Genomic DNA, 112381 nt, shown 5'->3' on the forward strand with positions numbered 1-112381 from the left:
GCCTGCGCCGCCATCGGTAAATCTTCTAAGAAATATCGGTTGAATCGGTTCAGAAGCCGTTCATCGCTTCTATGTATGGTCCGCGCGTGCACTCCACCGGGTGCTGGATTTGTCGGGTTTTTTGCGTATGCTCACACCACGCTCAGGCTCCAGGAAAAAGTCAGCCGATACATTGAGTTCCTCATTCAAGACCACAAGACGCACCGCCATGGGCTACGGCCTAGGCGGTATCATGACGGCCATCCTGGCGGGCCGCGCCTATGCCCAGGACGCTCAGCCTGCCCCCACCCAGCCGACCGAGGCGCCGCAGCCGCCCGCCGCACCTGCGCCGCCACCGGTCGAGCCGACCATGGTGGACCTGAACGCTTTCAGCTTCGACGCCCTTTCGGAAGCCATGCGGAACCGCGCGGCGCAGGCCTATGTCGAACCGGCCAACGATCTGCCGCAGCCGATCCAGGATCTCGATTACGACGGCTATCGGCGTATCCTGTTCCGCCGCGAGCGGACCGTCTGGGCCAACGACCCCTTCAACTTTCACCTGCAGGCCTATTTCCCGGGCTTCCTCTACAAGGTCACGACGCGCGTCCATATCGGCGACGGATCGCGCTTCGCGCCCTATCCGTTCTCGGGCGCGGATTTCGAGTTTCTCGCCCCGCTCGATCCGAACGTCTACCAGAACTTGCAATTGCCCGGCGTCGCCGGCTTCCGCCTGAACTACCCGCTGGATCGTCCCGACCGGTTCGACGAGCTGGTATCGTTTCTGGGGGCAAGCTATTTCCGCGCGCTCGGGATGGGCAATCGCTACGGCTTGTCGGCGCGCGGCCTTGCGCTGAACACCGCCACCAGCGTCGCCGAGGAGTTTCCCCGTTTCACGGCCTTCTACATCGTCCAGCCCAAGGAGGGCGACCGGACGATCCAGATCTACGCCGAAATGGACAGCCCAAGCGTTACCGGCGCCTATTCCTTCCTGATCCGGCCCGGCGCCGAAACGGTGATCGACGTCAACAAGCGGCTTTACTTCCGCCAGTCCGTCGAGCGGCTGGGTGTGGCGCCGCTGACGTCGATGTACTTCTTCGGCGAGAACGACCATCCCGAGCGGGAGGATTTCCGCCCCGAAGTCCACGATAGCGATGGCCTGTTCATCGAGCGGGTCAATGGCGAGCGCCTGTGGCGCCCCTTGAAGAACCCGACCGAGCTTGCGCTCAGCTATTTCGGCGAAAGCTCGCCGCGCCGCTTCGGCCTGCTGCAGCGCGACCGCGAGTTCGACCATTACCAGGATGTGGAGGCGCGCTACGAAGTCCGCCCCTCCCTCATCATCGAGCCGCAGGGAGACTGGGGCCGGGGTGTCGTCCAGCTGGTGGAGATTCCGACGGAGTCGGAAGCCAACGACAATATCGTCGCCTTCTGGGTGCCGGAAGAACGGCCCGAGGCGGGCAGCCAGTACGAATTCCGCTACCGCATGCGCTGGGGCCTGATCGAGGAGATGCGCAGCGACGTGGCCGTGGTCCTCGGCACCTTTGCCGGGCTCGGCGGCAACGCCGCCCATACGGGCGACATCAACACCCGCCGCTTCGAGATCAATTTCGACGGCGGCACGGCCGCCAACCTGCCCGGCGGATCGGTGGTCGAGCCCATCGTGGACATTCCGCAGAATGCCCGCATCGAGCATATCGGCGTCAACCGTCTGCCCGGCGGCGGCTGGCGCCTGTCGATCGAGTTGGAAAAGCTCGATAGCGCGCCTGTGGAACTGCGGGCCAAGCTGGCGGTCGGCGGTCGCGTGGTCAGCGAAACCTGGCTGTACCAATGGATCGGCCAATGACCGTAGACCTCACCGCGCCATCGGTGCCGCATCACAGGCACGAGGTGCCCCTGCCGAAGGTGCCGGCCGGCGTTCTCGTCGGGCGGCCGGACCTGTCGGAGGACGAGGTTCGCCGCGCCATCGCCGAGCGTCTGGCCTTCGAGGGTCGCAGCGGGCCCGAGCCGGACGTGGTGCTTCTGGCGGCGCGCATCGGCAAGCGCAAGGCCCTCGCATTCCTGCGCAAGCTGGTCCTGCCGCCGCCGCGAGGCAGCCTCGACATGCCGGAGCGCCCGATACTGCGATCTCAATATGGCGTGACTCAGGGTCACTGAACGGGCATAAGGCAGCGCTGCAGACGCATTGCCGCTTGAATGGACGGGATTGGCTTGGTCATTTTCGGAAGATTCCTATTCGCGCTCGTGGCGCTGGCGCTGGCTGTCGTGGCAGGGTTCCTGTTCGCCACCATCATCACGGCCAATGGTGCGACCTGGCTGCACTTCGCCCAGGTATGCCTGCTGATCGTCTGCTGCATGTGGCTGGCATGGGGATTCAACACCGCCGTTGCCGGCATCTTCTTCTCCAGGGGCAAGCCGAACCGGCGGGGTGGCGTACTGGCGCCGGCCTCCGTCAACCGCTCGGCCGTGCTGGTGCCCGTCTACAATGAGGACGCGGATGCCGTCATGGCGCGCGTCGCCGCCATGATCGAGGGCCTGAGGCGAATTCGCCGGCTCGAGGCGTTCGACTTCTTCGTCCTCTCGGACTCCACCAAGGCGGAATCCGTCGCGGCCGAACGCCGCGCCGTCTTCGAGATCGCCGGCGCACTGGAAACGGGGACGCATCTCTATTATCGCCACCGCGAGAAGAACACCAACCGCAAGGCCGGCAATATCGGCGAGTTCGTCACCCAGCAGGGCGGCGCCTATACCTACATGATCGTGCTGGACGCGGACAGCCTGATGCGGCCCGAGACGCTGGTGGAGATGGTCGCGCGGATGGACGACGACGACGAGCTGGCCCTGCTGCAGACGCAGCCGCTCATCATCAACCGGCGCAGCCTGTTCGGCCGTGCGCTGCAGTTCTCCGCGGCCCTCTACTCACCCTTCTTTTCGCGCGGGATCGCGGCCCTGCAAGGCCGCGAAGGGCCCTTCTGGGGCCATAACGCGATCATCCGCACCCGCGCCTTCGCGCAAAGCTGCGGATTGCCGCATCTGTCGGGCCGGCCCCCCTTCGGCGGCCATATCTTGAGCCACGACTTCGTCGAGGCCGCGCTGCTGGCGCGCGACGGCTGGAAGGTACGCGTCGATCCGGATCTGGAAGGCTCTTTCGAAGAGGCCCCGTCGAACCTGATCGAGTATGCCAAGCGCGACAGGCGCTGGTGCCAGGGCAATCTGCAGCACGGGCGGTTGATCCCCGCCCCGCGCCTGCGCTTCTGGAGCCGCGTCGCCATGGTGTCCGGCATCATGGCCTACGCCGCCTCGCCGATCTGGCTGCTGTTCCTCATCGTCTCGATGCTGGATCCGATCCTGGCGCCCGCGCCGAACTACTTCCCGGGTGACAGCCTGTTCCCCGTCTTCCCCCGCCCCGAAACCACCAAGGCCCTGCTGCTTCTGATCGGCATCTTCACGCTGCTGCTCCTGCCTAAGACGCTCATAGCATTTCGCACCGCGCTGTCGCACCGGGCGGCGCGCTTCGGCGGCTCGATCGCGGTTCTGGCGGGCGCCACCTGCGAGCTTATCCTGACCAGCGCGCTCGCGCCGATCATGATGCTATTCCAGTCCAAGGCCGTTGCCGAAATCTTGATGGCGCGTGACAGCGGCTGGCCGTCCACCGACCGCGAGGATGAAGGCGTCCCCCTGTCGGCCGCCTTTGCGGCAAGCTGGTGGATGGTCATCGTGGGCGCCATCCTGATGGTGACGAGCTACATATACACCCTGACGCTGTTCCTGTGGGTGCTGCCGATCGCCCTGCCGCTCGTCGTTGCGCCACTGTTCATCTCGCTCACGGCGGATCCTGTGCTGGGAGACAAGGCGCGGGCGCTTTCCATCTTCGCCACACCCTTCGAGATCGCTCCCGAACCCGTGATCCGCGCTTCCGAAGCGTGGCACAAACGCCTTGCCGGCGCACAAAAAACACTATCTCAACCGCGAAGGGATCAGAGGACGGGTACGTCGGACCCTATAGAGACGCCCGCCAGAGGCTGAAGGTCGAACAGCCATGAGCGCATATGACAGCGTCTTTCTCCGCCCGGAGCGAGACTACAGGATCGATTTTTTCCGCGGCGTAGCCCTGGTGATGATCTTCATCAACCACATACCCGGCGTGCTGTGGGAGAATTTCACGAGCCGGAATTTCGGCTTTTCCGATTCAGCGGAAGTCTTCGTCTTCCTGGCCGGCGTCGCCAGCGCCTTCGCCTATGGGCGGCTCTTCCTGGAGGGCTCGCCGCTGATCGCATCGTTGAAGGCGGCCCGGCGCGCCGGCGTTCTCTACCTCGTGCACATCGCCCTCACCATGGCGGTCATCTCGCTGTTCATCTGGTTCGCGCTGGCGCTCGGCAAGGGGGACATTCTCCGCCAGATCGGCCTGGGCCCCCTTCTGACGCAGCCGCTGGATGCGCTTTACGGTATCGCGACCCTCGGCAACCAACTCGGCTACCTGAACATCCTGCCGCTCTACGCCGCGCTGCTGCTCATGCTGCCGCTGATGTTGCTCGGCATACGGTGGATCGGGCTGAAGGGGTTTCTTGTCGCCTCGCTTGCCGTCTGGCTGGTCTTCGGCCTCGCGCGGCTTAACATTCCCAACTATCCCAATGCCGGCGGATGGTTCTTCAATCCGTTCTCCTGGCAACTCATCTTCGCCCTTGGGCTGTATACCGGCTTCCAGAAGCTGCGCGGCCAGCCGGCGCTTCCCTACTCGCCGAGGCTCTACGTGATGGCGCTCGGCTTCCTGGCTTTCGCCTGGGCTTTCGTCGGCTTCGGCTGGTGGTCGGTGGAGCGGATGATCCCGCTGCCGTCGCTCTTCGTCGGTTTCGACAAAACCTACGCGTCCATTCCGCGCCTTCTGCACCTCGTCGCGCTGGTCTACGTGTTCGCCCATGCGCCGAAGATGTCGCCGTTCAGCCGCGTTGGTGCCGCCAATCCGCTGACCATGCTCGGACGCCACTCGCTTCCGGTCTTCGCCTTGGGGACGTTCCTGTCGCTGCTGGCGCAGGCGCTGCGCTTCGGCAACGAAACGACACTGGCCTACGATACGGCGCTCGTTACCGGCGGCCTCGCCATCCAGTTCGCACTGGCGCGCTATCTCGATTGGTGGCACGTCGCCTCGAAACCGCAGAAGGCCGTGCGTGCCAACGCGACCACGCGGGAGGAGCAGCCGCGCGACGCCCAGCGCGCCCAGGCCATGGCGCCGGCCGCACGGCGCACCCCATGACCCTAGCCGGATAAGCAAGCCAGATGTACAGCGATTCCAACCATCCGTTCTTCAAGCCGCTGTGGCGTCGCGTGCTGATCGTCGGCTCGTGCCTGGTCTGGTCCGGCTTCGAGTGGTGGAACGGCGAACAGCTCTGGGGCGCGATCACCCTGGCGATCGCCGCCTATGGCATCTTCGCCTTGTTCATAAACTACAAGGCGCCGCCCGAAAGCGAGTAGCGGCGCCGGCTCAGTCGGCGGCGCGGTCCGAAACGCCGGCCTGTGCAAAAGTCGCCATGCCGTTGTGGCAGGCCACCGCCGCTTTCACCATCGCGGCGGCCAGTGCCGCACCTGTGCCCTCGCCCAGCCGCATGCCGAGCGCCAGCAGCGGCACCTTGCCCATTGCCTGGAGGGCGCGCTGGTGACCGGGTTCGGCGGACACATGGCCGAACAGGCAATGATCGAGCGTATCGGGAGACAGCTTGTGCAGGACGGCCGCAGCCGCCGTCGCGACGAAGCCGTCCACGACAACCGGCACGCGCTGCATCCGGGCCGCCAGTATGGCGCCCGCCATGGCGGCGATCTCGCGGCCGCCAAGCCGGCGCAACGCCTCGAGCGGATCGGTGGCGTGGCGTCCATGGAGGTCTATCGCCTCCTGCACGAGGGCGGTCTTGCGGGCCATGCCGGCGCTGTCATGGCCGGTGCCCGGCCCGACCCAGTCGCGCGCGGTGCCGCCGAACAGGGCCGCGAACAGCGCACTGGCCACAGCCGTATTTCCGATACCCATCTCGCCGATGCACAGGAGGTCGGGTTCTCCCGCAAGGCATTCCATGCCGTAGGCCATGGTGGCGGCGCAATCGCGCTCCGACAATGCCGGCTCCGACGTGATGTCGCCGGTGGGGTAATCGAGCGCGAGGTCGAAAATCTTGAGGCCGAGGTCGAAGGTGGCGCAGATCTGGTTGATCGCGGCACCGCCGGCGGCGAAGTTTTCCACCATCTGGCGCGTCACCTCGGGCGGGAAGGCCGAAGCGCCCCGGGCCGCAATCCCGTGGTTGGCGGCGAAGACCGCCACCACGGGTCGGTTTACGGTGGGGGCACGTCCCTGCCAGGCGGCCATCCATTCGGCGATATCCTCCAGCCGGCCGAGCGAGCCGGACGGTTTGGTCAGTTCTTCCTGGCGGTGGCGCGCATCATGCCGGGCGCGGCCGTCCTGCTGCGGCATCTGCCGGACAAGGGCGCGGATATCGTCGAAGGGAAGGCCGGTTGCGGACATGGAACGAGACTTTCGGATAGGCATGATCTGAAGGGCCGGTGATAGGCAATCGCGCCGGGTGAAGCAAACGGCTTGCATGCGGGCGCCGGCGCGGCGAAAGCTGGCGCCATGATCCAGCCTGTCGCCAGCCTCCTGCGTGCCCTCTCCTTTCTCAGCCGCTTTCCGGCGCTACCGGAAGCCTTTCGCGGCGGGCCCCATCCGCTGGCAGCGGATGCGCCGGCCTTTCCGGTGGTGGGGCTGATCGTCGGGCTTCTGCCCGCCCTGCTCCTGCTGCTGGCGATGGCGGCCGGCCTTGCACCCTTTATCGCCGCCCTCCTTGCACTGGCGCTGATGGTGGCTTCCACCGGCGCCCTGCACGAAGACGGGCTGGGTGATACGGCGGATGGCCTGTTCGGCCATGCCGGGAAAGACCGAGCGCTCGCCATCATGAAGGACAGCCGCATCGGAACCTATGGTTTGCTGGCGCTGGCCTTCGCGCTTCTGCTGCGCATCGCGCTTCTGGCGGAGGTGGCCACCGCCAGTCCGCTCGCGGCAGCGTGCGCCCTGCTGGCGGCGGCATCGGCCAGCCGCGGCGGCATGGGCCTGTTGTGGTCTTCCCTACCCTCGGCGCGCCCCGACGGCATCGCCGACAGCCTCGGCAGGCCGACGCGGCGGCAGGGACTCTGGTCCCTTGCGCTGGGCACGGCATCGGGCGTCCTCTTGGGCCTGCCGACGGCCGGGTTTGGCGGGGTTGCCCTTGCGGCCGCGATCTCGGCGGGCGTTTATCTGTGGTTCCGGTCTGTCCTGCGCCGTCGCCTCGGCGGCCAGACGGGCGACACGTTGGGCGCATGCCAGCAATTGCTGGACATCGCGATACTGCTGGGCCTGGCGCTCGGCTCAGGCTGAGGCCAGCGCCAGAAGGACGGCGATGGCCCCGAGTGCGCTGCACGTGCGGCCATAAAGCACCAAGGCCCGGTCGATATCGCCGGTCCCGGCCTCTCGTCGGCCCTCTGCATTGAGGCAGGGAGCATCGACCGCAAGGTCGCCATAGCGACGCGGCCCACCGAGCGACAGGCCCAGCGCCGCCGCCATGGCCGCCTCCGGCCAACCCGCGTTGGGTGAGCGGTGCAACGGCGCGTCCCGCCGTGAGATGCGCCAGGCCCGCCGGTCCGCGGCGACGAGCGCGAACAAAAGCGCGGTCAACCGCGCAGCCGGCCAGTTGGCCAGGTCGTCCAGCCGCGCCGCCCCCCTGCCGAATGCCCGGTGGCGCGCGCTCATATGGCCGATCATCGAATCTGCAGTGTTGATCATCTTGTAGGCGAACAGGCCCGGCAGGCCGAACAGCGCCGCATAGAAAAACGGGGCGATCACGCCGTCGGACGTGTTTTCCGCAAGGCTTTCGATTGCCGCCCGGCAGACGCCGGCATCGTCCAGCTGGTCCGGGTCCCGCCCGACGATCATCGATACCGCATGGCGGCCATCGGCAAGCGAATGGGACAGCCCGGTAGCCACCGCCTCGACGTGCTGGCGCAGGCTGCCTTGCGCCAGGAATATCGCGATGGTGCAGGCTTGCAGTACGATGCCGGCCGGCCCCAGAAGAGAAAGGCCCCATTGCAGGGCAAGCCCGAGCAGGGCCGCCGCCACCGTCAGCAGCCCAATGGCGACGAGCCCGGCACGGCGTCTGCGCCGCTCCGGCAGGGACGCGTCGTTCCAGGCGCGGTCGAGCCGATCGATCGCCCCGCCGAACAGGGCCACCGGATGCGGCAGATGGCGCCACAGCCAGGGCGGATCGCCCACCAGCCTGTCCAGAAGCAGTCCTGCAAGCAGGGCGATGGCCGAGCCGCCTAGCAGCATAGCGCCCCGGCAAGACGTTCGGCCTCGATGTCGTCCCGGATGTTTCCGAAGCGAAGCCACGCCGGTTCGTAGGCGAAGGGGCGTGTCAGGATATGGCGTGTCGCGAGCCGCTCGAAAATCGCCGCGGCTCCCTCATCCCGGATAAGGGTGAACATCGCCGTGCCCCCGGCGATGGCAAGCCCGGCCGTGGACAGAGTTTCCCGCGTCATGCGCGCCTGCGCCTCCAGGCGTGCCCGCACCGCGCCCGTTGCCGCCTCGGCCCGCAGCGCGGCCGCACCCACGGCCATGGCCGGCCCCGACACGGCCCAGGGCCCGAGGCGGGCTGCGATCCGCCCGGCAAGCACGTCGCCGCACAGGGCGAAACCGAGCCGAAGGCCCGCATATCCGAAATATTTGCCGAAGGATTTGAGCACGAGAATCGGCAGCGGCCCCGCCGTGTCACCCGCGAGGCTGCAGGCGGGGTCGGCATCGGCGAAGGCTTCATCCACGACGAGAAGTCCGTCCCGCTCCAGAAGGCGCTCGGCCAGGGCCAGCAGTGCCGGCCTGTCGTGTTTCCGCCCGTCCGGGTTGTTGGGATTGACGACGACGACCAGCGACGCGTCGGCGGGGATATCGTCCAGACCGGCGCATGCGACGGCGTCATGGCCAGCCAGGACAAGCGCGTGCCTGTGTTCCTCATAGGTCGGAGACAGGATCGCCGCGCGGCGCGGCGTGAAGAGGTACGGCCACAATCCGATGAGCGCCTGCGTTCCCGGCGCCGCCACGATGCTGCCGGCGACCCCGTAGAAGGCGCGGGCCGCATCCGCCAGCGTGGCCTCGTCCGCCGCCTCCGGAAGCCGCGTCCACGCGTCCGGCCGCAGTTGCGGCAGGGGCAGCGGTTGCGGGTTGATGCCGGTGGACAGGTCCAGCCAGTCGGCTCGCTGTCCGCCCCAGCGGGCGATGGCTGCGTCCAGGGCTCCGCCGTGTTTCAACGCGGCGTCCATCAGGCGGCGCCATCGATCACGTGCAGGAAAGAGCCCATGACCCGGCCACGATACAGGCCGAGGGCGCCCAGGGCTTGTCCTGTCGCGTCGGTGGCGCGGAAAAGCCGTCCTGCATCGCCCTCGGACAGGATCGAGGCATAGTGGAACTCGTGGGCGGTCACGGCAGCGGCCCAGAAGGGCGCATCGTCGGTGGGCACCGCCTGCCTGTAGCCAAGATGCCGGCGTGGCACCTCGAAACTGGTTTCCAACGGCAGCATGCCCAGCATCGCATGCCGGGTGCCTTCGCCGTCCACCAAGCCGTCGCCAAGCACCATATAGCCTCCGCATTCGCCGTAGACGAGGGCGCCCCGCATCGCAGAATTGGTCATTCCGGCACGAAACGCGGACGCGCCGGCGATCCGCCCCGCATGGAGTTCCGGATACCCGCCCGGCAGGTAGACGGCGTCCGCGCCGATATCCGGCGCTTCGTCGGCCAGCGGCGAAAAGAACGAAATGTCCGCACCGGCCTCCCGCCAGCCGCCCAGGAGATGCGGATAGGCGAAGGCGAAGGCATCGTCCCGCGCCACGGCAACGCGCCCGCCGGGTGGCGGCAGGCGGGGTGCCCGCCCATCGCCGGCCGGCATTGAGGCGCGGCGGGAGACGTCCAGCAGGCCATCGAGGTCCAGCGCCACCTCCAGCCAGTCGGCCGCACGGTCGCACAGGCGCTCGTCCGCATCCAGCTCCTGCGCGCGGACGAGGCCAAGATGCCGGGACGGGATCGCCAGCGACGGCTCTGCGGGAAGCGCCGCCAGAACGGGGATCGCCAGGGGCTCCAGCGCCGTGCGCAACATCGCCTCGTGGCGCTGGCTGCCAACGCGGTTGAGGATGAGCCCCCCGATCCCGATCGACGGGTCGTGGGTGGCGAAGCCGCGCACCAGCGCCGCCACGGACTGCGCCTGGCGGGCGCAATCGACCACAAGGATAACGGGCAGACCCAGCATCTGCGCCAGTGCCGCCGCAGAGCCCCGGCCGTTCGCCGCACCGTCGAAGAGGCCCATGGCGCCCTCGACGGCAAGCAGGCCGTCGCCCTGCCCCGCAAGGCGCAGGATCGTCGACGGCTGCATGGCATACGCGTCGAGATTGACGCTGTCGTGTCCGCTGGCGAGGCGGTGGAAACCGGGGTCGATATAGTCCGGGCCCGACTTGGCGGGCGTCACGGGAATGCCGCGCCGGGCAAGCAGGCGCAGCAGCGCCAGCGTCACCAGCGTCTTGCCGCATCCCGAAGCCGGGGCCGATATGAGAATACCCTGTCGCGCCATGATCCCCGACGCTTATAATGATCGCGATGCACAACGCCAGCCAGACAATATTGCTGATTGCCGGAACGAGCGAGGCGCGCGCTTTGTCGGAAGCGATCGCGCGGGACATGCCGAAGGCGCGCCTGATCGTGTCGCTTCTGGGCGCGACCGAAAAACCGGCCGCCTATGCAGGCTCTGTGCGGACAGGCGGCTTCGGCGGTGTTGCTGGCCTGGGCGATTTTCTCCGCGCCGAGAATGTCACGCATCTTGTCGATGCGGCGCACCCCTTCGCCACCGGCATGCACCGCAATGCGACGGCGGCGGCGGCCCGCGCGGGCGTGCCCTGTCTGGCGATGATCCGCCCCGAATGGCCGCCAAGACCGAACTGGCAGGAGGTCGCCTGCCTGCGCGCGGCAAGTGTGGCGCTACCACACGGCGCAAAGCCCTTCCTGGCGCTCGGGCAGCGCCATCTTGCGCCCTTTCGCCACCGCGCGGACCTGGGGCCCGTTCTGCGCATGGCCGAGGGGCCGCGCACGCCTCTGCCCTTTCCAGCAGAGATCGTCATCGGCCCGCCCTTGCGGACGGCAGACGAAGAGCAGGCGCTTTTCCGACGTTACGGCGTGACGCATCTCGTCTGCCGCAATTCGGGCGGGCAGGCCGGCATCGCAAAGCTCGACGCCGCAGAGGCGCTGGGCCTGCCCGTCCTGATGATCCGGCGGCCGGCGATGGCATCGAATGGCCATGCCACCGACCCGCAGGCGGCCCTGGATTGGCTGCGTTCGCACTCCGCCTTCCGGGCCGAGGCCGATATCGCCGTCGAGCGCCAGGGTTAACCGCCGCCCGGAGCGGCGGCTTTGGGCCGCAGCACGTGGACGTGCGAAGGATCGTACAGGGCCGAGTCGCGGAAGGCCGATGCGCCGAGTGCCCTGCCGACGAGAACCAGCGCCGTGCGCGTCAATTTGGCGTCGCGCGCCAGGCGACGCATCGTGGACACCGTGCCGTGCAGGAAGCTCTCGTCCGGCCAGCCGACGCGATAGGCGATGATGGCCGGGCAGTCGGGCCCATAAGCGGCAAGCGGCGTCAGCACCCGTTCGATATGCGCGAGGTTGCGGACCGACAGGTGGATGGCGAGCGTGGCGCCGCTGCGCGCCAGCGTTTCCAGTTCCTCGCCTTCAGGCATGGAAGACGACTTCATGGCCGTGCGCGTCAGGATGATGCTCTGGCACAGCTCCGGTATGGTCAGTTCCAGCTTCAGGGCGGCAGCCGCCGCTGCGAAGGCCGGAACACCCGGCGTCACGTCATAGGGAATGCCCATCGCATCCAGCCGCCGCATCTGCTCCGCCGTCGCGCCATAGATCGACGGATCGCCGGAATGCACACGCGCCACGTCCAGGCCCTTGGCATGGGCATCGGCGATTTCGGCGACGATGTCGTCGAGCGTCATCGCCGCCGTATCCAGGACGCGGGCCCCGTCAGGCGCGGCGCGGACGATGTCCTCGGGCACCAGCGACCCGGCGTAAAGACAGACCGGGCAGGACTGGATCAACCGCAGGCCGCGCACGGTGATGAGATCGGGTGCGCCCGGCCCGGCCCCGATGAAATGAACCGTCATGTCCGCTCCCTTGTGGCATTGGCCGTCAACGCGCTGCCCGCCTTGCCGGCATAGCCGCGCGGCGTATAGGCGTGCTCGCGCCCGTCGCCGGTCCGCATGCGCCGCGTCTGCGACGAACCGACGATGACGACGGTCAGCATGTCGACGTCGTCCACCCGCAGGTCCGCCAGCGATACGATACGGACCGTTTCACCCCGCCGGCCGAGATTGGTGGCCAGCACCACCGGCGTTTCCGCCGGGCGATGCTCCAGCAGGATGGCGCGCGCGTCGGCCAGCTGGCTGCGCCGCCGCCGCGAAACCGGATTGTAGAAGGCGATCACGAAGTCACCCGCCGCCGCCGCCCGCACCCGCCGCTCGATATCGGGCCAGGGCGTCAGCAGATCGGATAGCGATATGGTGCAGAAATCGTGCCCGAGCGGCGCTCCGGCCCGCGCCGCGGCCGCCTGCAGGGCCGATATGCCCGGGCAGACCACCACCTCCACCCGGCGGGCGGCGGCGGGCAGCTCGCCCGTGTCGATCAACTCATAAGCCAGGGTCGCCATGGCGTAGATGCCGGCATCGCCGGAGCAGACCAAAGCCACCGTGCGGCCTTCCGCCGCCAGAAGCAAAGCGTGGCGGACGCGGTCCTCTTCGGCGCCCAACGGAAAATCGTGCCGGCGGCCGCTGCCGGGAATATCGGCCACCAGATCCAGATAGAGGCCGTAACCGACGCGATCGTCGGCCGCCTCGATGGCCGCGCGCGCCTCCGGCGAGCGCCATTCGGGCGCCCCCGGCCCGATCCCCACAAGCGTCAGGCGCCCCCGCGCCCGGCCGATGGAGCATGCCGAAAGCGGCCGCGGCGCGCGGGCGACGGCGGCGGTGACACGCCGGGATTTCACCTTTGCCAGAATCAGCGTGGCGTCCTGCCCGCCGGCCGCGAGCGCGGCACCTTCGGCCACGCCGTGGCAGCCGACTTCGGCGAAGACGATGTCGGATGGCGTCGCCAGCCGATGCGTTTCGGCCTCCAGCGTGGCGGCATCGAAGACACGCAGCGGCACGTTGAAATGCGCCGCCACCGCGTTCAACGACGCTTCGTCGGCCTTGACGTCGAGGGTCGCTACCATGGCCAGGCAAAGCGGGCTGACCCCGGCTTGCTGCAAGGCCTGTTCGGCCAGGGCGATGGCCTCGTCCGCCGGTGCGCCGCGCTCCGCGCCCATTCCGAGCACGAGCCGCCGCGGGCGGTACAGGAGTTCGCCCGGACGGGGCGCACGCCCTGCATCATCTTCCGACAGGATCACCGAGGCATCGTCGGCACGGGGCACCGGAAGCGCGGTCAGCCAGTCGGCCTCGGCCGTGATGCGGGCTGCGGCGCCGGCCAGCAAGGCGGTCATCGCCGGCTTCGCATCCTGCGGGTTTTCCAGGTGCCACCCGCATGGCGGTGCGTCGAGCGCCACGCCGAAGCGCGTATCGCCGGCGGTGGTGACGGCCGCATGACCGTGGAGAGCCCCGGCCAGACGGCGCGCCATGTCGTTTGCCCCGCGGTGGCCGCCCAGAAGCGGCACGATGCTGCATCGATCCTCGGATACGGCCAGGACCGGCGGCTCCGAACGCTTGTCGCTCAGCGACGGGGCAAGGATGCGGATGAGCGCCCCGGCCGCCATGACGGCCACGATGGGGCGGCCCTCCAGGAAAAGCCCGCGCAGATGGCCGGCCAGACCGCTGAAATGCGCATCCGCGCCGTCTATCCCGTCCGGCGCATGGATCTCCGCCGTCAGTTCGGCCTGGATCTGGCGCGCCGTCGCCATGGCCGGGGCGTGAAGGATGACGATGGCCGGCCTCATGCGACGCCCTCTCTGTGACCGACGATCATGGAAAAATACGGCGCCGTCGCCGGAGCATCGCGCAAGGGCATGATCGTTTCCTGCGGGGTGGAGACATGCGCCAGGTAGCAACTGCCATCGGCAAGGCCGGTGCGATCCAGAAGCGCGCGGATGCGCGCCAGATGCCGGCCCAGCTTGATGATGCAGAAGGCATCCGCCACGGCCAGCCGCGCGGCGATCTGCGCATCGCTCAACGGGGCGGGTATGACGGCGAAGGTCTCGTTGCGGCGGGCCAGCGGTGTGCGCATGGCCGCAGCCGCCGCCATGGGCGATGAGATGCCGGGCACGATGTCGACGCGGAACCGCCCGGCCAGCCGCTCGAAGAGGTAGAGGAAGGAGCCGTAGAAGAAGGGGTCGCCTTCGCACAGAAGGGCGACGTCCCGGCCGCCATCCAGGTATGCGGCGATGGCGTCCGCCGCCTCGTCGTAGGCCGCCTGCCCCGGTGCGCTGTCGATGCGCATGCACAGGCCGAAGGCGATCTCCGCAAGGCCCGGCCGCAGGTGCGGCGCGGCGATGGCGCGGGCCATGCTGTGCCCGCTGTCCGGCACCGGATAGGCGATCGCCGGTACGCTCGACAAAACGCGCACCGCCTTGAGGGTCAGAAGCTCGGGGTCGCCCGGCCCGAGGCCGATTCCATAGAGCGTACCGCTCATGTCCGCTCCGCCCCCTTGCGCAGATGCCAGTGCGTCACCGGCATCTGCGGCCGCCAACCGGTAAGGGTTCCGACCGGCGCAGCCACGGCGACGGCAAGGCGTGTCAGGTTGCCGCCGTAACGGGCATGGAACGTCAGCAGAAGCGCCTCGGACTCCAGCGTGACCGCGTGGGCCACGAGATTTCCATGGTGCGGAAGGGCATCGAAAGCACGTGCAAACGTCGCCTCCGACAACCCTCCGCCGATGAAGACGCTGTCCGGCGCGGCAAACCCGTCCAGTGCGTCCGGCGCCAGCCCGGCCACGATCTCGACCGGCCCATGCGACAGGCGACGGACATTTTCCGCCAGCAGCGCACGCCGGTCGGCGCGTGGCTCCAGCGCGATGGCGCGGCCACCCAGCCTTGCCCATTCCACCGCGATGGAGCCGCAGCCGGAGCCGATATCCCACAGGCAGGCACCGGGCCGCGGCTCCAGGGCGGCGAGCGCCAGCGTGCGCATCGGCCGCTTGGTCATCTTGCCGTCATGCGCGAAGGCTTCGTCGGCCAGCCCGAACGCGCCGTGCTCCGGCCGGCCCACGCAATCGACGGCGACGATGTTCAACGCCGCGCCCTGGGGCAACGAAAACGCTTCCGCCGTTGTGGACAGTGCCCGTTCATGCGCGCCGCCCAGATGCTCCATTACGGTCATGCGGCTCAAGCCGAACCCTTCACGCACCAGCAGTGACGCGACCTCGCCCGGCGTCGTGCCGTCGGCGGACAGGATCAGCAGCCGTCGGCCCGCACCGAGGGATGCGGCCAGCGCGGAGACGGGACGCCCATGCGCGGACAGGCAGGCGACGTCCTCCAGCGCCCATCCAAGCCGTGCCGCCGCCAGCGAAAAGGAGGACGGCGACGGCAGCACCCGCATGGCATCGGCCGGCAGGAACCGGCGCAGCCAGGCCACGGGGCCGAACCAGGACGGGTCGCCCGACGCCAGCACGACGGTCGGCTTCCCGGCCAGCGCCTCGATGGTGGCGCGGGATGCGTCGAAGGGCGAGGACCAGCAGTGGCGTTGTGCCGCCGCTGCGACGCCGTCCAGCATGGCGAGATGCCGCGCCCCGCCCACCACATGCAACGCGGCGTCGATGGCGGCGCGCTGCTCCGGGGCGAGGCACTCCAGCCCGCCATCGCCGATCCCGACGACCGTCAGCCAGGCAGGCACGGTCTCAGCCGTCCTTCTTCATGGAACGCGGACCGAGCGGATGTGCGGCATGAGGGTAAGGGTGATGCGTATGACCGCCATCGCCGTGATGATGATGGCCGTGGCCATGATCGTGGCTGCGGCCATGATCGTGGCTGTGGCTGTGATCGTGATGGTGGCTGTGATCGTGGCCGTGGTCGTGGTGATGCGCGTGCCCGGCATCGCCATCGGTGCCGACGCCTTCCACGTGGTGGTGGTGGCTTTCCTGCGGCAGCCCCACCTCGGCCTCGAAGCCCAGCACCTGCTCGCGGTACTTGCACATCTGGCAGTTCATGTTGTTGGTGCCGACGATCACCTCGTCCAGCCGGTCGACGAAGGTTTCCACCACGAGATCGTGCGCGCCGAGATACGGCGCCTTGATGAACTCGATCCCGCCATGCCGCGACGCCACCGCGTCCGTATGGTCGTAGATGCGCCGCACGAGGATGCCGGTGAACAGGAAGTAGGGAAACACGACGATGCGCCGGTAGCCGAGCCGCGTCGCATGTTCCAGCGCCGGCTCGACCAGCGGGAAGGTGACGCCCGAATAGGCCGTTTCGCCCCAGCCGAAGCCCAGCCCTTCCCAAAGCAGCCGCATGACCTTGGCTACGTTGGAATTGGCGTCCGGGTCGGAAGCGCCCCGCCCCACGACCACCAGCATCGTATCGTGAAGCGGCATGCCGTCCTGCCAGCCGGCGGCCCGCAGGGCTTGCCGGATACGGTCGCCCGCGGCGCGAACCATCTTCGGGTCGATGCCGAGTTCCCGCCCGTAGCGGATGTCCACGCCGTTGGCGCTTGCATAGGTGTTCAGAACAGAGGGAATGTCGTTCTTGGCATGACCGGCGGCAAACAGCATGCCCGGCAACGCCAGGATCGTGCTTGCACCGCCTTCGCGCAGCCTGTCCAACCCGTCGCGGATGATCGGCCTTGCGAATTCGAGATACCCGTAATCCACCGTCCAGTCGGGCAGGCGGTGCGTCATCTTGTGCGCCAGCGCCTTGAATTCGTCGACCGCGCCTTGGTCGCGGCTGCCATGGCCGCACAGCATCAGGGCGTTCATGCGCCACCTCCTTCGGCTCCGTCCTGGCCCCCGGATTGGGTCGGCCGCCACGGACTATCTCTCAGCCTCTTCGTCGAGGCACCGTATCGCACGCCTGCATAGAAGCTTTCCGGCGGTCATGAAAGGCTCTAAACGCGGAGCGAACCACAGGAAGCCGTTGCCCGATGTCGCCCGATACGATCCTCATTCTCATTGTTGCCGCGGCATTTTTTGCCGGCTTCGTCGATGCCATCGCGGGCGGCGGCGGCCTGATTACCATTCCGGCGCTTCTGCTCGGCGGTTTCGATCCGCTATCGGCTCTCGGCACCAACAAGCTGCAGAGCCTGTTCGGCTCGGGCTCGGCAACCATCGCCTATGCGCGTCGCGGGCTGGTAGACCTGAAATCGCTGCTGCCGGCCGCCGCCCTGTCCTTTGCCGGCGCATGTGCCGGCGCATTGGCGGCCATGCTTCTGCCGCCGGATCTCCTGGGCGGCATCCTGCCTTTCCTGCTGATCGGCATCGCGGTCTATTTCGCAATCAAGCCCAACCTGTCCGACGTCGACCGGGAACGGCGGATCTCCCCCGTCGTCTTCGCCTGTTTCCTCGTGCCGCTGATCGGCGCCTATGACGGGTTGTTCGGGCCGGGCACGGGCTCCTTCTTCATGATCGCCTTCGTGGCGCTCGCCGGCTACGGCGTCCTCAAGGCGACGGCCCACACCAAGCTGCTCAACTTCGCATCCAATCTCGGCGGCTTCGCCATCTTCGCCTTTTCCGGGTCCATCCACTGGAAGCTCGGCCTGGCCATGGGCATCGCGCAGTTCTGCGGCGCGCGTCTGGGCGCCGTCTCCGCCGTCCGCTTCGGCGCGAAACTGATTCGCCCGCTGCTTGTCGCGGTCTGTACGATACTCGCTCTCAAGCTCATCATGGGTTGAAGGGAATGGCCGCACGCAGCCTCATGTTCCAGGGTACGGGCTCCGACGTCGGGAAGAGCGTCCTGGTCGCCGGATTGTGCCGCCTGTTCGCCCGTCGCGGAATGAGCGTGCGCCCGTTCAAGGCGCAGAACATGTCCAACAACGCCGCCGTGGCGCGCTGCCATGATGGCGGCTACGGCGAAATCGGCCGTGCGCAATGGCTGCAGGCCCTGGCGGCCGGGGCGGAACCCGTCACCGACATGAACCCCGTTTTGCTGAAGCCGATGTCCGATACGGGCGCCGACATCGTCGTGCAGGGCAGAAGCCGGGGCACCGCATCGGCCGTCGATTACCAACGCCTCAAGGCCGGCCTGCTCGACGCCGTCCTGGAAAGCCATGCGCGGCTGGCGGCCGAATGCGAGCTCGTGCTCGTCGAAGGGGCCGGCAGCGCATCCGAGGTCAATCTGCGGTCCGGCGACATCGCCAATATGGGCTTTGCCCGCGCCGCCGATGTGCCGGTGGTGCTGATCGGCGATATCGACCGGGGGGGCGTCATCGCGGCGCTTGTCGGCACGCATTGCGTCCTGCCGCCGCAGGACCGGGCCATGATCGCCGGCACCATCGTCAACAAGTTCCGCGGCGATCCGGCCCTGTTCGCCGAAGGGATGGCAACCATCGAAAAGCATACCGGGTGGCCGTCTCTGGGCCTCGTCCCCTGGCTGACGACCGTCGGACGCCTGCCCCCCGAGGATTCCGTGGCGCTGGAGCGCCCACGCCCCGGCGGCGGGGCCCGCCGCGTCCGCATTGCGGTGCCTCAGCCGGGGCGCATCGCCAATTTCGACGACCTCGACCCGCTGGCCGCGACACCGGGTGTCGAAGTCGGCTTCGTGCGCCCCGGCGAGGCCATCCCCCGGTGCGATTGCATCCTCCTGCCCGGCACGCGCGCCACCATCGCCGACCTCGCGGCCTTCCGCCGCAATGGCTGGGACACCGATATCGCGCGCCACCATGCAGCCGGCGGCATGGTCGTCGGCATTTGCGGCGGCTTCCAGATGCTCGGTCGCCGGATCGACGATCCCTTCGGGGTGGAAGGGCCGGCAGGCGCCGTCGATGGCCTTGGCCTGCTTGCCGTGGATACGGTAATGGAGCCGCGAAAGACGGTGCGCCCGGCCCGACTGCGCGCGACGACCGGCGAGGAATTGTCCGGCTACGAGATCCATCTCGGCCGCACCGAGGGGCCCGGCCGCGGACGCCCCTTCGCCACCGATGAATCCGGGCCGGAGGGTGCCGTCAGCGCCGACGGGCGCGTCCTCGGCACCTATCTGCACGGCGTCTTCGGCAACGATGCCTGGCGCAGCCGCTTTCTGTCGGATCTCGGCCATGCCGGCCCGCCGCTGGCCTACATGGCCGAAGTCGAGGCGTCGCTCGACGCCGTCGCCGACGCATTGGAGGCGGCGCTGGACGTGCCGTCGCTGCTGCGGCTCGCGCGGTGAAATGTTTCGTCACGCAATGGCATCTTCCCCCCGGCCGCGTCCTGGGCCAGATTTCATGGAACGTTTCCAGCAAGGGGCTCCAAGCCGATGCACTCGACCATGATGGATACGCCGGACCGATTCGGCATCGTCTCCCGCTTGTTTCACTGGGTGATGGTGCTGCTGCTGGCCTGGCAGTTCACCAGCGCCCTGCTGCGCGTCTTCGCCGAGGACACGCCGATCGAAGGGTTCTTCTGGTCGACCCACTATGCCGTCGGCTTCACCCTGTTCCTGCTGGCGATCCTGCGCGGCCTGTGGGGGCTGGCCAACCTGTCGCGGCGGCCGGGACATACGGCGATCCGCTTCGGCCGGCTGGCCACGCTCGGCCATCTGGCGATGTATCTCCTGATGATCGTGATCCCGTTCCTGGCCATACTTCGTGCCTACGGCAGCGGCAGGGGGTTTTCGCCCTACGGGTTCGAGATATTCGCCGCCACGGGCGAGCGTATTCCGGCGCTGATCGCGCCGGCGAGCGCCGTTCATGGCCTGCTCGGCTGGGTATTGCTGGCGCTGATCCTTGGGCACATCGCCATGGTGGCCATGCACGAGGCGGTCTGGAAGGATCGGATCGCCGCGCGCATGGTCTGACGGGCTGACGAAGGCCCTACGGCACCGACCGGTTCACGCCCCCATGAAGGCGCGGAACCGGTCCGCCCAGTCCTTGTGCCAGCGTGATAGCGGCGGCCGGTTGCGGATCACGTCCTCGGCCGCCCATTGGATCCGCTTTTCGTCGATGTCGCGCGTGACCTCGTTGTCGGGGCAGAGGATGTAGAAATCGCCGTCCGACAGACGCGCCATCATGAAATCCACCGTCTCCTCCGCCGTCCAGGCGGCATCCGGCTTGTCCCGACGCCCGCGGGCCGTCAACCCGGTGAAGACGAAACCGGGGATCAGCAGGGCCGCCGTCACAACGCCTCCCTCACGCTCCCGCAGCTCATGCGCCAGCGCCTCGGTGAACGTCTTAACCCCGGCCTTCGAGACATTGTAGGCAGGGTCGCCGGGCGGCGTGGTGATGCCCTGCTTGGACCCCGTATTGATGATCAGGCCCGGTTCGCCATGCTCCAGCATGGCGGGTCCGAATGCCCGCGTACCATTGATGACCCCGCCCAGATTGACCGACAGGACGGCATCCCAGTTCCGTTCCTCGCCGAAGATCGAGGAGCCGGGTTGGATGCCGGCGTTGTTCATCAGCACATGGATCGGGCCCAGCGTCCGCTCCAGATGCGCGGCAGTCTTCGCCAGCCCGGCCCTGTCCGTCACGTCGCAGGCGGCCGCCGCCACATTGAGATCGGCGCCGGCCTCCTTCTCGAGCAGGTCCAGCGCCTCGGCCAGCGGCTCCATGTCCCGGTCCACGATGGCCACGTTCATGCCCTCGGCCAGGAACCGGCGGGCGGCGGCAAGGCCGATGCCGGCCGCCCCGCCCATCACGACCGCGTTGTGGTTGGGGACAATTGCGGGGTGCGGCATGAACAACTCCGGTGGATCAATCGTTTCGGTCCCGCCTTTTTCGGACAGGAGGCCCGCATTGGCAAGTTGCGGCCGGCGAGCCGACTGATTATCGTGACGCCCGATGGTCCCGTACCGCACCCTGCGGCTTCGGGCTAAGAGGGAATGCGAAGGGCCGACCCAATCCGGGGGCCCGTATCGTAGCCGACCCCGCGACTGTAGAGCGGAGAGGTTGTTCCACCGGCATGCCGGAAACGCCACTGGGCCACCGCCCGGGAAGGCAGGAAGCAACCGCTGACCCGCGAGCCAGGAGACCTGCCATCGCTGAAGAGCGGCAATCCTGCCGCCGTCACGGAGGTTGAACCTTATGACCGCGCATTCCGCGTCGCAGACGCATGCTTCTTCGTCAGGGCGCATCGCAACCGCGCTCTTTGCCCTCGTTCTCGGTGCCTTCTTCGTCTATGGCGCGGGCTTCGCCGCCGCCGACGCGCTGCATGACACCGCACACGACGCGCGCCACGCCATGGGCCTTCCCTGCCACTGAACCGGGATACAAGGAACGCACCATGCTGGCACGAACCCTTATCGCGGCCCTCCTGGCCGGAATGCTGGCTGGCCTGGCGATCACGCCGGTCCAGTCGCTGAAGACAACTCCGCTCATCCTTGCCGCCGAAGTCTTCGAGGACGGCGGCGCACCTGCCCACGACCATGCTGCCGGCCTTTCCCTCGTTACGCCCGCCATGGCCCATGGCGGCGAGGGCGAGGAAAGCGCCACGCTGGTCGCCAGCCGCCTCGGTGGCACGGCGATGGCCAATATCGTGCTGGGCGCCGGCTTCGCACTGCTGCTGGCAGCAGCCAGCCTGGCCTTCGACAAACCGCTCACGGCCCGCAATGGCGCGGTCTGGGGCCTTGCCGGTTTCGGCGTGCTGACGCTCGCCCCCGCGCTGGGCCTGCCGCCCGAGCTGCCGGCAATGCCCGCCGCCGACCTCGGGGCGCGGCAAGCCTGGTGGTTGATGGCCGTGCTGTGCACCGGCGGGGGCCTGGCCGGCATCGTCCTGTCGCGGCGCACATGGCAACGCCTGCTCGGCCTCGTGCTGATCGCGGCGCCCCTGTTCGTGCCGGCGCCGCACCCAGCGGAGCTCGCGAGCCCCATTCCGCCCAGCCTGGCGGCGGAGTTCGCCGTGGCGTCGCTGGCAACGTCCGCACTGTTCTGGGTGCTGATCGGCCTGTTCTCCGGATTGGTGCTCGACGCGATCCGGCGCACCGCCAGTCCGCACCCGGCGTGAGGCGATCCGTTTTCGTGCTCGGCGGAGCGCGCTCCGGCAAGAGCGCCTTCGCCGAGCGGCTTGCCGACGCCAGTGAGCTCGAGCGGGTCTACATCGCCACGGGGCAGGCCTTCGACGCCGAGATGGCGGCCCGCATCGAGGCGCATCGGCGCTCTCGCGGCGCCGGCTGGCGCACCGTGGAAGCACCGTGCGATCTGGCGCAGGCCATCGGCGCCGAGGCACGCCACGACCGCGTCCTGCTGGTGGACTGCCTGACGCTGTGGCTCAGCAACATCCTTCTGGCGGATCGCGACATCGCCGCCGCCACCGAAGACCTGTGCCGGATGCTGGCAGCGGCGGATGGGACGATCATTCTCGTGTCCAACGAGGTCGGCCTTTCGATCGTGCCGGAAAACGCGCTGGCCCGCGCCTTCCGCGACCATTCCGGCCGCATGAACCAGACCATCGCAGCACTGGCCGACGAAGCCTGGTTCGTTGCCGCGGGGCTGCCGCTGAAACTGAAAGGATAGAAGACATGGCCCACAAGATCCCCGCAACGGTCATCACCGGCTTTCTCGGCGCCGGAAAGACGACGCTGATCCGCAATCTTCTCGCCGATGCCGGCGGCCGGCGCATTGCCCTCATCATCAACGAGTTCGGCGATCTGGGCGTCGACGGAGACGTGCTCCGCGCCTGTGCCGGCACCGCCTGCCGGGAAGAGGATATCGTGGAGCTGACGAATGGCTGCATCTGCTGCACCGTCGCCGACGACTTCATCCCCACGATGACGAAGCTTCTGGAGCGCGACGAGAAGCCCGATCACATCGTCATCGAGACATCGGGGCTGGCGCTGCCGCAGCCGCTGGTCGCCGCCTTCAACTGGCCCGGCATCCGCGAACAGGTGACCGTCGATGGCGTCGTCACCGTTATCGACACGGCGGCCGTCGCCGCCGGCCGCTTCGCCGACGACGAGGCGCGTGTGGCTGCGCAGCGCGCGGCCGACGACAGCCTCGATCACGACAACCCGCTGGAAGAACTGTTCGAGGACCAGATCCGGGCCGCCGACCTTATCGTACTCAACAAGGCCGACCTGGTGGATGCCGCGGCGTTGGACGGGGTGCGGATGCAGGTGGAGCGCGAAGCCGGCCGCAAGCTGCCCATCCTGACGGCGGAGGGCGGCAGGCTGCCGGCCGACGTGCTGATCGGCCTTCAGTCCGGCACCGAATCGCTGATCGCCGGGCGTCGGTCGCATCATGAGATACATCATGCCGACGGACACGAGCACGACCACGAGGATTTCGACAGCTTCCGGGTGGATTTGGGGGCGGTCCCCTCGCGCGAGGCGCTGGAAGACGCTCTCAGGACCGTCATCGCACGGTACGACATTCTCCGCCTGAAAGGGTTCGCCAGTATAGAGGGCAAGCCGATGCGCCTGCAGGTGCAGGCGGTGGGCAACCGTATCGACAGCTATTTCGACCGTCCCGCCGGCCAGGACGAAGGGACGCGCCTTGTGGTCATCGGCCTGCATGACAGGCTGGACGATGACGCCCGCAAGGCCATCACCGCGCATCTGGAGACGCTGACGACACGCGCGGCGGCCTGACCAAATGCACCTGCTGCTGGCGGAAAAGGGCTCTCTTGCAGAAACCGCCGAGGCGGTCGATCTCGGCCAGTCTCCGGGCGAAATCGTTGTTCTGTCAGCCGCCGATACGGAGCTGGCCGCCCTGTCTTCGGCGGCGCGCCGCCTGAACCTCGCACCGGGCCGCCTGCGGCTGGCCAATCTGATGCGGCTGACGCATCCCATGTCGGTGGACACCTATGTGGAGCGGACCTTGTCGCATGCGCGCCTCGTTGTCGTGCGACTTCTGGGGGGCATCGGCTACTGGCCCTATGGCGTGGATGCAGTGCGGGCGGCCGCGCAGCGCAACGGCTTCGCTCTGGCCTTGCTGCCGGGCGACGACCGGCCGGACCCGGCGCTGGACGCCGCCGGCACGCTTGCGCCATCGGTTTGCGAACGGCTGGCGGCGTATCTGCGGGAAGGCGGCCCCGACAACGCGATGCACTTCCTTGAAGCCTGCGGAGCTGCGATCGGCGACGGGACATGGCCGCCGGATGCCCGCCCCCTGTTGCGGGCCGGCCTTATGGAGCGCGTATCGCGCGCCGCGCCGGGAGCGCCGGTGGCGTCCGTGGTCTTCTACCGCGCGCTGATGCAGAGCGGCCAGACGGACGCGATCGAAGCGCTGTGCGAAGGTCTGGAGCGCCGCGGCCTGCGGGCCCTGCCCGTCTTCGTATCCAGCCTCAAGGATGCCGTCACGCAGGAGACGGTGCGCCATCTCTTCGCGGCATCCCCACCCGATGTCGTGCTGAACTGCACGGGCTTCGCCGTATCGCCGGCCGGACAGGCGCACAGTCCCACGGTGCTCGATGAGCAGGGCGCCCCGGTCATCCAGTGCGTTCTGGCGGGCACGAGCAAAGAGGCGTGGGCAGGTTCCGACAGGGGCCTCGGCACGCGCGACCTTGCCATGAACATCGCCCTTCCGGAGGTCGACGGGCGCGTTCTGGCCGGCGCCGTCGCCTTCAAGAGCGCGGCGACGTGGGATGCGACCTGCGAAGTGGATGTCGTCACGCACCGCCCGCTGGAGGCCAATGTCGACTTTGCCTGTGCCCTCGCCATGCGATGGTCCCGCCTGAGGCGCAAGCCGGCGGCCGAGCGCCGCATCGCGATGCTTCTGGCCAATTACCCCAATCGAGACGGCCGCATCGCCAACGGTGTCGGGCTGGACACGCCCGCCGGCGCCATGACGGCGCTGACGGCCATGCGCCAAGCCGGATATCGCGTGGATGACCTTCCGGCCGATGGCAACGGGCTGGTGGAGCATCTTCTTGCCGGCCCCACCAATGCCCGGATCACGGGCCGGGAAATCCGCGAGAGTCTGTCGCTGGAAGATTATCGCACTTTCTTCGACACCCTGCCGCAGGCCCTTCGGCAAGCGGTGACGGAGCGGTGGGGCCGGCCCGAGGACGACCCTTTCCATATTGCCGGCACGGGCTTCGCCCTGCCCTTCGCGCTGTTCGGCAACATCGCGGTCGGCATCCAGCCGGCGCGCGGCTATAATATCGACCCCAAGGAAAGCTACCACGCGCCCGACCTTCCGCCGCCGCACAACTACATCGCCGCCTATGCCTGGTTGCGAACGATCTTTTCGGCGGACGCGGTGATCCACATGGGCAAGCACGGCAATCTGGAATGGCTGCCGGGCAAGGCGCTGGCCCTTTCGCAGGCCTGCGCGCCGCGCGCCATCCTCGGGCCGCTGCCGCATCTCTATCCGTTTATCGTCAACGACCCGGGCGAAGGTACGCAGGCCAAGCGGCGCAATGCCGCCGTGATCGTCGATCATCTGACGCCGCCTCTGGCGCGCGCCGAAAGCTACGGGATGCTGCGCGACCTGGAAGCTCTGGTCGACGAGTATTACGAGGCCGAGCAGGGCGACCGGCGCAGGGCGGATGCGCTTCGCCCGAAGATCCTGCAACTCGCCGCCGACAGCGGCCTTGCCGAGGATGCAGGCATCGCAGGCGAAGCCGCGCCCGATGCGGCCCTCGTGAAGCTCGACGCCTATCTGTGCGACCTGAAGGAAATGCAGATCCGCGATGGGCTCCATGTCTTCGGCCGTTCGCCGGAGGGCGGCCTGCGCGACGAACTCGTCGTCGCGATGCTGCGCCTTCCGAGGGGAGCGGAGCCGCAGGATGCGTCGTTGATACGCGCACTCGCGCAGGATCTGGAACTTGGGGATTTCGACCCCTTGTCCTGTGAATTGTCGGCGCCCTGGACCGGGCATCGGCCACAGCTTCTCAACAGGATGTCCACAGACCTGTGGCGCAGCTGCGGCGACACGGTCGAACGGCTGGAGCTCCTGTCCAGCCGGCTTGTGACCGGCACGCTCGACACGGATATCCCGATGCCGGCGACAGCGCCCGTCCTGGCGTTCATGCGCGATACGCTGGCACCTGCCGTGGACGGCTGTGGACAGGCCGAACTGGCGGGCCTTCTGACCGGCCTTGCCGGACGGTTCCTTGCGCCCGGCCCCTCCGGCGTGCCGACGCGCGGGCGGCCGGACGTGCTGCCGACAGGGCGCAATTTTTATTCCGTCGACACCCGCGCGGTTCCCACGGAAACAGCCTTCGCGCTGGGGCGCAAATCCGCCGAGGCGCTGGTGACCCGCCATCTGCAGGATCATGGCGAATGGCTTCGCGCCATCGGCCTGACGGTCTGGGGCACGGCCAATATGCGCACCGGCGGCGACGATATCGCCCAGGCCCTGGCGCTCATCGGCGCCCGGCCCGTCTGGGATGGCGGGTCGCGGCGGGTCACCGGCTTCGAGATCGTGCCGCTCGCGGCTTTGGGCCGGCCGCGCGTCGACGTCACCCTGCGCATCTCCGGCTTCTTCCGCGATGCGTTCCCCGATCAGATCGCGCTCTTCGATGCGGCGGTGCGCGCCGTCGGCGCCCTGGACGAGCCCGACACCGAAAACCCGCTCGCCGCGCGCATGCGCGATGATGCGGCGGCATTGATGGACGGCGGCTCGACACCGGAAGAGGCGCGGCGGCGCGCAGGCTTCCGCGTCTTCGGCTCACGCCCCGGGGCCTACGGCGCGGGCCTGCAGGCGCTGATCGACGAAGGCGGCTGGACGGACAGACGAGACTTTGCGGAAGCCTTCCTGGTCTGGGGCGGCTATGCCTATGGAGCGGACGGCGAGGGCGAGGCCGACCGGCAGGCGTTGGAAACCCGGCTGTCCCAGGTCGACGCGGTGGTGCAGAACCAGGATAACCGCGAACACGACCTTCTGGATTCCGATGATTACTATCAGTTCGAGGGCGGCATGAGCGCGGCCGTCGAAACGCTGACCGGCAAGCGGCCGCATGCCTATCACAACGACCATTCGCAGCCCGAGCGCCCGGTTGTCCGCACCCTGGACGAGGAGATCGGGCGCGTGCTGCGCGCGCGCGTCGTCAACCCGAAATGGATTTCGGGCGTGATGCGCCACGGCTACAAGGGCGCCTTCGAGATCGCCGCTACGGTGGATTATCTTTTCGCCTTCGCCGCCACGACGGGCGCCGTCCGCGACCATCACTTCGACCTGGTCCATGCGGCCTTCGTGGCCGACGAGACCGTCAGCGCCTTCATGCGCGCCAACAACCCGGCCGCCTACCGCGAGATGGTGGACAGGCTGGCCGAGGCGGTGGAGCGGGGCCTCTGGCGCCCACGCTCCAATGCCGCCCGCTTCGAACTCGACCGCAGGGGAACACCGCAATGACCGTCAAGAACGAAAAGATCGCCGCGCTGAGCGATGCCGAGCTGGATGCGCGTCACGCGGAGAAGATGCGCAAGAAGAAGGCCGCGCGCGACAAGATCATCGCCACCAAGACCCAGGAGAAGGGCCTCGTCATCGTCCATACCGGCAAGGGCAAGGGCAAGTCCACGGCGGCGTTCGGCCTTGTCTTCCGGGCGCTCGGCAACGGCATGAAGGTCGCCATCGTGCAGTTCGTGAAAGGCAAGTGGGAGACCGGCGAGCGTCAGGCGCTGAAGCGCTTTGCCGACGATGTCACCATCACCGCCATGGGCGACGGCTTCACCTGGGAAACGCAGGACCGGCAGCGCGATATCGCCGCCGCGCGCGCGGCATGGGAGCGCGCCAAGGCGCTGATCGCCGATGACGAGCACCAGATGGTGGTTCTGGACGAACTGAATATCGTGCTGCGCTACGATTACCTGCCGGTGGAGGAGGTCGTCGAATTTCTACGAATCTCCAAGCCCGAGATGAAGCATGTCGTGATTACGGGCCGCAACGCCCGGGACGAGCTGATCGACTTCGCCGATCTCGTCACGGAAATGGAGCAGGTCAAGCACCCGTTCCGCGCCGGCATCAAGGCGCAGAAGGGTATCGAATTCTGACCCCACCCCTGGGGTGGCGCCTTCTACCGGTAGACGACCCTTGTACGGCACATCATGTCGTGGAGCCCCCTTTTCTCCCGGGTCACGCCAACCATCAGAACGCCGATGCAGAGGCACAGGAAGGATAACATGCGGGCAAGATAGCGGCCGAGGGCCAATCCGTGTCCGATCGGTTTGCCGTCGGCGCGGACGATGCGAAGTCCGAGCACCTGCTTGCCCCACGTCGCCCGCGCCGGCATCAAGGCGCAGAAAGGGTATCGAATTCTGAGTCCACCCCTTGGTGTGGCGCCTTCTACCGGTAGACGACTCTTGTACGGCACATCATGTCGTGGAGCCCTCTTTTCTCCCGGGTCACGCCAACCATCAGAACGCCGATGCAGAGGCACAGGAAGGATAACGTGCGGGCAAGATAGCGGCCGAGGGCCAATCCGTGTCCGATCGGTTTGCCGTCGGCGCGGACGATGCGAAGTCCGAGCACCTGCTTGCCCCACGTCGCCTGCGCCGGCCGCGCCACCAGAAGGACGTTATAGGCGACGGTAGTCGCGAGCCCGACGATGAAGCCTGCGAGCTGCCCGATGGAGGATGGGTCGATCTGTTGCAGGAAGGATACCACAAAGGATACGGGCAACAGGATGATGACGTCGATCAAGCAGGCGGCCACTCTGATCCAGAAGCCGCCATATCGTACGCCCTCTGAGGAACTAGGGGCCGAAACGCCCTCGCCCGGCACGCCCGCTGCATTCGGGTCGAGATGAACAGTCGAAACGTCGGACATAATTGGTTTGCTCCGCAACTAGACACTGCGGGCTTTGACCAGCCGACAATCAGACTGTCAATATCGTATATCAGTTATATCTTTAAGCCGGGAAGGCCAGCGGGCGCCGTCCCGGCCCATGCTCCAGGACATCCATCGCCAGGCCGTATATCCGCTGGAGTTCGCCTGGCGTCATGATCGCCTCGGGCGAGCCGCGCGCGATCAGCCGTCCCTGCTTCAGCGCCAGGATTTCGTCGCAGAAGCGGGCCGCCATGTTGACGTCGTGCAGCACGACCACCACACCGAGGCCGCGCTCTGCCGACAGGCGATGCACCAGAGACAGAACCTCGATCTGGTGCGCCACGTCCAGAGCCGAGATCGGCTCATCGAGCAGCAGGCATTCGGCATCCTGGGCAACCAGCATGGCCAGCCACACACGCTGGCGCTCACCGCCGGATAGCGTGTCCACCTGCCGGTCGGCGAAGCCCCGGATGTCGGTCAGCGCCATTGCCTCTTCCACCTTGGCGCGGTCGCCCTCGCCGAATCGACCGAGCGCGCCATGCCAGGGATAACGGCCGAGTGCCACAAGCTCGCGCACCAGCATCCCGGTGGCAGCCGGCGTATATTGCGGCAGATAGGCGACCTTACGCGCGAAGGCGCGCTCGCCCCAGTCGCGCAGCGGTTTGCCCTCGAAGCGGATCGCGCCCTGCGTCGGTGGTTCCTGCCGGGCCAGCATCTTCAGGAGGGTCGACTTGCCCGAACCGTTATGACCGATCAGGCCGACCACCCGGCCGGCCGGCAACGTCAGGTCGAGCGGTCCGACAAGGGTACGGTCCCCGATCGCATAGGTCACGCCCTCGGCTGCAAACAAGGGCTCGGCGATGGCGAAACCGCAATCCGGCACATCCTGGAGCTTGGCGGTCGCGCCCATCGCAAAAATCCTTCGGTTGCACTCCGCTTTCACCACGACCGCGTCGGCGTTGCAACCGTCAGGTCGCGCTACCCGGCATGGAGTTTCAGCGGCGGACCGCGCGTCGGCGACAACAGGTCGGCCATGATGGCGACCGAGCCGCGCACCGGGCCAAGGACGCGCCATTGGTGCTGGCGCTGCAAGGCGTCATAGGCTGCGATGGCGAACTGGCCGTGGATCAGTATGTCCTGCTTCCGGCGCCCGATCATGCCGATGGCGCCCGCTCCGGCAAGCGATACGAGCCGTCCCTTGTTATGGAAGCGGAACGGCTTGACCGGCTCGTTGCGCAGAACGCGCGGCAGCGCAGCGGCAAGGTAGGCGGCCTGCTGGCTGGCCGCCTGCGCGGTGGGCGGCAATGGGCGTTCCGCACCTGCGGGAATGCAGGCCGCGGCGTCGCCGAGCACGTAGATGCAATCGTCGGCGGTGGAGCGCAGATGGCTGTCCACCTCGATCCGCCCCTTGTCGTCGTAGTCGAAGCGGCCAAGGCCGCGCAGCACCGGGTTTCCAACCAGGCCGGCCGCCCACACCGAAATATCGGCGGGCCAGGCCTCGCCCTTGGCGGTGCGGATTTCGTCCTTGTCCACCACGCTGATGCGCGCGTCGGTCACCGTCTTGATGTCCAGTCCGCGCAAGCGCTCGACCAGCTTTTCGCGCAAGGCCGCCTCGGCACCCGGCATCAGCTCGGGCGCGGCCTCCAGAATCGTGATGTCCAGCAGTTTGCGGCCGCGTGGCACCGGACCCTTGCTGCTCCAGTCGAAGAAGGCGCGCTCCGAGGCGCGCAGGTGGGCGGCCAGCTCCGTGCCCGTCGCGCCGGAGCCGACGATCACCACATCGGCCGGAACTCCGGTGGCGCGCGCGCGGATCATCTCGTTGATGAATCGCTTGCGGAAGGCGTCCGCGTCGACGGCCGCATCCAGGCGGATCGCGTTCTCGGCGACACCCGTGGTGTTGAAATCCGGCGTGACGCCGCCCAGCGCTACGACGCAAAGATCGTAGGTCAGGAGACGCTCCGGCACGACGACTTCGCCCGCATCATCGTGGATCGCGGCCAGGCGCACCGCCTTCATGGCGTGTTCGATGCCGATGACGCTGCCCTGCTCGAAATGGAAGCCGCGCAGTTGGCCCAGGACGTAGAAGGAAATCTCCGCCAGGGAGGAGGATACCGTGCCGGCCGCGAACTCGTGCAGGCGCGGCTTCCACAGATGCGACGTCACCCTGTCGATCAAGGTCACGTCGATGCCGCGCGCCCCCGCCAACTGCACCGCCAGTTCGAGCCCGCCCGCCCCGCCGCCGAGGATCAGGATACGCGTCTGCCTTGCCAACTCGTTTGCCTCCCTGTCAGCCGAACAGACCCGTCAGCCCGACGATGATGAGGTAGAATGCCACGATATAGTTCAGCAGTCGCGGCATGATGAGAATGAGAACGCCGGCAATCAGGGCTACGACGGGCTGGATGACGATGACGTCCATGGGAATCCTCTCCGGAATGTGTCCGTGAGGGGAGATAGGCGCGTTCAGGCCATGTACCACCCATGGCTGGGCACGATCGACTGGCCGGTCAGCGCGTTTGAGCGGAATGCGGCCAGAAAGACCGCGACGTCCGCGACGTCTTCCAGCGTGGTGAATTCCTTGTCCACCGTGCGCCCCAGCATGACGCGCTCGACCACCTCCTGTTCGGAGATTCCGAGATCGCGCGCCTGCTCGGGGATCTGCCGCTCCACCAGCGGCGTGCGGACGAAGCCGGGGCATATGATGTTGGAGCGCACGCCATGCGGCCCTCCCTCCCGCGCCATTACGCGCGCCAGTCCGAGAATGGCGTGCTTGGCGGCGACATAGGCGCTTTTGAGGGGCGACGGCTCGTGGCTGTGCACCGAACCCATGTAGATGAGCGAACCCGATTTTTGTGGGTACATGTGGCGGATGCAGGCCTTCGTCAGAAGGAAGCTGCCGCCGAGATGGATGTCCACGACCTTGCGGAATTCCTCGTAGGGGAAATCCTCCACGGGATGGACGATCTGGATACCGGCATTGGCGACCATCGTGTCGATCCGCCCGAACCGCTCGACGGTCTTCGCGACGCCGTCGTCGACCGCGCGCTCGTCGGTCACGTCCATGGTTATGGCGATGGCCTCGCCCCCGGTGCCGGCGATCGTATCCACAGTGCGGCCCGCCGCGCCGGCGTCGATGTCGCTGACGGCGACGCGCGCCCCTTCCCGCGCATAGGCGAGGGCGATCTCGCGGCCGATGCCGGAGCCGGCCCCCGTGACGATCGCGACATTCCCCTCAAGCTGCGGCATGTGTCCGTTTCTCCCCTTCCGGCCCGGCCCAAGGATAGCCGAGCCGGAAGTGGACCGGAAAGCAGAAAATCAGGCGTCGCGGGTTGCTTCGTCCGCGCCGGCGGACGCCGGTTCGACCGGCGCCTTCGGGCCACCCTTCGATACGCCCACGAGCGCCGGGCGCAGGACGCGCTCGCCTATCGCGTAGCCGTCCTGCACGACCTCCACCACCGTATTGGCGGGTATCTCGGCATTGGGCACCTCGAACATCGCCTGATGGAAGTTCGGGTCGAACCGCTGGCCCTTCGGCTCCAGCTTTCGCACGCCATGGCTTTCCAGCGCCGACAGCATGGAGCGGGCCGTCATCTCGACACCCTCGACCAGCGATTTGAAGCCGCTGTCCGCCCCGTCGCGCACCTCGGCCGGAACCGCCTGCAGGGCGCGGGAGAGATTGTCGGAAACGCCCAGCATGTCCCGGGCGAAGCCGGCCACCGCGAACTGGCGCGCATCGCGGATTTCGCGCTCGGTACGGCGGCGCAGGTTCTCCATGTCGGCCGCGGCGCGCAGGACCCGGTCCTTCAGTTCGGCGTTCTCGGTCTCCAGCGCGGCCAGCCTCTCCGCGTCGGCGGCTGCCGCGCCCCCGCCCCAGCCGGGCGCGGCGGTATCGTCGGCAGCGCCAGCGGTCTCGGTCTTCTGTTCCACGCCCTCGTCGTGGCGCGTACCGTTTTCGCTGTTCGTCATCGTGTCAGGCTCTCCTTTGCGTGCCGCCGTCCGTGCGGCGGAACAGATCGATCCCGCCGCATATCGAATGCGGCCAACCCAAAATCAAGATCACGGGCGGCCGGCGGAGCCGCCCAGAAGCCGCGAAACCAGCCGCGCCGTATAGTCGACCATGGGCACGATGCGCCGGTAGTTGAGGCGCGTCGGCCCGATAACGCCGACGGCGCCGATGACGCGCTCCGCTCCGTCGCGATACGGCGCGATGACGAGCGAGGAGCCGGACATGGAGAAAAGCTTGTTCTCCGATCCGATGAAGATGCGCACCCCATCGCCGGCTTCCGCAAGGTCGACCAGCTCCATGATGGAGCTCTTGGTCTCCAGATCGTTGAACAGATGGCGCAGGCGCTCCAGGTCGGCCGCCGCCGAAACGTTCTCGATCAAGTTGGCCCGGCCCCGCACGATCAGGCGGCTAGGCTGGTCGGCGCTGGCGCCGGACCAGACCGCAATGCCTGCATCCACCATCTCCTGGGAGAGCTTGTCCAACTCGCTGGCCGTCTGGCGCCTGAGGTCGCCCAGCCGCTCATGCGCCTCGCTCAACGTCCGTCCGACCACGTTGGCGTTGAGGAAATTGGCGGCTTCGACCAGCTGGGACGACGTCACGCCGGGTGGCAGATCGACGACGCGGTTCTCGACATCGCCATTCTCGCCCACCAGAACGGCCAGCGCGCGCTTGGGGTCGAGCCGGATGAAATCCACATGCTTGAGCCGCAGGTCGTTCTTGCCTGCCATGACCAGCCCTGCCCCGCGCGACAGCCCGGACAGGAGCTGGCTCGCCTCCGTCAGCAGCGTATCGACGGAGCGCGTGTCGCCCAGAGAGCGCACGTGCTCTTCGATCCGGGTGCGCTCGGCATCCGGCATGTCGCCGACCTCAAGGAAGGCGTCGACGAAGAAGCGCAGGCCAAGCTCGGTCGGCACGCGGCCCGCACTGACATGCGGTGCATAGATCAGGCCGAGCGCCTCCAGATCGCTCATGACGTTACGCACCGAGGCCGGCGACAGGCTCTGCGTCAGAAGACGCGAAATATTGCGCGAGCCCACCGGCTCGCCATTGTCGAGATAGGAATCGACGAGCAGCCGGAAGATATCGCGCGAGCGATCGTCGAGCGTCGCGCCGACGCCCGTTCCCAATGGATCGTTGCTGGAGGTGGTCCTGTACTTCATGGCTCTACCATCAACATATGCGCCCGCTGCCGCTTCCGTCCAGCGTCGAAAGATTCTACATCACGGCGAAGAATGAACAGACCACGCAAGACGATACAGGACACAAGCCTTATGCGGCCATCCAAGCGCGCGGCGCACGAACTGCGCAACGTCACACTCGAACGCGGCGTTTCCCGCCATGCCGAAGGCTCGTGCCTCGTCCGCTTCGGCGACACGCATGTCCTGTGCACGGCCAGCCTCGAGGAGCGCGTGCCCGGCTGGCTGAAGAATACCGGCAAGGGCTGGGTGACGGCGGAATACGGCATGCTGCCGCGCGCCACCGGAGACAGGATGCGCCGCGAAGCCGCATCGGGCAAGCAATCCGGCCGCACGCAGGAGATCCAGCGCCTGATCGGCCGGTCGCTGCGTGCGATCGTCGACCTCCAGGCGCTGGGCGAGCGCCAGATCACGGTGGACTGCGACGTCATCCAGGCCGATGGCGGCACCCGCACCGCCGCCATCACCGGGGCGTTCGTCGCGCTGTCCGATTGCCTGACCTGGATGGAACAGCGCGGCATGGTCAAGCGCGCCGCGGTCCTGAAGGATCATGTCGCCGCCATTTCCTGCGGCATCCACAACGGCCAGCCGGTGATAGACCTGGACTATCTGGAGGATTCATCCGCCGGAACGGACGCCAATTTCGTCATGACGGGCCGTGGCGGCATCGTGGAGATCCAGGGGACGGCCGAGGGCGAGCCGTTCAGCGAAGATGAGTTGAAGGCCCTTTTGGCCCTTGCCAAGGCCGGCATCGCCGAACTCGTCGAAAAGCAGAAGGCAGCCATCGCCGGCTGAAACACCATGGCCCATACGCTCGACCCCGGGGCCGGCCCGCTGCTGGTGGCCAGCCACAACCCGGGAAAGATCGCCGAAATCGAGGAACTTCTCGGTCCGCTCGGCTTCACGGTCGTCTCCGCTTCGCAGCGCGATCTGCCCGAACCGGAAGAAACCGGCGCGACCTTCGAGGAAAACGCCAGGATCAAGGCCCTGGCCGCCGCGACGGCCACCGGCCTCGTCGCCCTGTCGGACGATAGCGGCATCGCGGTCGACGCGCTCGATGGCGCGCCGGGCATCTATTCGGCCCGCTGGGGCGGACCGGACAAGGATTTCGCCATGGCGATGCGCCAGGTGGAAGAGAAGCTGCAGGCCGCCGGGGCGCTGGAGCCCGCGAAGCGGCAGGCCCGGTTCGTGGCGGTTCTCTGCCTTGCGTGGCCGGATGGCACGACGCGCGAGTTCCGCGGCGAGGTCGAAGGCACCGTCATATGGCCGCCGCGCGGCGCGCTTGGCTTCGGCTACGATCCGTTCTTCCTGCCCGAGGGACATTCACGGACCTTCGGCGAGATGTCGTCGGAAGAGAAACACGGTTGGAAGCCGGGCCAGGCCACCGCGCTGTCGCACCGCGCGCGGGCGTTCCAGTTGTTTGCCCGCGACATGCTGGGCGTTGCGTGACACGAGGCTTCGAACCTCCGGCCGGAGGACGCATCTTCACGCCGACCCCGGCCGAGCCCGGTTTCGGCGTCTATGTCCATTGGCCCTTCTGCGCGGCCAAATGCCCCTATTGCGACTTCAACAGTCATGTCCGCCATAAGCCGGTGGACCAGGCACGTTATGCACGTGCCTTCGAGCGCGAGCTGGCCGTCATGGCGGCGCGCACGCCCGGGCGGCAGGTAACCTCGGTCTTTCTCGGAGGCGGGACGCCGTCGCTGATGGACCCTTCGACCGTCGAGCGCATCCTGTCCGCGATCGCCGGCCTCTGGTCCGTCGCGGACGGCGCAGAGATCACCATGGAGGCGAACCCCAGCAGCGTCGAGGCGGATCGCTTCCGCGGCTACCGCGCCGCCGGCGTCAACCGCGTGTCGCTGGGCGTCCAGGCACTCGATGACGGCGATCTTCGGCGTTTGGGCCGCCTGCACGACGTCCGTCAGGCGTTGGCTGCCATCGAGCTTGCGCGAGAGACCTTTCCGCGTCTGTCCTTCGACCTCATCTATGCGCGCCCAGGACAGACGGCGGATGCCTGGCATGCAGAGCTGGAGCGGGCCATCGACCTCGCCGCCGACCATCTGTCTCTGTACCAGCTCACCATAGAGGAAGGCACCGTCTTCCATGCGCTGCACCGCGCCGGCAAGCTGGCGGTACCGGATGGCGAACTGTCGGCGGACCTCTACGAAGTGACGCAACGCGTGACGGCGGCCCGGGGCATGCCGGCCTATGAAATCTCCAACCATGCCGTTCCCGGCGCCGAATCGCGCCACAACCTGACCTATTGGCGCTACGGCCTCTATGCCGGGGTCGGGCCCGGTGCGCACGGACGCATTCCCGGCAGTTTCGCACGGCACGCCACCGCCAACGAAAAACTTCCCGAGCGCTGGCTGGAATCGGTCGAGGCGCAGGGGCACGGCATGGATGTCGACGAGCCCCTGGCGGATGCCGAGCAGGCAGAGGAACTGCTGCTGATGGGCCTTCGCCTGAGCGAGGGGGTGGATCTGGCGCGCTGGCGTCGGCTGTCCGGCCGCGATCTCGATGCGGGGCGCGAGGCGGAACTGCAATCCTATGGCATGGTCGAGCGCCTGACGTCCGACCGCCTGCGCGCGACACCCGCCGGCATGCTGGTGCTGGACCGGGTGCTGGCGGAACTGGCCTGAGGGAGGGCGCCATGGAGGAAGCAAGGCCGGATACGCGCTTTACCCTTCTGGGGCAGGTCTTCGACGCGCCCCGGCCCGAGCCGGGCCTGTACCTCGTGGCCACGCCCATCGGCAATCTCGGGGACATGGGGCTGCGGGCGCTGCAGATCGTGGCCGGCGCGGATATCCTGGCATGCGAGGATACGCGGGTGACCGCCAAGCTGCTGCAACGCTACGGCATCAGGCGCGCAAGCATGGCCTATCACGAGCATAATTCGGAAGGCGCCGGCGCCGCCATCATCGAGGCGCTGGCGGCGGGCAAATCCGTCGCGCTGGTTTCCGATGCCGGAACACCCATCGTCTCCGACCCGGGTTTTCCGGCCGCCCGCCAGGCCATCGCTTCCGGCTTTCCCGTCATCCCGGTTCCCGGGGCATCCGCCCCGCTTGCGGCGCTGGCGGCCAGCGGCCTGCCATCCGACGCCTTCTTCTTTGCCGGCTTCCCGCCGCAGAAGCAGGTGGCGCGCCGCGCCCGTTTCGAGGAACTGGCACGGGTGCCGGGCACGCTCATCTTCTTCGAAGCGCCGCATCGCATCGCCGAAAGTCTGGCGGACATGGCCGCGATGCTGGGCGACAGGCCTGCCGCAGTGTGCCGCGAACTGACCAAGCTGCACGAGACGATCTATCGTGACACGCTATCCGGCCTCGTCCGGACCTTCCAGGCGATGGAACGCGTGCGCGGCGAGATCGTCGTTTGCGTCGGCCCGCCCGCCCCCGAGGCCGCCGCCACCGGCAGCGATGTCGATGCGATCCTGTCCGGGCTGCTCCAGGAGATGAAGCCGGCCCATGCGGCGCAGGAAGCGGTCAAGCTGACGGGCCTGCCGCGGCGGGAGCTTTACAAGCGCGCCCTTGCCCTCAAGGGCGGCCCGGCTTGAACGTCCGGAACCGGCGCCGGCGCGCCTTCCGCAAGGGGCACCACGCCGAAGGGATCGCCGCCTTCTGGCTGCGGCTCAAGGGCTATCGCATCCTTGCGCGCCGGTTTCGCTGCCGGGTGGGCGAGGTCGATATCATCGCCCGGCGCGGCGCCATCCTTGCCATAGTGGAAGTCAAGGCGCGCCATGAGGTGACGGTGGCCGTGGATGCCGTGCAGGGCGCGGCCTGGCGCCGCATCGAGGCCGCGGCGGACGTCTGGCGAGCACGTCACCCGCAGACGCAAGCCCTGTCCATGCGCTACGACATCGTCGCGGTGACGTCTGCATTCCGGCTCAGGCACCTGGCCGGTGCGTGGCAGCCCAACCGATACAAATGATTGCAATCCACAGGCGTTCGGCTACGACACGCTCAAGGACCAGTCCCGCGAGGTGTCATGAGCTTGAAGGTCGCAGTGCAGATGGACCATGTGTCGTCCATCACGATCAAGGGTGATTCAACATTCGCCTTGTGCCTGGAGGCGCAGCGGCGCGGACACCGCCTCTTCCACTATACGCCGGACCGTCTTTCGATGCGCGACGGAGTGGTTACCGCGCGGCTCGAGGCGATGCAGCTTGCCGAGGAACAGGGCCGCCACTTCACGCTCGGCGAGCCCGTGCGCACCGACCTGGCGGAGATGGACGTCGTCCTGTTGCGGCAGGACCCCCCCTTCGACATGAACTACATTACCTCGACGCATCTTCTGGAACGGCTGCAGCCCCGAACGATCGTCGCCAATGAGCCGGCCTGGGTTCGTAACATGCCGGAGAAGATCTTTGTCACGGAATTCTCCGACCTCATGCCCGAGACTCTCATCACCAAGGATGCCGCAGAGGTTGCCGCGTTCCGCGCCGAGTTCGGCGAGATCGTGATGAAGCCCCTTTACGGCAATGGCGGTGCCGGCGTCTTCCATCTGACGCGGGACGACAGGAACCTCTCATCCTTCATGGAGACATTCGCGCTTCTGTTCCGCGAGCCCTTCATCGTGCAGCGCTACCTGCCGGATGTGCGCAAGGGCGACAAACGGGTGATCCTCATCGACGGCGAGCCCGTAGGCGCGATCAACCGGGTGCCCTCCGATACGGATGCACGGTCCAACATGCATGTCGGCGGCCGGGCGGAGCCGGCCGACATCACGGATCGCGACCGCGAGATCTGCGCCCGTATCGGCCCGGCCCTGCGCGAGCGCGGGCAACTCTTCGTCGGAATCGACGTGATCGGCGATTATCTGACCGAGATCAACGTGACTTCCCCGACCGGGATACGGGAGGTGCGCCGCTTCGGCGGCGCGGATATCGCCGCGCTCTTCTGGGACAAGATCGAGGATCGCACCTAGCCCCGCCGCCCGGGCGCGCCTAGTGCCGCATTCGGCGCAGCGCCAGGGCGGATGCCTTTTCGGCTATGTCCAGGTAACGGCTGGCGATCTCTTCGCACAGTTCGGCAAGCTCCGCCGGGCTGCCATGCCACTCGGCGGCCTCTTCGGCCGCCTTGATGGCTTCGGCCTGCGCCATGCGGATCAACCTTGCAAGCGCGGCGTCACCGCCGCCGGTACTCTTCTTTGCCTGATTCATGATGCAGTCTCTGCCATGTTTCCCGACTCTCGCATCGTCCGCCCGAAGCTGCGCCACGCCATCGTAGCGGACCGCATGCCGATCGGCCGCGATCACCCGACCACCGAGACATAGGATGGCCGCGCCCGGATCAACACCGAACGTAGGTCCTTGAAACTCGGAGTCGAAGAAGCCGCCCCCATGGGTTGCGCGCACAGCTCGGAAACGACGCGCTTGACCGCGACATGATATCATATAGTCATCCGCATGTTTTAATCCAGGATTCGGTATCATGATGATCGCCAGGGTTCGCACGGTGGCCTTTCAGGGCGTGGAAGCCATTCCCGTCGATGTCGAGGTGATGGTGGCACCGGGCAAAGTGGGTATCCAGATCGTCGGGCTGGCCGACAAGGCAGTTGCCGAAAGCCGCGAGCGGGTCCAGTCCGCGCTTCATGCGTCGGGGCTGGCGATGCCGCCCAAGCGGGTCACCATCAATCTGGCGCCAGCCGACCTGCCCAAGGAAGGCAGCCACTATGACCTGCCGATCGCGCTGGGGCTGATGGCCGCGCTCGGCGCAATTCCGCCGGGAGAGCTTTCCGGTTACGCGGTGCTGGGAGAGCTGTCATTGGACGGCAGCATCGTGCCGGTCAACGGTGTGCTCCCGGCTGCAATGGCCGCCAATTCCGTCGGTCTGGGGCTCATCTGCCCGCATGCCTGCGGATCGGAAGCCGCCTGGGCCAGCGCCGACATGCGTATCGTGGCCGCCGGCAACATCATCCAGATCGCAAACCACTTCCGGGGCACGCAAACGCTGGAGCGTCCGACGCCCATCATGCGCGCAGCCCCGGCATCGTCGCTGGACATGGCCCATATCAAGGGCCAGGAGGAGGCACGGCGCGCATTGGAGGTTGCGGCAGCGGGCGGACACAACCTTCTGTTCTGCGGGCCGCCCGGCTCCGGCAAGTCGATGCTCGCCCAGCGCCTGCCATCCATCCTGCCGCCTCTGTCGCCCCGCGAACTGCTGGAGGTCTCGATGATCTCCTCCATCGCCGGGGAACTGGCCGAGGGACGCCTGTCGACCCGCCGGCCGTTTCGCGCCCCTCACCATTCGGCCTCGATGGCGGCGATGGTCGGCGGTGGGCCGAAGGCACGCCCGGGAGAGGTGTCCATGGCGCACCAGGGCATCCTGTTCCTGGACGAACTGCCCGAATTCTCACCGGCCGTGCTGGATTCGCTGCGCCAGCCGATCGAAAGCGGCGAAGCCGTCGTCGCGCGGGTCAACCACCGCATCACCTATCCGGCACGCTTCCAGCTCATCGCGGCGATGAACCCGTGCCGGTGCGGCATGGCGGGCGAGCCGGGCCATGTGTGCGCGCGGGGGCCGCGATGCCAGAGCGATTATCAGGCCCGCGTTTCCGGACCGTTCATGGACAGGATCGACCTGCGCATGACCGTGCCGGCCGTGACGGTGGCCGACCTGATGGTCCGGAAATCGTCGGAAACGTCTGCCGACATCGCGGAGCGGGTCGCCGCCGCGCGGCTGATCCAGCATCGCCGCTACAGCGCGATGGGCCTGGCCGAAGGCTACGTCAATGCCCGCTGCTCGGCCGCCGAAATCGAGGCAGCGGCCGCGCTGGACGCAGATGGCCGTGCAATGATGGGGGCGGCGGCCGACCGCCTGCGGCTATCGGCGCGCGCCTTCCACCGCATCCTCAAAGTGGCGCGCACCTTGGCCGACCTCGACGGGGAAGAACCGGTCGGACGGCAACATCTGGCCGAGGCTCTCGCCTATCGCGTCGGGCCTCAGGCCACCACGGCGGCTTGAGACCCGGCAAGAAGCGCGGCGAACTCCGGCTGGTCCGCCAGCCGAACCTGCGGCCGTGGGCCCATCTGCCGGATGATATGGGCCGCAGCGGTAGCACCCAGTGCGGCGCTGGAGCCGTGGTCCAGCCCGGCCGTGTAGCCGCGCAGGAAACCGGAAGCGAACAGGTCGCCCGCCCCTGTCGTATCGGCGACGTCCGCGACGCGCCGTGCGGGATAGGCCGCCTGTGCGCCCCCCTCCACCACGACACATCCCTTTTCGCTGCGTGTGACCACGGCCACCTTGCGCGTGTCGCGCCCGATGGCATCGAGTGCGGTCTGCAGGTCGCGGGTCTCGTACAGGGCCAGCGCCTCCTCCTCGTTGGCGAAGACGATGTCGACCGTGCCGGAACGCATCAACTGGAGGAACTCCTCCCGGTGCCGGTGCACGCAGAACGAGTCGGAGAGCGTCATGGCAACCTCGCGCCCCGCGGCGTGCGCCGCCGCCGCGGCCTTCAAGATACCCTCCTTGGCGCGTGGCGGGTCCCAAAGATAGCCTTCGAAGTAGCAGACCTTCGCCGCAGCGACGATCGTCTCGTCGACATCCTCCGGACCGAACTCGACGCAGGCGCCGAGATAGGTGCACATCGAGCGCTCTCCATCGGGCGTCACGAAGATCATGCAGCGCGCCGTGGACGGACCGTTACGCAGTGGCACCGACTCGTAATGGGCGCCGACGGCACGGATGTCATGGGTGAAGATGCCGCCGAGGGTGTCGTCGGCCACCTTGCCGAAATAGGCCCCGCGACCGCCCAGCGACGCAAAGCCTGCCAGCGTATTGCCGGCACTGCCGCCGGACATCTCGATCGCCGGTCCCATGCCCCCGTACAGCGCGATCGCCCGCGCCTCGTCCACCAGCGTCATCGCACCCTTTTCCACGCCGAGCGTTTCGAGCGCGGCGTCGTCGGTACGCGAAAGCACATCGACGATGGCATTGCCGATGGTCAGAAGATCGAATTCCTGCATGAACGCTCTCGTCAGGATGGGAAACAGGCGCTTGGATAACCCTTCCCGGCACATTTGGCGAGAGGAACCACCACCGCCCCTTAAAGCATTGAAGAATATTAAATCTCAGGTTTCTTTTGGCGCCACGCGAAATAGCGTCAAGTAGGCGTCCCTGACCTATAGGTTCCGTCCATGGTAGCGCCCCTTACGCCCAGCCCGTTCGCAAACTCCGTCTCTTACGCCCTGGTGTCGCGCGGCGCGACGCTGCCCGTCGCACGGGGGCGCTCGATGCAGATCGAGGCGCAGCCGCGCGGCCACTTCAGGCTGGTCAAGATCACCGAACGCGGCGAGGAAGCCGTCGATCGCGTCATCGCGATGTCCACCCCCGACAACGATCTCGTGCTGCTGACCGACGATGGCACGAAGATCGTCGTGCGCAACTTCTTCGCCACCGAAGGCGTCTCCGTCGAGCTGCCGCAGCAGGACGGGCAGGCCAGGACGATCGACGGGTCCACGCCGCGCCCGACGTCCTCCTCCGGCGGTTTCGATGTCCTGCACACCTATGGCGACGGGCAGGCGCTGGCCAGCCTGGCCCACGACTTCGCGGCCCAGTACGACGTCCTTGCCGCAGACCGGTTCGAGCTTTCGACGCAGTCATTGAACCATTCTCCGCTGGCTGCGGGCTTCTCGCCGCAGACGCTCGTCCTTATCGGCGGGGCGCTGCTCGGCGGCGGCATCCTCGCCGCCGCCGGCGGTGGAAGCGGCGGCGCGGCTGCGACGGCAACGGACCCGTCCACAGGTCCGTCCCCGGACACGACGGCGCCGAAAACCCCCAGGCTGACGATCGATCCGGTCACCGGCGACAACTATCTCAGCGACGGCGAGCTGTCAGGCGCGATCACCGTTTCCGGCACCGCCACCGACATCGCCGACGGCACCTCGGTCATCGTATCTTGGGGTGCGGCCCGCGTGACGGCGGTCGTGGAGGACCAGGCATGGCAGGCCACGTTCGAAGCGGGAGCCATTCTCGCCACCGCCGACTATACCAACATTTACGCCATGACCGGAGAGACGGTCGCCGGCGCCAAGGTGACGATCTCGGCGCTCGAGCGGCCTTCGCTGTCGATCGATGTCGTTTCGAGCGACGATCAGGTCACCGATGCGGAGCGCAGTTCCGGTGTGACGGTGAGCGGTGTTGCGTCGAACGTCGAAGCCGATTCGATTGTCGTCGTCGAATGGGGTACGACGACGAAAAGCGTGACCCCGTCCGGTACCGGGCGCTGGTCCGTAACCTTCACCGAAGACGAGATTCCGCAGGATACGGCCGACGCCACCTTTACGGTCCGCGCAAGCGTGGGGGGCTTTGCCCTCGCCTCGCGCGATGTACGGATTGCGGCGTCCCCCGTCGATCCGGAGCCGCAGATCGCCCGTATCACGATAGATGCCGTCTCCGGTGACGACGCCGTAAGCTACATCGAGCGCGGCTCCGACGTGACAGTCACGGGCACGGCCGAAAACCTGGCGGACGGTGTCCAGGTGACGGTCTCGTGGGGGCAATCGAGCCGGCAGGCCAGCGTGACGAACCATAGCTGGAGCGTGGTCTTCACGCCCGGGGACATTCCCGTGCAAGATGCCACCATCCATGCCGCCGCGGCGGACGGAACGCAGAGCCCGCCCACCGACAGCCGCGCCGTCTCGGTTGCATACCCGATCGTGACGGCATCCGACCTCGACCGGGACATCGGTGGCTTCGCGGTGATGAGCCCGGTGACCGGACAGGGAATCGGAGCCCTGGTCGCGGCCGCAGGCGATGTAAACGGAGACGGGTTCGACGACATGCTCGTCGGTACGGCTTCGGGAAGCACGGCCTATGTCGTGTTCGGAAGCAGCATCCGCGCCGCGTCGGGCCAGGCGGGCACGGCCGGCCTGCCGGCCCTGGAGATCCGCTCCCAGACCGGCGCGGGCAACCACCTGACGGCCGTTTCCGCCGCAGGCGACGTCAATGCGGACGGCTTCGCCGACCTGATCGTGTCGGTGGATGGCGGATCGCACCCGGACCGTGCCTATGTCGTCTTCGGCAAGAGCACGACGCAGGCGGTCAGCCTGTCGAACATAGCCGCAGGGAACGGGGGATTCGCGATCGAGATCCCGCAGGACCAGGACTCCCTGTCGGTCAGCGCCGGCGGCGACATCGACGGCGACGGCCTGGCCGATCTTCTGGTCGGAGCTCCAACCGCATCCGGGCAGCCCGGCGGCGGCGGGGCCTATGTCATCTATGGCTCGACGTCGGGTGCCTTCGCACATTCGGCGTTCACGCAGACCGGCGGCGTCGGCGACGATGTCATGTCCGACGCCGGCCAGCCTGCAGTGATCGCCGGCGGCGCGGGCGACGATACGTTATCGCTGTCGCGTGGCGGGTCCATCGGGCTTGGCGGGGCCGGAGACGATACGCTCGTCATCGGCATCGATTTCCTGCTGGAGGGCCTCGCCGGCGCCGTGAACGGCCGGATCTCGCATCTGGATGGCGGCAGCGGGGTGGACACGCTCAAGATCGTCGGCAGCGGAATCGTTCTCGACCTCACGGCCCTCCAAAACCCCGGCATAGGCCTCGAGCACGGAGCCGGACGACTGTCCGGCATCGAGCGCGTCGACCTGACCGGCTCGGGCGACAACCGGTTGAAGATATCCATAGAGGACATCATCGACCTGTCCTCGGCCAACGTCTTCAACGCGGGCAACGGGTGGACGGGCCTTGCCGCTACGGTTCACGACCATCAGATGGTCATAAACGGAAACGCGGGCGACCGAGTGGAGCTGGCATCCCAACTGGGTTGGAGCAGCGGCGGCGACGCAACCCTGGACGGCGTCATGTACCACATCGTACGCAATGCATCCGCCGGCACGGCACTCTATATACAGGACGGAGTCACCGGACCGCTGACGATCTGACCGAGGTACTGTCGCATATGATACTTTCCTCCGCCCGCCTTGCCCTGCGCGACATCGTCTCGCCGCCGTTCCGCTCGACCCTGTGGAAGGTGCTCGGCCTGACGGCCGTGGTGCTGGTGGCACTGTGGTTCGGCGTGCGGTGGCTGTTCGCGGCGGTGGCCATTCCGTTCTTCGCCGACTTCGCGCCGGACATGCCGGCCTGGATCGACAATGCCGGCGCCTTCGCCGGCATCGCGGCGGGTATCGTCCTGGCAGTCCTGATGGCCTTTCTGATCGCGCCCGTCAGCGCCATCATCGCCGGACTGTTCCTCGACGACGTCGCCGAGGCGGTGGAAAGAAAGGATTATGCAGACCAGCCGGAGGGCCGCGCCTTGCCGTTGGTGCGCGGCATGGTCCTGTCCGTCAAGTTCTTCGGCATCGTCATCCTTGGCAACCTCATCGCCTTCGCGCTGCTGTGGGTGCCGCTGGTCAATGTCGGCGCTTTCTTCGTGGTCAACGGCTACCTGCTCGGCCGCGAATATTTCCAGTTCGCGTCCCTCAGATACCGCTCGGAAGACCAGGCAGCCGCCATGCGCAACCGTAACGGCGGGCGTATCTTCATTGCCGGCCTGGTCATTGCCGCGTGCCTTGCAATTCCCATTGTCAACCTGCTCACGCCGCTCTTTGCCGCCGCGATGATGGTGCATCTGCACCAGAAACTATCCCGGCGCGAAGGCGGTGTTCCCCAACCCGGCCCGGTTATCTAGCCGACCGCCGTCACCGGCGGACGCGGCTGCTCTCCGGCAGGGCGTGTCTCCAACCGTATCAGCGGGGCCGGCACGTCGGTGGTCTTTACCTCGGCCTTGCACAGGTCGGCGATGATGCAGGCCGGGCAATCGGGCTTGCGCGCCTTGCAGACATAGCGCCCATGCAGGATCAGCCAGTGGTGGGCGTGTCGCAGATAACCATCCGGGATGATGCGCAGGAAATTGCGCTCGACCTCTTCCGGCGTCTTGCCCGGCGCGATCCGAAGCCGGTTGCCGATCCGGAAGATGTGGGTGTCGACGGCCAGCGTCTCCTTGCCGAAGGCCGTATTCAGGACCACGTTGGCCGTCTTGCGGCCGACGCCGGGCAAGGCTTCCAGCGCTTCGCGCGTATCGGGCACCTGCCCGCCGTGGTTTTCCACCAGCGATTTCGATAGCAGCCAGACATTGCGTGCCTTGTTGCGGAACAGGCCGATCGTGCGGATTTCCTCCCGGATGGCGTCCTCGCCAAGGGCTGCCATATCGGCCGCATTGTCCGCCCTGGCAAACAATCCGCGCGTTACCCGGTTGACGCCGGCATCGGTGGCTTGCGCCGAAAGCACGACCGCGACAAGCAGGGTAAAGGGGTTCGTATGCTCGAGTTCCGGCTGCGGCTCGGGCCGCTGCACGGCGAATCTGCGGAAGATCTCGCCGATCTCCGCCGGGCTGTACGGGATTTTCGGCGCACGGGGCGCCCTCTTTCGCGCTGTCGGCGCCATGGTGTATCCTGCTTTCTCAGTCTGCCCGACAGGTGAACCGAGGATGCCGGACGAGGAAAGCGAAAACCCCAACGAGCGGCCGCTTTTCCACGCGCTGTTGACGCCCTATCGCTCGTTGGGGCGCAAGGGATTCACCGTCGTCATGGCCGGCTTCGGCGGCATCAGCCTCCTGACCGGACTGGTTTTTCTATCCAAGGGCGCCTGGCCCATCTTCGGCTTCTTCGGCCTCGATGTGCTCGCACTGTGGATCGCCTTCCGCGCCAACTACCGCGCCGCCCGCGCGCGGGAGGAAGTCAGCGTATCGCGCACGCGCCTCACGATCCGCAAGACCTCGCCCCGCGGCGATGTCCGCGAAGACAATTACAACCCGTTCTGGGCCCGGTTCGACGTGCAGCGTCACCACGAATTCGGTGTCACGCGGATGGCCGTTTCCGGCAATGGGCGCGCCACCGAGATCGGCTCCTTCCTGAACCCGGACGACCGGGAAACCTTCGCCGCCGAGTTCGGCCGCGCCCTGGCGACGGCCCGGCGCGGCTGAATCCGGCTCAGGCGTCCAGCACGTCCTTCGACGCCACCGAGGAATCGGCGTTCAGCTTGTAGACGATGGGTACGCCGGTCGCGATTTCCGCGTTGACGATCTCGTCCGGCGACAGGCCTTCCAGTGCCATCACCAGCGCGCGCAACGAGTTGCCGTGCGCCGCCACGATGACGTTGCCGCCACCCAGCACCTGCGGCTGTATGGTGTGGATATAGTAAGGCCAGACCCGCGCGCCGGTATCCTTGAGGCTTTCGCCGCCCGGTGGCGGCACATCGTAGGAACGGCGCCAGACATGGACCTGCTCCTCGCCCCATTTCGCCCGCGCATCATCCTTGTTGAGCCCGGAAAGATCGCCATAGTCGCGCTCGTTCAGGGCCTCGCTGCGCTCCGTCGGGATCTCGGCCTGGCCAAGCGTCCCCTGAAGAAGCGACAGCGTGCGCTGCGCGCGCGACAGGTTGCTGGTGAAAGCCCGGTCGAAGACGAGGCCGGCCGCCTTCAACCGCTCGCCGGCGGCCTTTGCTTCTTCCACGCCCTTCTCGGTGAGGTCCGGGTCGCGCCAGCCGGTGAACAGGTTCTTGAGGTTCCAGTCACTCTGGCCGTGTCTTACGAGAACGAGGGTCCGCACCATGTGCACTCCGTTGAATGTCAGATCGAAAGAACGTCACGCATGGAATACAGGCCGGGCGCCTGCCCGCCTGCCCAAAGCGCCGCCTTCACGGCGCCACGCGCGTAGATTGCGCGGTCGTCGGCGCGGTGCACCAGTTCGATGCGCTCGCCCTCCCCCGCGAAGATGACCGAGTGGTCGCCGATCACGGAACCGCCGCGCAGCGTGGCGAAACCGATGGCGCCGGTGGGCCGTGGGCCGGTATGACCGTCGCGCACGCGCACGGAGGCGTCGGAAAGGGCAGTCGCGCGCCCCGCGGCGGCGGCCTCGCCCAGAAGCAGCGCCGTGCCGGACGGCGCGTCCACCTTGTGACGGTGATGCATCTCGGCGATCTCGATGTCGAACCCATCGGCGCCCAATGCCTGCGCCGCGCGCTCCACAAGGGCCGCCAGCATGTTGACGCCGAGGCTCATATTGCCGGATTTGACGATCCGCGCGCCCGATGCGGCAGCCTGTGCCACCGCGGCGTCGTCCTGAGCGGAAAAGCCGGTCGTGCCGATGATGTGCACAAGCCCGTGCTGCGCCGCCAGTTCCGCGACGGCGATAGAATAGGCCGGGGCTGTGAAGTCCAGGATCCCGTCGGTATCCGCCAGGACGGGCTCCAGTGCATCGGTGACGATTGTTCCGATCTCGCCGAGGCCGGCAAGTTCGCCGGCATCGTGCCCCAGCACGGGAGAGCCCTTGCGCTCGATGGCGGCAGCCAGCGTGACGCCCGGCGTCTCCTCGATGATACGGACGAGGTTCCTGCCCATCCGTCCGGCCGCCCCCAGAACGACGAGTCTCATCCGTTACTCTCCCGCATCGTCGACATGGCTACTCCCTGCGTCCGGACAGGCCGATCTCGCCGGCCGCCTGCAGGCTGTGGAACTTCGCATACAGGCTGCCACCCCGGGCAACAAGGTCGGAATGGGTGCCGCTTTCCGCGACGCGGCCGTTTTCGACCACCAGGATCTGGTCCGCGCCGACGATGGTCGACAGGCGATGCGCCACCACCAGCACGGTCTTCTCACGCATGATCTCGGTCAAGGCGCGCTGGACCAGCGTCTCCGACTGGGTATCGAGCGCCGACGTCGCTTCGTCCAGGATGAGGATCGGGGCCCCGCGCACGAGCGCCCGGGCAATGGACAGACGCTGCCGCTGCCCGCCCGAAAGCGTCATTCCGTTCTCGCCCACCGGCGTATCGTAGCCGAGGGGCTGGGCCAGGATGAACTCCTCTGCCTGCGCCATGCGCGCGGCAGCCTCGATCTCTTCGTCCGTGGCATCGAGACGACCGTAGCGCAGATTGTCGCGGATGGTGCCCTCGAACAGCACGGCCTGCTGCGGCACATAGGATACCTGCGCCCGCAGCGACCGCTTGCTGACGCCGGAAATGTCCTGCCCGTCGATCGTGATCCGGCCCGAAGACGGCTCATAGAAGCGCTCGATCAGCGAGAGGATGGTGGATTTGCCACCGCCCGATGCGCCGATGATGGCCGTCGTGCGGCCGGCCGGGGCGGTAAAGTCCACCTGACGCAGCACGGGCTCGCCGGCAGAATAGGCGAAGCTGACATTCTCGAAGCGGATTTCGCCGCCACTGACCTTCAGGTCGGGCGCGCCCGGCGCATCCGGCTTGCGAGGCTTGAGGTCGAGGATTTCGTAGATCATGCGCGCATTGACCAGCGCGCGCTCCATCTCCACCTGCAGCCGTGCCAGCCGGCGGGCCGGGTCGTAGGCCAGGAGAAGCGCGGTGATGAAGGCGAACATCGCGCCCGGCGAATGGCCGTAGACGATGGCGCGGTATCCGGACCAGCCGATGACGCCCGCGACGGCAAGGCCGGCGATGGTTTCCATGATGGGGCCCGAGCGTTCGGTAATGGCGGCGATGCGGTTGGCGCGCTCCTCCGCCGCCTCGACCAACCGGTCCGTGCGCCGGCGCAGCGCCTCTTCCATGGTGAACGCCTTGACCACCTGGATTCCCTGCGCCGCCTCCTGCATGGAGCCGACCACCTGGGCATTGAGGTCGATGGACTGGCGGGTGGCCCGCCTCAGCTTGCGCGACAGGCGCCCGATCATGATGGCAACCGGCGGCCCCGCCAGAAGGGCGATCCCCGACAGGACGGGGTCCTGCCAGATCATCACCCCGATCAGGAAGACAAGGGTAAGGAGATCGCGGGCCAGCGACGTGACGGTGAGGTTCAGCGTATCGCGGACACCCGTCACGTTCTGGCTGATGCGCGCCGCGAGCTGGGCCGAACGCGTCTCGCCGAAAAAGTCGACCGACAGCTCGGTAAGGTGGGTGAACAGGCGCTTCTGGTAGCGCGCGACGATGTCATTGCCGATGCGGGCCAGGATCACGCCCTGGATATAGCTGGCAACGCCGCGGATCAGGAAGGCCGCGAAGACGGCAAGCGGCAGCGTCAACAGCAGGGCTCGGTTGCGCTCGACGAAGATCTCGTCGATCACGCTCCGCATGATCCAGGCCAGGAAGGCCGTCGACAGCGCCACGAGGATCAGGCACACGATGGCGATCGCATAGCCCCTGACGTGCGAGCGCCCGTTTTCGGCGAGGATGCGCCGCAGCAACTTGTATGCCTCGCCCCTTTCCTGCCCGTCGGCCAGCGAAAGGTTCTTCTGTCTACTCACGGCCGGCTCGTCCCGTTCATCGTGCCGCTCGCTTTAATGCATTTCCAGCCGAAGCGGAAACGCTTCGGCGTCGAACAGTGCGGCGATGTAAAAATCCGGGCATCTATCCGCCCGGTCAGGCGGCCCAGCGCCGCCCGCTGGTTTCCAGGCCGAAGAAGCGCGGATTGCGCGCATAGGCCGCCATGCCGACCAGGGCCGCCATCGTTTCCGTCACCGCAAATAGCGGCATATCGCGCAGGAGGGCGGAATGCGGCGCCTTGTCCTCGAAGGCGGCGCGCACCAGTTCGGGCTCGATCAGGGGCACGATGCGCTGGAAGATCCCGCCGGCGATGTAGACGCCGCCCCGCGCCATGAAGATGAGGGCAAGGTCGCCCGCGACGCGGCCGAGGCATGTGGCAAACAGGCGTACCGCTTCCAGCGCCTCGGCCTCGCCGCGGGCGGCCGCCTCCGTGACGTCGGCCGGGTCGGCGTGCCTGCGCTCCTTCCCATCGGCCGTGCAGATGGCCTTGTAGAGATTGACGAGACCCCGGCCGCTCAGCACCTCCTCGGCGGAAACGCGCCCTTCGATGCGGTCGAGATGCGGCCATATCTCGAGGTCGCGCGCGGTTCGCGGGCCAAGGTCGATATGCCCGCCCTCGCCGGCGACGGGAATCCACATGCGCCGGGCGCGGACGAGGCCGGCGACGCCGAGCCCGGTTCCGGGGCCAAGCACGGCGCGGCTGGCCCCCTCCCGTGCCACGCCGCCGCCGATCTGCTTGCGGCCGGTTTCCGGCAGGGCCGAGACGGCCAGGGCCTGCGCCTCGAAATCGTTCATCACCACGATTTCCTCAAATCCGAGGTCGCGCATCAGCACCTTGGGACGCACGATCCACGGGCTGTTGGTCAGGTCGATCTCGTCGCCGTCGATCGGCCCGGCGATGGCCAGCACCGCCGAGTTGGGCTGCACGGAGGTCTTGTCCAGCACGGCGGCCTGGATGGCGTGGTCGATGTTGGGATAGTCCGCCGTCTTGACCACGGGGAACAGCTTCGGCTCGGCATAGGCATCGACCAGAAGCGCAAAGCGCGCGTTCGTGCCGCCGATGTCGGCCAGGAGGATCGGGAAGCGCAGCGCTTCGGCGCTAGTGAGGGTCGGGGTCATATGCAGGGGGCCTAAATCGATTGAAGATCATATGGGCGTAAGGGCGATTGGTTGACAGACGACTATCGCGTCACTGTGACGGGCGTTGCGTGGGTATGGCGACAGGACCGCGCGCGACCGACGCCGAAGCGGTGCCGGCGCCGCCATCCAGCACGGCGGCGCAGGCGCGCGGCAGATCGGCCATCGCCAGGGGCGGCTTCGGCTTATAGGGCGGGGCATCGGGCGGTGGCGGCTGCAGCGCGACGTCGAACCACCAGTCCAGATCGTTGCAACCGTCGTCCCGGCCCACGGGCGCCTGCTTTTCGCAGGCATTCTCCCCCGGCGGGCAGAACATACGGATATGGAAGTGGTAATCGTGCCCGTAGGTGGGGCGCACCTTGGCCAGCCAGGCGCGGTCGCGCCCGGCCGTCTGGCAGAGCTTCTGTTTGATGCCCGGATGAACGAAGACCCGCTGCACCTCCGGCGCGCCGGCAACGCGGCGCAGGAGCTTCAGATGTTCGGGCCGCCACCGGCTGTCGTCCACATGGAGGGTCTTCGGGTCGATGAGGCTTTGCGGATCGAGGCTGTCGCGCTCTGCATCGCTCAGGCGGCGCTGCGGCATCGGCGTCAGGTAGACATCGGCGTCGAGGCCGATCTGGTGCGATGCGTGGCCCGACGACATCGGCCCACCGCGCGGCTGGGCGATATCCCCGATCAGGAACCCGCGCCACCCATCCTTTTCGGCCGCCTCGGCGGATAGGCGCTGCAGCAGCGAAATCATTGCCGGATTGCCCCAGGCCCGATTACGCGACGGCCGCGTCATCTGCCAGGTCGGCCCGTCCTTCGGCATCGCCACCGCGCCCGCCAGGCAACCCTTGGCATAGAAGCCGATGCTGCGGCTGGGCATGGCTGCCGGCTGCGTGCGAGCGCCGAACAGGTCCTTGGCTGCCGGCGCGGCGACGGCCGGACCTGCAAGGGCCACCAGCAAAGCGACGCCGAGCGACGCGAGGGAGCAGTTCATGATCACCTCCGCATCATGAGCCGCCAAGTGTGGCCCTGCAAGGATGCGCGGAGCTTGCCCGCACAACATTGCGATGTCGTCAGGCGCGCAGCGTGCCGCCGGTCGCCTTGGCCACCGCTGCCACGATCTTCTGCGATACCGCTTCCAGATCCTCGTCGGTCAAGGTTCGCTCGGCCGGCTTCAACGTGACTTCGATGGCGATGGATTTGCGTCCTTCGCCAAGCGACGCACCGGTAAAGACGTCGAAAACGCTGACCGACGACACGAGCTTGCGTTCGGCGCCTTCGGCAGCCCGTACGAGTTTCAGCGCCTCCACCGCCTCGTCCACCACGAAGGCGAAGTCGCGCCGCACCGGCTGGAACGGGGAAAGCTCCAGCACCGGCTTTGTCCGGGTGGCCTTGCGCTTGCCCTCCGGCAGCGCGCCGAGGAACACCTCGAACCCGCAATGGGCGCCCGACAGGCGCATCTTCTTCAGGACACGCGGATGAAACTCGCCGAACTCGGCCAGCGTCACCTTGGGTCCAAGCTTCAGGCGGCCGGAGCGGCCGGGATGATACCAGGCGCTGGCGCCCGCCTCCACCTGCAGCCGATCGGTGGGTACGCCGGCCGCCTCCAGCACGGCGATGGCGTCGGCCTTGGCGTCGAACACCGAAACCGGGGCGGCGTTGCCGGCCCAGTTGCGTCCCGCTCCCGCCGGCGCGGCGGTGCCGCGCCGCAATCCCGCCGCGACGCGCAACTGCCCGGCGGGCGTATCGTCGTGGTAGACATGGGAAACCTCGAACAGCGCCACATCGCCGTAGCCCCGCGCCGCATTGCGCCCGCCCGCCGCCAGCAGACTGGGCAGAAGCGAGGGCCGCATGTCGGTCAGTTCCGCGGCGATGGGGTTTTCGAGCTGCAGTTCCGGGGCGCCGCCACCGAAGGCCACGGCCTCCTCGTGCGGGATGAACGCATAGGTGACCGTTTCCAGCATGCCGCGCGCGGCAAGAGCACGCCTGGCCAGCCGATCGCGCAGCTGCGCCGTCGTCAGGACGCGGCCTGCCACGGCCCCTTCGCGAGGCAGCGGCTGCGGGGTGATCGCATCCACGCCCGTAAGGCGCATGACCTCTTCCACCAGGTCGGCCTTGCCTTCGACATCCGGGCGCCAGCTCGGCGCGATGACGTCGGCGCCCTCCGCGTCGCGGGCCGTCACGGCGAAACCCAGCCGCTCCAGCAACTCGACCTGGCGATCGGGTGCGATATCCAGGCTGGTCAGTCTCTTCACCTCGGTGAAGGGCAGACGGATTTGCCCGGGCGCGTCGGCCCGGTGCGGCACGACGACCCGCTCGCTGGCCTCGCCACCGCACAGATCGAGGATCATGCGGGTGGCAAGGTCCAGTCCCGGCTCCATGAAGGCCGGATCGACGCCGCGCTCGAAGCGATAGCGCGCGTCCGTCACGATCCCGAGCGCGCGGCCCGTGCGCGCGATGTCCAGGGGACGCCAGAGGGCGGATTCCACCAGCACGTCAATGGTGCCCTCGTCGCAGCCGGAGTGCTCGCCCCCCATGATGCCGCCGATGGATTCCGGACCCTTGTCGTCGGCGATCACGCAGACGCTCTCGTCCAGCGCATAAATGCGGCCGTCGAGTGCCAGGATTTCCTCGCCCGAGCGGCCCTGCCGCACGGTGAGCGACCCGGAAACCTTGGCCGCATCGAAGACGTGCAGCGGGCGCCCGCGATCGAACGTCAGGTAGTTGGTGATATCCACCAACGCATTGATCGGGCGCAGGCCGATGGCGCGCAGCCGCTTCTGCATCCACTCCGGCGAGGGACCGTTGGTGACGCCCCGCACCAGGCGCAGGGCGAAACCCGTGCAGGTGGGGCTTTGCACGTCGACCGACACCGGGCACGCGCCGGAACCCTCGATCCGGTCGACGGCGGCGTCCTTCAACCGGCCGAGGCCGGAGGCTGCAAGGTCCCGCGCGATGCCGTGGATGCTGGTGGCGTCCGGCCGGTTGGGCGTCAGGTTGATCTCGATCACCGGGTCGGACAGGCCGGCATAGTCGGCGAAGGCCATGCCGACAGGCGCGTCGGAGGGCAGGCTGATGATGCCGTTATGCTCGTCCGAGAGTTCCAGCTCGCGCTCCGAGCACATCATGCCGAAGCTTTCGACGCCGCGGATCTTGCCGACGCCCAGGGTCGTGTCGATGCCCGGAACATAGGTGCCGGGCAGCGCCAGCACGCCGACAAGGCCGGCCACCGCGTTGGGGGCGCCGCAGACGATCTGCAGCGGCTTGCCGCCGTTGACGTCCGGTCCCGCGTCGACGCTGAGCACGCGCAGCTTGTCGGCGTCCGGATGCGGCTGCGCCGTCAAGACGCGCGCGATGGTGAAGGGGCGGAAGGCGGCCCCGTCGTCGACATGCTCGACCTCAAGGCCGATGGCGGTCAGGCGTTCGGTGATTTCGCCAAGGCCCGCCTCGGTGTCGAGATGGTCCTTCAGCCAGGACAGGGTGAACTTCATATCAAAGATCGCGATCGTATCGGAAAAGAAAGGATGGGTTCAGTCGAGCCGGCGGGCCACGCCGCGCGCCGCCTGCCGGCTTGCGGCATTGGCATGCACGAAGCGGTAGATCGACAGCGCCAGCACGGCGAAGACGAGGTTGAGCAGGATGATCGTCGTCCAGCCCAGCGTATCGCCCAGCACGAAGCGGTCGACCAGCGTCGGCAGGACGACGCCCACGGCAAGGCTTGCCAGCGCCGCAGGCGTTCGATCCAGTTGATGGTACAGGAAGGCGAATAGGGCGACGGTGACGAGGCCGAGCACATAGGCACCGAGCGAGGCGACGGCCACCGCGAAGGGCGTGCCGGCAAACAGCCAGGCCAGGAGCCCCGTCAGCACCGTGCCGAGGACGGCGCCGGCCAGAACCGCGATGCATTCCAGGATCATCATCTTCATCGCCATCGCCTCTTCGGTATCAGTTGCTGCTCAGCCCGCCGAACAGTGTCGGAATATCCAGCGGCCGGAAGCCATAATGCTCGAGCCACCGGACATCCGCGTCGAAGAAGGCGCGCAGATCCGGCATGCCGTATTTCAGCATGGCGATCCGGTCGATGCCCATGCCCCAGGCGAAGCCCTGGAACTCGTCCGGATCGAGCCCGCTGAGGCGCAGCACGTTGGGATGCACCATGCCGCAGCCGAGAATCTCCATCCAGTCCGTGCCTTCGCCGAAGCGGACCTCGCCGGGACGCGAGCGGTCGCACTGGATATCCACTTCCATCGACGGTTCGGTGAAGGGAAAGAAGCTCGGCCGAAAACGCATCTTCACCGTCGGCACCTCGAAGAAGGCGCGACAGAACTCTTCAAGGACCCACATCATGTTGGCGATGTTGGCCTTGCGGTCGATCACCAGACCTTCGAGCTGATGGAACATCGGCGAGTGCGTCGCGTCCGAATCCTGCCGGTAGGTCTTGCCGGGAATGACGATGCGGATGGGCGGCTTCTGGCTTTCCATCGTGCGCACCTGCACCGGCGAGGTATGGGTGCGCAGCACCTTGCGCGTCCCGTCCGCGCCCGGGCGGAAGAAGAACGTGTCGTGCATCTCGCGCGCGGGGTGCCCTTCCGGGAAATTCAGCGCGGTGAAGTTGTAGTAGTCGGTCTCGACATCCGGCCCTTCGGCGATGGCGAAGCCCATGTCGGAGAAGATCGCGGTGATCTCGTCCACCACCTGGCTCAGCGGATGCAGCCGCCCCGCCGCCAGGGAAGAGGGCCGCAGCGGCAGCGTGACGTCTACGGCTTCCGCCGCCAGCCTCGCCTCGATCGCCGCATCGGCCAGGGCTTCCTTTCGCTGGGCCAAAGCCTGCTGCACCCGGTCCCGCAGGCCGTTGAGCGCAGGCCCGGCTTCGCGCCGCTCATCCGGCGTCATCCGGCCGAGGCCCTTCAGGAGCTCGGAGATTTCGCCCTTCTTGCCCAGCGCGGCCAGCCGCACGTCTTCCAGCGCGGCTTCGCTCGTCGCCGCCTCGATCTGCGAGAGGGTGCGCGCCTCGATGGCCGCAAGATCGCTCGCCATGGTCATGTCCTGCATGATCCCCCTGCCGGGTCCGTCGCGCCGCATCGCATGCGGCGCGCTCCCCGCCTGTTTCTTCGATGTCATGAGCTTCAAGCACAAAGCATGCGAACGCGACAAGGCCCGCACGCGGCATGCGCGGCGGGCCTTGTCGTTTTTAACGGTTCGGGCTGTCCCGATACTGCCGGGGCCGGCCCGGCAGTGCGCCTTGCGTCAGGCAGCGCGCTTTTCGCCGACAGCGCGCTCATAGGCGTTGTCGTTGTTGTCCTTGAGGTAGGCAAGAGCCGACTTCGCCTGCTCGACCAGGACCGCGAAGGCCTCCGGCTCGTGGATGGCGATGTCGGACAGCACCTTGCGGTCGACTTCGATGCCGGCCTTGGTGAGGCCGTCCATGAAGCGGGCGTAGGTCAGCCCATGCTCGCGGACGCCGGCGTTGATGCGCTGGATCCAAAGGGCGCGGAAGTTGCGCTTCTTAACGCGGCGGTCGCGCGTCGCATACTGCTTGGCGCGGTCGACGGCGGCCTTGGCGGCGCGGATGGTGTTCTTGCGGCGTCCGTAAAAGCCCTTGGCGGCCTTCAGAACCTTCTTGTGCTTGGCGTGCGAGGTAACGCCTCTTTTGACACGTGCCATGATATCGCTCCTGAATCTCTAAACCTTGAGGTGTCCCGACCCGCTCAGCGGTCGTAGGGCATGTAGGTCTTGACGATGCGCTCGTCCGGCTTGGACAGGATCATCGTTCCGCGCGCATCGCGGATGAAGTCGTTGGAGCGTTTGATCATGCCGTGGCGCTTGCCGGCGGGCTGGGCCTTGACCTTGCCGGTTGCCGTCATGCGGAAGCGCTTCTTGGCGCTCGATTTGGTCTTCATCTTGGGCATTTTGCTCTCCTTGATGGATGCGGCGACGGCGGCGGACCTTGAAGGACCGCCGTTCGGCCTTACCGAACGTGTCGCCAAGCATTTGGAGCCGCCACGGCATGCCCTGCCGGACGGCTCTCAATTGAACGCTGGGGCTTATAGTCTGTCGTCCCCGGCATGGCAAGCCCGCATTCGCGGAGGCTCGCCGTGGCCGGGGTCGGCGCGCGCGTCAGCCGCGCGGCGCCAGAACCATCATCATCTGACGGCCTTCGAGCTTGGGCTCGGCTTCGACCTTGGAGATTTCGGCGGTTTCCTCGCGGACGCGGTTCAACAGCTGCATACCGAGTTCCTGGTGTGCCATCTCGCGGCCACGGAAGCGCAGCGTCACCTTGACCTTGTCGCCTTCGTCGAAGAAGCGGCGAACGGCCTTCATCTTGGTCTCGTAGTCATGATCGTCGATGTTCGGCCGCATCTTGATCTCTTTGACCTCGATGACCTTCTGGCGCTTGCGCGCCTCGGCGGCCTTCTTCTGATTCTCGTATTTGAGCTTGCCCAGATCGAGGATCTTGCACACGGGCGGATTGGCGGTGGGGACGATCTCGACGAGATCCAGTCCGGCCTCTTCCGCCATGGCAAGGGCCTCGGCAGTCGGCGTCGGACCGCGGTTCTGGCCGTCAGCGTCGATCAGCTGAATCTGCGGAACACGAATTTCCCGGTTGGAGCGCGGTCCTTCCTTCTGGGCGGGCGGGGCACGAAACGGTCTGCGAATGGTCGTTCACTCCTGTTGTTGACGACAGATGCGAAGTTGCGCGACAACGCACGCAACCCGGCCCCGGCTGGCGGCTCGCCTTTCGGCAGCGCCGGCCCTGGGCCGATCACCTTTTCGATATAGCACGTCGCCCGGCGAGTTTCACCCATTTAGCGTACGATTTGCATGAAGACAGACAGGGAGCAGCCGGATGCAGTCACAGCCGAACGCTGATTTCTTCACGCCCTCCGCGGCCGAAGGCAAGCGGCTCGCCTGGCTTGGGCAGGCCGGCCTGGCGCCGACGGTCGTGTTCCTCGGCGGCTATCGTTCCGATATGCGCGGCACCAAGGCCGAGCGCCTGTCGGCAACATGCGCCAAAGCGGGCCTCGGCTTCCTGCGCTTCGATTATCGCGGCCATGGCGAATCGTCCGGGACGTTCACCGACCTGACCATATCGGACTGGCTGAACGACGCCGACGACATCGTGTCGGCAAAGACGGCCGGTCCGCTGTTGCTGGTCGGATCGTCCATGGGTGGCTGGATCGCACTGCTTCTGGCGCGGCGGATGCGCGCGCGCATGGCCGGAATGCTCCTGCTGGCACCCGCGCCCGACTTCACCAAGCGGCTCGTGGAACCGTCCCTCACCGCTGCCGAATGCCGCGACCTCGCCCGCCAGGGCTATATCGAGCGCGCCTCTGCCTACGCGCCCGAACCCACGGTCTACACGAAGCGGCTTCTGGACGACGGTCTGTCACAGTGCGTCCTGGACGGCCCCGTGGAGACGGGATGCCCGGTGCACATCATCCAGGGGATGCGGGATCCGGACGTGCCCTATGCGCATGCGCTGGAGCTTGTCTCGCATCTTCCCGGAGACGGCGTCACGCTGACGCTCGTCGCCGACGGAGATCATCGCCTTTCGCGTGAGGAAGACCTTCGCCAAATGGATGCCGCTGTCCTGGATCTGGCCGCGGGCAAGGCGAGCGGGTAAAATTTCATCCCCACGTGGCGTTAATGTCACATTAAGGACACCGGGTCCGTCAAACTGCTGCACCGATCGCGCCGAACCGCTTGGATCGCCGCGCTTTCTACAGCATTGACGGAGCTCGTAGTATTGCACCTGCTCAGCCGGAAATACCCCCGTCGCCTGTCTATCCTGCGCCCCGGCCGGGGCCCTCCCGCCAACGGGGACATTGACCTTCCCCGCCCCCGGTCCGACCATTCCATCGAGGGTTCGGGGACGACGAGGGGATCGGTTTCCATGGGCAGGTTGCGTGCGCTCCTTGCGATTGCGATCGCATCGACACTGTGTGCGGGTGCGATATTGCCGGCACAGGCCAGGCCCCTCTTCATGCCGCTCGGCGGCCCCACATCGCAACCGATCGGCCATTTCGACCTGTGCAGGCGCCTACCGCAGGAGTGTCGGCCGCATGCGCATCCGGTAGCGGGCCCGCTGGCGCTGTCGCCCGGCCTTCTGCATCTCGTCGCCGGCATCAACCGGCAGGTCAATGCCGATATCGAACCGGCGTCCGACTGGGCCATGCACGGACAGGAAGAATACTGGAGCCTGCCGGTGGGCCGCGGAGACTGCGAGGATTACGCCTTGCTGAAACGGGAACGGCTGGTGGAGGCCGGCCTGCCGGCGAGCAACCTTTTGATGACCGTCGTGCGCAAGCCGAACGGCGAAGGCCACGCGGTGCTGACGCTGACGACGCGCGCCGGCGATTTCGTCCTGGACAATCTGGACGCGCGGGTGCGGAGCTGGGGCGATACGCCCTACACCTACCTCAAGCGTCAGGATTCGGCCGATCCGGGCCGATGGGTTCGCGTGGAGGGCGATTCTCCCGTCCGGATCGCGTCCGGGCGCGATGCCCGCGTCTTGCCGGCGGTGCTGCGCTGACGGGCAAGCCCTTCAGGCCTCGTCTTCCTTGTCGGGCACTTCGTCCTCGACACCCGGTATGACGTAGGCGCCGGTCAGCCAGCGGTTGAGGTCCACCGATTTGCAGCGCGGCGAACAGAACGGATAGGTGGCGCGATCCGAGGGCCTTCCGCATTCCGGGCAGGCGCGCCGGGGCCGCAGCGGTGTTACGGCGCCGGTCATTGCGCCGCCGCCATGCCCTGCCGGAAGCCCTCGCCCTGCAGCAGCGCCAGCGTTTCGTAGAGCGGAAGGCCAACCACATTGCTGTAGCTTCCCACCAGACGCACGACGAAACCACCTGCCAGCCCCTGGATCGCGTAGCCACCCGCCTTGCCGCGCCACTCCCCGCTGGCGAGATAGCGGTCCATGTCTTCGCGCGTCAGACGCTTGAAGCGGACCCGCGTCTCCACCAGACGCTGGCGAAGCCGCCCGGAAGGCCCGATGACGCAGACGCCGGTGTATACGCGGTGGGTGCGGCCAGACAGGATCCGCAGATTCGCATGCGCATCCTCGATCAATTCGGCCTTGGGCATGACCTGGCGCCCGACGCAGACGACCGTGTCGGCAGCCAGCACAAAGCGGTCGGTCCGCTCCTGCAGGCGCTCCAGCACGGCAACGGCGGCTTCGGCCTTGCCCTGGCTCAGCCGCTTGGCCAGCGAGCGCGGATGCTCGGACCCCTGCTGCGTCTCGTCGATGTCGGCAGGCAACAGCCGTTCAGGCTCCAGGCCGACCTGCTGCAGCAGTTCGAGCCGGCGCGGCGAGGCCGAAGCGAGAATCAGATGCTGCGACTGGGCCATGCGACGCGTGCCCGGCTTACTTGAAGCGATAGGTGATGCGGCCCTTGGTCAGGTCGTAGGGGGTCATCTCGACGAGCACCTTGTCACCCGTCAGAACGCGAATACGGTTCTTGCGCATCCGTCCCGCCGTGTGTGCGATGATTTCGTGATCGTTCTCGAGCTTGATGCGGAATGTCGCGTTCGGCAGCAGCTCGGTAACGACCCCGGGAAACTCGAGAACTTCTTCTTTCGCCATGCGTGGTCCTGACCTTGGATCGGGGTTCGGCCGAAGGCCCGATGCGGGCCGGCCCATTGGAACGAGTCGAGGCCGGCAGCGCACGGCGCGGCCAACCCGTTATGGAAATTCACGCGCCCTAAATCGTGCGGAACGAAGAAAAATGCAAGGCGGGAATGGATCTGCCCGGACGATCGAGCGGGCTCAACCCGAAATCCGCTCCACATCCGCGCCGCAGGCGACGAGCTTCTCTTCGAGCCGCTCGAAGCCGCGATCGAGATGATAGACCCGGTTGACCGTCGTCTCGCCTTCCGCCACCAGACCGGCGATCACCAGCGACACGGAGGCGCGCAGATCGGTCGCCATGACCGGCGCGCCGGCAAGCCGGGGCACGCCTTCGACCCGGGCGACCTGGCCCGAAAGCGAAATCTTCGCACCAAGCCGGGCCAGTTCCTGGACATGCATGAAGCGGTTTTCGAAGATCGTCTCGGTGATGTTGGAGACACCGCCCGAGCGGGTCATCAAAGCCATGAACTGGGCTTGCAGATCGGTCGGGAACCCGGGGAACGGATCGGTCGTCACATCCACCGGCGAAATGCCCGCGCCGTTGCGCCGCACGCGGATGCCGTCGTTCAGCTCGGTGATCTCGGCGCCGGCCTGGCGCAAGGCGTCCAGCGCCGAATCCAGCAACGAAGCGCGCGTACCCGCCAAGGTAACGTCGCCGCCGGCCATGGCGGCGGCGATGGCGTAGGTGCCCGTCTCGATCCGGTCCGGCAGGACGCGATGGCGTGCTCCCGACAGGGCCTGGACGCCCTGGATGGTGATGGTGGACGTTCCGGCACCCGAGATGCGCGCGCCCATGGCGTTGAGGCAGGTGGCAAGGTCGGCCACCTCGGGCTCGCGCGCGGCGTTCTCGATGACGGTTTCGCCCCTGGCCAGCGACGCCGCCATCATCAGGACGTGGGTTGCCCCCACGGACACCTTGGGAAAGCGATAGCGCGCGCCGACGAGGCCACCCGTGGCCTCGGCGACGACGTAGCCCCGGTCGATGTCGATGTCGGCGCCGAGCGCCCGAAGCCCGTCGATGAACAGGTCGACAGGCCGGGTGCCGATGGCGCACCCGCCCGGCAACGATACGCGCGCCTTATGCATGCGGGCCAGCAGCGGCCCGATCACCCAGAAGCTCGCCCGCATCTTGGACACGAGTTCGTAAGGGGCCGTCGTATCGACGATGGTTCGCGCGGTGAAGTGGATCGTGCGTCCCTGCGAAGGGTCCTGGACCAGCCGCTTGCCCGATACCGCATAATCGACGCCGTGATTGCCGAGAATGCGGATCAACTGCTCCACATCGGCAAGGTGGGGGACGTTCTCCAGCGTCAGCGTATCGTCCGTCAGGAGCGAGGCGATCATCAGCGGCAGGGCGGCGTTCTTGGCCCCGGAGATCGGAATCGTGCCGTTGAGCGCGTTACCGCCCCGAATGCGAATGCGATCCATTCTTCGATGTCACCCCTGCGTTGCGAACAGCCCGCCTCAGTACACGAGTGCGCCATGCCGTTCAAATGCCCCCGGAACCGGCACGGACGCTGCACCCCTATTGTGGCCGAATGAGTACCGTTGCGCCGAAGACGAACAGCGCCGCCATCGCGATCTTCCAGAAATCGCCCCGTCGACGCAGGCCCGGCAGGCCCAGCGGCCGAATCACCTGCACCACCATCGCCACGATCATCAGGGCCGAAATCACCTTCGTCATCGCGCCCTCACCGGTCACTGTGTCCAAGGCTGCGCTCCGGGTCGAGCAGGTCACGTACGCGCTGCTTCAGCACCTTCGCCTCCGGGAAGCCGCCATCCTCCTTGCGCTCCCAGACACGGGCGCCGTCGCAGGCGATCTCGAATATGCCCCCGGTGCCGGGCACCAGGGCCACCTCGCCGATATCCGTGCCGAAGGTCGACAGCAGCTCCTGCGCCAGCCATGCGGCGCGCAGCAGCCACTGGCACTGGGTACAATAGGTGATCGTGATGCGCGGCATGTTCGCCATGGGCGGGCCTCCGGTGGGACTGTCCCTTCTAGCCTGCGACAGTTTGTAAGTCTTGTTTATTGTTAGTGCACTAGTTATATGCCCACCATGCAAAAAACGGACGATGCCTCGCGAGCCGAACTGACGGATCTCGTCATCAAGACGAGCCGTCGCATGCGCACCCTGTTCAACGCCCGCGTCAGCGAGCAGGGGCTGACCTATCCGCGCGCCCGCGCCCTGGCCGAACTGGCGCGCCACCCGATGCCGACTCAGACGGAACTGGCTTGCCAACTGCAGCTCGAGAGCGCGACGGTGGTCCGCCTTCTGGACGGAATGGAGCGGCTGGACCTCATCGAGCGCCTGCCCTCCCCTGGCGACCGGCGGGCAAAGGTGGTTCGGCTGACGCCGGAGGGCCGCAAGGCGGCGGCCGTCGTGTCGGCGGCGTCCGACGACATCCGGGGCCTCGTGCTGTCCGACATCGACGACCGCGAAATCGTGGCGGCGCTGGCCGTCATGCGGCGCATGGCGCGGGCCATCGAAGCCGTTTCCCACCCGGGAGCGTCCGACGATGACGAATGAAACCGCCGCCCCGGCCCGTCCCGTCCGCACGCTTCCGGCGCCCGCGCCCTACGTGGCCCGGCATCCGGCCCATGCGGGGCTGTATATCGCCGCCGCCACGCTGATCTCCCTGACGCAGGGCCTTGGCCTCAACCTGATCTCGTCGAACCTGCCCAACGTGCAGGGCAGCCTCTCGCTGACGACCACGGAGACCGTCTGGCTCATGGCCGCCTATCTGGCGCCCAATGTCAGCCTGACCCTGATGATGACGAAGATCCGCGCACAGTTCGGGCTGCGGCGCTTTGCCGAATGCGCCATCGTCGCCTTCGTGGCGATCAGCGCCATGCATCTCTTCGTCACCGACTTCCGGTCGGCGCTGCTGGTGCGCTTCTTTGCCGGCGTCGCGGCCTCGCCGCTTTCGACGCTCGCCTTCCTCTACATGCTGGAGACGTTCCCGCCCGAGAAGAAGATGACGATGGGCGTCACCTTCGCCGTCATCAACATCTCCATAGCGATGCCGGTGGCGCGGCTCGTCTCGCCCCTGCTGACGGACATGGGAGACTTCGCCAGCCTGTTCAGCCTCGAGATGGCGATGGCCATGCTGTCGCTGGCGGCCATCTTCTTTTTGCCGCTCAATCCGCCGGCCCGCGCGCAGGTATTCGAACCGCTCGACTTCGTCAGCTATATACTGATCGCCATCGGGCTGGGCGCCATCGCCGTTACCGCTACGGTCGGCCCTTACGACTGGTGGCTGGAAGCGCGCTGGATCGGCTGGACGCTGGCCGTCGGCATCGCCGCCCTGTCGGCTGCGGGGATGATCGAGCTGAACCGCTCGAACCCCCTGGTGGACCTGCGCTGGATCCTGTCGCCGCAGATCCTGCATTTTGCCGGCATCCTCCTGCTGTTCCGCCTGATCCTGTCGGAGCAGACCAGCGGCGCATCCGGCTTCTTCCAGGCCATCGGCCTGCGCAACGAGCAGATGACGGCCCTCTATGTCGTGATGCTGGCCAGCACGGTGCTGGCGGGCCTGGCCACGGCGGCCGTCATGAAGCCGGGGCGCGCACCGGCCATTCATGCCGCCGCCCTGGCGCTCCTGTCCGTCGGAGCGTTCATGGACGCGCACGCCACCAACCTGACCCGGCCGGAAAACATGCTGGTCAGCCAGTCCATGATCGCCATGGCCGGTGTCATGTTCCTGCCGCCGGCCCTGGCCATGGGCTTCATGGCGGCGATGAAGAAGGGCATGAACTACCTGTTGTCCTTCCTGATCGTCTTCCTGACCACGCAAAGCCTGGGAGGGGCCGTCGGCTCGGCCATCTTCCGAACCGTCGTCACCCTGCGCGAGAAATTCCACTCGCAGGCCCTGGTCGAAAACGTCGTCATGAGCGACCCGACGGTTGCGGCGCGCATTGCCCGAATGGCGGCCGCCTACGCGCCGACGACGCCGGACCCGGCCATCCAGCAGGCAAGGGCGCTGGCCGCGCTGTCCGCCCAGGCAACCCGCGAGGCAACCATCCTCGCCTACAACGACGCGTTCCTGCTGGTCAGCGGCCTTTCCGCCTTCGGCCTCGGCTGCCTCTTGCTGCATGTCCTGTTCCGGCACATCTTTCCGCCGACAGAGCCGGCGGCAACCTGATCCAACCGACGCAACCCCGTTCCCGATACCGTCTCTTTGAAAGGCTGGAACATGCCCCGCATCTTCCGCTCCTTCGCTACCTATGTCGCCGCGCTCATCGGCATCGCCGGCGTGCTGACCATCCTTTATGCCTGGAACCTGCCGCCCTTCGCGTCCAGCGTCCAGACGACCAACGACGCCTATGTCCGGGGCCGCGTCACCATGATGAGCCCGCAGCTCTCCGGCATCGTCGCCGAGGTGCCCGTGCAGGACTTCCAGCATGTGACGGCCGGCACGCTGATCGCCCGCATCGACGACGGCACCTACCGCCAGAAGCTGGAGCAGGCCCGCGCCAATCTGTCCGGACAGGAGGCCGCCCTGTCGCGCTTCGAGCAGCAGCGCCTTTCGGCCGAGGCCAAGGTAACGGCGGCTGAGGCGGCGCAGAAGAGCGCAGAAGCTTCCTTCGACACGGCCGACGCCAACTGGAACCGCATCGCACCTTTGGCCGCCAAGGGATTCGCTCCCGGAAGCGACCTCGATCTTGCCCGCAAGTCCCGCGCCGAGGCCGAGGCCGCTTTGAACCAGGCGCGGGCGCAGGTGGAAGTCGCCCGGCAGGACCTGGCATCGGTCATCACCTCGCGCCAATCGCTGGAAGCGGCGGTCGACAGTGCCAAGGCCGCCGTCCTGCTGGCCGAGCTCGACATGACGCATACCCGCATAACCGCGCCGGCCGATGGCACGCTGGGCGAGGTCGGGGTCCGGGTCGGCCAGTATGTCCAGCCCGGCACCGGGCTTGCCAGCCTGGTGCCGGACGACCGCTGGATCGTCGCCAACTTCAAGGAGACGCAGGTTCGCGGCATGGTGCCCGGACAGCGCGTCGACTTTACCGTGGATGCCTATCCGGGCCGCGTCTTCCACGGGCAGGTCGAGCGATTCTCGCCGGCGACGGGCTCGGAGTTCGCGGTGCTGAAGTCGGACAACGCCACCGGCAACTTCACCAAGATTGCCCAGCGCATGCCCGTGCGCATCCGGCTCGACGGGCAGGACACGCAGTCCGGACGGCTGGTGCCGGGCATGTCGGTGATCGTATCCATCGATACGGCGCAGCCCATGGACAGCCTCGCGGCCGATGCCGCCGGGGGAGGCGACAGCGCGGGCAGGATCGAGTAGAAGACCTCGCTCACGATGAAGGCTTCTATGATGGAACCGATCCTGTCGGTCGAGAATGTCGCCAAGACCTATGGCAACGGATTTACCGCGCTGAAACCGGTGAACCTCGCCATCCGGCAGGGCGAGATCTTTGCGCTTCTGGGCCCCAACGGCGCCGGCAAGACCACGCTGATCAGCATTATCTGCGGCTTGACGAACCGCAGCCAGGGCACGGTGCGCGTCGGCGGCCACGACATCGGGTCCGACTATCGCGCCGCGCGTGCGATGATCGGCCTGGTGCCGCAGGAGCTGACGGCGGATGCCTTCGAATCGGTCTGGGCGACGGTCAGCTTCACGCGCGGCCTGTTCGGCCTGAAGCGCAACGACGCCTATGTCGAGAAGGTGCTGAAGGACCTGTCCCTCTGGGATAAGCGCGATTCCAAGATCATGACCCTGTCCGGCGGCATGAAGCGGAGGGTGCTGATCGCCAAGGCGCTGGCGCACGAGCCGAGGCTCCTGTTCCTCGACGAGCCGACCGCCGGCGTCGACGTGGAATTGCGCCGCGACATGTGGCGCGTCGTCAGCACCCTGCGCGATTCCGGCGTCACCATCTTCCTGACCACGCATTACATCGAGGAAGCGCAGGAGATGGCCGACCGGATCGGCGTCATCCGCGGCGGCGAGCTGATCCTGGTGGAAGAGAAGTCCCGCCTGATGGAAAAGCTCGGGCGCAAGGAGCTCATCATCGAGCTGCAGGCCCCGCTCCCCTCCGTCCCCGCCGCCCTGTCCGGTTTCGACCTGGTCTTGTCGGACGATGGCAAGGCGCTCACCTATGCCTATGCCACGGGCGGCGAAAGGACAGGCATCACCGCGCTTCTGGCCGCACTCGACGGGGCAGGCATCCGCCTGCACGACATCCGCACGCATCAAAGTACGCTGGAAGACATCTTCATCGATCTCGTCAGGAGCAAGTCATGAACTGGCGCGGCGTCCTTGCGATCTACCGCTTCGAGATGGCCCGCATGTGGCGCACCATCTTCCAGAGCATCCTGTCCCCCGTCATCTCTACGTCGCTCTACTTCGTCGTCTTCGGAGCAGCCATCGGGCGCAGCATCGGCGCGGTGGACGGTATCGACTACGGGGCCTTCATCGTGCCCGGGCTCATCATGCTGTCGCTCCTGACGCAAAGCCTGTCCAACGCCGCCTTCGGCATCTACTTCCCGAAATTCACGGGCACGATCTACGAAATCATGTCGGCGCCCGTCTCGACGCTCGAGATCGTCGCCGGCTATGTCGGGGCGGCGGCCACCAAATCGGTGATCCTCGGCCTCATCATCCTCGCCACGGCCTTCCTGTTCGTGCCGCTCCGGATCGACCATCCCCTGCTGATGCTCTTCTTCCTGGTGCTGACGGCCGTCACCTTCAGCCTGTTCGGCTTCATCATCGGCATATGGGCAGACGGGTTCGAAAAGCTGCAGCTGGTGCCGCTGCTCATCATCACCCCCCTCGCCTTCCTTGGCGGCAGCTTCTACTCCATCCGCATGCTGCCGCCCTTCTGGCAGGACGTGTCGATGATCAATCCCGTCGTCTACCTCATCAACGGCTTCCGCTGGAGCTTCTTCGGCCAGTCCGACGTGAACATCTTCGTCAGCCTCGGCATGACATTCGCCTTCATGCTGGCCTGCATCCTCGTCATCCACCGCATGTTCGCGACCGGCTACCGCCTGCGCCCCTGAACCGGCCTACGCCTCGAACTCGAGGATAAGCTCGTCGACCGCCAGGCTGGCGCCGGGTTCGGCGGCGATGCGCTTGACGACGGCGCGCCGCTCGGCCCGCAGCACGTTTTCCATCTTCATCGCCTCGACCGTGGCAAGCACCTGGCCCGCCTCGACGGCATCGCCCTCGCGCACCGCGATGGCGGTGACGACACCGGGCATCGGGCACAGCAACAGGCGCGAGGTATCGGGCGCGGGCTTGTGCGGCATGAGCTCCGCCAGCTCCGCAACGCGCGGACGGCGGGCATGCGCCCTTATGTCGATGCCGCGCCAGCGCAGGCGGATGGAACCGCCCTCAAGGCTCGTCTTGACCCGCATCTCCATGCCGTCGACCACGAAGGTCGACAGCGTATCCCCCGGCTTCCAGTCACTGGCGATGCCGATGTTTGGCCCATCTTCGAACCGGACGGTTTCCCCAATCGTAAGGTGAAAGCGCCAGTTGCCGAAGGTGACGACGAGGTCGGTTTCGGCGGTCGCGGCATAATGGGCGATGGTGCCGGTGATGCGGGCCGCACGCGCTGTTTCGCGGCTGCGGACAAGGCCGGCGATCGCGGCAAGGCGGCGCGCCTCCTCGTCAGTCGGCTCGACGCCGGTGAACCCGTCCGGGAATTCCTCCACGATGAAACCGGTGGTCAGCGCGCCGCTGCGGAACCGTTCCCGACGCGTCACAGCCGACAGGAAGGGCAGGTTGTGGCCGATGCCCTCCAGCTCGAACCCGTCGAGCGCCTCGGCCAGCCCGTCGATGGCCGCCGCGCGCGTCGCCGCATGGGTACAGAGCTTGGCGATCATCGGGTCGTAGTACATGGAGATTTCGCTGCCCTCGGTCACGCCGGTGTCGTTGCGCACCGTGACGCCGCCCAACACCCCCTCGCGTGGCGGGCGATAGCGCGTCAGCCGGCCAATCGACGGCAGGAAGTTGCGGTATGGGTCTTCCGCGTAGATGCGGGCCTCCATGGCCCAGCCCTTGGCGGAAATGTCGCCCTGGCCGTGGCGCAGCGGCTCGCCGGCGGCGATGCGGATCATCTCCTCCACGAGGTCGAGGCCGGTGACGAGTTCGGTCACCGGATGCTCGACCTGCAGGCGGGTGTTCATTTCCAGGAAATAGAAGTTGCGTGCGCCATCGACGATGAATTCGACCGTGCCGGCGGAGTGGTAGCCGACGGCCGCCGCAAGCGCCACGGCCTGCGCCCCCATGGCGGCGCGCGTTTCGTCGTCCAGAAATGGCGACGGTGCCTCTTCCAGGACTTTCTGGTTGCGCCGCTGGATGGAGCATTCCCGCTCGCCCAGATGGATGATCGTCCCGTGCCGGTCGCCCAGCACCTGGATCTCGATATGTCGGGGCTGCTCCACGAATTTCTCGATGAAGATTCGCTCGTCTCCGAAGGCGCCGCGCGCCTCGCTGCGCGAGGATACGAAGCCCTGCCGCGCTTCCTCGGCATTCCAGGCGATGCGCATGCCCTTGCCGCCTCCGCCGGCCGACGCCTTGATCATCACGGGGTAGCCGATCCGGTCGGCGATGGAGACCGCCTCCTCCGCAGTCTCGATCAGGCCCATATGCCCCGGGACGGTCGAAACGCCGGCCTCCGCCGCCAGCTTCTTGGAGGTGATCTTGTCGCCCATCGCGTCGATGGCCGTTGCCGGCGGGCCGACGAAGGCAACGCCGGCGGCGTCGAGCGCGCGGGCAAAGGCGGCATTCTCGGACAGGAAGCCATAGCCGGGGTGCACCGCATCCGCCCCCGTCGCGGCTATGGCGGAAAGGATGGCATCGATCGACAGATAGGACTGCGCCGATGGCGCCGGCCCGATGGATACGGCCTCGTCGGCCATGCGGACATGCACGGCGTCGCGGTCCGCGTCCGAATGGACGGCAACGGTGGCGATCCCCATGCGCTTCGCCGTGCGGATGACCCGGCAGGCGATCTCTCCGCGGTTGGCGATCAGGATCTTCTTGAACATCGGCACTCCCCCATCCACTCCCAACCTTCCATAAAGTGATTTCCCCTCGCAGGTAAACGCTGGTGACAGGCACGCCCGAATATGCGATCCGGCCCGCACAAGGAGATGGAACATGCGTTGGAGCCACATCGCCCTTCTGGCCGGCGCGGGCCTCGTCGTCGGTGCGACGCTGGCCGCCTTCACGGCCATGGTCGGCGGACAGGACCGGCAGCCGACGCCGGGCGCTTCCATCTCCGTCGCCGATATCGGCGGACCGTTCACGCTGACCGATACCGCCGGAAATCCCTTCACCGAAAAGAACCTGTCGGGGCGCCCCGCCGCGATCTTCTTCGGCTTTACCTTCTGCCCGGATATCTGCCCGACGACCCTGTACGAGCTCGGCGGCCTGATGAAGGACCTCGGCCCGCAGGCCGACGCCATCGATTTCGTCTTCGTGTCGGTCGATTGGGAACGAGACGGACCGCAACAGGTCTCGCGCTATCTCCAGGCCTTCGACGGCCGCATGATCGGCCTGTCGGGCACACAGGCCCAGGTGGAGGCCGCTGCCGACGCCTTCAAGATCCATGTTCAGCGGGTGCCGCTCGAGGATGGCGGCTACACGATGGACCATACCGCCTCCGTACTCCTAATGGGGCCGAACGGGCGTTTCGTCGGCACGCTCGATTACGACGAGCCGGCGGAAACCAAGCTCGGAAAGCTGCGTCGCCTGGCCGGCGGCTGATTGCCCGAAGCGTATATGCCTAACTCTTAGGCATTGAATTCAACTGTTGAGCAAACGTGCATGTGATCGCAATCGGTGGTTGACCGCGCCTGTCGTGATGGGCTTACTTGCCATCATTCGAAGCGTTCTACGGAATTTGCGTAAGCGCGTTTCACGCAAAGTTCACCGAGATCAAAGCAACGGTCACGGCCCATGCCGTGAGCGAACGATGTTTCACGCCCATCGCCTGCGCGATGAACAACAGGGACTCCGACGGTCGATGATTAGATTTCTTCTTTCCTCTACGGCGTTTCTTGTGCTGTCTGCATCGCTTGCGCAGGCTCAGGACACCGAAAGCGTCCTGCGGATCGGCATGACGGCTGCCGACATACCGCGCACGCTGGGCCAGCCGGATCAGGGTTTCGAAGGCAACCGCTTCACCGGCCTTACAATGTACGACGCCCTCACGATGTGGGATCTGTCCAAGGCCGAGGAGCCCTCGGCGCTCATTCCCGGCCTTGCCATCGAATGGGCCGTCAATGACGGTGACACCACCAAATGGACGTTCACGCTGCGCCGGGGCGTGACGTTCCATGACGGATCGCCCTTCAATGCGGACGCCGTGGTGTGGAACGTCGACAAGGTGCTCAACGAAGACGCACCGCAATTCGACGCCAGCCAGGTGGGCGTGACGGCATCGCGCATGCCGACATTGCGCTCGGCCCGCGCCATCGACGAGTATACGGTCGAGCTGACCACGTCGGAGCCGGATTCCTTCCTGCCCATCAACCTGTCCAATCTGTTCATGGCCAGCCCTGCGCACTGGCAAACGCTCTACGATGCCCTTCCGGAGGGCGACAACCGCGCCGCGCAGGCATGGGAGCGGTTCGCCGCCGGCGCCTCCGGCACCGGGCCGTGGAAGATGGACAATTTCGTGCCCCGCGAGCGGCTGGAACTCGTCCGCAACGAAGACTACTGGGACGAAGCGCGCGTGCCGAAGACACAGCGCATGATCCTGCTGCCCATGCCGGAGGCCAACGCGCGCACGGCGGCCCTTCTGGCCGACCAGGTGGACTGGATCGAGGCGCCCGCCCCCGACGCCATCCCCGAAATCCAGGGGCGTGGCTTCACCATCGAGGCAAACGAGCAGCCGCATGTCTGGCCGTGGCAGTTTTCCAGGCTCGAAGGCTCGCCGTGGAACAACATCGACGTCCGCAAGGCGGCCAATTTGTGCATCGACCGCGAGGGCATGCGCGACGGGCTGCTGGGCGGGCTGATGGCCCCGGCCACCGGCACCGTCGAGGAAGGGCATCCGTGGCGCGGCAACCCGGAATTCCAAATCCGGTTCGATCCGGAGGAAGGCCGCCGGCTGATGGAGGCGGCCGGCTACTCGGCCCAAAATCCCCTTGCCGTGAAGACGCAGACTTCGGCTTCGGGCTCCGGGCAGATGCAGCCTTTGCCGATGAACGAATATATCCAGCAGGCATTGGCCGAATGCCACTTCGCCGTCGAACTCGACGTGATCGAATGGAACACCCTCTTCACCAACTGGCGACGCGGAGCCAACGATCCGTCCGCCAATGGCGCCAACGCCATCAATGTCACCTATGCGGCAATGGACCCCTTCTTCGCCATGGTCCGCTTCCTGCAGTCGGAGATGGCGCCGCCGACATCCAACAATTGGGGCTTCATCGACAATCCCGACTTCGATGCGCTGGTGGACAAGGCACGCACGACCTTCGACGCCGAAGGGCGTGACGCGGCTCTTGCCGAACTGCATGCGGCCTCGGTCGATGATGCGGCTTTCCTGTGGGTGGCGCACGATGTCGGCCCCCGCGCCATGAGCCCGCGCGTACAGAACTTCGTTCAGCCGCGCTCGTGGTTCGTCGATTTCTCGCCCGTGACGATGGGCGAGTAAGCGTTCGGCGGAGGCGGCCCCCCGCAGGGGCCCCTTCGCCAGATCAGGGAAGTCCGGCTCCATGCTCGTCTATGCCGTCAAGCGCCTTGTCGCCGTCGTGCCCATCGTCTTCTTCGTGGCGCTCGTGTGCTTTCTGCTGGTTCACATCGCGCCAGGCGATCCGCTCGTATCCATCCTGCCGCCGGATGCCTCCGCCGCGCTGGAGGCGCAGTTGCGAGTCGCCTACGGTTTCGACCGCCCCCTGCCGGTGCAATTCGGCCTGTGGATCATGAATGCGCTGGGCGGCGATCTCGGCACCTCCATCGCATCCGGCCGCCCGGTGCTGGCCGAAGTGCTGCGCGCCGTGGGCAACACACTGCTTCTGGCGGGCGTCGCCGCGCTGATCGGGTTCTTTCTGGGGCTCGGGCTTGGCCTTCTGGCCGGGTATTTCCGCGACACGATCATCGACCGGGTGGCGACCGGTATCGCCATCGCCGGCGTGTCGGTGCCGCATTACTGGCTGGGCATGGTGCTCGTCATCGTCTTCTCGGTCCGGCTGGGATGGCTGCCGGCCGTCGGCGCCGGGTCCGGCGCATGGAGCTGGAACTGGAGCCATATCCAGTTCCTCATCCTGCCGGCCGTTACCATGGCCGTCATTCCCATGGGCATCGTCACGCGGACCGTGCGGGCCCTTGTCGGCGACATCCTCAACCAGGATTTCGTCGAGGCGTTGCGTGCCAAGGGCCTCGGCGAAGGGCGCATCTTCGCCCATGTCATCAAGAACGCGGCCCCTACGGCCATTGCCGTCATGGGCCTGCAGCTCGGCTACCTCATGGGTGGATCGATCCTCATCGAGACGGTCTTCTCCTGGCCTGGAACGGGTTTCCTGCTGAATTCGGCGATCTTCCAGCGCGACCTGCCGCTGCTGCAGGGCACGATCCTGGTGCTGGCGCTGTTCTTCGTCTTCCTCAACCTGATCGTCGATCTGGCACAGGCCGCGATCGATCCTCGCATCAAGCGGAGCTGAGCGATGTCGGTCGCAACAGAGGCCCTGCCCGTCATGGCGCCCGTCGAAAAGACGCGCGGCTACTGGCGCACCGTCGGACGCCGGCTTGCCCGCGACCGTCTGTCGATGGCCTGCCTCGGCATTCTCCTGCTTATCCTTCTGTCGGCCCTGTTCGCGCCCTGGCTCGGCCTGGCCGACCCGTATCAGGGCTCGATGCTGCGGCGCCTGCGCCCCATCGGCACGGAAGGATATCCGCTCGGCACGGACGAACTCGGCCGCGACATGCTCTCCCGGCTGGTCTACGGCGGCAGGCTGTCGCTGCTGATCGGCCTTCTGCCGGTGTTCAACGCCTTCGTCATCGGCTCGTTGCTCGGCATCCTGGCCGGCTATTCCGGCGGCTGGACCAATGCCGCCATCATGCGCACCATCGATGTCTTCTACGCCTTTCCGTCGGTGCTGCTAGCCATCGCGATCTCCGGCGCGCTCGGTGCCGGCATCCTCAATTCCATCGTGTCGCTGACCATCGTCTTCATTCCGCCCATCGCGCGCGTTGCCGAAAGCGTCACGACCAGCGTGCGCTCGCTCGATTTCATCGATGCCGCGCGCGCCTCCGGGGCCGGGGCGCTGACGATCATGCGCGTGCATGTGCTGGGCAACGTGCTGGGGCCGATCTTCATCTACGCCACCAGCCTCGTTTCGGTGTCGATGATCCTGGCGGCCGGCCTGTCATTCCTCGGCCTCGGTACCCGCCCGCCCGAACCCGAATGGGGGCTCATGCTCAATACGCTGCGGACGGCGATCTATAGCCAGCCGCTGATCGCGGCCCTGCCCGGCCTGATGATCTTCGCCGTCTCCATCTGCTTCAACATGCTGAGCGACGGGCTGCGCTCGGCCATGGACATCAGGAACTGACTATGATCGCCTCCGCCCTAGCCCCGGCCGACGATGTCGGCGGCCGGTCGCAGCCGCTTCTGACCGTGCGCCGGCTGACCAAGCACTTCCGCGTCGGCGGCGGCCCATTCGAGAAAAAGCGCGTGGTGCGCGCCGTGGATGGCGTTTCCTTCGACGTGGCCAAGGGCGAGACAGTGGGCGTGGTCGGAGAATCCGGCTGTGGCAAGTCCACCACCGCCCGGCTGCTGATGCACCTGATGTCGCCCGACCAGGGCGAATTGATCTATGACGGGCAAGGCATCGGACACGATTTGTCGCTACGCGATCTGCGCCGGCGCATGCAGATGGTGTTTCAGGATTCCTACGCCTCGCTCAACCCGCGCCTGACGATCGAGGATTCCATCGCCTTCGGGCCGAAGGTGCACGGCGTTGCGGATACGCAGGCCCGGAACCTGGCGCGCGACCTTCTCGGCAGGGTGGGCCTGAACCCGCAGACCTTCGCAGCGCGCTACCCGCATGAATTGTCCGGCGGCCAGCGTCAGCGCGTCAACATCGCCCGGGCGCTGGCCCTGTCGCCGCGGCTCGTCATCCTGGACGAGGCGGTGTCGGCACTCGACAAATCGGTCGAAGCGCAGGTGCTGAACCTGCTCAACGACCTGAAGGCCGAGTTCGACCTCACCTATCTGTTCATCAGCCACGATCTGAACGTCGTGCGCTACATCTCGGACAGGATCCTGGTGATGTATCTGGGCGAGGTCGTCGAGATCGGCCCGTCCGAAAGCCTCTGGAACGAACCGCGTCACCCGTATACGCGCGCCCTGTTTGCGGCCATGCCGACGCTGGATCCGGACAGGCGCACGACGCAGGCGCCGATTTCGGGCGATCCGCCCAATCCGATAGATCCGCCATCGGGATGCCGCTTTCACACGCGCTGTCCCTTCGCCGAACCGGTATGCTCGGCAAGCGCCCCGGCGCTGGTCGACGTCGCGCCATTGCATCAGGCGGCGTGCCACATGGCCATATCCGGTTCGGGGCATTCGAAATCGGGAGAGGTAGCTTCAGCATGACATCGCCACTGACCAGGGAAACGGTTGCAGGTTCGGCGGCGTTGGCCGGCCATCCTGTTTCACCGCAAGACGCAGACCGTATCGCAACGGCAATCGGCCCTGCCCTTCTGGCGTTCTCCGCCGTCGAGGCGACCCTACCCTTCGAGGCGGAGCCGGCCCGGTTCATCGCCGTGCAGATGCAAAGTGGGCAGGACGCATGAGCCATTCGACCGACCCCGCCCTGATGACACTGGCCGAGCTTGCCGCCGCCATCGCCGGCCGCCAGCTATCCTCGCGGGAGGCGACGCAAGCCTGCCTCAGCCGTATCGCTGAGTGGCAGCCGGTTCTGAACGCCTTTATCGCCATCGAGCCCGAGGAGGCCCTTCAAGCGGCCGACGCTGCCGATGCCCGCATTGCCGAAGGCAGGGCTACTGGCCCGTTCGATGGCGTGCCTTTTGCTCATAAGGACATGTTCTACGCGCGCGGCAAGATCTCCACCTGCGGCTCCAGGATCCGGCGGGACTGGATCGCCGATACGGATTCCACCGCGTTGAAACGCCTGACCGATCAGGGGTCCGTTCGCCTTGGCACATTGCACATGGCCGAATTCGCCTATGGGCCGACCGGCCACAACGCCCATTTCGGTGCCGCCGGAAATCCGTGGAATCCTCTGCATGTGACTGGCGGATCGTCGTCCGGCTCGGGCGCCGCCGTCGCCGCACGGTTGACGCCGGCCGCGCTGGGCTCCGATACGGGCGGCTCCATCCGCATGCCGGCTAATTTCTGCGGCGTCACCGGGTTGAAGACAAGCGTTGGACGGGTCAGCCGGTTCGGGGCGATGCCCTTGTCGCACTCGCTCGATACGATCGGGCCGCTGGCGCAGACCGCAGAGGATTGCGCCCTGGTCCTGCAGGCGATCGCCGGGCCCGATAGCAGCGACCCGACCGCGCTGCCGGTGCCGGTGCCCGATTACGCCGCTGCCTGTCGGCTGGGCGTACGCGGCATGCGGCTGGGCGTGCCGGACGCCTTCTATCTCGATGGGCTGGAACCGGCGACGGCGCGGGCTTTCGAAGCGGCGCTGGACGCGTTCCGCGGCGAAGGCGTGGAAATCGTTTCCGTTACCCTTCCCGATCAGATGCGCCTTTCGGCGGCCGGGCAGATTCTGCTGGCCTGCGAAGCAGCCGCCTTCCACCGGCGCTGGCTGGCCGAACGGCCGGAAGACTACGGCGCGCAGGTTCGCGCACGGTTGGAAAACGGGCTGGCCATCCCGGCCGTCACCTATCTGGAAGCCTTGCGCTGGCGGGCGATCGCGCTGACGGAGCATCTGCAAGCGGTGGAGGGTGTGGATGCCTTCCTGGCGCCCGTCAGCGCCAGCGCCTCTCCCAGCATCGCGCAAAGCGATGTCGGCGGGGGGCCCAGCGCGGAGGCGGTGATCCAGAGGATCACCCGGTTGATGCGCCCGGTCAATTATCTGGGCCTGCCCGCCCTCGTGGTGCCGGCGGGCTCAAGCGATACGGGCCTTCCCATCGGCTTGCAGATCGTGGGTCGCCCCTTCGAGGAAGACCGTATCCTGCGGCTGGGCGCCGGCTTTCAGCGGGCAACCGACTTCCATCGCGCCGTGCCGCAACTGCCGGGAGACCCGCAATGACGAATGTCGTGGACGTCCGCAACCTCAGCGTCCGGTTTTCCGGCGAGCGCACCGTCCATGCCGTCAACGATGTCTCGCTGACCGTGAAGCAGGGGGAAGTGCTTGGCCTTCTCGGAGAATCCGGCTCGGGCAAGAGCGTCACGCTGCGGGCGCTGATGCGTCTTCTGCCGAAGCGGCGCACCACCATCGGCGGTCGCATCGAAGTGTCCGGGCAGGACGTGATCCAGATGGGGGACAAGGCCCTGTCGGCCTTTCGCGGCAAGACCGTTTCGATGATCTTCCAGGAGCCGATGCTGGCGCTGGACCCGGTCTACACGATCGGCGACCAGATAGCGGAATCGGTGGTGCGGCATGAGGGTGTTTCGCGCAGGGACGGCCGCGCGCGCGCCCTGGAAATGCTGGAACGCGTGAGGATTCCCTCTGCCGCCAGCCGGCTCGATGCCTATCCGCACGAGATGTCCGGCGGCATGCGCCAACGCGCGATGATCGCGCTGGCACTGGCCTGCCGGCCCAAAATTCTCCTGGCCGACGAGCCGACGACGGCGCTGGACGCGACGGTGCAGATCCAGATTTTGTTGCTGCTGCGCGAGTTGCAGGCCGAGTTCGGCATGTCGATGATCTTCGTGACGCACGATATCGGCGTCGCGGTGGAAATCTGCGACAGGATCGCGGTCATGTATGCCGGCCAGATCGTGGAAAGCGGCGCGTTGCGCGATGTCGTCCGCGATGCCCACCACCCCTATGCGCAGGGACTCCTGGCGTCCACCGTGCACGGCAATCCCGGCGGGTCGCGCCTGGAGACAATCCCCGGTGCACCGCCCTCCTTGTCCGAGCCGCCCACCGCCTGCCAGTTTGCGCCGCGCTGCCGCCATGCCCGGCAAACCTGCCACCAGACGCCACCCCTGGCAGTGGAGCTGGGGGCGCGGCGCATGGTGCGTTGTGTCCTTGCCGAGCCGGAGGGAGTGCCGGCGTGATCCTGTCCATCGTCAACCCCAACGCCACCGCTGCCATGACGGCAAGCGTTGCACAGACCGCGCGCACGGTCGCCGCGCCCGGCACCCGCATCGACGCCCGCACCAACACCGCCGGCCCGCTCTCCATCGAAGGGTCGGTCGACGGCGCGATGGCCGTGCCGGGCATGCTGGCACTGATGCGCGCCGCCGAGGCCGAGGGCGCGCACGCGCATGTGATCGCCTGTTTCGACGATACGGGGCTGGACGCCGCACGCTCGCTGCTGTCGGCGCCCGTCATCGGCATCGGCGAGGCCGGCGCCAGGGCGGCCAGCTTCATCGCACGCCGGTTCACGATCGTCACTACACTGTCCGTGTCGGTGCCTATCCTTGAAGACAACCTCATGCGCTACGGCCTTGCCGGCCACGCCACGGTACGCGCCAGCGAGATTCCCGTGCTGGAGCTGGAGGCCGACCCCGACCGCACGATGGCGCGCCTTTCGGCGGAGATCGCCGCCGCCATCACCGATGACCGGGCGGAGGCCATCGTTCTTGGCTGTGCCGGCATGACGTCGCTGGCCACCCAGCTATCCAAGCGGCACGACGTGCCGGTGGTGGACGGCGTCGCGGCAGCCATAACCTTCGCGCAGGCGCTGGTGACGCTGGGGCTGCGCACCACCGCGCACGGGCATTATGCCCCACCGCGCGGCAAGGCCGAAAAGGATCGAGACTCGGTCTTCGCAAACCAAAATTCCGTGTCAGAAGACACAGTTCTGTGATTAACTGACAGTTAACAGAGGCACCCTACGGTTCGGGCGAACCTGCATTGGCAGTATAGTCCGACCCCCGGGTAAAATGAACCAAGTTGCAACGTCTTTCAGAACCTACGTCCTGCTGGCCGTATTCTCGGCGGCATTTCTTGCGATCTTCGGTCGACTTATACACCTGACCACGCTGGAGCCCGCCGAGCCGGTTCTTGCACGCGCAGCCCCATCGCATTCACGGCCCGACATCCTGGATCGGAACGGCGAAATCCTGGCGCGCGACATCGTGATGTTCTCCGTCTATGCCGAGCCGCGCCGCGTGATCGATCCCGACGAGACCGTCGAACAACTCCTGACCATCCTGCCCGAGCTGAATGCGGCATCGCTGTATCGACGGCTCAGCGGCAAGTCCGGCTTTACCTGGGTCAGCCGCTCGATCACCCCGGCCAAGCAGCAGGCGATCCACAATCTCGGTCTGCCCGGCATCGGCTTTCGGCCCGAGGTGCGCCGCCTGTATCCCAATGGCGGGGCCGCGGCGCAGGTACTGGGTGCCGTCAATATCGACAATCTCGGGATCGCCGGCATCGAAAGCTGGATCGACGAGAGCGGTCTCAACGTCCTGCGGTCCGCCGGCATGGATTACCGCCGCGAGGACCTCGACCCCGTCAACCTGTCCATCGACCTCTATGTCCAGCACGCCTTCGCCGACGAACTACGCAAGGCGATCGACCATTACGACGCCATCGGCGGTGCGGGCCTGGTGCTCGACGTCAACAGCGGCGAAGTCGTCTCCCTGGTGTCCCTGCCGGATTTCGATCCGAACAACCCGACGGAGGCGCACAAGAAGGAGAACATCAACCGCATCAATGTCGGCGTCTATGAGATGGGCTCCACCTTCAAGGCCCTCACCATGGCGATGGGCCTCGACAGCACCGCCTTCAACATCCACTCCGTCGTGGATGCGACCAATCCCCTGCGCTTCGGCCGGTTTTCGATCAGCGATTATCGCGGGGAAAAGCGCCCGCTGAACATGCCGGAAGCCTTCCTCGTTTCGTCCAACATCGTGTTCGCCAAGATGGCGATGCAGATCGGTGTCGACAGGCACAAGGAATTCCTGCGGGCGCTCGGCCAGTTGACGCGCCTGACCACAGAGCTGCCCGAAAGCGCCGCCCCGATCGTTCCGCGCAACTGGGGCGCGGTCAACACCGCCACCATCGCATTCGGGCACGGGCTGGCCGTGACACCGCTGCAGGCCTCCATGGGCGTGGCGGCGCTGGTGAATGGCGGCCGGCTGATCCGGCCGACCTTCATCAAGGATACGCCGGTGGAAGACCGCATCATCGCCGAGGACGTCATATCGCCGTCGACCGGCGAGGCGCTGCGCTACCTCATGCGGCTCAACGGCATCGACGGCTCTGCCCGCCGCGCCACGATCGCCGGCTACCATGTCGGAGGCAAGACGGGCACCGCCGAAAAAGTGATCGACGGACGCTACGCCAAGGGCAAGGTGATGACCTCCTTCATGGGGCTCGTTCCGGCGCACGAGCCCAAATACCTGATTCTCGTCATGCTCGACGAGCCGAAGCCCGTCGAAGGCACGCATGGCTTCCGCACGGCGGGCTGGAACGCGGTGCCGACCGCCAAGGCCGTCCTGAACCGCATTCTGCCGATGATGCGCATGCCCCCCGAGTTCACCCCGCCGCAGGACCCGTTCCCCGGCATCGTCCAAGCGCGGGCGCATGGCCATGAGCACTTCGCGGCCGGCGCGCTGACGCAATAGGGAAAGCGGCGACACTGCGTTTCCGATCTGCAAATTGCCGATGGCGCCGGTGGCGCCTATCTCGATAGCTCGCAGGCCCGGCAATCGGGCCGAAAAGGATAGTCGAGATGAAGAAGATCGGGTTTCTCTCCTTCGGGCACTGGTCTCCTGCGCCGGGCTCGCAGACGCGCACGGCGGGCGACGCCCTGCTGCAGTCTATCGATCTGGCCGTAGCAGCCGAGGAACTGGGCGCCGACGGCGCCTATTTCCGCGTGCATCATTTCGCCCGCCAGCTTGCCGCGCCCTTTCCGCTGCTGGCGGCCGTCGGCGCCCGTACGAAACGGATCGAAATCGGCACCGCCGTCATCGACATGCGCTACGAGAACCCGTTCTACATGGCGGAGGATGCCGGCGCGGCAGACCTGATCGCCGGTGGACGCCTGCAGCTCGGCCTCAGCCGCGGCTCGCCCGAGCAGGTCGTCGATGGCTGGCGCTACTTCGGCTACCAGCCCGCCGAGGGCAAGACCGAATCGGACATGGCCCGGGAGCGGACCCGAACGCTGCTCAAGCTGCTCGAGGGCCAGGGCTTTGCGGAGCCGAACCCGCAACCCATGTTTCCCAACCCGCCGGGCCTCTTGCGGCTGGAGCCGCATTCGGAAGGCCTTCGCGACCGGATCTGGTGGGGCGCGGCATCCGATGCCACCGCCGTCTGGGCGGCCGTTCTGGGCATGAACCTGCAAAGCTCGACGTTGAAGACCGATGAAACCGGCGAGCCCTTCCATGTGCAGCAGGCACGGCAGATCCGGGCGTATCGTGCAGCCTGGAAAGAAGCGGGCCACGCCCGCACGCCGCGCGTATCGGTCAGCCGCAGTATCTTCGCCCTGACCAGCGACGAAGACCGCGCCTATTTCGGACGCGGCGGCGATGCCCGCGACCAGGTTGGAGTCATCGACAGGACGCGCTCGATCTTCGGCCGCAACTATGCCGCCGAGCCGGACGCCCTCATCCGGCTTCTGGCCGACGACGAAGCCATCGCCGAGGCGGATACGCTGCTGCTCACCGTGCCCAACCAGCTCGGGGTCGATTACAATGCGCATGTGATCGAGAATATCCTGAAGCACGTTGCGCCCGGGCTTGGCTGGCGCTGAAGGTGACGGGCGCGGGGGGCCCGATCGCCGTCCTTTCGCAGGGCTCTATCCCGCGCGGCGCAGTCGAAAGGGCCGCCCGGCTTGAAGGACACGGCCTGATACCGAATGCGGGATCGGCGCTCATCCACATGGAGGACCCGGGCGATATGGCTCCGGTGGCGCGGTCCGTCTATCCTGACGAAAACCGCCGCCCCGCAGACAGCGAGAACGACGATGACATGCACGGATAATTCCCTGATGCTGGGCTTCAGCGCCCCGCTCTATCGCCATGGCGGGCGGCTCTACGCCGAACGGCAGACGATTTCCGGCCTGCATGCGTGGAAGGAAAACTTCTCGCGCCTCGTCGCTTTTGCCATTTGCCATGATGCCCCCCCGCCGGAGGGCTGGGAAGACGCCGCAGAGGGCGGCTTGACGGAGCCCGGCATCAAGCTCGTGCCGATCCCCAATACTTACGATCTCAAGATCCTCTTCAGCCAACGCAAGGCGCTGTCGAAAACCATGCTGCAAATGATGCGGGAGACCCACTACCACAGCTTCGCCTATGGCGGCTGGCTGGGCGATCCGGGCGAGATCGCGGCTGCCATTGCAAGGCGGCACGGCATCGCCCACGCGGTCTGGTTCGACAGGGTGGAGTCGCAGGTGGTAAAGGCCGAAGGCGACTCATCCCTGAAGGGCCGTCTCAAGACGGCGCTCAAGATGGCCATCATGGAGCGGAACGAGAAGCGCGCGGTGCGCGGCGCGCAATTGAGCCTGCTACACGGGGCAACGGTCTTCAACCACTTCAAGCCGATCGCCCGCAATCCGCACCAGGTGGAGGACATACACTTCAACGCGGACGACAGGCTCACTCAAGGAGAAGTCTCGGCGAAGGCGCAAGGCGCGGCCAGCGGGCCGTTGCGCATCGTCTATTGTGGCCGCGCCGCACCGATGAAGGGGCCGCTGGAATGGGTCGCCGCGCTTGTGGCGCTGAAGGCGCGCGGCGTTTCGTTCAAGGCCCGGTGGCTGGGTGACGGCGAACTTCTCGGTGCCATGCGGACCGCTGCAGAGAAGGCGGGCTTGACGCAAGAAGAGCTCGTCTTCGAAGGTTTCGTGTCCGATCCGGACCGTGTCCGAGCCGCCTATCGCGACGCCCAGTTGTTGATGTTCTGCCATTTGAGCGACGAGTCGCCCCGCAATCTCATCGAGAGCCTGCATTCGGCAACGCCGCTGATCGGCTACAAGGACCCCTATTCGGCCGGGTTGATCGACGAGAAGGGCGCCGGCCTGCTGGTGCCTCGCGGCAACCCCGAGGCCCTTGCCGACACCATTGCCGGGCTCGACGCGAACCGCGGCGTGCTGGCGACGTTGATCCGCGCCGCCGGCGCTTCGGCAGAGCACCTGACCCGCGACAGCGTCTTCCGCCATCGCAGCGACGTCATCCGCAGCCAGCTCGCTGCCTGAGGTCGAGGCGCCTTGTCGGCGCCTCGCACGTTCGATCAGACGTCCAGGTTGGCTACCTGCAACGCATTCTCCTGGATGAACTCCCGGCGCGGCTCCACCTCGTCGCCCATGAGGCGGGAGAAGAGCTGGTCGGCGTCGGTCGCGTCGTTGATCTTGACCTGCAGAAGCGAGCGCACCTCCGGATCGAGCGTCGTTTCCCAGAGCTGTTCAGGGTCCATCTCGCCGAGACCCTTGTAACGCTGCAGCGAGATGCCCTTGCGGCCAACCTCGAACACTGCATTCAGGAGATCGACCGGACCGCTGATCGACCGCTCGGTCTCCTTGCGCTTGAGCGTCGGCGACTGCGCATAGACTTCGGCAAGGCGCGTAGCCATGCGGTTGAGCGCGATGGCGTCGGCCGAATGGATCAGCGCCGCATCGATTACCTGCACCTCCTGCACGCCGCGCACGAGACGCTGGAATCGATAACCGCCGTCCGACGTCGACTCACCGGTCCAGCCGCGCTCCGTTTCCTCGGCGATGGCGTCGAGCGCCTTGGCGATGCGTTCGGCCATGTAGGGCGCATCCGCGCCGCTCTCGGCGATTTCGGGCGTCAAGGCACCGGCGATCGCAGCCTGCTCAACCACGGCCCGGTCGTAGCGGGTATGCAGGCCGCTCAGGATCTGGCGTACCGACAACGCGTCGTCCACGACGCTGCGCAGGTCCTTGCCGGCCCGCGTCTCGCCGGAGGTCAGCCGCAGCAGGGCATCGTCCAGCCCACCGTCGATCAGGTAGTTTTCGAGTGCCTTCTCGTTTTTCAGGTACTGGCTCTGCTTGCCCCGCGTGACTTTGAACAGAGGCGGCTGCGCGATGTAGACATAGCCGCGCTCGATCAGCTCCGGCATCTGCCGGAAGAAGAAGGTGAGCAGCAATGTGCGGATGTGGGCGCCGTCGACATCGGCGTCCGTCATGATGATGATCTTGTGGTAGCGCAGCTTGTCGGGGTTGAACTCGTCCTTGCCGATGGACGTGCCGAGCGCCGTGATCAGCGTTCCGATCTGGTCGGAGCCGAGCATCCGGTCGAAGCGCGCGCGCTCGACATTGAGGATCTTGCCACGCAGCGGAAGGATCGCCTGGTTCTGCCGCGAGCGCGCGCCCTTGGCCGAGCCGCCGGCCGAGTCACCCTCGACGATGAAGATCTCGGATTTGGCGGGGTCGCGTTCCTGGCAGTCGGCGAGCTTGCCCGGCAGCGACGTGATGTCGAGCGCGCCCTTGCGCCGTGTCAATTCGCGCGCCTTGCGGGCGGCCTCGCGGGCCGACGCGGCCTCGACCACCTTGCCGATGACGATGCGCCCTTCCTGCGGATGCTCCTCGAACCAGGTTGCCAGCGCCTCGTTGACGAGGCTTTCCACGATCGGCCGCACCTCCGAGGAGACCAGCTTGTCCTTTGTCTGCGACGAGAATTTCGGGTCCGGCACCTTCACCGACAGGACGCAGCTCAGCCCTTCGCGGCAGTCGTCCCCGGTCAGCGTCACCTTTTCCTTCTTGAGGATGCCCGAGGTTTCGGCATAGCCCGTGACCTGGCGCGTCAGCGCGCCCCGGAAACCGGCCATATGGGTTCCGCCGTCGCGCTGCGGGATGTTGTTGGTGAAAGCCAGCACCGTATCCTGGTAGGAATCGTTCCACCACATGGCGGCCTCGACGGTCATGCCGTCCTTTTCGCCGTGGATGACGATAGGCTCGGGCATCAGCGGCTTGCGGGCCCGGTCCAGATAGCGCACGAACGCCTCCAGGCCGCCCTCGTAGAACAGCTCGACGCGCTTTTCGTCGGCGGGCCGCTTGTCGGTCAGGATGATGCGCACGCCCGAATTCAGGAAGGCAAGCTCACGCAGCCGATGCTCAAGCGTCGCGAAATCGAACTCGGTGCGCGAGAATGTATCGGTGGACGGCAGGAAGGTGATGGCGGTACCCGTCTCCGCACCGGCATCGCCCGTGACGGCAAGCGGTGCGTCCGGCACGCCATGCGTGAAGGACATTTCGTGGATCTTGCCCTTGCGCCGGATCTTCATGCGCAGCCAGACGGACAGCGCGTTGACGACCGATACGCCGACGCCGTGCAGACCGCCGGATACCTTGTAGGAATTCTGGTCGAACTTACCGCCGGCATGCAGCTGGGTCATGATGACCTCCGCCGCCGATACGCCCTCGCCCTGATGGATATCCGTCGGGATACCGCGCCCGTTGTCGGTGACGGTGCATGAGCCATCGGCGTTCAGCGTGACGGTCACATGCGTCGCGTGGCCTGCCAACGCCTCGTCGATGGCGTTGTCGACCACCTCGTAGACCATGTGATGCAGGCCCGAGCCGTCATCCGTATCGCCGATATACATGCCGGGCCGCTTGCGAACGGCATCGAGGCCCTTGAGAACCTTGATGGAATCGGCGCCATACTCGGCGTCGACGCCGGTGTTCGTCTCTTCAGCTTGCGACATGGGAATCCTTCATTGGCGCGGCTGCGGCACTGGCGGCGAATCGCCGCTTGCCCTGCCGCGACTGCGGCTTATCAAGCTTCCTGAATATAAGCATTTTCGGGCGAAAATGAAAGCATGGGCCAAAGCTCGACCTGGGGTTCCGGCCTTCCCATATGAGGGGGCATGGACACAATCACAGAGCCGTTCCTGGCCCCGGCCCCGACGCCCCACACCAAGCCGCTCGGAATGCTCGGCTTCGTGCTGACGGCATCGCGCAACCCCATCGAGATATGGGGATCGCGCGCTTTCAAGGAGCCGTATCTCAAGGCCAACTGGCTGCGGGTGCCCACCGTCATCGTCAACGATCCGGCGGGCATCCGCCACTGCCTCGTCGACAACGCCCGCAACTACGCGATGCAGCCTCTACGCCAGCGGGTGCTGCGCCCCATGCTGCGCGACGGGCTGCTGACGGCCGAAGGGGAGTTGTGGAAGCGCACCCGAAAAGCGCTCGCCCCGGTCTTCACGCCGCGCAACATAGATGGGCTGACGCCCGTCATGGCGGCCCGCAGCGCACGCTTCGCCGAGGGGCTCGCCAAAAGCGGCGGACCGGTCGACGTCGCCTTCCAGATGACGCTGCTGACCTACGATATCCTGCAGGCGACGCTGTTCTCGGACGACATCACCGGCGAGCCGAAGGAATTCGCCCGCTCCATGGAAACGTTCCTGGCGCGCATGGGGCGCGTGGATCCGCTGGACATACTCGATGCCCCCGCCTTCCTGCCACGCATCAACCGGTTGATCGGCATGCGGAGCACCAATTACTTCCGCAGGCTGATCGCCGACACGATGGAGCGGCGCATCGCGATGCTGGAGCGCGCCCCGGACGCGGCACCCAACGATTTCCTGACGATGCTGTTGAAGGCCGACGGGCTGTCGCGGTCCGAGATCGAGGACAACATCATCACCTTTATCGGCGCAGGCCACGAGACGACCGCGCGTGCGCTGGGCTGGACGCTCTATCTGCTGGCGCAGGCCCCGGACGAGCGCCGCAAGGTCGAGAAAGAGCTGGACGCCACACTGGACGGCCTGCCCGATCCGGCCCAGTGGCTGGACAGGCTGCCGCGCACGCGGGCCGCACTGGAAGAGGCGATGCGCCTCTATCCGCCCGCCCCGTCGCTGAACCGGACGGCGCTTGCCGACGATTCGGTCGGCGGTATCGACATTCCCGCCGGTGCCTCCCTGCTGGTGATGCCGTGGCTCGTCCACCGCAACGAACTCTACTGGGACAGGCCCGGTTATTTCATACCGGACCGTTTCATGCCGGGCGAACGCGAGAAGCTGGACCGCTTCCAGTACCTGCCCTTCGGCGTCGGCCCCAGGGTCTGCATCGGGTCGAGCTTCGCTATGCACGAGGGCGTCATCGCGCTCGCCAGCCTCATGCGGCATCTGCGCTTCGACTATGTCGGCACCGAGCAGCCCTACCCGGTGCAGAAGATCACCGTTCAGCCGCGCGGCGGCCTGCCCATGCGGGTCAGCCGCCGCTGAGACCCCTTAGATGGCGCCGCCGGCCGGACGGTCGGCAGGCTTGGCAGGCTCTTCGTCGCCCAAGCCCTCGAACAGCGCCGTCGACAGATAGCGTTCGGCGAAGGAAGGGATGATGACGACGATGGTCTTTCCCTCATTCTCGGGGCGTTGGCCCACCTTGACGGCGGCCGTCAGCGCCGCGCCGGACGAAATGCCCACCGGGATGCCTTCGATCCTGGCCAGAAGACGGGCGTTTTCGAAGGCGTCGTCGTTGGAAACCGTCACCACCTCGTCATAGACGGTCTTGTCCAGGATCGGCGGCGCGAAGCCGGCACCGATACCCTGGATCTTGTGCGGCCCCGGATTGCCACCCGACAGGACGGGCGAAGCCTCCGGCTCCACCGCCACGATATGCACGTCCGGCTTGCGCGCCTTCAGCACCTGCCCGACGCCGGTGATGGTGCCGCCGGTTCCGATGCCCGATACGAAGATATCGACGTTGCCGCCCGTATCGTTCCAGATCTCCTCCGCCGTGGTTATGCGGTGGATCTGCGGGTTTGCCGGGTTCTCGAACTGCTGGGGGATGACCGCGTTGGGCAGTTCCGCCTTCAGTTCCTCGGCCTTGGCGATGGCGCCCTTCATGCCCTTGGCACCCTCGGTCAGGACAAGATCCGCACCGAGAAGGCGCAACATCTTGCGCCGCTCGAGCGACATCGTCTCCGGCATCGTCAGGATGAGGCGATAGCCCTTGGCCGCCGCCGCGAAGGCCAGCGCGATACCCGTGTTGCCGGATGTCGGCTCCACCAGGACAGTCCGGCCGGGCTCGATCGCGCCATCGGCCTCCAGCTTCTCCAGCATGGCGACGCCGATGCGGTCCTTGACGGACGAGATCGGGTTGAAGAACTCCAGTTTGGCCAGAAGCTTCGCCTTCACGCCCTTTTCGGCGGCGAATTTGTCGATGCGGACCAGCGGCGTATCGCCGATCGTGTCCAGGATGGAATCGTAGACGCGTCCGCGTCCGTGCGTCCGCGCGATCTGGTCGTTGACCGTCTTGTCCATGGTGCTCTCCCGTCTTCTCATCGTCCAGTCTAGCCGCCAGGGCGGTTTCGACGCCAGGTTGCAACACCACGCCACGGCGACGACTTGGAGAAAATTCTGCCCGACAAACGCCTGGCGACAACAATTTGTTCAGGCGGCGCGCGCCTCGACCATCATGACGTCCAGCATGAAAGAGCCGTCGTCCTCGATGGCGAAATGCCGGCGCACGGACTGCGACGCGCCGTCCTGCAGCTTGCGTATGACGCGGGCATTCTCGTCCGGAGTGCGCATCCGCGCTATCCACACCTTGAAGTCCATCCGGACCCTGAACATGCGCGAATTTTCGACGGCAAAACCCGTGCGCGCCAGCACCGCCATCCATTCGGCCGGACTGTAGTCGCGGACATGCGAGGTGTCGCGCAGAAGCTCCACCGCCTGCAGGTGGGTATCGGCAAGCGCCGAACCGGCCGCGACCGCGTCGATGAAAACCGCCGGCGATCCGGATTTCAGGACGCGCCGTGCCTGGCGGATGCCGGCTTCGAGATCGCTCCAGTGATGCGCGGAATAGCGGCAGGCGAGAAAGTCGAATGCGCCGTCCTCGAATGGCAGCGTTTCCACAGCGCTTTCGACGGTCAGAAGGTTGCCCAGACCCCTGTCCGACGCCGTCGCCGCGACGGCGGCCAGCATGTCGGCAGACAGGTCCACGGCCGTCACCTGCGTCGCATGGGCTGCGAGACGATAGGCGACGTGCCCCCCGCCGGTGCCGAGGTCCAGCGCGTTTTCGGGGCGCTTTGCCGCGACGATGCGCTCGAGGGCTTCCAGATCGGGCCCCGACGCGTGAACCGCACTCGCCACGTAAGCCGCCGCCTGCGGCCCGAACTGCGATACGACATGCGTTTCATGCTCTTTCATGACACCTGCCCTCACTGTCCCGTGGAGCCGAAACCGCCGGCTCCGCGTCCGGTTTCCGCAAGATCGTCGGCCTCGGTATAGCGGGCGCGCGTAACCGGCGCCACGACGGCCTGCGCGATCCGCTCGCCGCGCCGCACTTCGAATGCGGTGTCGCCAAGATTGACGAGGATCACCTTCACCTCGCCGCGATAATCGCTATCAACCGTGCCCGGCGTGTTGAGAAGGGTGATCCCGTGGCGGGCCGCAAGGCCCGAACGCGGCCGGACCTGCATCTCGTAACCGTCCGGTATCTCGAAGCACAGGCCGGTCGGCACCAATGCCCGGCCCATCGGCGGTATCTCAAGCACGTCCGCGACGGCGGCGCGCAGGTCGGCGCCCGCCGCCCCGGCGCTCTCGTAAGCCGGCAGAGGCATGTCCGCGGCATGCGGCAAGCGCTTCACCTTGACGTCGATGCTCATTCCATATCCCCCAGCATGGTGGCGAAGCGGCGGGCCAGCCGCCGGGCGACTTCCGCTTTCGGCAATTCCGGCCAGTCCTCGGCACCCGCCGCCGTCAGAAGATGGACGCGGTTCCGCGTGCCGCCCATCACATCGCCGGACACGTCGTTTGCAACGATCATGTCGGCGCCTTTGCGCTCAAGCTTGGCCCGCGCATTGCCCATCAGCGACGATGTCTCGGCCGCGAAGCCGACCACCAGGCGCGGCCGTCCCGGACCGTGGCCGATCGTCGCGAGAATGTCCGGATTTTCGGCGAGCGCCAGCGGCCCCGGCGCCTCACCGACGCGCTTCTTGATCTTGTCGCTCGCCTGTTCCGCAGCCCGCCAGTCGGCGACGGCGGCGACGAAAACGCCGATATCGGCCGGAAGTGCGGCCTCCACCGCGGCCAGCATCTGCAAGGCCGTCTCCACCCGCACGACATGCACGCCCGCCGGATCGGGGATGGAGACCGGGCCGGAGACCAGCGTCACCTGCGCGCCGGCCTCGGCCAGGGCCTCGGCCACGGCGTGGCCCTGCCGCCCGGACGAGCGGTTGGCGATGTAGCGCACGGGGTCGATCGGCTCATGCGTGGGGCCGGACGTCACCACGGCGCGACGGCCGGACAGCGGCTTGCCCCCCTGGGCGGCCAGCCGGGCTTCGACCGCGGCAACGATGGCCAGCGGCTCGCTCATGCGGCCAAGTCCGCTTTCGCCCGCTTCGGCCATTTCCCCGTGCTCGGGACCGACGAAGCCGATGCCGTCCCGTTCAAGCAGGGCTGCGCTGCGCCGGGTGGCAGGGTGCATCCACATGGCCGGGTTCATTGCCGGAGCAAGCAGGATGGGGCAGCGCGCCGCCAGCAGCACGGCGCCGGCCAGGTCGCCGGCCAGGCCGGCAGCCATCTGCGCCATGCGATCGGCGGTCGCCGGCGCGACGAGGATCAGGTCCGCCTCGCGCGCCAACCGGATATGGCCGACATCCTGTTCATCGTCGCGCGAGAAAAGATCGTCGTAGACGTGCGTTGCCGAGAGCGCGCCCACGGCCAGCGGCGTCACGAACTGCGCTCCGGCCGCCGTGAGGATCGGCGTCACGGCGGCGCCGCGCTCCCGGAGGCGGCGGATGAGGTCGAGCGCCTTGTAGGCGGCGATGCCGCCGCCGACGACCAGGAGAATGCGTTTTCCCGAGAGCGTGCTCTCCATCGCCCTACCTCAGAAGCAGGCTGGCGGCGATCGCCGCCACGCCGATAGCCGTTATCCATTGCGCGATATGCCCGAACAGGATGCCGGCCTTGGTATCCTGCGCCAGTTCCTGCAGGGAATCGTCGTTGATGCGGATGCCGTTGTCGACCAGGTCGGGCAAGTGCTTGCCGAGCACCTCCAGCCCGACCGCATAGTCGGGCAGGCGGCGGCCGATCTTCACGATGGCCTCCAGCACGTCGCGCAGCTCCGACAGCTTGGCCGCGGGGCCGAGTTCGCCACGGATATAGTCGGACACGACGGGTTCGGCGGCTTCCCACATGTTGAACCTGGGATCGTAGCTTCGGGCGACGCCTTCCACCACGACCATCGTCTTCTGCAGCAGCACCAGTTCGGGCCGGGTGCGCATGTCGAACAGTTCCGTCACCTCGAAGAGCAGGGTCAGCAGGTGCCCCATGGATATGGTTTCCGCCGGCTGGCCGTGGATCGGCTCGCCGATGGCGCGCAGTGCCTGCGCGAAGGACAGGACATCCTGGTTGCGGGGCACATAGCCGGCCTCGAAATGCACTTCGGCGACGCGTCGGTAATCCCGGCGGATGAAGCCGTAGAGGATCTCCGCCAGGAAGCGCCTGCTGTCCGACGAGAGGCGGCCGACGATGCCGAGGTCGACGGCCACGATGGCGCCGTCCGGTGCGACGAAGAGATTGCCCTGGTGCATGTCGGCATGGAAGAAGCCGTCCCGCATCGACTGGCGCAGGAAGTTCTGCACGACATTGACGCCGAGCGCCTTCAGATCGTGCCCGGCCGCGGCAACGCCCGCGACGTCGCTCATCTTGATGCCGTCGATCCACTCCATCGTCAGGACGTCGCGGCCGGTCCGCTCCCAGTCGACGGCCGGAACGCGAAAACCGGGGTCGTTGCGGATGTTCTCGGCCATCTCGGACGAGGCGGCAGCCTCGAGCCGAAGGTCCATCTCGATCCGCGTACTTTGCGCCAGCGTATCGACGACGGCCACGGGCCGCAGGCGGCGCGACGAGCGCACGAAACGCTCCATCATCCGGGCGATGAAGGCAAATGCGTTCAACTCGCGGCGGAAGCGGGCGCGCACGCCGGGGCGGATGACCTTCACGGCCACGTCCCGCTCTCCGTCCGGCGTCCGCACGCGCGCCTTGTGCACCTGCGCGATGGACGCCGCGCCCACCGGCTCGCCGAAGCTCAGGAAAAGGTCGTCGATGGTGCGGCCAAGCGATGCCTCCACCGTCGCGATGGCTAGTGCGGTCGGGAACGGCGGCACGCTGTCCTGCAGATGGCCGAGCTCCAGCGCCAGGCTCTGTCCGACGATGTCGGGCCGTGTCGCAAGAAATTGGCCGAGCTTCACATAGGATGGGCCCAGCCGGTTCAACGCCTGCGACAGCCGTTCGGAGCGTGCCTTGCGCCGCGCCGAGCGCCGCGCCACCAGGCCGGCCAGCCTGTGCGCAAGTCGCGGCCCGGGTGGCAGCCCTTCGGCCGGCAGGGCCGAGATCACGCCTTCGCGCATCAGCACCCAGCCAGCGCGCAGCAGCGCCACGATACCGTACAGCGAACCCAGCAAGGTCAGATCTTCCAGCCGGAATGGATGGCGGCGATGCCACCCGACAGGTTGCGCCAGGATACGCGTTCGAAGCCGGCCGTGCGGATCATCGACGCGAAATTCTCCTGATTGGGAAATTTGCGGATCGACTCGACAAGATACGCATAGGATGCCCGATCTTTGGCCACTGCCTCGCCGATGGCGGGAATGGCCCGGAAGGACCAGGCGTCGTAGACCTTATCGAGCACCGGAAGATCGACCTCGGAGAATTCGAGACACAGGAAACGGCCGCCCGGCTTGAGCACGCGGTAGGCCTCGGCCAGCGCAAGGTCGATGCGCGGCACGTTGCGGATGCCGAAGGCGATGGTGTAGGCGTCGAAATCGCCGTCCGGCAAAGACAGGCTTTCGGCATTTCCTTCCACGAAGGTCAGATTGTCCTGGAGGCCGCGCTTGGCGGCGCGTTCCGCGCCGACGCCGAGCATCGAGGCGTTGATGTCCAGCACCGTGCCCTGCGCATTGCGCCTCGACGCCTCGACGATGCGGAAGGCGACGTCGCCGGTTCCGCCGGCCACGTCGACGAAACGCCAGCCCGGCCGGCGCGACGGGGCCAGCCAGTTGACCAGCGCGTCCTTCCACAGGCGGTGCATGCCTCCGGACATCAGGTCGTTCATCAGGTCGTAGCGGCTGGCGACGCGGTGGAACACCTCGTCCACGCGGGCCTGCTTCTCTGCCTTGCCGGAGACGGTCTCGAAGCCGTAGGAGGTTTCCATGCCATCGGCGTCGGTGATGCGGTTGCGCGACATAAGCGAAAGCCTTCTGGTTCGGGATCGGCCCTTCGATTCGAGACCGGCCGATCGCGCGGAAACCTGTAAAGCGTTTCCCGCGCCAAGGGAAACGCGTAAACAGCCGCGTCGGCACCAACTCAGATAGGGCCATGCCTGAGCTACCGGAAGTAGAAACCGTACGACGCGGGCTCGCCCCTGCGATGGAAGGCGCCACCATAATCTCGGTTGCGCTCAACCGGGCCGACCTGCGGTTCCCCTTCGATGGAGATTTTGCGCAACGGCTTGCCGGCCAGCGCATCCTGTCGCTGTCGCGCCGCGCCAAATACCTGCTTTGCGAGTTGGAAACCGACGACATCCTCGCCATGCACCTCGGCATGTCGGGATCTTTCCGCATCGAAAGGCCGCATGCCGAAGCGGACAGGCCCGGCCTTTTCCACCATCCGAGGGCCGAGGGTCGCCTGCACGATCATGTGGCGATCCATCTCCAGCGGCCGGACGGCTCCACGCCCAGCATCGTCTACAACGATCCACGCCGCTTCGGCTTCATGCGTCTTCTGACGCGTGCGCAGATGGCCGAGGACCCGATGTTCCGCAACCTCGGCGTTGAGCCGACGGGCAACGCGCTGTCGCCCGGGTATCTCGCCCTGCGCCTCGCCGGCCGGGCAGCGCCCCTGAAGTCCGCCCTCCTCGACCAGACGATCATTGCCGGGCTCGGCAACATCTATGTGTGCGAGGCGCTGTGGCGGGCACGCCTGTCGCCGCGCAGGAGCGCGGGCTCCCTCGTCCGCGCCTCCGGACAGGCGACGGAACGGCTGGAGCGGCTGACCGTCCATATCCGCGAGACCATCGCCGACGCCATAGCGGCCGGCGGCTCCTCGCTGCGCGACTACCGGCAGGCCGACGGCAGCCTCGGCTATTTCCAGCATGCCTTCGCCGCCTACGACCGCGAGGGACAGCCCTGCCGGCACGAAGGTTGCGCAGGCACCATCGCACGGATCGTGCAGTCGGGCCGCTCGACCTTCTTCTGCCCCGTCTGCCAGCGTTGAGACACTGAATCTCGGTTGACGCTCAGCGCCATATTCCCTATAAGGCGCGCCATGTTCAGCCGCTACGAGAGTCGCGGCTCCATCCCTCTTTGTCGACCTTCGGGCTGCAATGCGGGATCACCGACATCCAGACATGCGCGCCAGCAAGGCCTTTCGGGCACTGCCGGGGCGCGGCAACAGAAGAGAGACTTCGACATGGCCAATACCCCTTCGGCCAAGAAGGCTACGCGGAAGATCGCGCGCCGGACGGCTATCAACAAGGCGCGCCGCTCGCGCGTTCGCACCTTCCTCCGCAAGGTTGAGGAAGCCATCCTCGCCGGCGACAAGGCCGCTGCCACGGCAGCCTTGAAGGCATGCGAGCCTGAAATGGCCCGCGCCGCTTCGAAGGGCGTGTTCCACAAGAACCTCGTTTCCCGCAAGATTTCGCGCCTGTCGAACCGCGTCAAGGCCGTCGCCGCCGCCTGATCCATCTGGCGCAGCGTTCCAATACGAAAAGCCGGGTGCAGCCTCTGCGCCCGGCTTTTTGACGTTCCTGCGGCATACACGATCTGGTCGTACGTCCATGCCGCCTGACCTCCGGTCGCCCACCGTCGCCCTTACCCCCTCGCCTTCCCATTGCTCGCCGCACACGCCCCGCCCAGCCGGCGGGCACGAAAAGGAGCTCCCGGGTTTCCCGGAAGCCCCTGTTCGTTTCCTGATACCGCGCAGCCGGTCCGTGTTCTGGTTGCAGCGGACGCGGCCCTTGGGCCCACGCAGTGCCGGAGCCGTCTCTCCGTCCGCTGCATCCGCAGACACCCCGCCCCCCTCTTCCAATTGTTCGCTCCACACGCTCCGGCCAAACGACAGGGCATGAAAAAAAGGCGCTCCCGATTTCCCGGAAGCCCCTTTGTAGTCTGGCTGCCTGCAGCCGTCCCGTTTCTTAGTTGCAGCGGACGCGGCCCTTGGGCCCACGCAGTGCCGGAGCCGTCTCTCCGTCCGCTGCATCCGCAGACACCCCGACCCCCTCTTCCAATTGTTCGCTCCACACGCTCCGGCCAAACGACAGGGCATGAAAAAAAGGCGCTCCCGATTTCCCGGAAGCCCCATTGTAGTCTGGCTGCCTGCAGCCGTCCCGTTTCTTAGTTGAAGCGGACGAGGTCCTTGGGCCCACGCAGTGCCGGAGCCGTCTCTCCGTCCGCTGCATCCGCAGACGCCCCGGCCCACTCTTCCAATTGTTCGCTCCGCACGCTCCGGCCAAACGACAGGGCATGAAAAAAGGGCTCCCGGTTTCCCGGAAGCCCCTTTGTAGTCTGGCTGCCTGCAGCCGTCCCGTTTCTTAGTTGAAGCGGAACGAAGCCTTGGCCCACACGGTGTGGAAGTCGAGGTCCGACGAGGACGTCGTCGTCACGCTGCCACCCGCGCCGCCGGCGACCGGGGTATAGGTGACATCGAGCTTCGAGTCGCCGAGGTCGGTGTAGAGGTACTCGACGCCGAGCGAGAAGTTCTGCGTCACAAGGTACTCGACGCCGGCGCCAACCGCGTAACCGACATCATCCGTGTCTTCCGAGACGGAGACATCGTACAGGGCGGGAGCAGCGCCACCGACGGACAGCGTAGCGGTGCTGCTGCCGAGGTAGTTGTTGCTGGTGTCGCCGTAAGCGAGACCACCCGTGGCGTACACGGCGAAGCGGTCAGCCGCGTAGCCGAGCTTGGCGCGGACGGTACCGACATAGTCGATGTCCTGCTGCGCACCGTAAACCACCGTCGAACCCGGCAGCGTGTAGGACGAAGCCGTCGAGGCATCGATGTAGTTCAGGTCGGCGACGGCACCAATGAGGAAGTTGCCCATCTGGTAGTCGTAACCGACGTGACCACCGCCGATGAACGAAGCTTCGCCATCATCGCTGGAACCGATGAAGGACGAGTCCGTGGAGAACAGGCCCGAGTCACGGTTGAAGGCAACGCCGGCCTGGCCACCGACGTAGAAGCCGGTCCAGGTGAAGGCAGGCTCGTAAGCGACGACCGGAGCCGGAGCCGGCTCTTCATAGATGACGTCCGCAGCCACGGCGGGCGTAACGAAAGCGGCCGAAGCCAGAAGAAGTGCGAAACGGTTCATTGCAGAACCCCCCATGTCTGTGGCCGGATCCAGTCGGTGCGTCCGAAGGCTTGGCCGTTGCTCTTGAGTGTTGCGTACCGACTAAATGGGGTAACCGCCAGTTGAAAATAGTGGGGTTTCAGAGATCGGGCCTGGGTGTTGCATATCAAACACAAGTTGTTGTTCGGCCTGCGACACAGTAATTAACGTTGCGTTACCAGCCGGTCCCGAATATGCGTCGGAATGACGCAGCACCGGCAACTTCATGCGGTACTTTGCGCGGATGGTTAAGGATTGATGAACACGATAGCCGGCGTCGCATCACCCACTCCCGTGCCGTGCGAGACGTCATGCGCTTCCTGCGATGTCCGCGCTCTGTCGCTTTGCGCGGCGCTTCGCCAGGACGACCTGTCTGCGATGGAACAGGTTTCGACGGTGCGCAACCTCGCGCCGGACGAGATCCTGATCCACGAAGGCGATCCGGCGCGGCGCGTCTATACCTTGACCAGGGGTATGTTGCGCCTGTCCACGATCCTTGCGGACGGCCGCCGGCAGATCACCGGCTTCCTGATGCCCGGCGATTTCCTGGGCCTTGCCGACGAGGAGACGGTTTCCGCCACGGTCGAGGCCGTGACGCATTCGACATTGTGCGCCTTTGCCCGCACCGACATGGACCGGCTCCTGCATGACCATCCAGCGCTACAGGCAAGGCTGATGCAGTTTACGCGCGCGGCGCTTCGCGAGGCACGGGACGGGCAGATCATGCTGGGGCGGCTGGCGCCCGTGGAGAAGCTGTCGAGCTTCCTTCTGGTGATGTCGACGCGGATGGCGGCGCGCGGCCTGCCAGCAAATCCGGTTCCGATACCGATGTCGCGAATGGATATCGCCGATTTTCTCGGCCTCACCGTCGAGACGGTCAGCCGCAGCTTCACCAAGCTGCGCAATCAGCATTTGATCCGGCTTTCCGACGCCCATCACGTGGACATCGTCGACCGGCGCGCCTTGGCGGCCGTCGCCGGCATCGACCAGGCCCAGGAGGCCCGGCACTCATCCCGATAAGCCGCCGTTTACCGTCAGCACCGTGTCGACGGCGCCGGCAGGCAGGTCGGCGTGGGTGGCGATGACGACGGTCCGGCCCCGGCAGGCCCGGCGGATGTCCGCGAAGAAGGCTGCCTCCGTTTCCGCGTCCAGCCCGGAGGTGGGCTCGTCGAGAAGCAGGATCGTCGCCCTGGTCAGAAGAATGCGCGCCAGGGCAAGCCGCCGCCGCTCACCCGCGGACAGGATATGCCCGGCCTCGCCGACCTCCGTGTCGAGCCCGTCCGGCAGGGTGCGCACCGCGGCTTCCAGCCGCGCATCGGCGAGGGCCCCCCATAGATCGTGTTCGGCCGCGTCCGGATCGGCAAGCAGCAGATTATCGCGCACGGTGCCGAGAAAAATGGGCGCTTCCTGTTCCAGCAGGGCGACGCGCGCATAAAGGGCGGCCTGTACGGCATCCTTTGTCGATACCGTGCCGATGCGGATCGTCCCCGCGCGCAGCGGCGCCAGTTGCAGGACCGATGCAAGCAAGGTCGACTTGCCACTGCCGCTCGGGCCCTCGATGGCGACAACCGAGCCTTGCGGCACGGTCCAGTCGAGCGGACCGACGGGCGACGCGCCGTCATAGCCCGCGACCGCGGAGTCGAAACGCAGGTCGCCATCGGGAATATGCTCCACGCCCGCATGGCGCGGCGTCGCCCCGTCCGATGACGTTGCGATCTCCTGCAGGCGCTCGGCGGCGGTTTCCGCCGCGCCCAGTCGTGCGACGCTGCGCGTCAGACTGGCGGTCGTCTCGAAGCTTGCCAGAGCGGCCAGCAGCAAGCCGGCCAATGCCGGACCCGAGAGCCGGCCGTGTGCCACCGCGTCCGTCCCCGGCACCAGCACCAGAAGCAACGCGGCGCCGGTCAACGCCTGAATGGACCCTTGCGCAAAGGCGGCCCGGTCCGCGATATCGATCCGGGCCCTGCCGAGCGCGGCTGCCGCCGCATCGAACCGGTAGAGAAAGCGGTCGCGGCACCCGAAGCCGAGAATCTCGGACCGGCCGTCGACACCGTCCAGCGCCATCATGCGCAAGCCGGTCATCGCTTCCACCGCATCGCGGCCGGCCCGGCGGGTGGCCAGCGTCAGCAGCAGCGGGACACCGATGGCGGCCGCCGTGAAAGCGCCAAGATAGCCGATGGCGGCAGCCGGCAGCACGAACCACAAGACCAAGCAGAGCGCCGAGCCAGCCAGAAGCGCCGTGGCCATCGGTCCGATCGCCAGCAGAAAAACGACGTCCAGGGTGTCCACGTCGGCCGTCAGGCGCTGGATCAGGTCGCCCCGACGCAGGCCCTTGCCCAGCGGACCGGCATTCGGCATCAACCGGGTGAACAACCAGTGCCGCAACTGCGTCAGGGCCTTCAATGTTGCGTCGTGACCGCTCATCCGTTCGCCATAGCGGGACAGGATGCGCAGGAGCGACAGGCCGCGCACCGCAGACGAGGGCCCGAACAGGTTGAACGCAGCCCCGGCGCCGGCCAGGAACGCCGCCGTCAGGAACCAACCGGATATAGCGAGAAGCCCGACGCCGGCCGCAACCGTCACTACAGCCATCAGCAGCGCCACCATGAAGGCGCGATAGTGCCGCATGAACAGCGGCCCGAATGACAGCAGCGCTCTCATGCCGCGTCCTTTCCGACCAGGCGGACCCGCGCGGCCCGCCCGCCACAAGGAACGAGCACGCCGTCCGCGAAGCGCAGCACCGTTGTCATCCGGGCGGCGGCACCGGATGAATGCGTCGCCATGACCAGCATCCGCCCCTTGGCGAATGCCAGAATGTTGGCCATCAGCTCGTCTTCGGTCGCGGTATCCAGGTGCGCCGTGGGCTCGTCCAGCAGGATCAACGCGGGATCGCGCAGGAACAGGCGCGCCAGGCCGACACGGTGCGCCTGCCCCCCGGACAGGCCGTAGCCGCCTTCACCGATACGCGTTTCCAGCCCGTCCGGCAGCCGCGCGGCAAAGCGTTGAACCAGCGCGGCATCGGCGGCCCGCCGAATATCGGCATCCGTGGCGTCGGGCCGGGCAAAGCGGATATTGTCGGCGATGGTGCCGTGGAACAGTCGCGGCGACTGGCCGATATGGCAGATCGTTTCGGCACGCCGGCCCCAGGACGATTTCAGGAGATCGGTGCCGCCGAGACGGATCGTTCCGGCCGCCGGTGCGCGCAGTCCGGCGATGGTTTCGATCAGGGTGGATTTGCCGCATCCGCTGGCACCGATGATGCCAAGATGCCGGTCGGCTTCGATGTCGAGGCTGAAGGCGTGCAGCAATGGCCGCCCTCCCGGAGCTTCCAGCACAAGGCCCCGCAATGCCAGATCGGTCGGGCGCCCGGCCGCCGGCGGCCGCGCCGTGCCTGTATCTGGCACCGGGCGATCTTCGGCATAGTGTGCTTCGATCATGGCGACGGCCGCCATGGCCCCCGTGCGGTCATGATAATGGGCCGCCAGCAAACGCAGCGGCTGATAGACCTCGGGGGCTATCATCAGGCAGAACAGGCCGGCCGCGAGGGTAGCGTCGGCACCGGCAGAGCCGATCATCCCCAGATAGGCGAGCCCGATATAGAGTGCGACACCGGCGACGCCGAGGGCCGCGAACAGCTCCAGCACCGCGGACGACAGGAAGGCGATACGCAGCACCCGGAACGTCCGCCTGCGCAAGGCGTCGCCCCGCTCCATCAGCAGGTGCGCCTCGTCATCCACCCGCCCCAGCAGGCGAATGGTCAGAAGGCCGCGCAGCCGGTCGGCGAAGAAGCCGGACAGGCGGGCCATCGCATCGGCCTGCGCATCGCTTGCCGCCTGGGCACCCCAACCGACCAGCGCCATGAATAGCGGAATCAGCGGCGCCGTCACGATGAAAAGCAGCGCGACGACGATATCCACCGGCAGGACGATGGCCGCGAAGGCGATGGGCAGGATTGCCGCCTGGACCATGGCCGGCAGGAAACGCGCATAAAAGCCGTCGAGCGCGTCGACCTGCTCGACGATCGTCGATGCCACGGCGCCGCTTTCGGGCCGCACCGGTGCGAGGGGCCCCTGCAGATAACCGGCCATGATCCGTCGGCGCACCTGGCGCTTGATCGCTTCCGCGCCGCGCGCCGCCGCGCGCTCGCCGAGCGCCGACAGCATCGCCCGCGCCAGGATCAGGCCGGCCAGGCCGGCAATCCGTGCATCCAGATCGGCCAGCATTGCGCCCCGTACCGCGACGGCATCGACGATGCCCGCCAAAAGCCACGCCTGCCCGACAAGCAGCAGGCCGGCGGCCAACGGCAGCACGAGGCCCGCCTTCAGCGCCATGCCGCCATCGGCGCGGCGTGCCCGCAGCCATCGCCCGTGGCGCCGTGCCGTTTCGCGGTCGTGTCTCGTGGTCGTCGTCATGGGCGGTCGTCCCGGTTCATCCGGCATACCGATAAGGCGACCGCCGAACGCGGACATTGATTTGAATCAATGCGGGCGCCGGGCGCCGCTCCTACAGCTCCCTCCGACACCGCAACCTGCCCCGCCCGTATCGAGACTCAAATCGACGGTCCGGCCAAGAGAAGCGAATGAAACCATGATCGATCTGACGGTCGTCGACCTGTCGCGGCTGCAATTCGCGGCAACGGCGATGTACCACTTCATCTTCGTGCCGCTGACGCTCGGCCTGTCTTTCCTGATGGCCATCATGGAGAGCGTCTATGTCATGACCGGGCGCGACATCTGGCGCCGCATGACGCTGTTCTGGGGCACGCTCTTCGGCATCAACTTCGCCATGGGCGTGGCCACCGGCATCGTCATGGAATTCCAGTTCGGCATGAACTGGGCCTATTACAGCCATTATGTCGGCGACGTCTTCGGCGCGCCCCTGGCCATCGAAGGTCTCATGGCCTTCTTTCTGGAAGCCACTTTCGTCGGCCTCTTCTTCTTCGGATGGGACAGGCTTTCCAAGGTCCAGCACCTCTGCGTCACGTGGCTGGTCGCCCTGGGCGCCAACTTCTCGGCGCTCTGGATCCTGATCGCCAACGGTTGGATGCAGAACCCCGTCGGCTCTACCTTCAATCCCGATACGATGCGGATGGAGATCACCGATTTCATGGCGGTGATCTTCAACCCGGTCGCACAGGCCAAGTTCGTCCATACGGTCAGCGCGGGCTACGTTACCGGCGCCATGTTCGTCATCGCGATCAGCGCCTACTTCATCCTGCGGGGCCGACACCTGGAACTGGCCAAGCGCTCCATCGCAGTCGCCGCCAGCTTCGGCCTCGCGGCGTCGCTTTCGGTGGTCGTCCTCGGCGATGAAAGCGGCTACGCGGCCACCCAGCACCAGAAGATGAAGCTGGCGGCCATGGAAGCCATGTGGCACACCGAGCCCGCGCCGGCCGGTTTCAACCTCTTCGCCATCCCCGGCGAGGGGCAGAACCGCTTCGAAATCCAGGTCCCCTACGCCCTCGGCCTGATCGCGACGCGCTCCCTGACGGGCGAGATCCCCGGCATTCTCGACCTCGTCGAAACCTCCGGCCATCGCATTGCCAATGGCCTCGAAGCCTATCGCGCTTTGCAGGCCATCCGCGCCGACGGTACCGACGCATCCGCCCGGGCGCAGTTCGCGCAGGCATGGCCCGACCTTGGCTATGCGTTGCTGCTCAAGCGCTACCGCGAGGATATCCTCAACGCCACGCCGGAAGAGATCACTGCCGCCGCGCTCGACACCGTCCCTGGCGTCGCACCGATGTTCTGGTCCTTCCGCATCATGGTGGCGCTGGGCTTCTATTTCATCGCCTTCTTCGCCTTCGCCTTCTGGCAGACGAGCCGGCACCGCATCGTGGAAAGCCGACGCTTCCTCAAGCTGGCGCTCGTCAGCCTGCCGCTGCCCTGGGTCGCCATAGAGGCCGGGTGGTTCATCGCGGAGTACGGGCGTCAGCCCTGGGCGGTCGAAGGCGTGCTACCAACCTTCTATGCCGCCTCCGACCTGTCGGTGACCGACCTTGCGATCAGCCTCGGCTTCTTCATCACGCTCTACACCGTGCTGGCGGTCATCATGGTTCTCCTGATGCTCAAGGTCATCAAGGCCGGCCCCAGCGGGCACAACCTCGTCATGGACGCCGTCTCCGGCGCACCCGTCACGCCGAAAGGCGCGACAGCCACCCCGGACCGGCACTGAACGACGCCGCAAACAGGATATCCGAAGATGACCGATATTCCCCTCGACTATGAAACCATGCGGCTGATCTGGTGGGCGCTGCTCGGCATCCTGCTGATCGCCTTCGCGGTGACCGACGGCTACGACCTCGGCGTCGGCACGCTCCTGCCCTTCGCCGCGCGCAGCGACGAGGAGCGCCGCATCCTCCTCAACCTCATCGGCCCCACCTGGGAAGGAAACCAGGTCTGGCTGGTCCTCGGCGGCGGCGCCATCTTCGCGGCCTGGCCGGCGCTGTATGCCGTGTCGTTCTCCGGCTTCTACCTGGCCATGATCACCGTGCTGCTTGCGCTGATCCTTAGGCCCGTCGGCTTCAAGTTCCGTGGCAAGGTCGCCGATCCCCGCTGGCGCACGCTGTGGGATTGGGCCCTGTTCATCGGCGGCTTCGTCCCGGCGCTCATCTTCGGTGTTGCCGTCGGCAACGTCCTGATGGGGGTTCCCTTCGGCCTCGACGCGGCCATGCGTCCCAGCTATGAGGGAACCTTCTTCGGTCTCCTGCGCCCCTTCCCGCTCCTGTGCGGCGTGCTCAGCGTCGCCATGCTGACGATGCACGGCGCCGGCGTGATCGCCACCCGGACGCGTGGCGCGGTTGCAAATCGCAGCCGAACCTATGGGCGGATCGCCGCCGTCCTGACGCTCATCCTCTTCGCCCTCGGCGGATTGTGGATCGCCTATGGCATCGACGGCTACCGCGTCACCAACGCGATCGTCACCACGCTGCCCTCCAACCCGCTCAGCAAGTCGGTTGCGCTTGCGCGGGGCGCATGGCTCGCCAATTTCAGTGCCCATCCGTGGATGATGGCCGCCCCGGCACTGGGCTTTCTCGGTGCACTCCTGGCCCTTGCCGGCCTGTCTGCCAGAAACGGCTGGCTGGCGATCGGCGGTTCCAGCCTGTCCGTCACCGGCATCGTCGCCACGGCAGGGGTGTCGATGTTCCCCTTCCTGCTGCCCTCGTCCCTGAACCCCGTCATCAGCCTGACGGTCTGGGATGCATCGTCGAGCCATCTCACCCTGTTCATCATGTTGCTTGCGACGCTCATCTTCCTGCCGCTCATCCTGGCCTACACCACCTGGGTCTATAGCGTCATGCGCGGCCCGGTGACGGCCCAGAGCATCGAGCGCAACCCAAACGCCTACTGACGGAAGGAACAAGTCGCCATGTGGTATTTCTCGTGGATCCTCGGTGTCGGCCTTGCCTGCGCCTTCGCCATCCTCAACGCGATGTGGTTCGAAATGCGCGAGGATCGACTCCTGGCGCGGCCGGCCGACGGCCCGGCCCATGGAACGCAGGCAACCCGGCGGAACGGCTAGGATGAACGCCGTGGAGCGTTATGCGGCCGTGTCCGTTCCGCGCTATACGTCATATCCGACGGCGGCGGATTTCGACGCCGCCGTCGGCCCGCGCGACCATGCGCGCTGGCTGCGCGACCTCGACCCGCAGGAGGCGGTCTCCGCCTATATCCACGTGCCTTATTGCCGGCGCCTCTGCCATTATTGCGGATGCCACGCCAAGATGGCGCGCCGCGACGATGTCATAGACGCCTATCGCGACAGACTGATGGAAGAGATCGAGCTTGTCTCCGGCCTATGCGGCGGCCGCATCCCGATCGGCCGGCTGGCCTGGGGTGGCGGCACGCCGTCCATACTGGGCGCCGAGGGGCTTGTCCGCGTCGTCGATGCGCTGGCCCGGCATTTCGATACATCGGCCATTCGGGAACACTCCATCGAGCTAGACCCGCGCCACGTGTCGCCGGAACTCTGCCGACGCCTGGCCGATATAGGTGTCGACAGGGCAAGCCTCGGCGTTCAGGACGCGGATCCGGCCGTGCAGCGGGCCATTGGCCGCGAGCAGCCCATGGTTATCGTCAGGGCCGCCATGGACATGCTGCGCAATGCGGGAATCGCCCGCATCAATATCGACCTGATCCATGGCCTGCCCGAGCAGACGGAACGCAGCATCGTCGCGACCTGCCATGCGGTCGCCGCGCTGCGGCCGGACAGGATCGCCTGCTATGGCTATGCCCACCTTCCCCATCGACGCGCCAACCAACGGCTCGTCGATACGCAGCGGCTGCCCGGACCGATCCTGCGGCTCGCACTGGCAGAGGCCGTGTGCGACACGCTGATCGGCCACGGTTACGGGCGCATCGGCATCGACCATTATGCCCTTCCCGACGATCCGCTGGCGCAGGCCACGCGCGCGGGCCGGCTCCACCGCAATTTCCAAGGGTATACGGACGACGAAAGACGCAGCCTGATCGGCTTTGGCGCATCGGCGATCTCGCAACTGCCCGGAGGCTTCGTCCAGAACGAACCCGGGGTCGGTGCTTATTCGCGGATGGTAACGGAAGGGCGGCTCGCAACGCGGCGCGGACACGCACTCTCGGAAGATGACCGATGCCGTGCCGCCATCATCGAGGCGCTGATGTGCAATCTGCGGATAGATCTCGGCTCGGATGGAAGCCGGTTCGCCGACGAGATCGCCCTCCTTCGGCCCTATGTGGCGGACGGGCTCGTCCGGGTCGCCGGAACGCGTATCGAGATGACGGAGGCAGGCCGCCCCTTCGTACGCCTGGCCGCCGCGGTCTTCGATCGTTATCGAACCGAGGGCGGCATGCGCTTCAGCGGAGCCGTGTGACGGGCTGCGTCATCGCACCGGCCGCCTGCATTTGATACTGCTGGAAGGCAGCCACCATCACATGAACCGCCAGGCAGGCAAGCACGACATAGGCCATCGTCTCGAAGGTCTCCTCGAAGAAGACGCCCATCGACCAGACGGGGAAGTATGGCACAATCGCTTCGGCTGCGGCGCCAAGGCCGACGAGGGCGGCAGACAGGACGAAGGGCCAGCCGCGCAGCGACACGGCATAGGCCCAGAACTGCGGGATGAGCCGCCAGCGCAGAGCCAGATACGGAAGGCCGAGCGCCAGCAGTGCGATCGTCTCGTGCAGGCGGAACGTGTCCGTATGGAGGTACGCCGTAACCGGTCCGCTGACCGGCAGTTCCAGTTCGCGCAGGAAGAACACGATGCACAGCAGGACCATGCCGAAGCTTGCCATCCGGCCGGCGCCGCGCTGATAGATCGCAGCACCCACGAACAGGAAGATCGACAGCGCCAGCACCACTTCCTGAGCGCGCTCGAGCGGCCCCTCCTCGATGGAGGCCGCCTCGAAACCCAGAAGGCCGGCGGCAGCGAAGGCCAGCACCAGCGTTGCCGCCAGCACAGTGAACGTCCAGCCGGCAAAGCGACGCCCAACGGAGAAGGTGTTCATAAGCCCTCCATACGATGACAGCCTTATGAACGGTCATCCTTCTGTCACGCAAGGTTAAATATTCGCCAACGGCTCACATTTGATCGACCTGCGAATTACAGTTTGACCCTCCCCACGGTTGGAAGGACTACCAGTGTCGGCATCACTGGCGCCGGCCGCGTGGCATGGCCGAAACGGAGTTCGACAACCTCATGAAGCGGTTTTTCCTTACAGCGGTCCTTGCGGCCATGGCCGCGGGCGGCGCATTGGCGCAGGACACCGGGTCCCATGCCGGACACGACATGTCGGTCACGACATCGGCGACGACCGCGTCCCCCGCCGCCGAAGCCTACACGGATGCGATGGACAGGATGCACGGTCCGATGATGGAGGGTGTCGCCAACGCCGATCCCGACGTCGCCTTCGTGCTTGGAATGATTCCGCATCACCAGGGTGCGATCGACATGGCGAAGATCGTGCTTGAATACGGCAAGGATGATTTCACCCGTGATCTGGCGCAGGAGGTGATCGCCGCCCAGGAAAAGGAAATCGCCGGGATGCGCGACTGGTTGAAGCAGCGCGGCATCGTGGAACCCACCGCACCCCAGTGATGCCTGCATGGATGAAATGAAACATCCAGGCTGAACTGGTCGGAACAATGTGTCGCACCCGGCGTTGAATGCACGAACTCAAGAGGAGAGAGACGCCGTGAACATCTTTTACATCATCGGGGTTGTTGTCGTTATCATCGCAATCCTCAGCTTCCTCGGCCTTGCATAAGATCTGCCGGAGGGGCTCTCAGATGAATCCTCGTGAAAGGGCTCCGGACATCTCCGGAGCCCTTTTGCATGTTGCGCTTTATGCCTCGGCCTAGAGATGCGCCAGCCGCATGACCGGCTGGCCATTGCCGCGCAGTTCGGGCGACACCCCGTCGGCATTCACCGTTGCAGTGACGCGCTGGCGCAGGGTCTTGAACATAAGGTTCGGCGTGACGTCGACCGGCGTGTCGAACTGGATCGTCACCGACAGAAGCGGACGGCTGCCAAGCAGCCTGACACCGATGACAAGGCCCTCGAAAGGCCGCTCGAGGTAATGGCCGCCGACCCGCATTCCGACCTGGAAGGGCGCGGCTGCGTGCTCCGGCAAGGTGGCCCGCGCCGTATTCCAGTCCCGGAAGCCATGCGCCCTGGCGACCTCCTCGAGGGCCGCTCCATGCGTCATGGCAACGCCGGCCCGTGTACGGCTCTCGCGCAGGGATTTCGCCTCGGACTTGAGAGTCCGGGCGCTGATTGTGTCGAATGTGATGCTCATGTCGGGTCTCTCCGAACGTAGAGAGGCGGCTTCCTGCATGGTGCCCGCATTGCCACGATGCGCCCCGGAGATAACACCGATGGATCGCAAAAAGGCTGGACTTCACCAAAGGCCCGACTTCGGGCCCGCGGGCGGCAGGTGCCAGCGACCGAAGCTCAATATCGTTTCTTCGGGTTACGGTTTCAAGTCCCGCGAGCGCGGCCCTACAAGCGCAGCGGACCCTTGAAGATGAAGAAGGCCCCGAGCGCGATCAGGCCGAAGCCGACAAGATGGTTCACCGTCAGGCGTTCGCCGAGATAGGTGACCGAAAACACCGCGAACACGGCGAGGGTAATCACCTCCTGCATCGTCTTCAATTCCGCCGCCGAGTAGACGTGCGCACCGTAGCGGTTTGCGGGAACGGCGAGGCAATACTCAAAGAAGGCGATGCCCCAGCTGACCAGGATGACGGCCCAAAGCGGCTTGTTCTCGAATTTCAGGTGGCCGTACCATGCAAAGGTCATGAAGACGTTGGAGCAGAGCAGCAGCAGGATCGGCAGAAGGCTGGGCGAGACGAATTGCGTCATCGGACTTCAGAATTTCCCGAACAGGCGGCGGAAACGCGCGACGCGCAGACGGCACATCCGGCCAGTGTTGGATAGGCAGTCGAAAACCCGTAGGCGGAAATGATCGCGCCTGCAATGGCGGGCCCTGGACGCTCTCACCGATGCGCGTTGCGCCCTGTCAGGCGGTCGCCCCCGGGACGATGGTGAAAGGCACTTGCAGACGCTGTGAGGGCTCGCTGGAAAAGACCTTCAGCGCCGCGATCTCGCCGACTTCGACGCGCGGCGTCAGGACGGTGGCCAGCGGCAGCGGCGCCGCCCGGCCGATATCGAGCCCGTTGTAGCCCATGATCGCCAGTTGCCCCGGCACGTCGATCCCGCGCGCCATGCAATGGAACAGCGCGCCGACCGCGTAATCGTCGTTGGAGCAGAACACCGCGTCCATGGGGACGCGCTCCACAAGCAGCGACTCAAGGGCGGCACGGCCGAGTTCGGTCGATGATTCGCCGTCCAGTTCACGGATGGCGACGAGATCCAGTCCGGCCTCGCGCAGGATCTCCCGGAAGCCCGCACACCGTTTGGCGCTGCGCCGGTCGCTGGCGAAGTCGCGGCCGATATAGGCGATCTTGCGATAACCCCGTTCCAGAAGGTGCCTGGCGCAGGCGCGCCCGGCCTCGCGATGGGAGAAACCAATGACGATATCCACGCCTTCGCCGTCGAGATCCAGCAGTTCCGCGACGCGGATATGGGCGGCATCCAGCATCTGGCGCGTACGATCGGTATGCTCCAGCCCCACCAGCAGCAACGCCGAGGGCCGCCAGGCCAGCATCGAGGCCACCAGCGCCTCTTCCCTTTCGATGGAATACTCGCTCACCCCGATCACGGCCTGCTGGCCCGTGCGGTCGAGCTGGCGCGCGACCCCGCGCAGGAGATCGGGAAAGACGACGTTGTGCAGCGAGGGAATGACGATTCCGACCAGGTTGGACCCGGCCGAGGCAAGGGCGCCCGCCAGCCTGTTCGGCACATAACCGAGCTTTTCCACGGCCTGCAGCACGCGGTCCCGCGTTCTGGCGGAAAAGGAGCCCTGATTGCGTAGCACGCGCGATACCGTACTGGCACCGACGCCGGCTTCGCGGCTGACTTCCCGAAGCGTCACGGCGGACATGTCCACCGGTTGCCCGTGACGATCCTTCATATCGGAACCCCTCCCCCCGGGGTGGGATGCGCCGGCGCGCTCATCCCATGCGACGAGCGTCCGGTTCGTGCCGCACGAAATCGTCATACTTTTTTTGGCAGCGCTGCCAGAATGCGCTTGGCAGAGTGATCGCAATTCGCTAGGCGTAACGCAAGCGCTACCAGAAAGATGGCGCAGGAAACGGAAGCCGGATGTCGGCTCCAGTACGTAATTCTGGTTCTACGGCCACTCCGGAAGCCCGGAAAGGCCGGTCGGGGGAGGCTTTCATGAGCGTCATGCGCATGCCGGCGGACTGCGGGGTTTCGGCCTGAGGGCCGTTCAACGTCAGACGTCGCGGCTTTTCCCCTTCCTACTGTCTTGAGGTTCCGGGCGGTCGGCGTTCCGGGTCATGAATGGAAGCAGGCGCAATGCATGTACTGATGATCGGGGCGGCCGGAATGGTCGGCCGCAAGATACTGGACAAGGTGGCCGCGGAGCCCGAGGCGCTGGGCGCGGACATCGACAGGCTGACGCTTGTCGACGTGGTGAAGCCCGAGGCGCCCGCGCAGCTTGGAGCCGTGGCGACCGGCGAGGCGGTGGACTTGTCCGAGCCGGGCGTGGCGGAACGGCTCATCGCCGGCCGGCCGGACCTGATCATCCATCTGGCCGCCGTCGTCTCGGGCGAGGCGGAAGCCGATTTCGACAAGGGCTACCGCGTCAACCAGACGGGCACGCACGCTTTGCTGGAGGCGATCCGCCACGAGGGCATGAAGCAGCCCTACAAGCCGCGTGTGGTGTACGCCTCGTCCATCGCGGTCTACGGCGCGCCCTTCGACGAGACGATCGCGGAGGATTTTGCGCTCTATCCGCTCACCAGCTACGGCACGCAGAAGGCCATCGGCGAGCTTCTGCTGGCCGATTATTCCCGCAAGGGGTTCCTGTCGGGCATCGGCATTCGCCTTCCCACGATCTGCATCCGCCCCGGCAGGCCCAACAAGGCGGCCTCCGGCTTCTTCTCGAACATCCTGCGCGAGCCGCTTGCCGGGCAGGAGGCCGTCCTGCCCGTGGACGAAAGCGTCCGGCACTGGTTCGCCAGTCCGCGCTCGGCGGTGGGCTTCTTCATCCATGCTGCGACGATGGATCTTGCACCGGTCGGGCCCCGCATCAACCTGACCATGCCCGGCCTGTCGGCAACCGTGGGCGAAGAGATCGAGGCGCTGCGCCGCGTCGCCGGCGACAAGGCCGTGCGCCTGATCCGCCGCGAGCCGGACGAGACGATCCAGCGCATCGTCGCCGGCTGGGCCACCAATTTCGACGCGCGCCGCGCGCGTGAACTCGGCTTCACCGCCGAAACCGATTTCGACGCGATCATACGCGCACATATCGATGACGAGCTCGGCGGGCGCATCGCCGCCTGAGGCGGCAGGCGGAACCAGACGACAGGACAAGACACAAGGGCATCGCAATGAGCAATGACAGGAATGGCGACGGCAAGGTCGCCATCGTCACCGGCGGCGGAACGGGTATCGGCAAGGCCATCACGCGGGAGCTTGCGGAAGCGGGGTTCAACGTGGTCATCACCGGGCGCCGCAAGGACGTTCTGGAAGCGACCGCCGCCGAGCTGTCCTCCAGTGGCGCGGTCACCGCCGTGGCGGCGGACATTTCCCGGCCTGCCGATGTCACGGCCCTGTTCGACAGCGTCGTCGAGCGTTTCGGGCGCGTCGACCTGCTGGTCAACAACGCCGGTGTCAACGCCCCCTCGAAGAAGTTGGAGGATGTCGACTTCGACGAGTGGAACACCGTGGTCGCCGCCAACCTGACGGGTGCGTTCCTGTGCACGCAGGCCGCCGTACGGCAGTTCAAGGCGCAGTCGCCGCAGGGCGGGCGTATCGTCAACAACGGCTCCATATCCGCCACGACGCCACGCCCCAATTCGGCGCCCTATGCCGCCACCAAGCACGCGATCACCGGGCTCACCAAGGCGACCTCGCTGGAGGGGCGGGCCTTCGACATCGCCTGCGGGCAGATCGATGTCGGCAATGCCGCCAGCGAGATGACGACGACGATCTCCAAGGGCGTGCTGCAGGCAGACGGCAGCACGGCGGCGGAAGCGACCATCGACCCGAAACTGGTTGGCGAGGCCGTCCGCTACATGGCCGGCCTGCCGCTGAGCGCCAACGTGCTCACCATGACCGTCATGGCCAACAGGATGCCCTTCGTCGGCCGCGGCTGACGGGACACCGAATCAAAGGCAAACCGCGCCCCGGGAGAGAGGCGGCGCGCTTGCGGGAGGAGCAAGAATGGCATCTGTCGATATCGTCGATGTGCGCAAGAACTACGGCGCCCACCCAGTCATCAAGGGCGTCAACATCGACATCGAGGATGGCGAATTCGTCATCCTTGTCGGTCCGTCCGGCTGCGGCAAATCCACCCTGCTGCGCATGCTGGCGGGTCTGGAACACATCACCTCGGGCGAGATCCGCATCGGCAACAAGGTGGTCAACGACCTGCCGCCCAAGGACAGGGACATCGCCATGGTGTTCCAGAACTATGCGCTGTATCCCCACATGACGGTGGGCGACAACATGGCCTTCTCGCTCAAGCTCAAGGGCGCATCGGCCAGCGAGATCGAAACGCGCGTCAAGCCGGCGGCGCAGATCCTGGGGCTGTCGCATCTTCTCGACCGCTTCCCGCGCCAGCTCTCGGGCGGCCAGCGCCAGCGCGTCGCCATGGGGCGTGCCATCGTGCGCGACCCGCAGGTGTTCCTGTTCGACGAGCCCTTGTCCAACCTGGACGCCAAGTTGCGCGTATCGATGCGCGCCGAGATCAAGAACCTTCACCAGCGCCTGACGACGACCACGGTCTACGTGACCCACGACCAGATCGAGGCCATGACCATGGCCGACAAGATCGTCGTCATGCATGACGGGATCGTGGAGCAGGTCGGCAAGCCGCTCGACCTCTATGACAGGCCCGCCAACCTGTTCGTCGCCGGCTTCATCGGCTCGCCGGCCATGAACATGGTGTCCGGGCGGCTGGACCCCAACGATCCGACCCGCTTCGTCACCGGCGACGGGACGGCGTTGCCGGTAGGTCGGCCGCCGGCTTCGGCGCATGGAAAGGACCTCGTCTACGGCATGCGCCCGGAGGCGATGACGCTGTCCGCGTCCGGCGTGCCGCTGCAGGTCGTGGTGATCGAGCCGACCGGCTACGAAAGCCAGGTCGTGGCCAGGCTCGGCCAGTCCGAAATCAGCTGCGTCTTCCGCGAGCGCATCACCGTCGCGCCCGGCGAGACGATCCACGTCGCGATCGACCCGAACGCCATTCACCTGTTCGACGCCAAGAGCGGCCAACGCCTCGTCGACTGATCCGTTCGCCGCGCAGGATCCGGGATGGGCGCGGCACGAGGATAAGTCCCGGGGAAACGCAGGGAGGAACAAGAACCCATGAAGATCACGCGCAGAAACGTCCTTGCCGGCACCGCCGGCATCGCCGCCGGCGCGGCCCTCGGTGGCCGCTTC

At 66.7% G+C, this 112381-nt stretch carries 112 protein-coding genes and 1 riboswitch (2 of these 113 running past the window's edge); of the genes, 59 read left to right on the top strand and 53 right to left on the bottom strand.

What is annotated here, in order from left to right; genetic code table 11:
- The 6 genes from IGS74_RS19365 to IGS74_RS19390 form a co-directional block, all read left to right on the top strand.
- On the top strand, window positions 1-20 hold the final stretch of the coding sequence (locus IGS74_RS19365) for a MarR family transcriptional regulator (protein ID WP_039195653.1). Its footprint begins 388 nt before the window's first position; the window shows 20 of its 408 coding nt (coding positions 389-408); the start codon falls outside the window, past its left edge; the stop codon is at window positions 18-20.
- A gap of 188 nt (window positions 21-208) precedes the next feature.
- Window positions 209-1819 (top strand): glucan biosynthesis protein G, encoded by a 1611-nt coding sequence (locus tag IGS74_RS19370; protein WP_039195484.1) that lies wholly within the window; start codon window positions 209-211, stop codon window positions 1817-1819.
- Window positions 1816-2130 carry a hypothetical protein gene (locus tag IGS74_RS19375; protein ID WP_192388368.1) on the top strand — a complete coding sequence of 105 codons (315 nt, stop codon included), beginning with the start codon at window positions 1816-1818 and terminating at the stop codon, window positions 2128-2130. Before IGS74_RS19370 ends, IGS74_RS19375 begins: the two co-directional genes overlap by 4 nt.
- 54 nt (window positions 2131-2184) lie before the next feature.
- Window positions 2185-3999: a glucans biosynthesis glucosyltransferase MdoH gene (gene mdoH, locus IGS74_RS19380; protein WP_246722741.1), complete on the top strand. Its 1815-nt coding sequence runs from the start codon at window positions 2185-2187 to the stop codon at window positions 3997-3999.
- 13 nt (window positions 4000-4012) lie between these two features.
- Entirely contained in the window at window positions 4013-5224 is a 1212-nt protein-coding gene (locus IGS74_RS19385; RefSeq protein WP_192388370.1) for an OpgC domain-containing protein, read from the top strand.
- A gap of 23 nt (window positions 5225-5247) precedes the next feature.
- Entirely contained in the window at window positions 5248-5442 is a 195-nt protein-coding gene (locus tag IGS74_RS19390) for a hypothetical protein (RefSeq protein WP_039195489.1), read from the top strand.
- A 10-nt stretch (window positions 5443-5452) separates the two neighbouring features.
- Here IGS74_RS19390 and cobT read toward each other — a convergent pair whose 3' ends face one another.
- Entirely contained in the window at window positions 5453-6475 is a 1023-nt protein-coding gene (gene cobT, locus IGS74_RS19395; protein WP_192388371.1) for a nicotinate-nucleotide--dimethylbenzimidazole phosphoribosyltransferase, read from the bottom strand.
- A 108-nt stretch (window positions 6476-6583) separates the two neighbouring features.
- Here cobT and cobS point away from each other — a divergent pair, with 108 nt between their 5' ends.
- Window positions 6584-7360, top strand: coding sequence for an adenosylcobinamide-GDP ribazoletransferase (gene cobS, locus IGS74_RS19400; RefSeq protein ID WP_192388373.1), 777 nt, complete (start codon window positions 6584-6586; stop codon window positions 7358-7360).
- Here cobS and cbiB read toward each other — a convergent pair.
- Genes cbiB through IGS74_RS19415 form a run of 3 tightly spaced genes read right to left on the bottom strand, consistent with a single transcriptional unit; the run spans window position 7352 to window position 10589 of the window.
- On the bottom strand, window positions 7352-8308 hold the full coding sequence (gene cbiB / locus IGS74_RS19405; protein WP_192388374.1) for an adenosylcobinamide-phosphate synthase CbiB: 957 nt from the start codon (window positions 8306-8308) through the stop codon (window positions 7352-7354). The genes cobS and cbiB overlap by 9 nt on opposite strands.
- Window positions 8299-9291 carry a threonine-phosphate decarboxylase CobD gene (gene cobD, locus IGS74_RS19410; protein WP_192388375.1) on the bottom strand — a complete coding sequence of 331 codons (993 nt, stop codon included), beginning with the start codon at window positions 9289-9291 and terminating at the stop codon, window positions 8299-8301. The genes cbiB and cobD overlap by 10 nt, the downstream gene beginning before the upstream one ends.
- Entirely contained in the window at window positions 9291-10589 is a 1299-nt protein-coding gene (locus tag IGS74_RS19415; protein ID WP_192388376.1) for a cobyrinate a,c-diamide synthase, read from the bottom strand. The genes cobD and IGS74_RS19415 overlap by 1 nt, the downstream gene beginning before the upstream one ends.
- Window positions 10590-10606: 17 nt before the next feature.
- Here IGS74_RS19415 and IGS74_RS19420 point away from each other — a divergent pair, with 17 nt between their 5' ends.
- On the top strand, window positions 10607-11401 hold the full coding sequence (locus IGS74_RS19420; protein WP_192388377.1) for a precorrin-6A/cobalt-precorrin-6A reductase: 795 nt from the start codon (window positions 10607-10609) through the stop codon (window positions 11399-11401).
- On the opposite strand, the gene cobM is transcribed toward IGS74_RS19420, so the two are convergent.
- The 5 genes from cobM to IGS74_RS19445 are packed head-to-tail and all read right to left on the bottom strand — an operon-like array spanning window position 11398 to window position 16969.
- Window positions 11398-12180 carry a precorrin-4 C(11)-methyltransferase gene (cobM, locus tag IGS74_RS19425; protein ID WP_192388378.1) on the bottom strand — a complete coding sequence of 261 codons (783 nt, stop codon included), beginning with the start codon at window positions 12178-12180 and terminating at the stop codon, window positions 11398-11400. The genes IGS74_RS19420 and cobM overlap by 4 nt on opposite strands.
- Complete coding sequence (gene cobJ, locus IGS74_RS19430) at window positions 12177-14000, bottom strand: precorrin-3B C(17)-methyltransferase (RefSeq protein ID WP_192388379.1); 1824 nt, start codon at window positions 13998-14000, stop codon at window positions 12177-12179. The genes cobM and cobJ overlap by 4 nt, the downstream gene beginning before the upstream one ends.
- Window positions 13997-14692 (bottom strand): precorrin-2 C(20)-methyltransferase, encoded by a 696-nt coding sequence (cobI, locus tag IGS74_RS19435; RefSeq protein ID WP_192388380.1) that lies wholly within the window; start codon window positions 14690-14692, stop codon window positions 13997-13999. The genes cobJ and cobI overlap by 4 nt, the downstream gene beginning before the upstream one ends.
- Window positions 14689-15891, bottom strand: coding sequence for a precorrin-6y C5,15-methyltransferase (decarboxylating) subunit CbiE (cbiE, locus tag IGS74_RS19440; protein ID WP_192388382.1), 1203 nt, complete (start codon window positions 15889-15891; stop codon window positions 14689-14691). The genes cobI and cbiE overlap by 4 nt, the downstream gene beginning before the upstream one ends.
- 4 nt (window positions 15892-15895) lie before the next feature.
- Window positions 15896-16969: a sirohydrochlorin chelatase gene (locus tag IGS74_RS19445; protein ID WP_192388384.1), complete on the bottom strand. Its 1074-nt coding sequence runs from the start codon at window positions 16967-16969 to the stop codon at window positions 15896-15898.
- A 164-nt stretch (window positions 16970-17133) separates the two neighbouring features.
- Between IGS74_RS19445 and IGS74_RS19450 the strand changes: the two genes are divergently transcribed.
- The 3 genes from IGS74_RS19450 to IGS74_RS19460 all read left to right on the top strand — a co-directional run bounded on the left by IGS74_RS19450 (window position 17134) and on the right by IGS74_RS19460 (window position 19979).
- Window positions 17134-17880, top strand: a complete 747-nt coding sequence (locus tag IGS74_RS19450; protein WP_192388386.1) for a TSUP family transporter — start codon at window positions 17134-17136, stop codon at window positions 17878-17880.
- A 5-nt stretch (window positions 17881-17885) separates the two neighbouring features.
- Window positions 17886-19352: a cobyric acid synthase gene (locus IGS74_RS19455; RefSeq protein ID WP_192388388.1), complete on the top strand. Its 1467-nt coding sequence runs from the start codon at window positions 17886-17888 to the stop codon at window positions 19350-19352.
- Window positions 19353-19439: 87 nt separating this feature from the next.
- Window positions 19440-19979 carry a cytochrome b gene (locus IGS74_RS19460; protein WP_192388390.1) on the top strand — a complete coding sequence of 180 codons (540 nt, stop codon included), beginning with the start codon at window positions 19440-19442 and terminating at the stop codon, window positions 19977-19979.
- 33 nt (window positions 19980-20012) lie between these two features.
- On the opposite strand, the gene IGS74_RS19465 is transcribed toward IGS74_RS19460, so the two are convergent.
- Entirely contained in the window at window positions 20013-20858 is an 846-nt protein-coding gene (locus IGS74_RS19465; RefSeq protein WP_192388392.1) for an SDR family oxidoreductase, read from the bottom strand.
- Between the two features lie 87 nt (window positions 20859-20945).
- Window positions 20946-21175, top strand: a riboswitch (cobalamin riboswitch).
- A gap of 29 nt (window positions 21176-21204) precedes the next feature.
- On the opposite strand from IGS74_RS19465, the gene IGS74_RS19470 reads away from it, so the two are divergent.
- From IGS74_RS19470 to cobO, 6 genes are read left to right on the top strand one after another with little or no spacing between them, the layout of a single operon-like run.
- Window positions 21205-21381: a CbtB-domain containing protein gene (locus IGS74_RS19470; RefSeq protein ID WP_060608569.1), complete on the top strand. Its 177-nt coding sequence runs from the start codon at window positions 21205-21207 to the stop codon at window positions 21379-21381.
- Between the two features lie 22 nt (window positions 21382-21403).
- Window positions 21404-22123 carry a CbtA family protein gene (locus tag IGS74_RS19475; protein WP_192388394.1) on the top strand — a complete coding sequence of 240 codons (720 nt, stop codon included), beginning with the start codon at window positions 21404-21406 and terminating at the stop codon, window positions 22121-22123.
- Window positions 22120-22632 carry a bifunctional adenosylcobinamide kinase/adenosylcobinamide-phosphate guanylyltransferase gene (gene cobU, locus IGS74_RS19480; protein ID WP_246722742.1) on the top strand — a complete coding sequence of 171 codons (513 nt, stop codon included), beginning with the start codon at window positions 22120-22122 and terminating at the stop codon, window positions 22630-22632. The genes IGS74_RS19475 and cobU overlap by 4 nt, the downstream gene beginning before the upstream one ends.
- Window positions 22633-22637: 5 nt before the next feature.
- Entirely contained in the window at window positions 22638-23705 is a 1068-nt protein-coding gene (gene cobW, locus IGS74_RS19485; protein ID WP_192388396.1) for a cobalamin biosynthesis protein CobW, read from the top strand.
- Window positions 23706-23709: 4 nt separating this feature from the next.
- Window positions 23710-27414: a cobaltochelatase subunit CobN gene (cobN, locus tag IGS74_RS19490; protein WP_192388398.1), complete on the top strand. Its 3705-nt coding sequence runs from the start codon at window positions 23710-23712 to the stop codon at window positions 27412-27414.
- Window positions 27411-28052 carry a cob(I)yrinic acid a,c-diamide adenosyltransferase gene (gene cobO, locus IGS74_RS19495; RefSeq protein WP_192388401.1) on the top strand — a complete coding sequence of 214 codons (642 nt, stop codon included), beginning with the start codon at window positions 27411-27413 and terminating at the stop codon, window positions 28050-28052. The genes cobN and cobO overlap by 4 nt, the downstream gene beginning before the upstream one ends.
- 23 nt (window positions 28053-28075) lie before the next feature.
- Here cobO and IGS74_RS19500 read toward each other — a convergent pair whose 3' ends face one another.
- From IGS74_RS19500 to hrcA, 8 genes are all read right to left on the bottom strand, one after another.
- The gene (locus IGS74_RS19500; protein ID WP_281413070.1) at window positions 28076-28291 is read right to left on the bottom strand and encodes an RDD family protein; all 216 of its coding nucleotides are present in this window, start codon (window positions 28289-28291) and stop codon (window positions 28076-28078) included.
- 53 nt (window positions 28292-28344) lie between these two features.
- The gene (locus IGS74_RS19505; protein ID WP_192388405.1) at window positions 28345-28827 is read right to left on the bottom strand and encodes an RDD family protein; all 483 of its coding nucleotides are present in this window, start codon (window positions 28825-28827) and stop codon (window positions 28345-28347) included.
- Window positions 28828-28909: 82 nt separating this feature from the next.
- The gene (locus IGS74_RS19510) at window positions 28910-29737 is read right to left on the bottom strand and encodes an ATP-binding cassette domain-containing protein (RefSeq protein ID WP_192388408.1); all 828 of its coding nucleotides are present in this window, start codon (window positions 29735-29737) and stop codon (window positions 28910-28912) included.
- 68 nt (window positions 29738-29805) lie between these two features.
- Window positions 29806-31098: an FAD-dependent oxidoreductase gene (locus tag IGS74_RS19515; protein WP_192388411.1), complete on the bottom strand. Its 1293-nt coding sequence runs from the start codon at window positions 31096-31098 to the stop codon at window positions 29806-29808.
- A gap of 16 nt (window positions 31099-31114) precedes the next feature.
- Window positions 31115-31246 carry a DUF3096 domain-containing protein gene (locus IGS74_RS19520; protein ID WP_192388414.1) on the bottom strand — a complete coding sequence of 44 codons (132 nt, stop codon included), beginning with the start codon at window positions 31244-31246 and terminating at the stop codon, window positions 31115-31117.
- A gap of 44 nt (window positions 31247-31290) precedes the next feature.
- Entirely contained in the window at window positions 31291-32073 is a 783-nt protein-coding gene (locus IGS74_RS19525; RefSeq protein ID WP_192388417.1) for a 3-hydroxybutyrate dehydrogenase, read from the bottom strand.
- A gap of 69 nt (window positions 32074-32142) precedes the next feature.
- On the bottom strand, window positions 32143-32793 hold the full coding sequence (gene grpE / locus IGS74_RS19530) for a nucleotide exchange factor GrpE (RefSeq protein WP_192388420.1): 651 nt from the start codon (window positions 32791-32793) through the stop codon (window positions 32143-32145).
- Window positions 32794-32883: 90 nt separating this feature from the next.
- Window positions 32884-33993, bottom strand: a complete 1110-nt coding sequence (gene hrcA / locus IGS74_RS19535; protein ID WP_052195048.1) for a heat-inducible transcriptional repressor HrcA — start codon at window positions 33991-33993, stop codon at window positions 32884-32886.
- A 111-nt stretch (window positions 33994-34104) separates the two neighbouring features.
- Between hrcA and rph the strand changes: the two genes are divergently transcribed.
- From rph to gshB, 6 genes are read left to right on the top strand one after another with little or no spacing between them, the layout of a single operon-like run.
- A complete protein-coding gene (rph, locus tag IGS74_RS19540) occupies window positions 34105-34824 on the top strand; it encodes a ribonuclease PH (protein ID WP_192388423.1) in 720 nt (239 codons plus the stop codon).
- A 6-nt stretch (window positions 34825-34830) separates the two neighbouring features.
- A complete protein-coding gene (rdgB, locus tag IGS74_RS19545) occupies window positions 34831-35478 on the top strand; it encodes an RdgB/HAM1 family non-canonical purine NTP pyrophosphatase (protein ID WP_192388425.1) in 648 nt (215 codons plus the stop codon).
- Window positions 35475-36671, top strand: coding sequence for a radical SAM family heme chaperone HemW (gene hemW, locus IGS74_RS19550; protein ID WP_192388428.1), 1197 nt, complete (start codon window positions 35475-35477; stop codon window positions 36669-36671). The genes rdgB and hemW overlap by 4 nt, the downstream gene beginning before the upstream one ends.
- 11 nt (window positions 36672-36682) lie before the next feature.
- Window positions 36683-37582 (top strand): 16S rRNA (cytidine(1402)-2'-O)-methyltransferase, encoded by a 900-nt coding sequence (rsmI, locus tag IGS74_RS19555; RefSeq protein WP_192388430.1) that lies wholly within the window; start codon window positions 36683-36685, stop codon window positions 37580-37582.
- Complete coding sequence (locus tag IGS74_RS19560) at window positions 37579-37956, top strand: YraN family protein (protein WP_192388432.1); 378 nt, start codon at window positions 37579-37581, stop codon at window positions 37954-37956. The genes rsmI and IGS74_RS19560 overlap by 4 nt, the downstream gene beginning before the upstream one ends.
- A gap of 57 nt (window positions 37957-38013) precedes the next feature.
- Window positions 38014-38952: a glutathione synthase gene (gene gshB, locus IGS74_RS19565; RefSeq protein WP_192388434.1), complete on the top strand. Its 939-nt coding sequence runs from the start codon at window positions 38014-38016 to the stop codon at window positions 38950-38952.
- A gap of 19 nt (window positions 38953-38971) precedes the next feature.
- Here the strand turns inward: gshB and IGS74_RS19570 are convergent, their stop codons facing one another.
- Window positions 38972-39187: a hypothetical protein gene (locus IGS74_RS19570; protein WP_192388436.1), complete on the bottom strand. Its 216-nt coding sequence runs from the start codon at window positions 39185-39187 to the stop codon at window positions 38972-38974.
- Window positions 39188-39461: 274 nt separating this feature from the next.
- Between IGS74_RS19570 and IGS74_RS19575 the strand changes: the two genes are divergently transcribed.
- Window positions 39462-40991, top strand: a complete 1530-nt coding sequence (locus IGS74_RS19575; protein WP_192391895.1) for a YifB family Mg chelatase-like AAA ATPase — start codon at window positions 39462-39464, stop codon at window positions 40989-40991.
- Here the strand turns inward: IGS74_RS19575 and IGS74_RS19580 are convergent.
- Window positions 40970-41992 (bottom strand): adenosine kinase, encoded by a 1023-nt coding sequence (locus IGS74_RS19580; RefSeq protein ID WP_192388438.1) that lies wholly within the window; start codon window positions 41990-41992, stop codon window positions 40970-40972. The two genes, IGS74_RS19575 and IGS74_RS19580, sit on opposite strands and share 22 nt — an antisense overlap.
- A 171-nt stretch (window positions 41993-42163) precedes the next feature.
- On the opposite strand from IGS74_RS19580, the gene IGS74_RS19585 reads away from it, so the two are divergent.
- Both IGS74_RS19585 and IGS74_RS19590 read left to right on the top strand, forming a co-directional pair.
- Window positions 42164-44920: a VCBS repeat-containing protein gene (locus IGS74_RS19585; protein ID WP_192388440.1), complete on the top strand. Its 2757-nt coding sequence runs from the start codon at window positions 42164-42166 to the stop codon at window positions 44918-44920.
- Window positions 44921-44937: 17 nt separating this feature from the next.
- Window positions 44938-45666, top strand: a complete 729-nt coding sequence (locus IGS74_RS19590) for a sulfate transporter family protein (RefSeq protein WP_192388442.1) — start codon at window positions 44938-44940, stop codon at window positions 45664-45666.
- Here IGS74_RS19590 and nth read toward each other — a convergent pair.
- Window positions 45663-46421, bottom strand: a complete 759-nt coding sequence (gene nth, locus IGS74_RS19595; RefSeq protein ID WP_192388444.1) for an endonuclease III — start codon at window positions 46419-46421, stop codon at window positions 45663-45665. The genes IGS74_RS19590 and nth overlap by 4 nt on opposite strands.
- A gap of 43 nt (window positions 46422-46464) precedes the next feature.
- Between nth and IGS74_RS19600 the strand changes: the two genes are divergently transcribed.
- The gene (locus IGS74_RS19600; RefSeq protein ID WP_192388446.1) at window positions 46465-46959 is read left to right on the top strand and encodes a DUF2244 domain-containing protein; all 495 of its coding nucleotides are present in this window, start codon (window positions 46465-46467) and stop codon (window positions 46957-46959) included.
- A gap of 7 nt (window positions 46960-46966) precedes the next feature.
- Here IGS74_RS19600 and IGS74_RS19605 read toward each other — a convergent pair whose 3' ends face one another.
- The 11 genes from IGS74_RS19605 to infC all read right to left on the bottom strand — a co-directional run bounded on the left by IGS74_RS19605 (window position 46967) and on the right by infC (window position 58046).
- The gene (locus IGS74_RS19605; protein WP_192388448.1) at window positions 46967-47587 is read right to left on the bottom strand and encodes a 2,3-bisphosphoglycerate-dependent phosphoglycerate mutase; all 621 of its coding nucleotides are present in this window, start codon (window positions 47585-47587) and stop codon (window positions 46967-46969) included.
- Window positions 47588-47604: 17 nt separating this feature from the next.
- The gene (gene dapB, locus IGS74_RS19610; protein WP_192388450.1) at window positions 47605-48408 is read right to left on the bottom strand and encodes a 4-hydroxy-tetrahydrodipicolinate reductase; all 804 of its coding nucleotides are present in this window, start codon (window positions 48406-48408) and stop codon (window positions 47605-47607) included.
- 28 nt (window positions 48409-48436) lie between these two features.
- Window positions 48437-50245 (bottom strand): ABC transporter ATP-binding protein, encoded by a 1809-nt coding sequence (locus IGS74_RS19615; protein ID WP_246722743.1) that lies wholly within the window; start codon window positions 50243-50245, stop codon window positions 48437-48439.
- Window positions 50246-50360: 115 nt separating this feature from the next.
- Complete coding sequence (locus IGS74_RS19620; protein WP_192388452.1) at window positions 50361-51383, bottom strand: glucokinase; 1023 nt, start codon at window positions 51381-51383, stop codon at window positions 50361-50363.
- Window positions 51384-51453: 70 nt separating this feature from the next.
- The gene (gene mepA / locus IGS74_RS19625) at window positions 51454-52383 is read right to left on the bottom strand and encodes a penicillin-insensitive murein endopeptidase (RefSeq protein WP_192388454.1); all 930 of its coding nucleotides are present in this window, start codon (window positions 52381-52383) and stop codon (window positions 51454-51456) included.
- Window positions 52384-52462: 79 nt separating this feature from the next.
- Window positions 52463-54880, bottom strand: coding sequence for a phenylalanine--tRNA ligase subunit beta (gene pheT / locus IGS74_RS19630; protein WP_192388456.1), 2418 nt, complete (start codon window positions 54878-54880; stop codon window positions 52463-52465).
- Window positions 54881-54919: 39 nt separating this feature from the next.
- On the bottom strand, window positions 54920-55315 hold the full coding sequence (locus tag IGS74_RS19635) for a hypothetical protein (RefSeq protein WP_192388458.1): 396 nt from the start codon (window positions 55313-55315) through the stop codon (window positions 54920-54922).
- 19 nt (window positions 55316-55334) lie between these two features.
- The gene (pheS, locus tag IGS74_RS19640) at window positions 55335-56432 is read right to left on the bottom strand and encodes a phenylalanine--tRNA ligase subunit alpha (RefSeq protein WP_192391897.1); all 1098 of its coding nucleotides are present in this window, start codon (window positions 56430-56432) and stop codon (window positions 55335-55337) included.
- Between the two features lie 204 nt (window positions 56433-56636).
- Window positions 56637-57053, bottom strand: a complete 417-nt coding sequence (rplT, locus tag IGS74_RS19645) for a 50S ribosomal protein L20 (protein WP_039195539.1) — start codon at window positions 57051-57053, stop codon at window positions 56637-56639.
- A 44-nt stretch (window positions 57054-57097) separates the two neighbouring features.
- On the bottom strand, window positions 57098-57298 hold the full coding sequence (gene rpmI / locus IGS74_RS19650; protein WP_039195541.1) for a 50S ribosomal protein L35: 201 nt from the start codon (window positions 57296-57298) through the stop codon (window positions 57098-57100).
- Window positions 57299-57506: 208 nt separating this feature from the next.
- On the bottom strand, window positions 57507-58046 hold the full coding sequence (infC, locus tag IGS74_RS19655) for a translation initiation factor IF-3 (protein ID WP_082016281.1): 540 nt from the start codon (window positions 58044-58046) through the stop codon (window positions 57507-57509).
- A 190-nt stretch (window positions 58047-58236) separates the two neighbouring features.
- Between infC and IGS74_RS19660 the strand changes: the two genes are divergently transcribed.
- Window positions 58237-59013: an alpha/beta hydrolase gene (locus IGS74_RS19660; protein WP_192388460.1), complete on the top strand. Its 777-nt coding sequence runs from the start codon at window positions 58237-58239 to the stop codon at window positions 59011-59013.
- Between the two features lie 270 nt (window positions 59014-59283).
- A complete protein-coding gene (locus tag IGS74_RS19665) occupies window positions 59284-59922 on the top strand; it encodes a transglutaminase-like cysteine peptidase (RefSeq protein ID WP_192388462.1) in 639 nt (212 codons plus the stop codon).
- A 12-nt stretch (window positions 59923-59934) separates the two neighbouring features.
- Here the strand turns inward: IGS74_RS19665 and yacG are convergent, their stop codons facing one another.
- The 6 genes from yacG to IGS74_RS19695 form a co-directional block, all read right to left on the bottom strand.
- Entirely contained in the window at window positions 59935-60123 is a 189-nt protein-coding gene (gene yacG, locus IGS74_RS19670) for a DNA gyrase inhibitor YacG (RefSeq protein WP_192388464.1), read from the bottom strand.
- Entirely contained in the window at window positions 60120-60737 is a 618-nt protein-coding gene (locus IGS74_RS19675; RefSeq protein WP_192388466.1) for a Maf-like protein, read from the bottom strand. The genes yacG and IGS74_RS19675 overlap by 4 nt, the downstream gene beginning before the upstream one ends.
- Window positions 60738-60753: 16 nt before the next feature.
- A complete protein-coding gene (infA, locus tag IGS74_RS19680; RefSeq protein WP_019994787.1) occupies window positions 60754-60972 on the bottom strand; it encodes a translation initiation factor IF-1 in 219 nt (72 codons plus the stop codon).
- A 183-nt stretch (window positions 60973-61155) separates the two neighbouring features.
- Complete coding sequence (murA, locus tag IGS74_RS19685; RefSeq protein ID WP_192388468.1) at window positions 61156-62445, bottom strand: UDP-N-acetylglucosamine 1-carboxyvinyltransferase; 1290 nt, start codon at window positions 62443-62445, stop codon at window positions 61156-61158.
- A 97-nt stretch (window positions 62446-62542) separates the two neighbouring features.
- A complete protein-coding gene (locus IGS74_RS19690; protein WP_192391907.1) occupies window positions 62543-62728 on the bottom strand; it encodes a hypothetical protein in 186 nt (61 codons plus the stop codon).
- A complete protein-coding gene (locus IGS74_RS19695; protein WP_039195552.1) occupies window positions 62709-62987 on the bottom strand; it encodes a SelT/SelW/SelH family protein in 279 nt (92 codons plus the stop codon). Before IGS74_RS19695 ends, IGS74_RS19690 begins: the two co-directional genes overlap by 20 nt.
- Before the next feature lie 87 nt (window positions 62988-63074).
- Between IGS74_RS19695 and IGS74_RS19700 the strand changes: the two genes are divergently transcribed.
- Genes IGS74_RS19700 through IGS74_RS19720 form a run of 5 tightly spaced genes read left to right on the top strand, consistent with a single transcriptional unit; the run spans window position 63075 to window position 68024 of the window.
- Entirely contained in the window at window positions 63075-63545 is a 471-nt protein-coding gene (locus tag IGS74_RS19700) for a MarR family transcriptional regulator (RefSeq protein WP_192388470.1), read from the top strand.
- The gene (locus tag IGS74_RS19705; RefSeq protein ID WP_246722745.1) at window positions 63535-65160 is read left to right on the top strand and encodes an MFS transporter; all 1626 of its coding nucleotides are present in this window, start codon (window positions 63535-63537) and stop codon (window positions 65158-65160) included. The genes IGS74_RS19700 and IGS74_RS19705 overlap by 11 nt, the downstream gene beginning before the upstream one ends.
- Before the next feature lie 51 nt (window positions 65161-65211).
- Window positions 65212-66309 carry an HlyD family secretion protein gene (locus IGS74_RS19710; RefSeq protein ID WP_192388472.1) on the top strand — a complete coding sequence of 366 codons (1098 nt, stop codon included), beginning with the start codon at window positions 65212-65214 and terminating at the stop codon, window positions 66307-66309.
- 30 nt (window positions 66310-66339) lie between these two features.
- Window positions 66340-67266, top strand: coding sequence for an ABC transporter ATP-binding protein (locus IGS74_RS19715; RefSeq protein WP_192391899.1), 927 nt, complete (start codon window positions 66340-66342; stop codon window positions 67264-67266).
- Window positions 67263-68024: an ABC transporter permease gene (locus IGS74_RS19720; RefSeq protein ID WP_192388474.1), complete on the top strand. Its 762-nt coding sequence runs from the start codon at window positions 67263-67265 to the stop codon at window positions 68022-68024. Before IGS74_RS19715 ends, IGS74_RS19720 begins: the two co-directional genes overlap by 4 nt.
- 6 nt (window positions 68025-68030) lie before the next feature.
- Here IGS74_RS19720 and IGS74_RS19725 read toward each other — a convergent pair whose 3' ends face one another.
- Window positions 68031-70019, bottom strand: coding sequence for an acetyl/propionyl/methylcrotonyl-CoA carboxylase subunit alpha (locus tag IGS74_RS19725; protein WP_192388476.1), 1989 nt, complete (start codon window positions 70017-70019; stop codon window positions 68031-68033).
- Between the two features lie 112 nt (window positions 70020-70131).
- On the opposite strand from IGS74_RS19725, the gene IGS74_RS19730 reads away from it, so the two are divergent.
- The 12 genes from IGS74_RS19730 (at window position 70132) to IGS74_RS19785 (ending at window position 83268) form a co-directional block, all read left to right on the top strand.
- A complete protein-coding gene (locus IGS74_RS19730; protein WP_192388478.1) occupies window positions 70132-70740 on the top strand; it encodes an SCO family protein in 609 nt (202 codons plus the stop codon).
- 259 nt (window positions 70741-70999) lie between these two features.
- Window positions 71000-72637 carry an ABC transporter substrate-binding protein gene (locus IGS74_RS19735; protein WP_246722747.1) on the top strand — a complete coding sequence of 546 codons (1638 nt, stop codon included), beginning with the start codon at window positions 71000-71002 and terminating at the stop codon, window positions 72635-72637.
- A gap of 61 nt (window positions 72638-72698) precedes the next feature.
- Complete coding sequence (locus IGS74_RS19740) at window positions 72699-73643, top strand: ABC transporter permease (protein ID WP_192388482.1); 945 nt, start codon at window positions 72699-72701, stop codon at window positions 73641-73643.
- 3 nt (window positions 73644-73646) lie between these two features.
- Entirely contained in the window at window positions 73647-74534 is an 888-nt protein-coding gene (locus IGS74_RS19745) for an ABC transporter permease (RefSeq protein WP_192388484.1), read from the top strand.
- 2 nt (window positions 74535-74536) lie between these two features.
- A complete protein-coding gene (locus tag IGS74_RS19750; RefSeq protein WP_192388486.1) occupies window positions 74537-75580 on the top strand; it encodes an ABC transporter ATP-binding protein in 1044 nt (347 codons plus the stop codon).
- Window positions 75577-75780 carry a hypothetical protein gene (locus tag IGS74_RS19755; protein WP_192388488.1) on the top strand — a complete coding sequence of 68 codons (204 nt, stop codon included), beginning with the start codon at window positions 75577-75579 and terminating at the stop codon, window positions 75778-75780. Before IGS74_RS19750 ends, IGS74_RS19755 begins: the two co-directional genes overlap by 4 nt.
- The gene (locus IGS74_RS19760; protein ID WP_192388490.1) at window positions 75777-77207 is read left to right on the top strand and encodes an amidase; all 1431 of its coding nucleotides are present in this window, start codon (window positions 75777-75779) and stop codon (window positions 77205-77207) included. Before IGS74_RS19755 ends, IGS74_RS19760 begins: the two co-directional genes overlap by 4 nt.
- Window positions 77204-78181, top strand: coding sequence for an ABC transporter ATP-binding protein (locus IGS74_RS19765; protein WP_192388492.1), 978 nt, complete (start codon window positions 77204-77206; stop codon window positions 78179-78181). The genes IGS74_RS19760 and IGS74_RS19765 overlap by 4 nt, the downstream gene beginning before the upstream one ends.
- Complete coding sequence (locus IGS74_RS19770) at window positions 78178-78936, top strand: aspartate/glutamate racemase family protein (RefSeq protein ID WP_192388494.1); 759 nt, start codon at window positions 78178-78180, stop codon at window positions 78934-78936. Before IGS74_RS19765 ends, IGS74_RS19770 begins: the two co-directional genes overlap by 4 nt.
- 76 nt (window positions 78937-79012) lie before the next feature.
- Window positions 79013-80701, top strand: coding sequence for a penicillin-binding protein 2 (locus IGS74_RS19775; RefSeq protein ID WP_192388496.1), 1689 nt, complete (start codon window positions 79013-79015; stop codon window positions 80699-80701).
- A 107-nt stretch (window positions 80702-80808) separates the two neighbouring features.
- A complete protein-coding gene (locus IGS74_RS19780) occupies window positions 80809-81828 on the top strand; it encodes an LLM class flavin-dependent oxidoreductase (RefSeq protein ID WP_192388498.1) in 1020 nt (339 codons plus the stop codon).
- Window positions 81829-82041: 213 nt separating this feature from the next.
- Window positions 82042-83268, top strand: coding sequence for a glycosyltransferase (locus tag IGS74_RS19785; protein ID WP_192388500.1), 1227 nt, complete (start codon window positions 82042-82044; stop codon window positions 83266-83268).
- 35 nt (window positions 83269-83303) lie between these two features.
- Here IGS74_RS19785 and gyrB read toward each other — a convergent pair whose 3' ends face one another.
- Window positions 83304-85739: a DNA topoisomerase (ATP-hydrolyzing) subunit B gene (gyrB, locus tag IGS74_RS19790; RefSeq protein ID WP_192388502.1), complete on the bottom strand. Its 2436-nt coding sequence runs from the start codon at window positions 85737-85739 to the stop codon at window positions 83304-83306.
- A gap of 162 nt (window positions 85740-85901) precedes the next feature.
- Here gyrB and IGS74_RS19795 point away from each other — a divergent pair, with 162 nt between their 5' ends.
- A complete protein-coding gene (locus IGS74_RS19795) occupies window positions 85902-87263 on the top strand; it encodes a cytochrome P450 (protein WP_192388504.1) in 1362 nt (453 codons plus the stop codon).
- Between the two features lie 6 nt (window positions 87264-87269).
- On the opposite strand, the gene cysK is transcribed toward IGS74_RS19795, so the two are convergent.
- The 6 genes from cysK to ubiE form a co-directional block, all read right to left on the bottom strand.
- Window positions 87270-88277, bottom strand: a complete 1008-nt coding sequence (gene cysK / locus IGS74_RS19800) for a cysteine synthase A (protein ID WP_280940219.1) — start codon at window positions 88275-88277, stop codon at window positions 87270-87272.
- 153 nt (window positions 88278-88430) lie between these two features.
- Entirely contained in the window at window positions 88431-89192 is a 762-nt protein-coding gene (locus IGS74_RS19805) for a class I SAM-dependent methyltransferase (RefSeq protein ID WP_192388507.1), read from the bottom strand.
- Between the two features lie 11 nt (window positions 89193-89203).
- Window positions 89204-89650 (bottom strand): dUTP diphosphatase, encoded by a 447-nt coding sequence (gene dut, locus IGS74_RS19810; protein ID WP_192388509.1) that lies wholly within the window; start codon window positions 89648-89650, stop codon window positions 89204-89206.
- Window positions 89647-90864 carry a bifunctional phosphopantothenoylcysteine decarboxylase/phosphopantothenate--cysteine ligase CoaBC gene (coaBC, locus tag IGS74_RS19815; RefSeq protein WP_192388511.1) on the bottom strand — a complete coding sequence of 406 codons (1218 nt, stop codon included), beginning with the start codon at window positions 90862-90864 and terminating at the stop codon, window positions 89647-89649. The genes dut and coaBC overlap by 4 nt, the downstream gene beginning before the upstream one ends.
- 4 nt (window positions 90865-90868) lie before the next feature.
- Complete coding sequence (ubiB, locus tag IGS74_RS19820; protein WP_281413071.1) at window positions 90869-92449, bottom strand: 2-polyprenylphenol 6-hydroxylase; 1581 nt, start codon at window positions 92447-92449, stop codon at window positions 90869-90871.
- 5 nt (window positions 92450-92454) lie between these two features.
- Window positions 92455-93234, bottom strand: coding sequence for a bifunctional demethylmenaquinone methyltransferase/2-methoxy-6-polyprenyl-1,4-benzoquinol methylase UbiE (gene ubiE / locus IGS74_RS19825; protein WP_039195568.1), 780 nt, complete (start codon window positions 93232-93234; stop codon window positions 92455-92457).
- Between the two features lie 131 nt (window positions 93235-93365).
- Between ubiE and mutM the strand changes: the two genes are divergently transcribed.
- Complete coding sequence (gene mutM / locus IGS74_RS19830) at window positions 93366-94262, top strand: bifunctional DNA-formamidopyrimidine glycosylase/DNA-(apurinic or apyrimidinic site) lyase (RefSeq protein ID WP_192388516.1); 897 nt, start codon at window positions 93366-93368, stop codon at window positions 94260-94262.
- A gap of 195 nt (window positions 94263-94457) precedes the next feature.
- Window positions 94458-94727: a 30S ribosomal protein S20 gene (gene rpsT, locus IGS74_RS19835; protein ID WP_039195570.1), complete on the top strand. Its 270-nt coding sequence runs from the start codon at window positions 94458-94460 to the stop codon at window positions 94725-94727.
- Between the two features lie 850 nt (window positions 94728-95577).
- Here rpsT and IGS74_RS19840 read toward each other — a convergent pair.
- On the bottom strand, window positions 95578-96357 hold the full coding sequence (locus IGS74_RS19840; protein WP_192388518.1) for an outer membrane beta-barrel protein: 780 nt from the start codon (window positions 96355-96357) through the stop codon (window positions 95578-95580).
- Between the two features lie 396 nt (window positions 96358-96753).
- Between IGS74_RS19840 and IGS74_RS19845 the strand changes: the two genes are divergently transcribed.
- Window positions 96754-97395: a cyclic nucleotide-binding domain-containing protein gene (locus IGS74_RS19845; RefSeq protein WP_246722750.1), complete on the top strand. Its 642-nt coding sequence runs from the start codon at window positions 96754-96756 to the stop codon at window positions 97393-97395.
- On the opposite strand, the gene cydC is transcribed toward IGS74_RS19845, so the two are convergent.
- Together cydC and cydD are read right to left on the bottom strand one after the other, a co-directional pair.
- Window positions 97384-99033 (bottom strand): thiol reductant ABC exporter subunit CydC, encoded by a 1650-nt coding sequence (cydC, locus tag IGS74_RS19850; RefSeq protein WP_192388522.1) that lies wholly within the window; start codon window positions 99031-99033, stop codon window positions 97384-97386. The two genes, IGS74_RS19845 and cydC, sit on opposite strands and share 12 nt — an antisense overlap.
- Window positions 99030-100784 (bottom strand): thiol reductant ABC exporter subunit CydD, encoded by a 1755-nt coding sequence (gene cydD / locus IGS74_RS19855; RefSeq protein WP_192388524.1) that lies wholly within the window; start codon window positions 100782-100784, stop codon window positions 99030-99032. Before cydD ends, cydC begins: the two co-directional genes overlap by 4 nt.
- Window positions 100785-100959: 175 nt before the next feature.
- On the opposite strand from cydD, the gene IGS74_RS19860 reads away from it, so the two are divergent.
- The 4 genes from IGS74_RS19860 to hemN are packed head-to-tail and all read left to right on the top strand — an operon-like array spanning window position 100960 to window position 105220.
- Complete coding sequence (locus tag IGS74_RS19860) at window positions 100960-102546, top strand: cytochrome ubiquinol oxidase subunit I (protein WP_192388526.1); 1587 nt, start codon at window positions 100960-100962, stop codon at window positions 102544-102546.
- A 27-nt stretch (window positions 102547-102573) separates the two neighbouring features.
- Window positions 102574-103722, top strand: a complete 1149-nt coding sequence (cydB, locus tag IGS74_RS19865) for a cytochrome d ubiquinol oxidase subunit II (RefSeq protein WP_192388528.1) — start codon at window positions 102574-102576, stop codon at window positions 103720-103722.
- Between the two features lie 18 nt (window positions 103723-103740).
- Window positions 103741-103893 (top strand): cytochrome bd-I oxidase subunit CydX, encoded by a 153-nt coding sequence (cydX, locus tag IGS74_RS19870; protein ID WP_192388531.1) that lies wholly within the window; start codon window positions 103741-103743, stop codon window positions 103891-103893.
- A gap of 1 nt (window position 103894) precedes the next feature.
- Window positions 103895-105220 (top strand): oxygen-independent coproporphyrinogen III oxidase, encoded by a 1326-nt coding sequence (gene hemN, locus IGS74_RS19875; RefSeq protein ID WP_192388533.1) that lies wholly within the window; start codon window positions 103895-103897, stop codon window positions 105218-105220.
- Here hemN and IGS74_RS19880 read toward each other — a convergent pair.
- Window positions 105204-105854, bottom strand: a complete 651-nt coding sequence (locus IGS74_RS19880) for a hypothetical protein (RefSeq protein WP_192388535.1) — start codon at window positions 105852-105854, stop codon at window positions 105204-105206. The genes hemN and IGS74_RS19880 overlap by 17 nt on opposite strands.
- A gap of 191 nt (window positions 105855-106045) precedes the next feature.
- Here IGS74_RS19880 and IGS74_RS19885 point away from each other — a divergent pair, with 191 nt between their 5' ends.
- Window positions 106046-106444: a DUF305 domain-containing protein gene (locus IGS74_RS19885; protein ID WP_192388537.1), complete on the top strand. Its 399-nt coding sequence runs from the start codon at window positions 106046-106048 to the stop codon at window positions 106442-106444.
- Between the two features lie 259 nt (window positions 106445-106703).
- On the opposite strand, the gene IGS74_RS19890 is transcribed toward IGS74_RS19885, so the two are convergent.
- From IGS74_RS19890 to IGS74_RS19900, 3 genes are all read right to left on the bottom strand, one after another.
- Window positions 106704-107144, bottom strand: a complete 441-nt coding sequence (locus tag IGS74_RS19890) for a glyoxalase superfamily protein (RefSeq protein ID WP_192388539.1) — start codon at window positions 107142-107144, stop codon at window positions 106704-106706.
- Between the two features lie 203 nt (window positions 107145-107347).
- Window positions 107348-107710 (bottom strand): DMT family protein, encoded by a 363-nt coding sequence (locus IGS74_RS19895; RefSeq protein WP_192388541.1) that lies wholly within the window; start codon window positions 107708-107710, stop codon window positions 107348-107350.
- Between the two features lie 157 nt (window positions 107711-107867).
- The gene (locus IGS74_RS19900; RefSeq protein WP_246722752.1) at window positions 107868-108881 is read right to left on the bottom strand and encodes a LacI family DNA-binding transcriptional regulator; all 1014 of its coding nucleotides are present in this window, start codon (window positions 108879-108881) and stop codon (window positions 107868-107870) included.
- Between the two features lie 407 nt (window positions 108882-109288).
- Between IGS74_RS19900 and denD the strand changes: the two genes are divergently transcribed.
- From denD to IGS74_RS19920, 4 genes are all read left to right on the top strand, one after another.
- Window positions 109289-110278 carry a D-erythronate dehydrogenase gene (denD, locus tag IGS74_RS19905; protein ID WP_192388543.1) on the top strand — a complete coding sequence of 330 codons (990 nt, stop codon included), beginning with the start codon at window positions 109289-109291 and terminating at the stop codon, window positions 110276-110278.
- 47 nt (window positions 110279-110325) lie between these two features.
- The gene (locus tag IGS74_RS19910) at window positions 110326-111093 is read left to right on the top strand and encodes an SDR family oxidoreductase (RefSeq protein ID WP_039195581.1); all 768 of its coding nucleotides are present in this window, start codon (window positions 110326-110328) and stop codon (window positions 111091-111093) included.
- Between the two features lie 67 nt (window positions 111094-111160).
- On the top strand, window positions 111161-112228 hold the full coding sequence (gene ugpC / locus IGS74_RS19915) for a sn-glycerol-3-phosphate ABC transporter ATP-binding protein UgpC (protein WP_039195582.1): 1068 nt from the start codon (window positions 111161-111163) through the stop codon (window positions 112226-112228).
- 78 nt (window positions 112229-112306) lie between these two features.
- Window positions 112307-112381, top strand: partial view of an ABC transporter substrate-binding protein gene (locus IGS74_RS19920; RefSeq protein WP_192388545.1) — the 5' end (the start) only. The gene runs 1242 nt beyond the window's last position; only the first 75 of its 1317 coding nucleotides appear in the window; the start codon lies at window positions 112307-112309; its stop codon lies off the right edge, out of view.

Origin of the sequence: Aureimonas sp. OT7 (assembly GCF_014844055.1) — a bacterium.
Classification (GTDB): Bacteria; Pseudomonadota; Alphaproteobacteria; order Rhizobiales; family Rhizobiaceae; genus Aureimonas; species Aureimonas altamirensis_A.

Bases quoted from the DNA above. Each gene is read 5' to 3' on its own strand.
- IGS74_RS19760 (WP_192388490.1), top strand. From the start codon at position 75,777: ATGAGCCATTCGACCGACCCCGCCCTGATGACACTGGCCGAGCTTGCC.
- gyrB (WP_192388502.1), bottom strand. From the start codon at position 85,739: ATGTCGCAAGCTGAAGAGACGAACACCGGCGTCGACGCCGAGTATGGC.
- IGS74_RS19700 (WP_192388470.1), top strand. From the start codon at position 63,075: ATGCAAAAAACGGACGATGCCTCGCGAGCCGAACTGACGGATCTCGTC.
- rph (WP_192388423.1), top strand. From the start codon at position 34,105: ATGCGGCCATCCAAGCGCGCGGCGCACGAACTGCGCAACGTCACACTC.
- IGS74_RS19620 (WP_192388452.1), bottom strand. From the start codon at position 51,383: ATGACCCCGACCCTCACTAGCGCCGAAGCGCTGCGCTTCCCGATCCTC.
- IGS74_RS19695 (WP_039195552.1), bottom strand. From the start codon at position 62,987: ATGGCGAACATGCCGCGCATCACGATCACCTATTGTACCCAGTGCCAG.
- IGS74_RS19730 (WP_192388478.1), top strand. From the start codon at position 70,132: ATGCGTTGGAGCCACATCGCCCTTCTGGCCGGCGCGGGCCTCGTCGTC.
- IGS74_RS19445 (WP_192388384.1), bottom strand. From the start codon at position 16,969: ATGAACGCCCTGATGCTGTGCGGCCATGGCAGCCGCGACCAAGGCGCG.
- IGS74_RS19710 (WP_192388472.1), top strand. From the start codon at position 65,212: ATGCCCCGCATCTTCCGCTCCTTCGCTACCTATGTCGCCGCGCTCATC.
- cobD (WP_192388375.1), bottom strand. From the start codon at position 9,291: ATGGACGCCGCGTTGAAACACGGCGGAGCCCTGGACGCAGCCATCGCC.
- IGS74_RS19910 (WP_039195581.1), top strand. From the start codon at position 110,326: ATGAGCAATGACAGGAATGGCGACGGCAAGGTCGCCATCGTCACCGGC.
- IGS74_RS19385 (WP_192388370.1), top strand. From the start codon at position 4,013: ATGAGCGCATATGACAGCGTCTTTCTCCGCCCGGAGCGAGACTACAGG.
- IGS74_RS19805 (WP_192388507.1), bottom strand. From the start codon at position 89,192: ATGAAAGAGCATGAAACGCATGTCGTATCGCAGTTCGGGCCGCAGGCG.
- cydD (WP_192388524.1), bottom strand. From the start codon at position 100,784: ATGACGACGACCACGAGACACGACCGCGAAACGGCACGGCGCCACGGG.
- IGS74_RS19845 (WP_246722750.1), top strand. From the start codon at position 96,754: ATGGAACAGGTTTCGACGGTGCGCAACCTCGCGCCGGACGAGATCCTG.
- IGS74_RS19580 (WP_192388438.1), bottom strand. From the start codon at position 41,992: ATGCAGGAATTCGATCTTCTGACCATCGGCAATGCCATCGTCGATGTG.
- IGS74_RS19455 (WP_192388388.1), top strand. From the start codon at position 17,886: ATGGCCGCACGCAGCCTCATGTTCCAGGGTACGGGCTCCGACGTCGGG.
- cobO (WP_192388401.1), top strand. From the start codon at position 27,411: ATGACCGTCAAGAACGAAAAGATCGCCGCGCTGAGCGATGCCGAGCTG.
- grpE (WP_192388420.1), bottom strand. From the start codon at position 32,793: ATGACGAACAGCGAAAACGGTACGCGCCACGACGAGGGCGTGGAACAG.
- mepA (WP_192388454.1), bottom strand. From the start codon at position 52,383: ATGAACTGCTCCCTCGCGTCGCTCGGCGTCGCTTTGCTGGTGGCCCTT.
- rpsT (WP_039195570.1), top strand. From the start codon at position 94,458: ATGGCCAATACCCCTTCGGCCAAGAAGGCTACGCGGAAGATCGCGCGC.
- IGS74_RS19635 (WP_192388458.1), bottom strand. From the start codon at position 55,315: ATGAAGATGATGATCCTGGAATGCATCGCGGTTCTGGCCGGCGCCGTC.
- cobS (WP_192388373.1), top strand. From the start codon at position 6,584: ATGATCCAGCCTGTCGCCAGCCTCCTGCGTGCCCTCTCCTTTCTCAGC.
- hrcA (WP_052195048.1), bottom strand. From the start codon at position 33,993: ATGAAGTACAGGACCACCTCCAGCAACGATCCATTGGGAACGGGCGTC.
- yacG (WP_192388464.1), bottom strand. From the start codon at position 60,123: ATGACCGGCGCCGTAACACCGCTGCGGCCCCGGCGCGCCTGCCCGGAA.
- IGS74_RS19720 (WP_192388474.1), top strand. From the start codon at position 67,263: ATGAACTGGCGCGGCGTCCTTGCGATCTACCGCTTCGAGATGGCCCGC.
- cobW (WP_192388396.1), top strand. From the start codon at position 22,638: ATGGCCCACAAGATCCCCGCAACGGTCATCACCGGCTTTCTCGGCGCC.
- coaBC (WP_192388511.1), bottom strand. From the start codon at position 90,864: ATGGAGAGCACGCTCTCGGGAAAACGCATTCTCCTGGTCGTCGGCGGC.
- pheT (WP_192388456.1), bottom strand. From the start codon at position 54,880: ATGAAGTTCACCCTGTCCTGGCTGAAGGACCATCTCGACACCGAGGCG.
- IGS74_RS19775 (WP_192388496.1), top strand. From the start codon at position 79,013: ATGAACCAAGTTGCAACGTCTTTCAGAACCTACGTCCTGCTGGCCGTA.
- IGS74_RS19750 (WP_192388486.1), top strand. From the start codon at position 74,537: ATGATCGCCTCCGCCCTAGCCCCGGCCGACGATGTCGGCGGCCGGTCG.
- IGS74_RS19375 (WP_192388368.1), top strand. From the start codon at position 1,816: ATGACCGTAGACCTCACCGCGCCATCGGTGCCGCATCACAGGCACGAG.
- IGS74_RS19795 (WP_192388504.1), top strand. From the start codon at position 85,902: ATGGACACAATCACAGAGCCGTTCCTGGCCCCGGCCCCGACGCCCCAC.
- IGS74_RS19520 (WP_192388414.1), bottom strand. From the start codon at position 31,246: ATGGACGTCATCGTCATCCAGCCCGTCGTAGCCCTGATTGCCGGCGTT.
- IGS74_RS19590 (WP_192388442.1), top strand. From the start codon at position 44,938: ATGATACTTTCCTCCGCCCGCCTTGCCCTGCGCGACATCGTCTCGCCG.
- IGS74_RS19460 (WP_192388390.1), top strand. From the start codon at position 19,440: ATGCACTCGACCATGATGGATACGCCGGACCGATTCGGCATCGTCTCC.
- IGS74_RS19570 (WP_192388436.1), bottom strand. From the start codon at position 39,187: ATGAATCAGGCAAAGAAGAGTACCGGCGGCGGTGACGCCGCGCTTGCA.
- IGS74_RS19600 (WP_192388446.1), top strand. From the start codon at position 46,465: ATGCCGGACGAGGAAAGCGAAAACCCCAACGAGCGGCCGCTTTTCCAC.
- IGS74_RS19575 (WP_192391895.1), top strand. From the start codon at position 39,462: ATGATCGCCAGGGTTCGCACGGTGGCCTTTCAGGGCGTGGAAGCCATT.
- IGS74_RS19780 (WP_192388498.1), top strand. From the start codon at position 80,809: ATGAAGAAGATCGGGTTTCTCTCCTTCGGGCACTGGTCTCCTGCGCCG.
- IGS74_RS19880 (WP_192388535.1), bottom strand. From the start codon at position 105,854: ATGAACACCTTCTCCGTTGGGCGTCGCTTTGCCGGCTGGACGTTCACT.
- mutM (WP_192388516.1), top strand. From the start codon at position 93,366: ATGCCTGAGCTACCGGAAGTAGAAACCGTACGACGCGGGCTCGCCCCT.
- IGS74_RS19420 (WP_192388377.1), top strand. From the start codon at position 10,607: ATGATCGCGATGCACAACGCCAGCCAGACAATATTGCTGATTGCCGGA.
- rplT (WP_039195539.1), bottom strand. From the start codon at position 57,053: ATGGCACGTGTCAAAAGAGGCGTTACCTCGCACGCCAAGCACAAGAAG.
- IGS74_RS19715 (WP_192391899.1), top strand. From the start codon at position 66,340: ATGGAACCGATCCTGTCGGTCGAGAATGTCGCCAAGACCTATGGCAAC.
- rdgB (WP_192388425.1), top strand. From the start codon at position 34,831: ATGGCCCATACGCTCGACCCCGGGGCCGGCCCGCTGCTGGTGGCCAGC.
- nth (WP_192388444.1), bottom strand. From the start codon at position 46,421: ATGGCGCCGACAGCGCGAAAGAGGGCGCCCCGTGCGCCGAAAATCCCG.
- IGS74_RS19525 (WP_192388417.1), bottom strand. From the start codon at position 32,073: ATGCCGCAGCTTGAGGGGAATGTCGCGATCGTCACGGGGGCCGGCTCC.
- IGS74_RS19585 (WP_192388440.1), top strand. From the start codon at position 42,164: ATGGTAGCGCCCCTTACGCCCAGCCCGTTCGCAAACTCCGTCTCTTAC.
- IGS74_RS19705 (WP_246722745.1), top strand. From the start codon at position 63,535: ATGACGAATGAAACCGCCGCCCCGGCCCGTCCCGTCCGCACGCTTCCG.
- dapB (WP_192388450.1), bottom strand. From the start codon at position 48,408: ATGAGACTCGTCGTTCTGGGGGCGGCCGGACGGATGGGCAGGAACCTC.
- IGS74_RS19890 (WP_192388539.1), bottom strand. From the start codon at position 107,144: ATGAGCATCACATTCGACACAATCAGCGCCCGGACTCTCAAGTCCGAG.
- IGS74_RS19415 (WP_192388376.1), bottom strand. From the start codon at position 10,589: ATGGCGCGACAGGGTATTCTCATATCGGCCCCGGCTTCGGGATGCGGC.
- IGS74_RS19765 (WP_192388492.1), top strand. From the start codon at position 77,204: ATGACGAATGTCGTGGACGTCCGCAACCTCAGCGTCCGGTTTTCCGGC.
- IGS74_RS19450 (WP_192388386.1), top strand. From the start codon at position 17,134: ATGTCGCCCGATACGATCCTCATTCTCATTGTTGCCGCGGCATTTTTT.
- hemN (WP_192388533.1), top strand. From the start codon at position 103,895: ATGAACGCCGTGGAGCGTTATGCGGCCGTGTCCGTTCCGCGCTATACG.
- IGS74_RS19510 (WP_192388408.1), bottom strand. From the start codon at position 29,737: ATGGGCGCGACCGCCAAGCTCCAGGATGTGCCGGATTGCGGTTTCGCC.
- dut (WP_192388509.1), bottom strand. From the start codon at position 89,650: ATGAGCATCGACGTCAAGGTGAAGCGCTTGCCGCATGCCGCGGACATG.
- IGS74_RS19785 (WP_192388500.1), top strand. From the start codon at position 82,042: ATGACATGCACGGATAATTCCCTGATGCTGGGCTTCAGCGCCCCGCTC.
- infA (WP_019994787.1), bottom strand. From the start codon at position 60,972: ATGGCGAAAGAAGAAGTTCTCGAGTTTCCCGGGGTCGTTACCGAGCTG.
- IGS74_RS19500 (WP_281413070.1), bottom strand. From the start codon at position 28,291: ATGCCGGCGCGGGCGACGTGGGGCAAGCAGGTGCTCGGACTTCGCATC.
- rpmI (WP_039195541.1), bottom strand. From the start codon at position 57,298: ATGCCCAAGATGAAGACCAAATCGAGCGCCAAGAAGCGCTTCCGCATG.
- pheS (WP_192391897.1), bottom strand. From the start codon at position 56,432: ATGACCATGGCGAGCGATCTTGCGGCCATCGAGGCGCGCACCCTCTCG.
- denD (WP_192388543.1), top strand. From the start codon at position 109,289: ATGCATGTACTGATGATCGGGGCGGCCGGAATGGTCGGCCGCAAGATA.
- IGS74_RS19840 (WP_192388518.1), bottom strand. From the start codon at position 96,357: ATGAACCGTTTCGCACTTCTTCTGGCTTCGGCCGCTTTCGTTACGCCC.
- IGS74_RS19370 (WP_039195484.1), top strand. From the start codon at position 209: ATGGGCTACGGCCTAGGCGGTATCATGACGGCCATCCTGGCGGGCCGC.
- cobM (WP_192388378.1), bottom strand. From the start codon at position 12,180: ATGACGGTTCATTTCATCGGGGCCGGGCCGGGCGCACCCGATCTCATC.
- IGS74_RS19885 (WP_192388537.1), top strand. From the start codon at position 106,046: ATGAAGCGGTTTTTCCTTACAGCGGTCCTTGCGGCCATGGCCGCGGGC.
- IGS74_RS19660 (WP_192388460.1), top strand. From the start codon at position 58,237: ATGCAGTCACAGCCGAACGCTGATTTCTTCACGCCCTCCGCGGCCGAA.
- IGS74_RS19390 (WP_039195489.1), top strand. From the start codon at position 5,248: ATGTACAGCGATTCCAACCATCCGTTCTTCAAGCCGCTGTGGCGTCGC.
- gshB (WP_192388434.1), top strand. From the start codon at position 38,014: ATGAGCTTGAAGGTCGCAGTGCAGATGGACCATGTGTCGTCCATCACG.
- rsmI (WP_192388430.1), top strand. From the start codon at position 36,683: ATGGAGGAAGCAAGGCCGGATACGCGCTTTACCCTTCTGGGGCAGGTC.
- murA (WP_192388468.1), bottom strand. From the start codon at position 62,445: ATGGATCGCATTCGCATTCGGGGCGGTAACGCGCTCAACGGCACGATT.
- IGS74_RS19895 (WP_192388541.1), bottom strand. From the start codon at position 107,710: ATGACGCAATTCGTCTCGCCCAGCCTTCTGCCGATCCTGCTGCTGCTC.
- IGS74_RS19900 (WP_246722752.1), bottom strand. From the start codon at position 108,881: ATGAAGGATCGTCACGGGCAACCGGTGGACATGTCCGCCGTGACGCTT.
- ubiE (WP_039195568.1), bottom strand. From the start codon at position 93,234: ATGTCGCGCAACCGCATCACCGACGCCGATGGCATGGAAACCTCCTAC.
- ugpC (WP_039195582.1), top strand. From the start codon at position 111,161: ATGGCATCTGTCGATATCGTCGATGTGCGCAAGAACTACGGCGCCCAC.
- IGS74_RS19605 (WP_192388448.1), bottom strand. From the start codon at position 47,587: ATGGTGCGGACCCTCGTTCTCGTAAGACACGGCCAGAGTGACTGGAAC.
- IGS74_RS19675 (WP_192388466.1), bottom strand. From the start codon at position 60,737: ATGGCCCAGTCGCAGCATCTGATTCTCGCTTCGGCCTCGCCGCGCCGG.
- cobT (WP_192388371.1), bottom strand. From the start codon at position 6,475: ATGTCCGCAACCGGCCTTCCCTTCGACGATATCCGCGCCCTTGTCCGG.
- IGS74_RS19475 (WP_192388394.1), top strand. From the start codon at position 21,404: ATGCTGGCACGAACCCTTATCGCGGCCCTCCTGGCCGGAATGCTGGCT.
- IGS74_RS19860 (WP_192388526.1), top strand. From the start codon at position 100,960: ATGATCGATCTGACGGTCGTCGACCTGTCGCGGCTGCAATTCGCGGCA.
- IGS74_RS19745 (WP_192388484.1), top strand. From the start codon at position 73,647: ATGTCGGTCGCAACAGAGGCCCTGCCCGTCATGGCGCCCGTCGAAAAG.
- cobI (WP_192388380.1), bottom strand. From the start codon at position 14,692: ATGAGCGGTACGCTCTATGGAATCGGCCTCGGGCCGGGCGACCCCGAG.
- IGS74_RS19470 (WP_060608569.1), top strand. From the start codon at position 21,205: ATGACCGCGCATTCCGCGTCGCAGACGCATGCTTCTTCGTCAGGGCGC.
- IGS74_RS19465 (WP_192388392.1), bottom strand. From the start codon at position 20,858: ATGCCGCACCCCGCAATTGTCCCCAACCACAACGCGGTCGTGATGGGC.
- cbiB (WP_192388374.1), bottom strand. From the start codon at position 8,308: ATGCTGCTAGGCGGCTCGGCCATCGCCCTGCTTGCAGGACTGCTTCTG.
- cydB (WP_192388528.1), top strand. From the start codon at position 102,574: ATGACCGATATTCCCCTCGACTATGAAACCATGCGGCTGATCTGGTGG.
- IGS74_RS19735 (WP_246722747.1), top strand. From the start codon at position 71,000: ATGATTAGATTTCTTCTTTCCTCTACGGCGTTTCTTGTGCTGTCTGCA.
- IGS74_RS19725 (WP_192388476.1), bottom strand. From the start codon at position 70,019: ATGTTCAAGAAGATCCTGATCGCCAACCGCGGAGAGATCGCCTGCCGG.
- cobN (WP_192388398.1), top strand. From the start codon at position 23,710: ATGCACCTGCTGCTGGCGGAAAAGGGCTCTCTTGCAGAAACCGCCGAG.
- IGS74_RS19755 (WP_192388488.1), top strand. From the start codon at position 75,577: ATGACATCGCCACTGACCAGGGAAACGGTTGCAGGTTCGGCGGCGTTG.
- IGS74_RS19740 (WP_192388482.1), top strand. From the start codon at position 72,699: ATGCTCGTCTATGCCGTCAAGCGCCTTGTCGCCGTCGTGCCCATCGTC.
- cobJ (WP_192388379.1), bottom strand. From the start codon at position 14,000: ATGAGGCCGGCCATCGTCATCCTTCACGCCCCGGCCATGGCGACGGCG.
- cydX (WP_192388531.1), top strand. From the start codon at position 103,741: ATGTGGTATTTCTCGTGGATCCTCGGTGTCGGCCTTGCCTGCGCCTTC.
- cydC (WP_192388522.1), bottom strand. From the start codon at position 99,033: ATGAGAGCGCTGCTGTCATTCGGGCCGCTGTTCATGCGGCACTATCGC.
- IGS74_RS19505 (WP_192388405.1), bottom strand. From the start codon at position 28,827: ATGTCCGACGTTTCGACTGTTCATCTCGACCCGAATGCAGCGGGCGTG.
- IGS74_RS19665 (WP_192388462.1), top strand. From the start codon at position 59,284: ATGGGCAGGTTGCGTGCGCTCCTTGCGATTGCGATCGCATCGACACTG.